The 91,798-nt window shown below is 66.6% G+C and carries 82 protein-coding genes (1 of these 82 cut by a window edge); 38 read left to right on the top strand and 44 right to left on the bottom strand.

The genetic code is table 11. The features are described from left to right. Positions 1 to 2,950, bottom strand: a 2,950-nt coding sequence (gene rpoB / locus ABDV78_RS03770) for a DNA-directed RNA polymerase subunit beta (protein ID WP_343525866.1), incomplete at its 3' end; no start/stop codon positions are given. 434 nt (positions 2,951 to 3,384) lie between these two features. Between rpoB and ABDV78_RS03765 the strand changes: the two genes are divergently transcribed. Then, positions 3,385 to 4,659 (top strand): hypothetical protein, encoded by a 1,275-nt coding sequence (locus ABDV78_RS03765; RefSeq protein ID WP_343525865.1) that lies wholly within the window; start codon positions 3,385 to 3,387, stop codon positions 4,657 to 4,659. Positions 4,660 to 4,707: 48 nt separating this feature from the next. Here the strand turns inward: ABDV78_RS03765 and ABDV78_RS03760 are convergent, their stop codons facing one another. Next, positions 4,708 to 5,481 carry a metallophosphoesterase gene (locus tag ABDV78_RS03760; RefSeq protein ID WP_343525864.1) on the bottom strand — a complete coding sequence of 258 codons (774 nt, stop codon included), beginning with the start codon at positions 5,479 to 5,481 and terminating at the stop codon, positions 4,708 to 4,710. Between the two features lie 28 nt (positions 5,482 to 5,509). Next, on the bottom strand, positions 5,510 to 6,598 hold the full coding sequence (locus tag ABDV78_RS03755) for a catalase family protein (protein WP_343525863.1): 1,089 nt from the start codon (positions 6,596 to 6,598) through the stop codon (positions 5,510 to 5,512). Positions 6,599 to 6,703: 105 nt separating this feature from the next. On the opposite strand from ABDV78_RS03755, the gene ABDV78_RS03750 reads away from it, so the two are divergent. The 3 genes from ABDV78_RS03750 to ABDV78_RS03740 all read left to right on the top strand — a co-directional run bounded on the left by ABDV78_RS03750 (position 6,704) and on the right by ABDV78_RS03740 (position 11,410). After that, a complete protein-coding gene (locus ABDV78_RS03750) occupies positions 6,704 to 7,732 on the top strand; it encodes a quinone-dependent dihydroorotate dehydrogenase (RefSeq protein WP_343525862.1) in 1,029 nt (342 codons plus the stop codon). A gap of 46 nt (positions 7,733 to 7,778) precedes the next feature. After that, positions 7,779 to 9,551, top strand: a complete 1,773-nt coding sequence (gene ggt / locus ABDV78_RS03745; protein WP_343525861.1) for a gamma-glutamyltransferase — start codon at positions 7,779 to 7,781, stop codon at positions 9,549 to 9,551. A 71-nt stretch (positions 9,552 to 9,622) separates the two neighbouring features. Continuing rightward, positions 9,623 to 11,410: an AMP-dependent synthetase/ligase gene (locus ABDV78_RS03740; RefSeq protein ID WP_343525860.1), complete on the top strand. Its 1,788-nt coding sequence runs from the start codon at positions 9,623 to 9,625 to the stop codon at positions 11,408 to 11,410. Between the two features lie 43 nt (positions 11,411 to 11,453). Here ABDV78_RS03740 and ABDV78_RS03735 read toward each other — a convergent pair whose 3' ends face one another. Beyond that, positions 11,454 to 12,977 carry a fumarate hydratase gene (locus ABDV78_RS03735; RefSeq protein ID WP_343525859.1) on the bottom strand — a complete coding sequence of 508 codons (1,524 nt, stop codon included), beginning with the start codon at positions 12,975 to 12,977 and terminating at the stop codon, positions 11,454 to 11,456. A gap of 96 nt (positions 12,978 to 13,073) precedes the next feature. On the opposite strand from ABDV78_RS03735, the gene ABDV78_RS03730 reads away from it, so the two are divergent. The 4 genes from ABDV78_RS03730 to ABDV78_RS03715 all read left to right on the top strand — a co-directional run bounded on the left by ABDV78_RS03730 (position 13,074) and on the right by ABDV78_RS03715 (position 18,718). Next, positions 13,074 to 15,773 (top strand): EAL domain-containing protein, encoded by a 2,700-nt coding sequence (locus ABDV78_RS03730; protein WP_343525858.1) that lies wholly within the window; start codon positions 13,074 to 13,076, stop codon positions 15,771 to 15,773. A 72-nt stretch (positions 15,774 to 15,845) separates the two neighbouring features. Beyond that, a complete protein-coding gene (locus ABDV78_RS03725) occupies positions 15,846 to 16,028 on the top strand; it encodes a hypothetical protein (protein ID WP_343525857.1) in 183 nt (60 codons plus the stop codon). 231 nt (positions 16,029 to 16,259) lie between these two features. After that, positions 16,260 to 18,176, top strand: a complete 1,917-nt coding sequence (locus ABDV78_RS03720) for a ribonucleoside-diphosphate reductase subunit alpha (RefSeq protein ID WP_343525871.1) — start codon at positions 16,260 to 16,262, stop codon at positions 18,174 to 18,176. A 113-nt stretch (positions 18,177 to 18,289) separates the two neighbouring features. Continuing rightward, complete coding sequence (locus tag ABDV78_RS03715) at positions 18,290 to 18,718, top strand: DUF559 domain-containing protein (RefSeq protein WP_343525856.1); 429 nt, start codon at positions 18,290 to 18,292, stop codon at positions 18,716 to 18,718. 74 nt (positions 18,719 to 18,792) lie between these two features. Here the strand turns inward: ABDV78_RS03715 and ABDV78_RS03710 are convergent, their stop codons facing one another. Next, positions 18,793 to 19,044 carry a DUF2171 domain-containing protein gene (locus tag ABDV78_RS03710; RefSeq protein WP_343525855.1) on the bottom strand — a complete coding sequence of 84 codons (252 nt, stop codon included), beginning with the start codon at positions 19,042 to 19,044 and terminating at the stop codon, positions 18,793 to 18,795. Between the two features lie 56 nt (positions 19,045 to 19,100). Here ABDV78_RS03710 and ABDV78_RS03705 point away from each other — a divergent pair, with 56 nt between their 5' ends. From ABDV78_RS03705 to ABDV78_RS03690, 4 genes are read left to right on the top strand one after another with little or no spacing between them, the layout of a single operon-like run. Then, positions 19,101 to 19,298, top strand: coding sequence for a hypothetical protein (locus ABDV78_RS03705; protein WP_343525854.1), 198 nt, complete (start codon positions 19,101 to 19,103; stop codon positions 19,296 to 19,298). After that, on the top strand, positions 19,295 to 19,588 hold the full coding sequence (locus ABDV78_RS03700) for a hypothetical protein (protein ID WP_343525853.1): 294 nt from the start codon (positions 19,295 to 19,297) through the stop codon (positions 19,586 to 19,588). The genes ABDV78_RS03705 and ABDV78_RS03700 overlap by 4 nt, the downstream gene beginning before the upstream one ends. 15 nt (positions 19,589 to 19,603) lie before the next feature. Beyond that, complete coding sequence (locus tag ABDV78_RS03695; RefSeq protein WP_343525852.1) at positions 19,604 to 20,659, top strand: ribonucleotide-diphosphate reductase subunit beta; 1,056 nt, start codon at positions 19,604 to 19,606, stop codon at positions 20,657 to 20,659. 2 nt (positions 20,660 to 20,661) lie between these two features. Beyond that, positions 20,662 to 21,690, top strand: a complete 1,029-nt coding sequence (locus ABDV78_RS03690) for a RelA/SpoT domain-containing protein (protein ID WP_343525851.1) — start codon at positions 20,662 to 20,664, stop codon at positions 21,688 to 21,690. Between the two features lie 2 nt (positions 21,691 to 21,692). Here ABDV78_RS03690 and ABDV78_RS03685 read toward each other — a convergent pair whose 3' ends face one another. Both ABDV78_RS03685 and ABDV78_RS03680 read right to left on the bottom strand, forming a co-directional pair. After that, positions 21,693 to 21,962 (bottom strand): HNH endonuclease, encoded by a 270-nt coding sequence (locus ABDV78_RS03685; protein ID WP_343525869.1) that lies wholly within the window; start codon positions 21,960 to 21,962, stop codon positions 21,693 to 21,695. Positions 21,963 to 22,122: 160 nt separating this feature from the next. Next, positions 22,123 to 22,755 (bottom strand): opacity protein, encoded by a 633-nt coding sequence (locus ABDV78_RS03680; protein WP_343525850.1) that lies wholly within the window; start codon positions 22,753 to 22,755, stop codon positions 22,123 to 22,125. Between the two features lie 89 nt (positions 22,756 to 22,844). On the opposite strand from ABDV78_RS03680, the gene ABDV78_RS03675 reads away from it, so the two are divergent. Continuing rightward, positions 22,845 to 22,985: a hypothetical protein gene (locus ABDV78_RS03675; protein WP_343525849.1), complete on the top strand. Its 141-nt coding sequence runs from the start codon at positions 22,845 to 22,847 to the stop codon at positions 22,983 to 22,985. A gap of 2 nt (positions 22,986 to 22,987) precedes the next feature. Here the strand turns inward: ABDV78_RS03675 and ABDV78_RS03670 are convergent, their stop codons facing one another. The 3 genes from ABDV78_RS03670 to ABDV78_RS03660 form a co-directional block, all read right to left on the bottom strand. After that, entirely contained in the window at positions 22,988 to 23,332 is a 345-nt protein-coding gene (locus ABDV78_RS03670; protein WP_343525848.1) for an MliC family protein, read from the bottom strand. Continuing rightward, on the bottom strand, positions 23,329 to 23,670 hold the full coding sequence (locus ABDV78_RS03665) for a DNA primase (protein WP_343525847.1): 342 nt from the start codon (positions 23,668 to 23,670) through the stop codon (positions 23,329 to 23,331). Before ABDV78_RS03665 ends, ABDV78_RS03670 begins: the two co-directional genes overlap by 4 nt. 100 nt (positions 23,671 to 23,770) lie before the next feature. Beyond that, positions 23,771 to 25,018, bottom strand: coding sequence for a multidrug effflux MFS transporter (locus ABDV78_RS03660; RefSeq protein ID WP_343525846.1), 1,248 nt, complete (start codon positions 25,016 to 25,018; stop codon positions 23,771 to 23,773). A gap of 363 nt (positions 25,019 to 25,381) precedes the next feature. Here ABDV78_RS03660 and ABDV78_RS03655 point away from each other — a divergent pair, with 363 nt between their 5' ends. Continuing rightward, positions 25,382 to 25,879 (top strand): hypothetical protein, encoded by a 498-nt coding sequence (locus ABDV78_RS03655; protein WP_343525844.1) that lies wholly within the window; start codon positions 25,382 to 25,384, stop codon positions 25,877 to 25,879. A gap of 70 nt (positions 25,880 to 25,949) precedes the next feature. Then, a complete protein-coding gene (locus ABDV78_RS03650) occupies positions 25,950 to 26,906 on the top strand; it encodes a 2-oxoglutarate and iron-dependent oxygenase domain-containing protein (RefSeq protein WP_343525843.1) in 957 nt (318 codons plus the stop codon). Positions 26,907 to 27,030: 124 nt separating this feature from the next. On the opposite strand, the gene ABDV78_RS03645 is transcribed toward ABDV78_RS03650, so the two are convergent. Further along, positions 27,031 to 28,320 (bottom strand): homoserine dehydrogenase, encoded by a 1,290-nt coding sequence (locus tag ABDV78_RS03645; protein ID WP_343525842.1) that lies wholly within the window; start codon positions 28,318 to 28,320, stop codon positions 27,031 to 27,033. 122 nt (positions 28,321 to 28,442) lie between these two features. On the opposite strand from ABDV78_RS03645, the gene ABDV78_RS03640 reads away from it, so the two are divergent. Beyond that, a complete protein-coding gene (locus ABDV78_RS03640) occupies positions 28,443 to 29,009 on the top strand; it encodes a 3'-5' exonuclease (RefSeq protein ID WP_343525841.1) in 567 nt (188 codons plus the stop codon). 83 nt (positions 29,010 to 29,092) lie between these two features. Here ABDV78_RS03640 and ABDV78_RS03635 read toward each other — a convergent pair whose 3' ends face one another. The 5 genes from ABDV78_RS03635 to ABDV78_RS03615 all read right to left on the bottom strand — a co-directional run bounded on the left by ABDV78_RS03635 (position 29,093) and on the right by ABDV78_RS03615 (position 31,814). Continuing rightward, positions 29,093 to 29,527, bottom strand: coding sequence for a hypothetical protein (locus ABDV78_RS03635; protein ID WP_343525840.1), 435 nt, complete (start codon positions 29,525 to 29,527; stop codon positions 29,093 to 29,095). After that, positions 29,524 to 29,964, bottom strand: coding sequence for a hypothetical protein (locus ABDV78_RS03630; RefSeq protein WP_343525839.1), 441 nt, complete (start codon positions 29,962 to 29,964; stop codon positions 29,524 to 29,526). Before ABDV78_RS03630 ends, ABDV78_RS03635 begins: the two co-directional genes overlap by 4 nt. A 41-nt stretch (positions 29,965 to 30,005) precedes the next feature. Beyond that, positions 30,006 to 30,275: a hypothetical protein gene (locus ABDV78_RS03625; protein ID WP_343525838.1), complete on the bottom strand. Its 270-nt coding sequence runs from the start codon at positions 30,273 to 30,275 to the stop codon at positions 30,006 to 30,008. Between the two features lie 48 nt (positions 30,276 to 30,323). Then, the gene (locus ABDV78_RS03620) at positions 30,324 to 30,758 is read right to left on the bottom strand and encodes a CoA-binding protein (RefSeq protein WP_343525837.1); all 435 of its coding nucleotides are present in this window, start codon (positions 30,756 to 30,758) and stop codon (positions 30,324 to 30,326) included. A gap of 93 nt (positions 30,759 to 30,851) precedes the next feature. Continuing rightward, positions 30,852 to 31,814, bottom strand: a complete 963-nt coding sequence (locus ABDV78_RS03615; protein WP_343525836.1) for a P-loop NTPase — start codon at positions 31,812 to 31,814, stop codon at positions 30,852 to 30,854. Between the two features lie 71 nt (positions 31,815 to 31,885). On the opposite strand from ABDV78_RS03615, the gene ABDV78_RS03610 reads away from it, so the two are divergent. The 5 genes from ABDV78_RS03610 to ABDV78_RS03590 all read left to right on the top strand — a co-directional run bounded on the left by ABDV78_RS03610 (position 31,886) and on the right by ABDV78_RS03590 (position 39,351). Beyond that, a complete protein-coding gene (locus tag ABDV78_RS03610) occupies positions 31,886 to 33,007 on the top strand; it encodes a protease modulator HflK (RefSeq protein ID WP_343525835.1) in 1,122 nt (373 codons plus the stop codon). Continuing rightward, positions 33,004 to 33,870, top strand: a complete 867-nt coding sequence (locus ABDV78_RS03605; RefSeq protein ID WP_343525834.1) for a protease modulator HflC — start codon at positions 33,004 to 33,006, stop codon at positions 33,868 to 33,870. Before ABDV78_RS03610 ends, ABDV78_RS03605 begins: the two co-directional genes overlap by 4 nt. 104 nt (positions 33,871 to 33,974) lie before the next feature. Continuing rightward, positions 33,975 to 35,504, top strand: a complete 1,530-nt coding sequence (locus tag ABDV78_RS03600) for a Do family serine endopeptidase (protein WP_343525833.1) — start codon at positions 33,975 to 33,977, stop codon at positions 35,502 to 35,504. 141 nt (positions 35,505 to 35,645) lie between these two features. Next, entirely contained in the window at positions 35,646 to 37,250 is a 1,605-nt protein-coding gene (locus ABDV78_RS03595) for a helicase HerA-like domain-containing protein (protein WP_343525832.1), read from the top strand. 112 nt (positions 37,251 to 37,362) lie between these two features. Then, the gene (locus tag ABDV78_RS03590) at positions 37,363 to 39,351 is read left to right on the top strand and encodes an oligopeptide transporter, OPT family (protein ID WP_343525831.1); all 1,989 of its coding nucleotides are present in this window, start codon (positions 37,363 to 37,365) and stop codon (positions 39,349 to 39,351) included. Here ABDV78_RS03590 and ABDV78_RS03585 read toward each other — a convergent pair. The 3 genes from ABDV78_RS03585 to queF all read right to left on the bottom strand — a co-directional run bounded on the left by ABDV78_RS03585 (position 39,326) and on the right by queF (position 43,599). Continuing rightward, a complete protein-coding gene (locus ABDV78_RS03585) occupies positions 39,326 to 40,609 on the bottom strand; it encodes a glycoside hydrolase family 130 protein (RefSeq protein WP_343525830.1) in 1,284 nt (427 codons plus the stop codon). The genes ABDV78_RS03590 and ABDV78_RS03585 overlap by 26 nt on opposite strands. 61 nt (positions 40,610 to 40,670) lie before the next feature. Further along, a complete protein-coding gene (locus tag ABDV78_RS03580) occupies positions 40,671 to 42,941 on the bottom strand; it encodes a glycosyltransferase family 4 protein (protein ID WP_343525829.1) in 2,271 nt (756 codons plus the stop codon). A 217-nt stretch (positions 42,942 to 43,158) separates the two neighbouring features. Then, on the bottom strand, positions 43,159 to 43,599 hold the full coding sequence (queF, locus tag ABDV78_RS03575; RefSeq protein ID WP_343525828.1) for a preQ(1) synthase: 441 nt from the start codon (positions 43,597 to 43,599) through the stop codon (positions 43,159 to 43,161). A gap of 21 nt (positions 43,600 to 43,620) precedes the next feature. Between queF and ABDV78_RS03570 the strand changes: the two genes are divergently transcribed. The 6 genes from ABDV78_RS03570 (at position 43,621) to ABDV78_RS03545 (ending at position 50,899) form a co-directional block, all read left to right on the top strand. Further along, positions 43,621 to 45,153, top strand: a complete 1,533-nt coding sequence (locus ABDV78_RS03570; protein ID WP_343525827.1) for a cryptochrome/photolyase family protein — start codon at positions 43,621 to 43,623, stop codon at positions 45,151 to 45,153. A gap of 77 nt (positions 45,154 to 45,230) precedes the next feature. After that, complete coding sequence (locus tag ABDV78_RS03565) at positions 45,231 to 46,076, top strand: sulfurtransferase (protein WP_343525826.1); 846 nt, start codon at positions 45,231 to 45,233, stop codon at positions 46,074 to 46,076. 5 nt (positions 46,077 to 46,081) lie between these two features. Continuing rightward, positions 46,082 to 47,278: a cystathionine beta-lyase gene (gene metC / locus ABDV78_RS03560; protein WP_343525825.1), complete on the top strand. Its 1,197-nt coding sequence runs from the start codon at positions 46,082 to 46,084 to the stop codon at positions 47,276 to 47,278. Next, complete coding sequence (locus ABDV78_RS03555) at positions 47,275 to 48,567, top strand: mechanosensitive ion channel domain-containing protein (RefSeq protein WP_343525824.1); 1,293 nt, start codon at positions 47,275 to 47,277, stop codon at positions 48,565 to 48,567. Before metC ends, ABDV78_RS03555 begins: the two co-directional genes overlap by 4 nt. 197 nt (positions 48,568 to 48,764) lie before the next feature. Then, a complete protein-coding gene (locus tag ABDV78_RS03550; RefSeq protein WP_343525823.1) occupies positions 48,765 to 49,601 on the top strand; it encodes a TorF family putative porin in 837 nt (278 codons plus the stop codon). Between the two features lie 161 nt (positions 49,602 to 49,762). After that, positions 49,763 to 50,899 carry a TonB family protein gene (locus ABDV78_RS03545; protein ID WP_343525822.1) on the top strand — a complete coding sequence of 379 codons (1,137 nt, stop codon included), beginning with the start codon at positions 49,763 to 49,765 and terminating at the stop codon, positions 50,897 to 50,899. A 123-nt stretch (positions 50,900 to 51,022) separates the two neighbouring features. Here ABDV78_RS03545 and ABDV78_RS03540 read toward each other — a convergent pair whose 3' ends face one another. The 7 genes from ABDV78_RS03540 to ABDV78_RS03510 form a co-directional block, all read right to left on the bottom strand. Next, positions 51,023 to 51,439, bottom strand: a complete 417-nt coding sequence (locus ABDV78_RS03540) for a DUF3035 domain-containing protein (RefSeq protein WP_343525821.1) — start codon at positions 51,437 to 51,439, stop codon at positions 51,023 to 51,025. Further along, positions 51,432 to 51,938, bottom strand: a complete 507-nt coding sequence (lspA, locus tag ABDV78_RS03535; protein WP_343525820.1) for a signal peptidase II — start codon at positions 51,936 to 51,938, stop codon at positions 51,432 to 51,434. The genes ABDV78_RS03540 and lspA overlap by 8 nt, the downstream gene beginning before the upstream one ends. Then, positions 51,931 to 54,762, bottom strand: a complete 2,832-nt coding sequence (gene ileS / locus ABDV78_RS03530) for an isoleucine--tRNA ligase (protein ID WP_343525819.1) — start codon at positions 54,760 to 54,762, stop codon at positions 51,931 to 51,933. The genes lspA and ileS overlap by 8 nt, the downstream gene beginning before the upstream one ends. Positions 54,763 to 54,797: 35 nt before the next feature. Next, entirely contained in the window at positions 54,798 to 55,736 is a 939-nt protein-coding gene (locus ABDV78_RS03525; RefSeq protein WP_343525818.1) for a bifunctional riboflavin kinase/FAD synthetase, read from the bottom strand. Positions 55,737 to 55,769: 33 nt separating this feature from the next. After that, the gene (locus ABDV78_RS03520; protein WP_343525817.1) at positions 55,770 to 56,804 is read right to left on the bottom strand and encodes a diguanylate cyclase; all 1,035 of its coding nucleotides are present in this window, start codon (positions 56,802 to 56,804) and stop codon (positions 55,770 to 55,772) included. Between the two features lie 135 nt (positions 56,805 to 56,939). After that, the gene (locus ABDV78_RS03515) at positions 56,940 to 57,425 is read right to left on the bottom strand and encodes a dihydrofolate reductase (protein ID WP_343525816.1); all 486 of its coding nucleotides are present in this window, start codon (positions 57,423 to 57,425) and stop codon (positions 56,940 to 56,942) included. Further along, a complete protein-coding gene (locus ABDV78_RS03510) occupies positions 57,422 to 58,216 on the bottom strand; it encodes a thymidylate synthase (RefSeq protein ID WP_343525815.1) in 795 nt (264 codons plus the stop codon). The genes ABDV78_RS03515 and ABDV78_RS03510 overlap by 4 nt, the downstream gene beginning before the upstream one ends. A 97-nt stretch (positions 58,217 to 58,313) precedes the next feature. Here ABDV78_RS03510 and ABDV78_RS03505 point away from each other — a divergent pair, with 97 nt between their 5' ends. Next, positions 58,314 to 58,706, top strand: a complete 393-nt coding sequence (locus tag ABDV78_RS03505) for a JAB domain-containing protein (RefSeq protein ID WP_343525814.1) — start codon at positions 58,314 to 58,316, stop codon at positions 58,704 to 58,706. Between the two features lie 13 nt (positions 58,707 to 58,719). Here ABDV78_RS03505 and ABDV78_RS03500 read toward each other — a convergent pair whose 3' ends face one another. The 8 genes from ABDV78_RS03500 to ABDV78_RS03465 form a co-directional block, all read right to left on the bottom strand. Further along, positions 58,720 to 59,472 (bottom strand): TorF family putative porin, encoded by a 753-nt coding sequence (locus tag ABDV78_RS03500; RefSeq protein WP_343525813.1) that lies wholly within the window; start codon positions 59,470 to 59,472, stop codon positions 58,720 to 58,722. Beyond that, entirely contained in the window at positions 59,469 to 59,915 is a 447-nt protein-coding gene (locus ABDV78_RS03495) for a hypothetical protein (protein WP_343525812.1), read from the bottom strand. Before ABDV78_RS03495 ends, ABDV78_RS03500 begins: the two co-directional genes overlap by 4 nt. 137 nt (positions 59,916 to 60,052) lie before the next feature. Next, entirely contained in the window at positions 60,053 to 60,808 is a 756-nt protein-coding gene (locus tag ABDV78_RS03490; RefSeq protein WP_343525811.1) for a methyltransferase domain-containing protein, read from the bottom strand. A gap of 1 nt (position 60,809) precedes the next feature. Beyond that, positions 60,810 to 61,937, bottom strand: coding sequence for a peptide chain release factor 2 (gene prfB, locus ABDV78_RS03485; RefSeq protein WP_343525810.1), 1,128 nt, complete (start codon positions 61,935 to 61,937; stop codon positions 60,810 to 60,812). A 68-nt stretch (positions 61,938 to 62,005) separates the two neighbouring features. Continuing rightward, complete coding sequence (locus ABDV78_RS03480; protein ID WP_343525809.1) at positions 62,006 to 64,498, bottom strand: transglycosylase domain-containing protein; 2,493 nt, start codon at positions 64,496 to 64,498, stop codon at positions 62,006 to 62,008. A gap of 54 nt (positions 64,499 to 64,552) precedes the next feature. Beyond that, a complete protein-coding gene (locus ABDV78_RS03475) occupies positions 64,553 to 65,518 on the bottom strand; it encodes a rhodanese-related sulfurtransferase (RefSeq protein WP_343525808.1) in 966 nt (321 codons plus the stop codon). Between the two features lie 153 nt (positions 65,519 to 65,671). Next, entirely contained in the window at positions 65,672 to 67,027 is a 1,356-nt protein-coding gene (locus tag ABDV78_RS03470; RefSeq protein WP_343525807.1) for a serine hydrolase domain-containing protein, read from the bottom strand. Between the two features lie 340 nt (positions 67,028 to 67,367). Further along, positions 67,368 to 68,603: an N-acetylmuramoyl-L-alanine amidase gene (locus tag ABDV78_RS03465; RefSeq protein ID WP_343525806.1), complete on the bottom strand. Its 1,236-nt coding sequence runs from the start codon at positions 68,601 to 68,603 to the stop codon at positions 67,368 to 67,370. A 491-nt stretch (positions 68,604 to 69,094) separates the two neighbouring features. Between ABDV78_RS03465 and ABDV78_RS03460 the strand changes: the two genes are divergently transcribed. The 5 genes from ABDV78_RS03460 to ABDV78_RS03440 all read left to right on the top strand — a co-directional run bounded on the left by ABDV78_RS03460 (position 69,095) and on the right by ABDV78_RS03440 (position 75,845). Beyond that, positions 69,095 to 71,752 (top strand): ribonuclease E/G, encoded by a 2,658-nt coding sequence (locus ABDV78_RS03460; protein WP_343525805.1) that lies wholly within the window; start codon positions 69,095 to 69,097, stop codon positions 71,750 to 71,752. Between the two features lie 312 nt (positions 71,753 to 72,064). Continuing rightward, on the top strand, positions 72,065 to 73,414 hold the full coding sequence (locus tag ABDV78_RS03455) for a M48 family metalloprotease (RefSeq protein ID WP_343525804.1): 1,350 nt from the start codon (positions 72,065 to 72,067) through the stop codon (positions 73,412 to 73,414). Next, on the top strand, positions 73,414 to 74,121 hold the full coding sequence (locus tag ABDV78_RS03450; RefSeq protein ID WP_343525803.1) for a DsbA family protein: 708 nt from the start codon (positions 73,414 to 73,416) through the stop codon (positions 74,119 to 74,121). Before ABDV78_RS03455 ends, ABDV78_RS03450 begins: the two co-directional genes overlap by 1 nt. A 33-nt stretch (positions 74,122 to 74,154) precedes the next feature. After that, complete coding sequence (locus tag ABDV78_RS03445) at positions 74,155 to 75,087, top strand: ABC transporter ATP-binding protein (protein ID WP_343525802.1); 933 nt, start codon at positions 74,155 to 74,157, stop codon at positions 75,085 to 75,087. Continuing rightward, positions 75,084 to 75,845, top strand: a complete 762-nt coding sequence (locus tag ABDV78_RS03440; protein ID WP_343525801.1) for an ABC transporter permease — start codon at positions 75,084 to 75,086, stop codon at positions 75,843 to 75,845. Before ABDV78_RS03445 ends, ABDV78_RS03440 begins: the two co-directional genes overlap by 4 nt. Before the next feature lie 14 nt (positions 75,846 to 75,859). Here the strand turns inward: ABDV78_RS03440 and ABDV78_RS03435 are convergent, their stop codons facing one another. Both ABDV78_RS03435 and glpX read right to left on the bottom strand, forming a co-directional pair. Beyond that, entirely contained in the window at positions 75,860 to 76,588 is a 729-nt protein-coding gene (locus ABDV78_RS03435) for a CPBP family intramembrane glutamic endopeptidase (RefSeq protein WP_343525800.1), read from the bottom strand. Continuing rightward, positions 76,585 to 77,592: a class II fructose-bisphosphatase gene (glpX, locus tag ABDV78_RS03430; protein ID WP_343525799.1), complete on the bottom strand. Its 1,008-nt coding sequence runs from the start codon at positions 77,590 to 77,592 to the stop codon at positions 76,585 to 76,587. Before glpX ends, ABDV78_RS03435 begins: the two co-directional genes overlap by 4 nt. 157 nt (positions 77,593 to 77,749) lie before the next feature. On the opposite strand from glpX, the gene ABDV78_RS03425 reads away from it, so the two are divergent. Then, positions 77,750 to 78,493, top strand: a complete 744-nt coding sequence (locus ABDV78_RS03425; RefSeq protein ID WP_343525798.1) for an ATP-binding cassette domain-containing protein — start codon at positions 77,750 to 77,752, stop codon at positions 78,491 to 78,493. Beyond that, complete coding sequence (locus ABDV78_RS03420) at positions 78,490 to 80,031, top strand: glycine betaine ABC transporter substrate-binding protein (protein WP_343525797.1); 1,542 nt, start codon at positions 78,490 to 78,492, stop codon at positions 80,029 to 80,031. The genes ABDV78_RS03425 and ABDV78_RS03420 overlap by 4 nt, the downstream gene beginning before the upstream one ends. A 249-nt stretch (positions 80,032 to 80,280) precedes the next feature. Here ABDV78_RS03420 and dapD read toward each other — a convergent pair whose 3' ends face one another. Together dapD and ABDV78_RS03410 are read right to left on the bottom strand one after the other, a co-directional pair. After that, positions 80,281 to 81,108 (bottom strand): 2,3,4,5-tetrahydropyridine-2,6-dicarboxylate N-succinyltransferase, encoded by an 828-nt coding sequence (gene dapD / locus ABDV78_RS03415; protein WP_343525796.1) that lies wholly within the window; start codon positions 81,106 to 81,108, stop codon positions 80,281 to 80,283. 2 nt (positions 81,109 to 81,110) lie between these two features. Next, positions 81,111 to 81,773 carry a pyrimidine 5'-nucleotidase gene (locus ABDV78_RS03410; protein ID WP_343525795.1) on the bottom strand — a complete coding sequence of 221 codons (663 nt, stop codon included), beginning with the start codon at positions 81,771 to 81,773 and terminating at the stop codon, positions 81,111 to 81,113. Positions 81,774 to 81,905: 132 nt separating this feature from the next. On the opposite strand from ABDV78_RS03410, the gene ABDV78_RS03405 reads away from it, so the two are divergent. Further along, positions 81,906 to 84,152 (top strand): S8 family peptidase, encoded by a 2,247-nt coding sequence (locus ABDV78_RS03405; RefSeq protein ID WP_343525794.1) that lies wholly within the window; start codon positions 81,906 to 81,908, stop codon positions 84,150 to 84,152. A gap of 49 nt (positions 84,153 to 84,201) precedes the next feature. Further along, on the top strand, positions 84,202 to 85,224 hold the full coding sequence (locus tag ABDV78_RS03400) for an LLM class flavin-dependent oxidoreductase (protein ID WP_343525792.1): 1,023 nt from the start codon (positions 84,202 to 84,204) through the stop codon (positions 85,222 to 85,224). A 208-nt stretch (positions 85,225 to 85,432) separates the two neighbouring features. Here the strand turns inward: ABDV78_RS03400 and ABDV78_RS03395 are convergent, their stop codons facing one another. From ABDV78_RS03395 to ABDV78_RS03385, 3 genes are read right to left on the bottom strand one after another with little or no spacing between them, the layout of a single operon-like run. Next, a complete protein-coding gene (locus ABDV78_RS03395; RefSeq protein WP_343525791.1) occupies positions 85,433 to 86,797 on the bottom strand; it encodes an ATP-binding protein in 1,365 nt (454 codons plus the stop codon). Positions 86,798 to 86,828: 31 nt separating this feature from the next. Then, entirely contained in the window at positions 86,829 to 87,518 is a 690-nt protein-coding gene (locus ABDV78_RS03390) for a response regulator transcription factor (protein ID WP_343525790.1), read from the bottom strand. A 45-nt stretch (positions 87,519 to 87,563) separates the two neighbouring features. Continuing rightward, positions 87,564 to 87,881, bottom strand: coding sequence for a hypothetical protein (locus ABDV78_RS03385; protein WP_343525789.1), 318 nt, complete (start codon positions 87,879 to 87,881; stop codon positions 87,564 to 87,566). Positions 87,882 to 87,994: 113 nt separating this feature from the next. Here ABDV78_RS03385 and ABDV78_RS03380 point away from each other — a divergent pair, with 113 nt between their 5' ends. Beyond that, entirely contained in the window at positions 87,995 to 89,779 is a 1,785-nt protein-coding gene (locus ABDV78_RS03380; protein ID WP_343525788.1) for an ATP-binding cassette domain-containing protein, read from the top strand. A 39-nt stretch (positions 89,780 to 89,818) separates the two neighbouring features. Here ABDV78_RS03380 and ABDV78_RS03375 read toward each other — a convergent pair whose 3' ends face one another. The 3 genes in view from ABDV78_RS03375 to ABDV78_RS03365 are tightly spaced (at most 26 nt apart) and all read right to left on the bottom strand, a layout consistent with a single transcriptional unit that may run on beyond the window. Next, positions 89,819 to 91,141, bottom strand: a complete 1,323-nt coding sequence (locus ABDV78_RS03375) for a pilus assembly protein TadG-related protein (protein WP_343525787.1) — start codon at positions 91,139 to 91,141, stop codon at positions 89,819 to 89,821. Continuing rightward, positions 91,138 to 91,674, bottom strand: a complete 537-nt coding sequence (locus ABDV78_RS03370) for a TadE/TadG family type IV pilus assembly protein (protein ID WP_343525786.1) — start codon at positions 91,672 to 91,674, stop codon at positions 91,138 to 91,140. The genes ABDV78_RS03375 and ABDV78_RS03370 overlap by 4 nt, the downstream gene beginning before the upstream one ends. A 26-nt stretch (positions 91,675 to 91,700) precedes the next feature. Continuing rightward, positions 91,701 to 91,798, bottom strand: the 3' end of a protein-coding gene (locus ABDV78_RS03365) for a TadE/TadG family type IV pilus assembly protein (protein ID WP_343525785.1). The gene runs 433 nt beyond the window's last position; 98 of the gene's 531 nt are visible here — the last part of the coding sequence; its start codon lies beyond the right edge, outside the window — the gene reads right to left on this strand; the stop codon is at positions 91,701 to 91,703.

Genomic DNA, 91,798 nt, shown 5'->3' with positions numbered 1-91,798 from the left:
TCGTGCGCTCGTCGTCGGCGTCCTTCTTCAGACGCTCGATCTCCTCGCGCTCGATCGCCATCGCGCGCTCGTCCTTGTCGATGCCGTGACGATTGAAGACGCGCACGTCGACGATCGTACCGGCGACGCCCGGCGGCAGGCGGAGCGAGGTGTCGCGCACGTCGCTGGCCTTTTCACCGAAGATCGCGCGGAGCAGCTTTTCTTCCGGCGTCATCGGCGATTCGCCCTTCGGCGTGATCTTGCCGACCAGGATGTCGCCCGGCTCCACCTCGGCCCCGACATAGACGATGCCCGCCTCGTCGAGGTTGCGCAGCGCTTCTTCACCCACGTTCGGAATGTCGCGGGTGATGTCTTCCGGCCCGAGCTTGGTGTCGCGCGCCATGACTTCGAACTCGTCGATATGGATCGACGTGAACACGTCGTCCTTCACGATCCGCTCGGAGATGAGGATCGAGTCCTCATAATTGTAGCCGTTCCAGGGCATGAACGCGACGAGCGCGTTGCGGCCCAGCGCCAGCTCGCCGAACTCGGTCGAGGGGCCGTCGGCGATCACGTCGCCCGCCTTCACGACATCGCCCACCTTCACCAGCGGACGCTGGTTGATGCAGGTCGACTGGTTCGAACGCTGGAACTTCATCAGCGTGTAGATGTCGACGCCCGACTTGCCGGCATCGACCTCACCGGTCGCGCGAACCACGATACGCGCCGCATCGACCTGGTCGACGATACCGGCACGCTTCGCCGCGATCGCCGCACCCGAGTCGCGGGCCACGGTCTCTTCCATGCCGGTGCCGACGAAGGGCGCTTCCGCCTTCACCAGCGGCACGGCCTGACGCTGCATGTTCGAGCCCATGAGCGCGCGGTTGGCGTCGTCGTTTTCCAGGAACGGAATGAGCGAGGCGGCGACCGAGACGAGCTGCTTCGGCGACACGTCCATCAGCGTGATCTGATCGGGCAGCGCCATCAGGAACTCGCCCGCCTGACGCGCCGAGACCAGATCCTCGACGAATCGGCCTTCCTCGTCCGTCGCGGCCGAGGCCTGGGCGACGGTGTGCTTCTGCTCTTCCATCGCCGACAGGTACACGACCTCGTCCGTCACCTTGCCGTCGATCACCTTGCGGTACGGCGTCTCGATGAAGCCATACTTGTTGACGCGGGCGAAGGTCGACAGCGAGTTGATCAGACCGATGTTCGGGCCTTCCGGCGTTTCGATCGGGCAGATACGGCCATAGTGCGTCGGGTGAACGTCGCGGACTTCGAAGCCCGCACGCTCACGCGTCAGGCCGCCCGGCCCGAGCGCCGAGACGCGACGCTTGTGCGTCACTTCGGACAGCGGGTTGGTCTGGTCCATGAACTGCGAGAGCTGCGACGAACCGAAGAACTCGCGCACCGCGGCGACCGCGGGCTTGGCGTTGATCAGGTCGTTCGGCATCACGGTCGAGACGTCGACCGACGACATGCGCTCCTTGACCGCACGCTCCATGCGCAGCAGGCCGACGCGATACTGGTTCTCCAGCAGCTCGCCCACCGAACGCACGCGGCGGTTGCCGAGATTGTCGATATCGTCGATCTCGCCCTTGCCGTCCTTCAGGTCGACCAACGTCTTGACGACCGCGAGGATGTCCTCGGTGCGCAGCGTCGTCACCGTGTCCGGGCAGTCGAGGTCGAGGCGCATGTTCAGCTTGACGCGACCCACGGCCGACAGGTCGTAGCGATCAGGATCGAAGAACAGGCCCGAGAACAGCGCTTCCGCCGTCTCCAGCGTCGGCGGCTCGCCCGGGCGCATGACACGGTAGATGTCCGACAGCGCCTGCTCACGCTCTTCGGCCTTGTCGGCCTTCAGCGTGTTGCGAATCCACGGGCCGGTCGCGACATGGTCGATGTCGAGCAGCTCGATCGTGTCGACGCCCGCCTTGTCCAGCGCCTCGAGGTTCTCGGCGCTGATCTCGTCACCGGCTTCGACGTAGATTTCGCCAGTCTGCTCGTTGATGAGGTCATAGGCCGAATAGCGACCGAAGATTTCCTCTGTCGGGATCAGCAGTTGCGACAGGCCATCCTTGGCCGCCTTGTTGGCGGCGCGGGGCGAAATCTTCTGACCGGCGGGGAACACGACCTCGCCCGAGTTCGCATCGACGATGTCGAACATCGGCTTGGCGCCGCGCCAGTTCTCGGCCTGGAACGGGATCTTCCAGCCGCCGTCGCCGCGAACGAAGGTCAGGCGGTTGTAGAAATAATTGAGGATCTCTTCCGAGTTCATGCCCAGCGCATAGAGCAGCGCCGTCACCGGCAGCTTGCGCTTGCGGTCGATACGGACGTTGACAATGTCCTTGGCGTCGAACTCGAAGTCCAGCCACGAACCGCGATACGGGATCACACGCGCGGCGAAGAGATACTTGCCCGAGGCATGGGTCTTGCCGCGATCATGGTCGAACAGCACGCCCGGCGAACGGTGCATCTGGCTGACGATGACGCGCTCGGTGCCGTTGATGAAGAAGGTGCCGTTCTCCGTCATCAGGGGCATGTCGCCCATGTAGACGTCCTGCTCCTTGATATCGATGACCGACTTGGCTTCGGTATCGGGATCGACCTCGAACGCGGTCAGGCGCAGCGTGACGCGCATCGGCGCGGCATAGGTGATGCCCCGCTGGCGGCATTCCTCGACGTCGAACTTCGGGTCTTCAAGGACATAATCGTCGAAGTCGAGATAGGCGGTGCCGGCAAAGTCCTGGATCGGGAAGACGCTGCGCAGCGTCTTTTCCAGCCCCGAGACATGGCCCGTGGACTTATCCGAACGCAGGAACTGCTCGTAGCTTTCGCGCTGAACCTCGATCAGGTTCGGCATCTGCACCACTTCGTGGATGTCGCCGAACACCTTGCGGATACGCCGCTTGGCGGTGCCGCCATCGCCCTTGCGGGGGGCGGAGCCGCTGTCGATCGCCTTGGTTGCCATGGGTCTGTTTGCCTCGTCAGCCATAAATCACTGCCCGGATGCCTCCGGGCCAGACGCAACGACAGACGCCGAAAGGCCGCTCGCAAACATATGCGGCGGCATCCGGCGTCCGTTGAACCAGCAATCTCCCATTCGACCGACACGCTGCGCGAAGGCGCATCATTTCCCGAAGATTGTGGTGGATGGTCGCGATATAGGCATGCACCGCGCCAGTGTCAAACCGGCCAGTGTCAAACCGGCGTCAAACACGACGCGCGTCCGCGACCGCGCAATCAGGGGCAAAGTTTCCCCACCCCCAAGTCCTGCCATATATTGGCCGCATATCGCGTTACACAAGGGGTTGCATCCGCCGGGTCTACCGGGCACGGCTAAGCGGTCGGGCCGGTGGCCCGAACGGCCGGTGAAGATTATAGTTACCACGAGGAAGGCATTTCATGACATCGTCCGGGCCGCGCCGCGCCGCGCGCCTCCTTGCCCTGACGCTGGTGCCGGTGCTTGCCCCGATGCCAGCCGCATCCGCACCAGCCTTCCCCCAGACCGCCCCGCAGGACAATGATGCGGCGGGTCGTTCCTCAAGCGGGCTGGATGGTTTCAGCCTGACCCCGCGCGCCGCCAGCCAGGCCGCGCCCCAGACGACAGCGGGGCCGACCCCGGTGCCCACACCGCCCGCGCCCCGCCTCGTCCTGCCCGGACAAGGTGCCACGGGCCAGACCGCGACACCGCAGGCCAGCCCGACCCCGCGCGCGACACCCACCTCGCGAGAAACGCCGCGCGTGACGGCGCGCGCCGCGCCGGCCGCCATCGCCACCCCGATCCCGGCGGCGACGCCGTCCCCCGAACCGACGCCCTCGCCCGAGGCTCCCGCGACCCGCCTGCCCGATCCCGAATCACGGACGGTCGACCGGACCGAGTCGGGCATGGACGGCATGACGATCGCCAATAGCCAGACCGCCACGCCCGCGATCGCGGCACCGGGCACCGCCGCCCCCGAGCGGGGCGAGACGGAGCACGACCTGCCCTTCTGGCCGCTGCTGATCGGCACCGGGCTCGCGGCGCTGGCCATTGGTATCTGGCTGGGTCGACGCAGCCGCCCTGCACCGCGCGCGCTGCCCGCCCCGGTCGCCGTACCCGAGCCGAGCGCCGAGCCCGTGACGCCCCGCGCCGCCCCCATCGCCGCGCAACCCCAGCCGGCGCCCCAACCGTCGCCGCAGCCGACGATGCCGCCCGAGCCCAGCTTCCTGTCGGTCGAGGCGCGCCCGCTGCGCGTCGGCCTCAACATGCTGTCGGCGACGATCGAGGCGGAGATCACCGTCCGCAATACCGGTGCCACGCCGATCGGCCGGGTCGCGGTCGACCTTCGCCTGTTGAGCGCGCATGCCGGGCTCGATGCCGAGCTGATCCAGCTCGCGCATCAGCCGCAGGGCCGCCCGGTGGTCCCGCCCTTCGCGCTCGCGCCGGGTGAAAGCCGGACCGTGCGCGGCGTCAGCGCGCTGCCGCGCGAGGCGATCCATGTGATCGATGCCGCCGGCCGGCCGATGTTCGTGCCGATCCTGGCCGCCGCCGCCCATACCGACTGGGGTGTTTCCCGCTGCACCTATGCGGTCGGCCTGGAGCGGGTGGATTCGGCCAAGCTCTCGCCGATCTGGCTCGACCAGCCGGGGCGGATGTACGACCAGGTCGCCGCGCGGCCGCATGTGATGAAGGGATGACGTCGCTCGGCTGAGCGAAGCCGGGGGGCCACGCCTCGGCGGGCGATATCAGCCCGCCCGCATATCCTCGGTGATCGGGTGCGGCGCGGTTTCGCCGAAGCTGCGCACCAGCGTCTCGAAGGTCTGTCCCAGCACGCGGATCTCGTTGAACGCGGGCGGGGTCTTGCGCGTCCGCTTGGACAAGGTGCCCGCGCCGACCATCCGTATGATCCGGCCGTCGCGATCGATCGGCACGTCGAACGGGTCATGGACATGGCCCGACAGCACCGCGTGCGCACCCGCCGCCGCCAACCGGGTCAGCGCGACGTCGCCGTTGCGGGTCTTGGCCGTCCCCTTGGTCCCACCCTCGATCAGCGGATGGTGCGCGGCAACCAGGATCAGGTGATCCTTGGGCGCCTCCTCGATCAGCGCCAGCGCGCGCCGGAGCGAGCCGGTGCTGACCCGCCCCTTGGACCAGTTCCACCGCCACTGGGCGCGTGCCGTGGTCTTGAGCGGCACCACCGTCACGCCCGGCAGATCCAGCGGCTTCTCGATCATTCGCTCGACCGCGGCATAACGCTGATAGGGCGCGAACAGCCGCCGGAACGGGTCCCAATAATAAGGAATGTCGTGATTGCCGACCTCGACCGTCACCGGCACGCCCAGCGATTGCAGCCACTCGCCGCCCGCCTGGAATTCGCGCTTGGTCGCACGCATGGTTAGGTCGCCGGTCATGATGACCGCATCCGGCTTCTCCGCCGCGACTCGTTCGGCGAACCAGGCGAGCGCGGCGGGGTCCTCGGCACCGAAATGCACGTCACTGACATGAAACAGGCGGATCATGCCGCGCGTCCTAGCCTTTGCGGGCGCGTCACGGCAACTCGGCCATGTCGCGCGGCTCGTGCATCGGACAACCATTCACCCGGCCGCGATACGCCGCCGAGAAGCGATAGGGCGCGTTGCGCGCGCGGTTGATATTGCCAAGCGGCCGATGCGCGGCCAGGCCATGCCAGACATTATAGGACAGCGCGTCGTCGATCGCATTGGTTTCGCCATCGCGCCAGCCGATCTGCGGCGCGGCGGTGAAGGTCGCGACGGTGACATAGGGGCTGTCCTCCTCGCTCCATTCGGCGGTCGCGTCCTCGATCGGCATCGATTCGAGATCGCGGTTGAGCTGGACGCGGAGTTCCCATTGACCGCCCTGCTCGATCAGGACCTCGCGCACCACCTCACGCAACGCATCGGGGCGGTCATGCGTGTCGACCGTATCGCCAGTCAGCTGGGTGAGCGCGGGACTGACCGGGAAGAGACCCAATTTGGCAATATGGTCGCCATAGCGGAACGGCGTCTGGCTGTAATAGGTCTCGCCCAGCGGATGCACCTGCTTCGCGCCGCCCAGCGACTTGAGCGTCCCGCTTTCGATCCCGACCGTCTCCAGCGTCGCCTCGATCCCGCGCAGGATGCCGGAGAGAATCTTCTTGCCGCCCTCCGCCTTGTCGGTGGTGGAGGCCAGCATCTTCAGGTTCTTGGCAAAGGCATCCGCGGTCGGGGCGGTGAAAACCGGCGCATTGGCCATCACGAAATCCTGCGTCGCATCCCCCTCGGAGCCGGGCAGCCGCTCGCCCTCGACGCCGATCACCTTGAGCGCGAAACCGCGCGGCAGGCCGATCGCGTCATCGAGGATATCGCCCGGATTTGTCGAAATGCGCCCCACCGCCTCATACTCGCCGGGTCTTGCGAACAGCCCCTGCGCCAGTTCGGGCGGGAGATCGTCATGCACCCGCAGGACACCCCGGATGATACCATGCGCCTTGGCATGGACCGCGCGGACGCCATGCCCATAATCGCGGGAGGTGGTGTCGAGGATATGCTCGAACGAATGCTTCATCTGTTCGACGGTTTCGTCTTCCTCGGGCTTCACGTCTTCGACTTGCGGGGTGAAACGAACGGGGGTCTTCATGGGGCCTCTCCCTGTAAGCCCCCACCAACCCGTGTTGGGTCATAGCGTTCCGTTGGGGCGGCGGACGCCTTTCCCCCGTCCCCTCGATCCGCTAACCGGGCCGACATGGCCTTTTATCACCCGCTCCTCTTCGCCCTCGACGCCGAACGCGCCCATGGTCTGACCGTCGCGATGCTGTCGCGCTGGGGATCGTTCGGCGCGCCGCTGTCGATCGATCCGGCGCGCCATCCGCGTCTGGCGACGACCGTGGCGGGGATCGACTTCGCCAATCCGCTGGGACTGGCGGCGGGGGTCGACAAGAATGGCGAGGCGATCGACGGCTTTTTCGGCCTGGGCTTCGGCATGGTCGAGATCGGCACGCTGACCCCAAAGCCCCAGCCGGGCAATCCCAGGCCCCGCCTGTTCCGGCTGGTCGAGGACAAGGCTGTCGTCAACCGCTACGGCTTCAACAATGGCGGGCTCGACGCGGGGCTGGCGCGCGCGAAGGCGGCGAAGCGCAAGGGGGTGCTGGGCATCAATGTCGGCGCGAACAAGGACGCGGACGATCGCATCGCCGACTATCGCCACGGCGTGCGCGCGGCCGCGCCGATCGCCGATTATGTGACGATCAACATCTCCAGCCCCAACACGCCGGGCCTGCGCGACCTGCAACACGGGCCTGCGCTGGCCGAACTGCTGGCGGCGTCGCGCGAGGCGGCGGGCGGCGTCCCGCTGTTCCTGAAGGTCGCCCCCGACCTGGAAGCCGCCCAGATCGACGAGATCGCGCGCGCCGCGATCGACAACCGACTGGACGCGATCATCATCGGCAACACCACCATCACCCGCCCCGATGTGACGAGCGTCAACGCCGCCGAGACCGGCGGCCTGTCGGGCCGTCCGCTTGCCCCGCTGGCCCGCGCGCGGCTCGCCGATTTCCGCAAGGCGACCGGCGGGGCCCTGCCCCTGATCGCGGCGGGCGGCATCGACAGCGGTGCGGAGGCCTATGCCCGCATCCGCGCGGGCGCGAGCCTGGTGCAGCTCTATTCGGCGCTGGTCTATGAGGGGCCGGGGCTGGCGGGACGGATCCTGACCGATCTCGACGCCCTGCTGGCCCGCGAAGGATTCACCAGCGTGGGCGAGGCCGTCGGGGCCTGACGTTACGGCTTGGCGGGAAGCGGCGCTTGCCGCTAGTGTCGCCGCCATGAAGCACTGGCTCCTATCCGTGGCGGCGCTCGCGCTGGCCCCTGTCGCAATCCCGGGCGCCGCCCCCGTCGAGGCGCGCCAAGCCGCCCCCGTCGCCAAGGCCCCCAGCCAGGGCATGGTCAGCGCCGCCGATCCACGCGCCGCCGCCGCCGGGGTGGAGATATTGCGTGCCGGGGGCAGCGCCACCGACGCCGCCATCGCCACCATGCTCGCGCTCAACGTGGTCGAACCGCAAAGCTCGGGGCTGGGCGGCGGCAGCTACTGGGTGCGTCACATGGCGAAGGACGCGCAGACGAGCACGATCGACGCGCGCGAGACCGCGCCGATGGCGGCCACCCCGGACTGGTTCTATGGGCCCGACCGCCGCCCGCTGTCCCATGCCGATGCGGTGCCCGGCGGACGGAGCGTCGGCATCCCCGGCGCCCTGCGCGGTATGGCGCTGGCCCATGCCCAGGGGGGCAAGCTGCCCTGGGCGCGGCTGTTCCAGCCCGCGATCCGGCTGGCACGCGACGGCTTCCAAATGACGCCGCGCCTGCAGACCGCGCTGATCCGCTATGGCGCGCATGTCGATGCGCCCACGCGCGCGCGACTGACCGGGCCGGACGGACAGGTGCTGGCCCTCGGCAGCGTGATCCGCAACCCCGAACAGGCCGCGCTGCTGGAGCGGATCGCCAGGCTCGGTCCCGACAGCTTCTATGTCGGGCCGCAGGCGCAGAAGCTGGTGACGACCGTCAACACCGCCGCGCGCAATCCGTCGAAGATGACGACCGGCGACCTCGCATCCTACAGCGCCAGGCCCCGGCCCCCACTCTGCGCCACCTATCGCGGCTATCGGATCTGCAGCATGGGCCCGTCCTCGGCGGGTGGTTCGACCGTGTTGTCGATCCTGAAGCTGCTCGAACGCTTCGACATGGGCAAGCTGGGCAAGGATTCCCCGCAAGCCTGGCACCTGTTCGCCGAGGCCTCGCGCCTCGCCTATGCCGATCGCGACATGTATCTGGGCGATCCCGACTATGTCCGGGTGCCGCTGAAGGGCCTGTTCGATCCGGCCTATATCGCCGACCGCTCCGCGCTGATCTCGCCCGACCGGACCATGGCGTCGGTCGCGCCCGGCACGCCCCCCGGCGCTCCGCCACGGGTGCGCGCGCCGGTGAGTGAGGTGCCCGGCACCACCGACCTCGTGACGGTCGATGCGGCGGGCAATGTCGTCGAGGTGACGACCACGATCGAGGGGCCGTTTGGCTCCGGCCTGTCGGTCGACGGGACGATGCTGAACAACGAACTGACCGATTTCGATATCGTGCCCGTTCGTGACGGCGATCTCGTCGCCAACCGGGTGGAGGGCGGCAAGCGCCCGCGCAGTTCGATGTCGCCGACCATTGTCTATGGCCCCGATGGCAAGGTCCGGCTCGCGGTCGGCGCGGCGGGCGGCTCGACCATCATCGCGCAGGTGGCCAAGGCGATCATCGGCGTCGTCGACTGGAATCTGAGCGCGCAGGATGCGATCGCGCAAGGGCTGCTCTATGCCCCCGGCAAGGTCGCCACGGTCGAACGCGGCACCACGCTGGAGGCGCTCGTCCCCGGCCTGCAGGCGCTAGGCGAGACGGTCACGATCGCCCCGCTGGGCCTGAAGGCCAATGCCATCGAGCGCGTCGATGGCCGCTGGGTCGGCGCCGCCGATCCCCGCAGCGAGGGGGTGGCGATCGACGTGACCGGCCGGACGACCATGATTCAACGGGTTGGCGACAAGCCGGGCCGCCCCTCCGAGTAAACCGCCGACCAGGCAAACAAAGAGCCCGATCGCGCGTTGACGTCCGCGATACGGGCCGGTGGGAGAGGCATATGCGTACGCTCGAATATTTTCCCAATCTCGTCACCATGTTCTTCACCCGCGCGGCGGAGAAGGGCGACGCGCCTTTCCTGTGGCGCAAGGAGGCGGGCGAATGGCACGCGATCAGTTGGGCGGAGGCGGCGCGGCAGGTCGCCAGCCTGTCGGCGGGGTTGCGCGCAACCGGCGTGCAACGCGGCGACCGGGTGATGCTGGTGTCGGAAAATCGCCCCGAATGGTGCATCGCCGACCTTGCCATCATGGCGGCGGGCGGCGTCACCGTGCCAACCTACACCACCAATACCGAGCGCGACCATGCGCACATCATCGAGAATTCGGGCGCGCGCGCGATCATCGTCTCGTCCCAGAAGCTGGCGAACACGCTGATGCCGGCGGCGCTGCGCTCCAACCATGTCCAGACGGTGATCGGGATCGAGGCGCTGCGGCTCGGTCCCGCCCAGATCGACTGCCGCCAATATGACGCGCTGATCGCCGCCCACCCGACCAGGCCCGAAGAGGTCGCCGCGAGCGCCGATTTCGGCCGCGAGGACCTGGCCTGCATCATCTATACCTCGGGCACCGGCGGCGCGCCGCGCGGGGTGATGCAGCATCACGGCGCGATCCTGCACAATTGCGCCGGATGCAGCGCGGTGATCTCCGAGGATTTCGGGTGGGACGACGAGGTGTTCCTGTCCTTCCTCCCCCTCTCCCACGCCTATGAACATACCGGGGGCCAGCACTTCCCGATCGCGCTGGGCGGGCAGATCTACTATGCCGAAGGCCTCGACAAGCTGGCCGCCAATATCGAGGAGGTACGCCCGACGATCATGTTCGTCGTGCCCCGCCTGTTCGAGGTGCTGCACACCCGCATCGCCAAGGCGATCGAGAAGAAGGGCGGGCTCGGCGCGCGGCTGCTCGACCAGGCGCTGGCCCTGGGCGCGCGCAGCTATGACGGCAAGCTGCGGCTGATCGACCGTCCCGCGCAATTCGCCGTCGCCACGCTGTTCAAGCCCAAGATCGCCAAGAAATTCGGCGGCCGGTTGAAGGCCATGGTCTCGGGCGGGGCGCCGCTCAACCCGGAGATCGGGCTGTTCTTCCACTCGATCGGCCTCACCCTGCTGCAAGGCTACGGCCAGACCGAGGCCGCGCCCGTCATCGCCTGCAATCGGCCCAAGGCGGGCGTGCGGATGGAGACGGTCGGGCCACCGCTCGCCGATACCGAGGTGCGCATCGCCGAGGACGGCGAGATCCTGGTGCGCGGCGAGCTGGTCATGCACGGGTACTGGCGCAACCCGACCGAAACCAAGCGGGTGCTGAAGGATGGTTGGCTCCACACCGGCGATATCGGCGAGTTCGACGACGCCGGACGGCTGCGCATCACCGACCGCAAGAAGGACCTGATCATCAACGACAAGGGCGAGAATGTCGCCCCCCAGAAGGTCGAGGGGATGCTGACCCTTCAGCCCGAGATCGGGCAGGCGATGATCGCGGGCGACCGGCGGCCCTATATGGTCGCGCTGATCGTGCCCGATACGGAGTGGACCGCCGAATGGTGTGCGAAGTCAGGCACCGGCTGCAACCGCGCCGCGCTGGACGACGACCTGGATTTCCGCGCGGCGATCTCGGCGGCGATCGACCGGGTCAATCGCGACCTGTCGGTGACCGAGCGTATCCGCCGCTTCATCATCGCCGACGAGCCCTTCTCGATCGAGAATGAGCAACTGACGCCGTCCCTGAAGATCCGCCGCCACGTCCTGCGCGAGGTCTATGGCGAGCGGCTGAACGCGCTCTACAAGAACTAAGACCGCGTCCCTCCCCATCTTGCGATGGGGAGGGTAGGATGGATCATGCCGGGGTCAGCAGGCCTTCCTTGGCGATCTTCTCGCGCCAGACCAGCGGGGCGAGGGTGTGGACATTCTGGCCTTCGGAATCGACCGCGACGGTGACGGGGAAATTCTCCACGTCGAACTCATAGATCGCTTCCATGCCCAAATCCTCGAAGCCGACGACCTTCGATCCCTTGATCGCGCGCGCGACCAGATAGGCCGCGCCGCCGACCGCCATCAGATAGGCCGACTGGTATTCGCGGATCGCGTCGGTGGCGGCGGGCCCGCGCTCGGCCTTGCCGACCATGGCGAGCAGGCCCTGGTCGAGCATCATGCGGGTGAACTTGTCCATGCGGGTCGCGGTGGTGGGGCCGGCGGGGCCGACCACTTCCTCGCCGACCGGATCGACCGGGCCGACATAATAGATGACGCGTCCCCGGAACTCGACCGGCAGTTCCTCGCCGCGATCGAGCATGTCCTTGATCCGCTTGTGCGCGGCGTCGCGCCCGGTCAGCATCTTGCCGTTCAGCAGCAGCCGGTCGCCATGCTTCCAGCTCTTCACCTCTTCCGGGGTCAGCGTGTCGAGGTCGACGCGCTTGGCCGCCTGAAGGTCCGGCTTCCAGTCGACCTTGGGCCATTCCTCCAGCTTGGGGGCTTCGAGATAGACGGGGCCCGAACCATCCAGCGTGAAATGCGCATGGCGGGTGGCGGCGCAGTTCGGGATCATCGCCACCGGCTTGGATGCGGCATGGGTCGGCCAATCGAGGATCTTGACGTCGAGGATGGTGGACAGGCCGCCCAGACCCTGCGCACCGATTCCCAGCGCATTGACCTTGTCGAACAGTTCGATGCGCAGCGCCTCGATATCGTTACGCGGGCCACGCTCCTTGAGCTGGCCCATGTCGATCGCGCCCATCAGCGATTCCTTGGCGAGCAGCACCGCCTTCTCCGCCGTGCCGCCGATGCCGATGCCCAGCATGCCGGGCGGGCACCAGCCCGCGCCCATTTGCGGCACCATCTCCAGAACCCAGTCGACGATCGAATCGGACGGGTTCATCATCTTGAACTTCGACTTGTTCTCCGAGCCGCCGCCCTTGGCCGCGACGTCGATCGTCACCTTGTTGCCGGGCACCATCTCGACATGGAGGACCGATGGCGTGTTGTCCTTGGTGTTGCGGCGGGTGAAGGCCGGGTCGGCGAGGATCGAGGCGCGCAGCTTGTTCTCGGGGTGGAGATAGGCGCGGCGCACGCCTTCATCGACGACCTCCTGCAAGCTGCGGTCGCCCGACAGGCGGCAATCCTGGCCCCATTTCACGAAGACGGTGACGATGCCGGTATCCTGGCAGATCGGGCGATGCCCCTCCGCGCACATCCGGCTGTTGGTCAGGATCTGCGCGATGGCGTCCTTGGCCGCCGGGCTCTTCTCCGCCTCATAGGCTTTGCCCAGGGCGCGGATATAATCCATCGGGTGATAATAGCTGATGAACTGGAGCGCGTCGGCCACGCTCTCGATCAGGTCGGTGTCGCGGATCAGGGTCGTCATGACGCCGTCTTTAGCGACAGCGGCGCGGCCCGCGCAACGTCGCAGACAGGACACCCCCCATTTCGGGAAAGATTCGCACTTTAGGCAATCTTAACCTTGATCGATCCAGAAACGTTGCAGCCCTTTGGGATTTCGAGCCGCAGCATGTCGTCCGCCCAGTCCAAGCGAATACCCTTTCTGGCCGCGATGGGTCTCGTCGACGACAGTGACGAGCTGCTGGTCGGCCTGCACCTGGGTCGCCTGAAGGCGCTGCGCGGCGTCTGGCCCCTGGCGATCCTCCAGGCTCTGATCGCGATCAGCATCCTGCTGGGTCGGAGCGCGGCGACCGATCCGCGCTCATTGCTGACCCAGAAGGCGATGGCGAGCGGGGTGATGCTGGCCGCCACCCTCGCCTTCGGCCTGGTGTTGTGGTGCGGCCCCGCGCGGCAATGGCCCGTCTGCCGGTCGAAGCGATGGCTGACCGCAATGGGCCTGCTGCTGGCGCTGGCCACCGGACCGCTGCTGCTGATCGTGTCGCAATCGGATCACGGGGACGGCTGGACCGCGCCCCTGACGATCGGCTGCGCGATGTGGGCGACCGCGGCGATGCTGAGCCCGGAGCGCGGTGCATTGCTGGGCTATTCCTTCGGCTTTGCCTTTCTGGCTCCGATCGCGGCACTGGCCTGGGACGTTCCGCTGGGGCCGGTCCTGGCGGCGGTGATCCCGTCGCTGGTCCTTCTGGCGCTCAAGGCGCGGCGGATGGGACAGATGGACTATGACGCCGCCCATGCCCGCGCCCGCGAGTTCGGCGAGGGGCAGCAGGCGGTGAAGATGATCGCCGAGTTCGAGGAGCATGGCACCGGCTGGTTCTGGGAAACCGATCGGCAGGGACGGCTGACCTATCTGTCCCGCAAGGTGGCGGACGACCTGGCGGCAGCGGGCATCGAATCCCGGGGGCGGTTGCTGGTCGACCTGTTCCAGATGGATTCCACCGCGCCCGGCACCGCACGGACGCTGGCCTTCCACATGGCCTCGCGCACCGGCTTTGCGGACTATACCGTCTGCGCGATCAACGGCGATCCGGCGGCGGAGCGCTGGTGGTCGATCTCCGGCCGGCCGATCGTCGACGGCGTCGGCCGGTTCCGGGGCTTTATCGGTTCGGGCTCCGACCTGACCGAGAAGCGCCGGTCCGAGGCCGAGATCACGCGCCTGGCGCTGTTCGACAGCCTGACCGGCCTGGCCAATCGCCAGCGGATGAAGCTGTCGCTCGACAAGACGCTGACGCAAAGGGTCAGCCCCTATCGTCCGACCGCGCTGTTCCTGATGGACCTCGACCGGTTCAAGGCGGTCAACGACACGCTGGGCCATCAGGCGGGCGACCTTCTGCTGCAACAGGTCGCGCGGCGGCTGGAACATGTGGTGGGCGATGTCGGGCTGGTCGGGCGCCTGGGCGGCGACGAGTTCCAGATCCTGCTGCCCGACATCGACGCACGTGAGCGGCTGGCCTCGCTCGCGACCGAGATCATCGACACCCTGTCCCGCCCCTATGACATCCAGGGCAACGAGGTGACGATCGGCTGTTCGATCGGCATCGCGATCGCGCCGCATGACGGCGAGGATTCGCAGACGCTGATCCGCAACGCCGATCTCGGCCTCTATGCCGCCAAGGGCGACGGGCGTGGCGTGCACCGTTTCTATGCCGAGGCGATGCTGGAGGGCGCACGCAGCCGCAAGCAGATGGAGGAGGATCTGCGCATCGCCATCGCGCAGGGCCAGTTCCATCTGGCCTATCAGCCGGTGGTATCGACCAAGGATGCGATGATCGTCGGCTATGAGGCGCTGCTCCGCTGGCGTCATCCGACGCAGGGCGACATCTCGCCCGCGCAGTTCGTGCCAGTAGCCGAGGATAGCGGACTGATCGAACAGATCGGCGAATGGGTGCTGCGCACCGCCTGCGCCGAGGCCGTCCGCTGGCCATACCCGGCGCGGGTCGCGATCAATGTGTCGTCCATCCAGTTCACCAAGCCGCATCTGCCCGCGCTCGTCGCGCAGGCGCTGGCCCAGTCGGGTCTTGCGCCGTCGCGGCTGGAGCTGGAGATCACCGAAAGCGTGTTCCTGCGCGACGACCAGGAATCGCAGCGGCAATTCACCGCGCTCAAGGCACTGGGCATACGCCTGGCGCTCGACGATTTCGGCACCGGCTATTCCTCGCTCGGCTATCTGCGCCACGCGCCGTTCGACAAGATCAAGATCGACCAGTCCTTCGTGCGCGGCGCGATCCGCACGGGCAGCCGCAATGCCGCGATCATCCGCGCGATCGTGACGCTGGCCGATACGCTGGGCATGGAGACGACCGCCGAGGGCGTCGAACTCCAGGACGAGATCGCGCTGATCCGCGATCTGGGTTGCAGTCACGTCCAAGGCTTCGTCTATGGCAAGCCCGCCGGATCGGCCGAGGTGCACCGGATGCTGAACGCGAATGGAGGCCGCGCCGAGCTGACCGGGCTGAAGGCGACACGACGCCCGCGCATCAAGATCCTGCGCATCGCCCAGATCCTGTCGGGCAGCGCGACGATCGACGTCCGCATCCGCGACCTGTCCGCGACGGGCGTGATGATCGAGGGCCTGCCGCCCGCCTATATCGTCTGCGGCGCGGCGGTGAGCGTGCAGATCAGCGGCAGCAAGCCGATCCGCGCCTATATCCGCTGGGAGCGCGAGGGCCGTGTCGGCCTCGCCTTTGCCACGCCCCTGCCCGACGATCATCCCTGGCTGGAAAATCCCGCCAGTGCCGAGGAACCGGATCGCCAGTCGGCATGACCGGACCATCCCCTGCCGGACAGGTGGGATAACAAGGCCGACGGGCGTTCGCGCCGTCATGCCCCGCCCCAAATGGCAGCGGTGCTGACCGGCCTGATCGCGCTCTTCCTGCTGGCGCATGGCTGCCCAGCGCCGGCGAAAAAAATTTTTAGGGGCTTGCGCTTCACGAACCCCGCAGACATCCATGCGTCGCGGCTTTTCAGCTCCGCCCGGCGACCGTCATTCGTCGCAACCACCCCCATCCCCGCGCTTTAACCCCTTGCGATGCTCGCCAGGATTTTCCACTATGGATTGTGGAAGAGGTCGGGAGTGACCCCAATCACTGGTAGGGGATGGTCATACCGGATGGTATGATCGGAAGCGGATGAAGACCCGGATCGGGCATCGCCGCCTTCACTCCATGCCGATCGCGACGTGTCTGGCGCGCGGTGCGGCAGGGCGGCACGCCGACCCGAACGGAACATGAACAAGGGAGCGGCATCGATGATGGATTTCAGGGATAGCCGGGATAGCGACATGACGACTGATATGCTTGAGAAGATGGCCGCGGACACTGTGGCCGCGCCCGCCCCGACGCCCGCCGACACCAAGTCGGTGCGCCCGCAACCCTATCCGGTCGAGGTCGACCATGCCCGCGACGCGCGGCTGACCGATTTCGGCAAGGAAACGCTGAACGACCGCTATCTCCTGCCCGGCGAGAGCTATCAGGATCTGTTCGTGCGCGTCGCCTCGGCCTATGCCGACAATGCCGAACATGCGCAGCGGCTGTACGACTATATCTCGAAGCTGTGGTTCATGCCCGCGACGCCGGTGCTGTCGAACGGCGGCACGGGTCGCGGCCTGCCGATCAGCTGTTACCTCAACTCGGTGCCCGACAGCCTGGACGGCATCGTCACCACCTGGAACGAGAATGTGTGGCTGGCCAGCCGCGGCGGCGGCATCGGCACCTATTGGGGCCAGGTGCGCGGCATCGGCGAGCCGGTGGGCCTCAACGGCAAGACCAGCGGCATCATCCCCTTCGTCCGCGTGATGGACTCGCTGACGCTGGCGATCAGCCAGGGCTCGCTGCGGCGCGGGTCGGCCGCCTGCTATCTCGACATCTCGCATCCCGAGATCGAGGAGTTCCTGGAAATCCGCAAGCCCAGCGGCGACTTCAACCGCAAGGCGTTGAACCTGCACCATGGCGTGCTGATCCCCGACGCCTTCATGGAGGCGGTGCGCGATGGCGCCGAATGGCAGCTCAAGAGCCCCAAGACGGGTGAAGTCCGCGCCACCGTCGACGCGCGCGCGCTGTTCCAGAAGCTGGTCGAGACCCGGCTTGCGACCGGCGAGCCGTACATCGTCTTCGCCGACCATGTGAACAAGAACATGCCCAGGCATCACCGCGAGCTGGGGCTGAAGGTATCGACCTCGAACCTGTGTTCGGAAATCACCCTGCCGACCGGCATCGACCATAAGGGCAAGGACCGCACCGCCGTCTGCTGCCTGTCGTCGCTCAACCTCGAAACCTGGGACGAGTGGAAGGACGACAAGCAGTTCATCGAGGACGTGATGCGCTTCCTCGACAACGTCCTGCAGGACTATATCGAACGGCACGAACCCGGCATGGAGCGCGCCGCCTATTCCGCCAGCCGCGAGCGTTCGGTCGGCCTGGGCGTGATGGGCTTCCACAGCTTCCTCCAGGCACGCGGCATCCCCTTCGAGGGCGCCATGGCCAAGTCGTGGAACCTGCGCATGTTCAAGCATGTCAGCGCGCAGGTGAACCAGGCGTCGATGACGCTGGCGGTCGAGCGCGGGCCCTGCCCCGACGCGGCGGACGTGGGCGTGATGGAACGCTTCAGCTGCAAGATGGCGATCGCGCCGACCGCGTCGATCTCGATCATCTGCGGCGGCACCAGCGCCTGCATCGAGCCGATCCCGGCGAACATCTATACCCACAAGACGCTGTCGGGTTCGTTCGTCGTGAAGAACCCCTATCTCGAAAAGCTTCTGGTCGAGAAGGCGAAGAACGCCGACTCGGTCTGGAACTCGATCCTGGAGCATGGCGGCTCGGTCCAGCATCTCGACTTCCTGAGCCAGGAAGAAAAGGATACCTTCAAGACCTCGTTCGAGATCGACCAGCGCTGGCTGCTCGAACTGGCGGGCGATCGTACGCCCTATATCGACCAGGCGCAGTCGTTGAACCTGTTCATCCCGGCGGATGTGGAAAAGTGGGACCTGCTGATGCTCCACTTCCGCGCCTGGGAACTGGGCATCAAGTCGCTCTATTATCTCCGCTCCAAGTCGGTGCAGCGCGCCGGGTTCGCCGGTTCGGGCGGCGTCGAGGCCGACAACACGATCAGCGCACCGAAGTTCGAGATCGGTGAGACGACCGATTATGATGAATGCCTGGCGTGTCAGTGAGCGGGCTTTAACAGCGCGGGCTGTCCCTCCCTCCTTCGTGGGGGCCGACAGCCTAATCCCTCTCCCCTTGGGAGAGGGAGGGAGCCGCGTCAGCGGTGGAAGGGTGAGGGCAGGTGCGCCTTTACGAGCAACAGCCAAGCGGCACGGTTCTTCGCGCCCGCCAGTTGCGCCGCCAAGCGCCCGAACCCGAACGCCGCCTGCTCCGCGCGCTGCGTGAAACCTATTCGCATCTGAAATGGCGTCATCAGGCGCCGCTGGGACCTTTCTTCGCCGACATGCTGTGCTTTTCCGAAAAGCTGGTCATCGAGGTCGACGGCGATACACACGCCGTCGCGCAAGGCTATGACGCGTCGCGCGAAGCCTTCATGACGCGCGAGGGGTATCGTACGATCCGCGTGACCAATGCGGATGTGACGACCAACCTGAAAGGTGTGATGGAACGAATTTCCTTCTCAATCGGAGAGAAGGAAGCGATCCGCGCGGCGCAGCCGCGTGGGAAGGACGAGGGTGTCGCACCAACGGAAAAGGGTGGCGCCGCATGAACGGCACCACCCTCACCCTTCCGCGCCCTGACGGGCGCTCCCTCCCTCTCCCACAGGGAGAGGGAAAATATAGTTCACTCCGCCTCTTCGAACTCGTCGACGGCGTTCTGCGCGGTTGCCGACAGGCGGACGGTGTTGCCCTCGACCTCGGCGACCAGGCCGATGGGCAGGTAATGATGCTTGGCGCCCTGCCCGTCCTGGGTCTGCGGACTGTCATTCTTGGTCAGCTTGATGCGGTCGCCCTGGACATGGTCGACGGTGCCGACATGGACGCCGTCCGCACCGATGACTTCCGCATGTTCCTTGATCTGGCTGACATCGACCATCGTTCGTCTCCTGTGTTGGGTTCGGTTTCGGAACGCGCAAAGCCGGAATTGGTCGCATGACATCGGCATTCATCATGTATGCGGTGGCCGCGATACTGGCTGGGATCGGCATGGGACTGCTGCTTGCCCTGCGTCGCCCGCAGGGCCCCGCGCGCATCTATATCTACCGGATGGCCGGAATCATGGCGCTGGCGGCCGCGATCGTGCTCGGCTTCTCGGCAACCGCGCTACGCCAGTGGAGCGCAGGGGTATGACCGTGATCGAGCGGCTTCTGGCCCTGATCGCGGCGGTGGCGGTGGTCGGCTTCATCATTCTGGGCTTTGAAGCCTATAGCGATACCGATCTCGGCCAATGCGTCCTCGATGCCCATGGCCGCCGCGCCAGGTTCATCCGTAATTATCTTTGCAGCCCCTATCTGCTGGCGGGCGGTCCGCGTGACTGGTTCGCCTTCGTCTGGCTCTGGTCGTTCCCCGTGACGATCGCCGCCGTCTCCTTCTTCGCGTGGCGCCACCCGCGCCGCGCATCCCGCACAGACATCATTTAGTCCGGAGTAACCCCCATGCCCCTCCTCCAAGCCTCCAAGCAGTACAAGCCCTTCGAATATCCCTGGGCGTTCGAGTTCTGGAAGCGCCAGCAACAGCTCCACTGGCTGCCCGAAGAGGTGCCGCTGGGCGAGGATTGCCGCGACTGGGCGCAGAAGCTGACCGATCATGAGCGCAACCTGCTGACCCAGATCTTCCGCTTCTTCACCCAGGCGGACGTCGAGGTGCAGGACTGCTATCACGAGAAATACGGCCGGGTGTTCAAGCCGACCGAGGTCAAGATGATGCTGACCGCCTTCTCCAACATGGAGACGGTGCACATCGCGGCGTACAGCCACCTGCTCGACACGATCGGCATGCCCGAAAGCGAATATGGCGCCTTCCTCGAATATGCCGAGATGAAGGACAAGCACGACTATCTGCAGAAGTTCGGCGTCGACAATGACGAGGACATCGCCCGCACGCTCGCCATGTTCGGCGGCTTTACCGAGGGCGTGCAGTTGTTCGCATCCTTCGCGATGCTGATGAACTTCCCGCGCTTCAACAAGATGAAGGGCATGGGCCAGATCGTCACCTGGTCGGTGCGCGACGAGTCGCTGCATTGCGAGGGGATCATCCAGCTCTTCCACGCCTTCACCAAGGAGCGCGGCTGCCTGACCAAGGCGGTGAAGGACGATATCGCCGACCAGTGCCAGACGACGGTGCGGCTGGAGGACAATTTCATCGATCTGGCGTTCGAGATGGGCCCGGTCAGCGGCATGACGGCGAAGGATATCAAGAAATATATCCGCTACATCGCCGACTGGCGGCTCGGCCAGCTGGGCCTGAAGCCGATCTACATGATCGACGAGCATCCCCTGCCCTGGCTGACCCCGCTGCTCAACGGCGTCGAGCATGCCAATTTCTTCGAGACGCGCGCGACCGAATATTCCAAGGCGGCGACGCGCGGCCAGTGGAACGACGTGTGGGACGCGTTCGACACCCGCCAGAAGGCCAAGAGCGCCAAAGCGGCGAACGAAGAGCCGACCGAAACCGGCGACATGTTCTCGGCCGCGGGCGTCGCGGCGGAGTAAATATGGCTACTTTTACCCAGCCACGCTATTCCCGCAAACAGGTCTCCAAGGCAGGCACCCGCATTGCAAATGGCACTTCGAGTTTTGAAGATAGCCTAGTACTTGAAAACTGGCGAGCATCGCATGGCTGGGTGATTAATACATTTCAAGTCAACCTAAGGCGCCGCTCTCGGGGAACGGATATCATAGTTGGCACGCGCCTAAAGCGGCGCCCCACAATTATGAACAAACTTCAACGCTTTCCCCAAATGCAGCTTGGACGGATGCACGATATTGCAGGATGCCGGGTCATTTTTCCGAACATCGCAAAGCTAAATCTCTTTCGGCAAAACGTTCATCGTGCACGCTTTGCGCACACGCGCCGTAGCCTTGACGATAGCAAATGGAATTACATCCTCCACCCCAAGGGCAATGGATATCGTGGAATCCATGACGTCTATGAGTATGAAAGCAGGTCAGCGACAGCGGACCCCTGGAAGGGATTACTGATAGAAATCCAGTACAGAACACTTTTACAACATTCATGGGCGACGGCCGTTGAGGTAGCTGGACTATTGACCCATAATAATCCGAAATTCGGTCAAGGCGCTTCAGAGTTTATCGATTTTTTTGCAGTTTCGAGCGAAATACTATCAAGAAAATACGAATCCATGCCATCATGCTTCCCGGATTTGAGCGACGCAGAGCTATTAGATAGATTTCATTACCTGGAAGAACAGACTCGTATTCTACAACTATTTCGACGCGTAAATTCGAAAGTTGTTAATATAGATTTCAAGAAGAATAATATTCTAGTTTTTCCTTTTGTAAAGGAAAATGCCGAGAATAACAGCGACCTTCAGGTTATGCCGTACGACTCCGTTGGACAAGCAATTGAGAGATACAATCAAGTTGAGCTTGAAAACGAGGGCGCGGCAGATGTCGTACTAGTACGCGCAGATACGTTTGAGAATATGCGGATTACGTTTAGAAATTATTTCGCAGACACTACGGAATTTGTAAACTATCTAGACAATGCAATATTAAACTAAAATTATCTCTTCACGCGCGTCGGCGCATGGAAGTCCGCCGGTTTCCCCGCAATCCACCGCAGGAACCGCGTCATCTCGGGATGTGTCCGCAGCACCGCGAAGTCTGCAAGTTCGCGTGCCAGTTCCACGTTGGAGAAGGTCGCATGGATGGTCCGGTGACAAATGGGATGGACCGGCACCGTCTCGCGCCCGCCTTCGCTCCTGGGAACGGGGTGGTGCCATTCCACCTTAACCCCCAGCGGTCGCTCACACAGCGCACAGCATGGCGGCATGGGTTGCCGTTCGACCCGTTCGGTGGCGGCCGCAAGCCCCGCCTTTCGCTTTACCCGTCCGACCATCGCCATCGATATGGGGAGCGGGCGTACAAAGGAAAACGGGGTCCGGCATCGCTGCCGAACCCCGTGTCCTTAAGCCAACTGGATCCTGAAAGGATCAGAAGTGTGCGACGACACCCGCCATCGGGCGGAACGAATGCGCGTCGTCGAAGGTCGAAACTTCCATGCGGAGGCGCAGACCCGAATTGCCGGTCAGGCCGCCCAGACCGATGTCCTTCGGGCCGACTTCGGCGCCGACGCCGTACACGGTGCCGTGATAGTCGCGCTTCAGGTCGCCCGAGACGCCGGGTGCGAAGTTGTGGAAGTTGTTCCAGCGATAGCCGACCTTGCCGTAGAACAGGCCGCTCTCACCGGCGCGGAAGCCCGCGCGGCCATAGGCGCCATACTGCCAGTCGATGTCACCCGACACGCCCTTGGCGACCGAGCCCTCGGCACCGATGAACACGGGGCCCAGCGGAACGTTGGCGCCGACGATGCCCTCGATCAGCGCGCCGTCCAGGTTATACCCCTTGGGCTGCGCGGGGATGCCGGCGACCGACTGGCGGTCGAACTGCTCCCAACCACCCATGATCGCGACATAGGGCTCGATACCGAAGGCACGGGTGCCGTCGGGAGCGGTCGCGGCGGGGGCCGGAGCCGCCGTGGTGTCGGTGGTGTTCATGTCCTGCGCCATGGCGGGCACGGCAACGAACGCGGCCGCCGCAGCGGCGACGAGGGAAAGCTTACGCATACGAGATACCCTTCTCTTATTCTATGTGGGGCGGCGGATCAGACCGCTCAGCCCAGGCCCGCTTAACCGGCAACATCGCCATGAGTTGCATGAAACCCGACATTTCCGATCGCCTGTCCGAAACCTGTGGCAGCGAGGACACAGTTCCTGTCACCAAGATGAACCAATTGCGAACAGATTGGGGCAATCGCGGTTTTGCGCCATTTTTCGGCCGCGATGCCTCCGACTGAACTCAACGGACGGCACTGCACCGAAGCGATTCGCCCGTGGGGCGTGTCAAAACCACCTCACTCCCCTTGCCGCGCAGGTCATGCCCGAAGCCAGCATAATGCAGGCCCGAGGCGACCGGCTGACCTTCCAGCCGAACGGCCAGGTCGTCACGACGATCCGCCTCGTTCCCGAAACGCAGCAGCGCGCTGTCGTCGCGATTGTCGAAGCGCACCCAAAAGCGGCTGCCATTTTCGCACTGGAACGTCGTCGACACCATCGGGGGCAGGCCCGCGCTGCGATCGGGCAGGGTCGAACATCCGACCAGCACGATCCCGCCGGCGGCCAGCGCGGCCGGAAGGCGCATCATGGCCGGAGGGCTGCGTCTTCGGCTTCGGATATGTCGCCGTCGGCCACGCGATCCTCGTCGAAATCGTCCTGCAGATCGTCTTCGTCGATATCCTCGGCGTCCATGTCGACCGAAGCGTCGGTTTCGCCGACCTCCTCGGAATCCATGTCCAGTTCGTCGATCGGCTCGTCCTCGACCGTATCGTCGCCCAGATCGGGATCGATATCGGTGATCAGGACGCCGTCGCTGGGGCCGTCGCGCGTCGCCTCCAGGATTTCGGCGCGCTGGCTTTCGTCATAGCCTTCCTCGTCCCAGCCATCGTCGCCGGTGCCCTGACCGGGAATCTGATGTCCACCCATCCTTGCCTCCTGTGATCGATAGGAGAAGGAACGGCGTGGTGGCCCGGCCGGTTCCGGGGTGGGCATCAACGGGGCACGAACGGCGCGCGAACCGATCCGATCAGGCGGGACGGAACATCCGCCCACGCTCGGTCAGGAAGACGAAGGCGAAGGCCGCACAGCCCGCGATCAGGAAGCCCAGGGTCAACGGCCGGGTCGTCCCGTCGAACGCCTGGCCGATGCCGGCCCCGATCACCGATCCGATGGTGACGCTGGCAAAGCCCTGCACGCTCGACGCGGTGCCCGCGATCCGCCCCATATTCTCCATCGCCATCGCCGAGAAATTGGACGTCGCAAGGCCGAAACAGGCCATGGTGATCGCCTGGAGCACCGCGAACACGACCAGCGATTCGCCGCCCACCTGCGCGATCGCCAGATGCAGCGCGGAGACGATGATCAGGATCGCCACCGCGCTATGGCTGATCAGCCGGGTACCCAGCCGCATGACGATCCGCGAGTTGAGCAGATTCGCCGCCGCCATCGTCACAGAGGTCGTGGCGAAGATCAGCGCGAGCAGCTTTTCGCGCCCGAACGTCTCCGCCATGATCGGCTGCACCGAGTTCAGATAGCCATAGAGCGCCGCCATCAGCGCGGTCGCGGCCAGCGTATAGCCCAGCGACAACCGATCCAGCGCCGTTTCGCGCCAGCCATTCCAGATCCGGCGCGCCGAGATGGGCTGCCGGGCCTCGGGCCGCAGCGTCTCGGGCATGCGGATGGCAAACCAGGCGAGCACCAGCGCCGCCAGCACCGTGATCGTCCAGAAGATCAGCCGCCAATTGCCGAACAGCAGCACCAACTCCCCAAAGGCTGGCGCGAGGATCGGCACGACCATGAACACCATGAAGGCGATCGACATGACCTGTGCCATGGCGCGCCCATGATAGCAGTCGCGGACCAATGCCACCGTCGCGACCCGCGTCGCCGCGATCGCCGCCCCCGCACAGACGCGGGCGATCAACAGCAGCGCGAAGCTCCCCGCCACCGCCGCCGCACCATTTGCGATGATATAGACGACCAGCGCGACGATCAGCACCCGCCGCCGCCCATAACGATCCGCCAGCGGCCCATGCGCAAGCTGCGCCACCCCGAACCCGATCAGGAAGGCGGTAACGACAAAAGGCCGCGCGGCGGGTGACGCGTCCAGAGCCTTCCCGATGGCGGGAAGGGCCGGCAACATCGAATCGATCCCCAGCGCGGTCAGCGCCATCAGCGCCGCGATCAGGAGGACGAATTCGACAAAGCCGATGGGGGCGCCGGGCGGTTCAGCCGCGACGGACGCGGCCGGGGCGGCAGAACGGATTTCGGACATGATGGCGGCTCCCTTAGGCGGGATCGAGGTCGAGGGAAACCGGAAAACCGGCTCGACACCCAACGCAGCCAGCCATGTGGGTTTCCACCTGGCTGGGAGAATCCGCGCCTGATCACCGGGCAGGCAGCGCGCCATCTCCATCATTCGAGAAACCGCCATGCCCACTGGAAACCAGCCGGAGACACCATGGACGCGCCAAATCTCCTGACGACGCCCGCACGCCATTCGCAACCTGGATTCGGGTGCCTCCTGCTCCTGAACACCGTCCAGGCGAGTTGGGATGGCCGCCGTATTCAGCACACCGACAGGCTTTTCAGCGGAAACTTGCTGTCCGCTTCCATTGGCAGAAGGAGACACACCGTCATGGCCTCACTTTACCACTACGGCCTCGCCCTGCCGCTGCTCGCCGCGCTGGCGCTGTCGGGATGCGATCGGCCGACCGGTGGGACGTCGGTGACGATCAACAGTTCGGACGGAGAGACGCTGGCGGCGGTCGATGGCAAGTCGGGCGAGGTGAAGCTGGCGCTGCCCGGCTTTACCGGCGCGTTCAAGCTGCCCAAGGTGTCGCTGGAGGCCGATAATTTCGAGCTGAACGGCGTGCACCTCTATCCCGGCTCGAAGATCCGCAACGTCGATGTCGGCAATGGCCGCGACAAGGCGTTCGTCATGACCTTCGACAGCCCTGCCGCCCCGGCAACGGTGCGCGGCTGGTTCCGGGACAAGATGGAGGATGCCGACTTCACCCTGACCGATCAGAACGGCACGCTGGTCGGCACCACGGCGGAGGAAAAGCCGATCCGCGTCGACCTGCGTCCGGCCGGAACCGATCGATCGACGGGCACGATCACACTCGGAGGATAACCTCCCCTGTTCGGATATGACGGCGGCGTTATAGTGATCGCAGCTTGTTAGATTTTCTGGACATATTGCCATGACCGACACCCGCTCCGCCGAGGTTCCGACGCTCAGCCTCGCCGATCAGGACCGCGATCCCGAAGGTTTCGCCGCCGCGCTCGGCGAATCGTTCGAGCGGTTCGGATTCGCGATCGTCGCGGACCACGGCGTCCCCGCCGACCTGATCGACCGCGCCTGGGCGCAGACCAAGGCCCTGTTCGACCTGCCCGAGGAGGAGAAGCGCGGCTATCACGTGCCCGGCGGCGGCGGGGCGCGCGGCTACACGCCGTTCAAGACCGAGATCGCCAAGGATGCCAAGGTCGTCGACCTCAAGGAGTTCTGGCATGTCGGCCGCGAACTGCCCGAGGGCCATGCTTATGCGGACCGGATGCCCGCCAATATCTGGCCCGCGCGGCCGGAGGGGTTCCGCGAGGATTTCGTCGAGCTGTTCTCTGCCTTCGACAAGGCGGGCGACCGGCTGCTCTCGGCGATCGCGCGGCATCTGAAGCTCGACCCCCACTGGTTCGACCCGGCGGTCAAGGACGGCAATTCGGTGCTGCGCCTGCTCCACTATCCGCCGATCCCGGCCGATGCAGAGGGCGTGCGGGCGGGCGCGCATGAGGATATCAACCTCATCACCCTGTTGCTCGGCGCCGAGGAAGCGGGGCTGGAATTGCTCGACCGCGATTCGGGCGAGTGGCTGGCGATCCGTCCACCCGAGGGCGCGATGGTGGTCAATGTCGGCGACATGCTGCAACGGCTGACCAACCATGTCCTGCCCTCGACCACGCACCGGGTGGTCAATCCGCCGGTCGAGCGCCGCGGCTTCTCGCGCTATTCGATGCCCTTCTTCCTGCACCCCGCGCCCGATTTCCTGATCAAGACGCTGCCCGGCACGATCAGCGAGGGGCACCCGGACCGCTATCCCGAGCCGATCACCGCGCACGACTATCTGTTCGAGCGGCTGGTCGAGATCGGACTCATCAAGAAGTAAGTCCTGTTCCTCCCCCGCGAAGGGGGAGACCATGCGCGGCATGGTGGAGGGGCGTCATCGCTGGCCGCGACACCCCTCCGTCAGGCTTTCAGCCTGCCACCTCCCCTTGCAGGGGAGGAATTTCTCACCCCAATATATGCATCAGCAGCGGCTGGCCGACCAGGCTCTGGCTGCCGCGCAGACGTTCCAGCGCCTGGGCGACCGCGCGTTCCGGCCCTTCATGGGTGACGATCGCGATCATCACGCCACCGTCCGCCGCCTCGCCGCGCTGGATCAGGCTTTCGATCGACACGCCCGCGTCGCGCATCGCGGCGGCGATCTCGGCCAGCACGCCGACCTTGTCCTGCACCGTGAAGCGCAGATAGGCGCGACCGCGCCGCTCGCCGCTGTCGGCCTTGGGCGCGGGCGTCAGCTCATGCGCGGGCATGGCGAAGGATGCGCCATATTCGCCGCGCGCGATGTCGATCAGGTCGGCCACCACCGCGCTGGCGGTCGGGCCGTCGCCTGCGCCCGCGCCCTGGAACAGCAGGCGGCCGACGAAATTGCCCTCTGCCACGACCGCGTTGGTCGAGCCGGTGACATGCGCCAGCGGATGGTCGAGCGGCACCAGATGCGGGTGCACCCGCTGGAACAGGCCGTTCGCGCCTTCCTCCGCGACGCCGACCAGCCGCACGCGGTAGCCAAGCGACGCCGCCTGCGCGATGTCCGCCGCCAGCACATGGCGCACGCCGCCGATCGCGACATCGCCGAATGCGGGCTGCGTCCCGAACGCGATGGCGGCCAGGATCGACAGCTTGTGCGCCGCGTCGACCCCGTCAATGTCGAAGCTGGGGTCCGCCTCGGCATAGCCCAGCGCCTGCGCTTCGGCGAGCACCTCGGCAAAGTCGCGACCCTCCGCCTCCATCTTGGACAGGATGAAATTGCAGGTGCCGTTGAGGATGCCATAGACCCGTGCGATGGCATTGGCCGCCGCCCCTTCGCGCAAGCCCTTGATGACCGGGATGCCGCCCGCCACCGCCGCCTCGAACTTCAGCGCGGCGTTCGACGCCTCCGCCTTCTGCGCCAGTTCCAGCCCATGATGCGCCAGCATCGCCTTGTTGGCGGTCACGAAGCCGCGCCCGGCCTCGAGCGCGGTACGCGCCAGCGTCAGCGCCGGACCGTCCGATCCGCCGATCAGTTCGACCACCACATCGGCATCGGGGTGCGCGGCGAGCGCGGCGGTGTCGTCCACCCATTCGAAACGCGACAGGTCGACGCCGCGGTCCTTGGTCCGGTCGCGCGCGGAGACGGCGACGATCTCGATCGGGCGGCCCGCGCGCCGGGTAATCAGGTCACGGTTCGCGTCGAGCAGGCGAATGACGCCGCCGCCCACCGTGCCGAGTCCCGCCAAAGCCACCCGCAATGCGTCGCCCATATCCTATTCCTGTATCCCGAGCGTGTTTGAAGCCCGGCCGGTAGCGGATAGAAACGGTCGCTGTCGAGCCATCACGCGACCTTTTATTGCTTGAGCGGCACGATACCGCTAAGGGGTCTGGCATGATCTCCCCCGATTTCGTGGTCATCGACGTCGAAACCGCCTGTCAGCGCACCAGCAGCATCTGCCAGATCGGCATTGTCGGCTATGCGAATGGCGTGGAGGTCCTGGCCTATGAGACGCTGGTCGACCCGTGCGACGAATTCAGCGCGTTCAACATCGGCATCCACGGCATCACCGCCGATCATGTGCTGGGCAAGCCCACCTTCGCCGCGCTCCACCCCGACCTGGCAGAGCATCTGGGCGGACGGGTGACGGTGGCGCATTCGGGGTTCGACAAGGGCGCGCTGGGCCGCGCGTGCGAGCGCGACGCCCTGCCCCCCATCGCCGCGCGCTGGCTGGACAGCGTGACCATAGCCAGGCGGGCCTGGCCCGAACTGCCCAATCACAAGCTCAACACGCTCGCGGCGTTCCTGGACCTGGAGCATCGCCACCACGACGCGCTCAGCGATGCACGTGCCGCCGGACAAGTGGTGCTGCGCGCCATGGCGGAGACCGGCCTGGGGCTGACCGACTGGTTCACCCCGCCCCCCTCGGCGCGCGCCGCGCGCCGGGTCCGGCAGGCCTAAGGCCGGATCGGCATCGGACTGCCGGTCCTCCAATCCTTCCCTGCAACGAAAGACATGGAAGAGCCTTCGCGGCGGGACGGGGATCAGGGTTCGAGATGCCCGCTCGGTCCCGGTCCGTCGAGGGCGATGGGCACGCGGTTGCTCTTGTCGCGGGCCTTGTCGACCAGCTTGCTGATTCCGATCCGGGCCTCGTTGGCGAGCAGCAGCGCCGGGGCCAGCAGGTTGAAGCCGACCTGACACCCGCCGATCCGGGCGGCGCAGGGCGTACTCGACGCCCGCAACGCACCGATGCCGGTCATCTCTGGATTCGATGGCGCGGGCCCGGCAGGCGGCTCGTCCTTGTTGAGGGTCAGCCGGTCATCGGCCTGTCGGCGGCCACAGACGACGATATCCGCCGCGCTTCCGGCCGAGGGCGGGCACGGATCGCGGGCCAGGATCGAAAAGCGCTCGCCGCCCTCGGGCGTTCGAGTCGGTGGCGTGGAGGCGGCCTGGAGCGCCAGCGCGATCAGGATCGTCATGGCGCGGGCTTTCGGAGGGTCGGCGCTCCACGACGCCCGCCGGTTTCGACCGTAACGCCGACATGGCCGCCGCCGACCTGAAAGGGCGACAGATCCCGCAACGGCGTGCTGCGCGCCATCAGGCGGGTGCGTTCGTCCATCACGCCCTCATGCCGCGGATCGCCGGGCTCATAGGTCGATTCGAACGGCACGCGAAAGCGATCCGCGTTGCGCCGGCCGCAGACCGAGATGTCCGTCGAATTTGGATCATAGACGCAATGGGTTTCGACGCTGGTCAGCCGCCGCGTCCTGGCGACGATCATATCGACCGAGGGAGGCGGCGACGGCATCTCGCCCTGAACGCCCGCGACCAGCAGCATCACCCCCAGGACCATCACCACGCCCTCCCGGCATCCAGCCTGCCCAGGCGGTGCGGCCGCCCCGGCTCGACCGATCATGCCTGCTTCCGCCGCGATGCGCCAGCGTCATGGCGCGGCTGTTACGGGCCGATCGGCATGCGGAGCAGGGTGCGCGGCTTGCTGGTGCAATATTTGTCGCCGACCACCGCGCAATAGGTGCCGTCGTTGGCGAAGGCACGCGCCTTGGCATCGATCGGCACCGTCGAATCCCGCCCCAGCCTATAGGGGGACGGACGGGCGCTGGCGCAGGACACCCCGCCGCATCCATGGGTCAGGCGGGGCAGGACAAGATGGCGTGCCCCCTCCGCCTGGGGCGCGGCCAGCAGCATCAGCAACGGCACCGGCATCATCGTCCATATCCTCCTTTCAGGGCGCTCCGATCAGCTTCTCCAAGTCGTTCAACCCGCGTCGACCGGGGGAACGCCCAGGCGCGGAATCTCGATCGCCGGGCAGCGGTCCATCACGACCTTCAGCCCCGCCGCCTCGGCCCGCGCGGCCGCTTCCTCGTTGACGACGCCCAATTGCATCCAGACGGCCTTCGCACCGATCGCGATCGCCTCATCGACGATCGGGCCGACCGCGTCGGACCGGCGAAAGATATCGACGATGTCGATGGGGTCGCCCAACTGCCCCAGTTCGCGGAATATGAACTCGCCATGCACATGCTCGCCGGTGATCTGCGGATTGACCGGGATCACGCGGTAGCCATGGTCCTGCAGCCGCTTCATTACGCCGTAAGAGGGGCGATCCGGGCGGTCCGACGCCCCCACCATCGCGATCGTGCGCGCCTCGCCCAACAAAGCGCGGATATCCTCATCGGCGGTCAACGGCATGGACAATCCCCTTCACGACCGCCTGGTCCGGCTTGCAGGTCAAGGGGACGGGGGCGGTCTATCGGGCTCCAACGCTCCGTCGCCGCGCCGGTTTCATGCGCCCGTCGCGTTGCCGTCCAGCCATGCCTCGACACGCGCGGCGATGGGCGCGAAGACCTCGTCCCCCTCGCCCGCCGCAGGCGGCTGCCCCGCATCGGAGGCAGTGCGGATCGCGATGGTCAGCGGCACCCGGCCCAGGAAGGGAATGCCCAGTTCCGCCGCCGCCGCCTCGGCCCCGCCCGATCCGAACGGGTCGGAGATGCCGCCGCAATGCGGGCAGCAATAACCGGCCATATTCTCGACCAGGCCGATAATCGGCACGCCCGCCTTGGCGAACAGGTCGATCGCACGGCGCGCATCGATCAGCGCCAGATCCTGCGGCGTGGAGACGATCACCGCCCCCGCCGGGCGATGTTTCTGCACCATGGTCAGCTGCACGTCGCCCGTGCCCGGCGGCAGGTCGAGGACCAGCAGTTCGGTCGCCCCCCAGTCGCCATCGACCAGCTGGCTGAGCGCACCCGCCGCCATCGGTCCGCGCCAGGCGATCGCCTTGTCCGGTTCGACCAACTGTCCCATCGACAGCAGCGACACGCCATAGGGCGTCGGCACGGGTTGCAGCCTGCCATCCTGCGCGACGGGCTTCACCCCCTCTGCCGCCATCAGCCGGGGCTGCGACGGGCCGTAGATATCGGCATCGACCAGGCCGGTCCTGCGCCCGGCGCGGGCCAGCGCGATGGCGAGGTTGGCCGACAGGGTCGACTTGCCCACCCCGCCCTTGCCGCTGGCCACCGCAAGGATCCGCCGCTCGCGTTTCTCGGCGGTCAGGACGACGCGGACGTCCTCGACGCCGGGCTGCATCGCGGCGGCCTTGACCTCCTCCTCCAGCGCGTGGCGGCCCGCGCCGTCGAGCCCGGTCGTGTCCAGCACGACGCCCGCCCGCGCACCCTCCATCCGCACGCTTGCGCGCTTTCCCGCCACCGCGGTCACCGCCGCCTTTACCCGCTCGATCATGCTCATGACGGGCAGATAGGACGCGAAGCGCGGCTTGCCACTGTTTTTGTCGGCGAACCGTTCCTATAACGATGATCATGAGAAAGCTGATGGGCCGTTTGCGACGCCCCCCCATTCTAGCCGCCGAAACGCCGAAAGGCCCCTGGGGCGGGTCCGGCGAGGATTCCGAAGGCGGCCCCCGCAATCCCTGGGCGGTGCCGCCGGGCGGCCGCAAGGCGTCCTCCAAGCCCACTGCGCTGGATGAGTTCATCCGCAAGGCGCGCGGCTCGGGCGGTGGTGGTCCGGGCGAGGGCCCCGGCGGATCGGGCGGCTTTGGCGGCCTGCCCGGTGGTGCGGGCGGACGGACGCTATGGGCGATCGGCGCGGCGATCCTGGTCGGCATCTGGGTGCTCTACACCTCGATCCATCCGATCGGTCCGCAGCAGCGCGGCGTCGTCACCTATTTCGGGCGCTATACCGGCATTCTTGAACCCGGCATCCAGATCACCGCTCCCGCCCCGATCGCCAGCGTCCGGGTGCTGGACGTGCAGAAGATCCGCACCGAGAATTTCCCGGAGGGATCGGGCGAAAATCTGGTCCTGACCCGCGACCAGAACATCATCGACCTCAGCTATTCGGTGCGTTGGGACATTTCCAACCCGCGTGATTTCGCCTTCCGCCTCGCCCAGCCGCAGGAAACGGTCCGCGCCGTCGCCGAAAGTGCAATGCGCACGGTGATCGCCCAGACCACGCTCGACCAGGCGCTGGGTTCGGGCCGCGCCGATATCGGCCAGCGGGTGCAGGAACTGACCCAGTCGATCCTGAACGAATATCATTCGGGCGTGCGGATCCAGGGCGTGGCGATCAAGCAGGCCGCCCCGCCGCAACAGATCGTCGACGATTTCAACAAGGTGACGGTCGCGCAGCAGCGGGCGATCGCCGACGTCAACCAGGCGCGCTCCTATGCCGAACAGGTGATCGCGCGCGCCCAGGGTGAAGCGGCGCAGTTCGACAAGATGTACGAGCAATATCGCCTCGCCCCCGAGGTGACCCGCCGCCGCATGTATTACGAGACCATGGAGGCCGTGCTGGCCAAGTCGGACAAGACCATCGTCGAGGCGCCGGGCGTCGTGCCCTATCTGCCGCTGTCCAGGGGCAAGGCGGCGACGCCCGCGCCCGACGTGGCCGCCCCCGTGGCGACGCAGGGAGGTGGCCAGTGAACGGCCTGACCCTTCGCAACCCGATCGTGCTGGGCGTCGCGTTGCTGGTGGCGGTGATCGTCGCGGCGGCGACCTTCGCCATCGTGCCCGAAACCAAGCAGGCGGTGATCTATCGCTTCGAACAGCCGCGCCGGATCATCAACGGCTATCGTCCCGGTGAGCAACTGGGCGACAGCGGCGCGGGGCTGATCGCGCGCATTCCCTTTGTCGACCGGATCGTCTGGGTCGACAAGCGGGTGCTCGATCTCGACCTGGAAAAGACCCAGGTGCTGTCGACCGACCAGCTGCGCATGAATGTCGACGCCTTCGCCCGGTTCCGGGTGATCGATCCGCGCCAGATGCTGGCGACGGCGGGCAGCGTGGACGGCGTCATCGCGCAGTTGAGCCCGATCTTCGGCTCGGCCCTGCGCAACGAACTGGGCAAGCGCCGGTCCGCCGAACTGCTCAGCCCGGAGCGGGGGCAGGTAATGGACGCGATCCAGGTCCAGCTCGATCGGATCGCGCGGCAATATGGCGTCCAGATCGTCGACGTGCGGATCAAGGAAGCCGAACTGCCGCCGGGGACGCCGCTGCAAAGCGCGCTGAACCGGATGCAGACCGCGCGCCAGCAGGAGGCGATCACCATCGCCGCGCAGGGGCAGAAGCAGGCGCAGATCGTCCGCGCCGATGCCGATGCGCAGGCCGCGCAAATCTATGCCCAGGCCTTTGGCAAGGATGCGGGCTTCTATGATTTCTACCGCGCGATGCAGTCCTATCGCCACACCTTCGGCGCGGACGGCAGCAATCAGGAACATGGCAGCACGCAGATCATTCTGTCGCCGCAGAACAGCTATCTGAAGGAATTCACCGCGCCGGGCCGATAGGTGGGTATTCCACCTTTCCGCTCGTTCATATTCAAGCGTCGTTCAGCAAAATCGTGACAAATAGAGCACGGTCAAGTTGAATTTTTTGAGAGGACCTTAGCCCAGTGCGCTACGCCTACGCCATCACCAGTGCGCTCCTTCTTGGCGGCGCGACCGCGACCCTGGCCCTCCAGCCCGGGACCGCGCAAGTCGCGCAGAACGAACCGGGTGCGATCCAGGCGGTCGCCCCCCGCGCCGGTGCGCCGATGAGCTTCGCCGACATGGTCGCCAAGCTCCAGCCCGCCGTCGTCAACATCTCGACCAAGCAGTCGATCACCGTGAAGCAGCAGGCGAATCCGTTCGCGGGCACTCCGTTCGAGGGCTTTTTCGGCCAGTTCGGCGGCCAGGCCGGGCCGCAGCCGCAAAAGCGTGAAGGCGCCTCGCTGGGCTCGGGCTTCCTGATCTCGCCCGACGGCTATATCGTCACCAACAACCACGTCATCGCGCCGGGTGCGCAGGGGGCGTCGGTCGACTCGATCACCGTCACGCTGAACGACCGCAAGGAATATACCGCCAAGGTCGTCGGCCGCGACGAAACCTCGGACCTCGCAGTCCTGAAGATCGATGGCCAGAACCTGCCCTTCGTCCGCTTCGGCGATTCGTCGCGGGCGCGGCCCGGTGACTGGGTGCTGGCGATCGGCCAGCCCTTCGGCCTGTCGAGCACCGTCACCGCCGGCATCGTCTCGGCCGTGCATCGCGTCACCGGCCAGGGCGGCGCGAACGACCGCTTCATCCAGACCGACGCCGCGATCAACCAGGGCAATTCGGGCGGCCCGATGTTCGACATGAACGGCAATGTGATCGGCATCAACAGCCAGATCTATTCGCAGTCGGGCGGCAATATCGGCATCGGCTTCGCCATCCCGGCGGAGGACGCCAAGCCGATCATCGACAAGCTGATGAAGGGCCAGAAGATCGAGCGCGGCTATCTGGGTGTCCAGATCGGCGGCCCGGTCACCGACGATGTGGCGGCGTCGCTGGGCATCCCCAAGGGGCAGGGCGAGGTCATCGCCAAGGTCGAGCCTGCCGGTCCCGCCGCCAAGGCCGGCCTGAAGGCGTTCGATGTCGTGACCAAGGTCAACGGCCAGTCGGTCACGCCCGAGCAGACGCTGTCCTATCTGATCGCCAACGTCCCACCGGGCGGCCGCGTCCAGCTCGAGATCCTGCGCAATGGCAAGCCGCTGTCGCTGACCGCGACCGCCGCGACGCGTCCGTCGAACGACGAACTGGCGGCACAGATGGGCGATGGCTCGGACGCCTTCCCCGACGATGACGACAATGCGCAGGTCGCGCCGACCGCCGGTGGCGGCCTGGGCCTGTCGGTCCAGACGCTGACCCCGGCGATCGCGCGGGCGATCAATGTCGATCCGTCGACGCAGGGCGTGGTGATCGCGGCGGTGGACCCGTCGAGCGATGCCGCCTCCAAGCTGAAGCGCGGCGACGTCATCTCGGCGATCAACGGACAGCCGGTTCGCAGCGCCGCCGACGTTCAGCAGATCGTCGCCGCTGCCAAGGCCGCCGGCCGTCCGCAGGTGCTGGCGCAGATCACGCGCGGCCGCATCGCCGACCGCCTGATGCCGCTGCGCATCAAGTAAGGCTTCCACCCTCCCCTTCCGCTCCCCGGCGGGGGGCAGGGTAGGGGTGATAGCCGTCCGTCATGGCAGGGCCGTCGCATCGTGGGGATGCGGCGGCCCTTTTGCTATTCCCGCCGACGCGTCAGACGATAAGATGGGGACATGGACGGCATCTTCATCGGCATGGGCGGCGGCAAGCCGCAGGCGATCGACCTCAAGCGCGCGAACCGGCACGGCCTGATCGCGGGCGCGACCGGCACCGGCAAGACGGTGACGCTGCAGACCATGGTGGAGGGCTTCTCACGCGCGGGCGTGCCCAGCTTCGTCGCCGATGTGAAGGGCGACCTGTCGGGTCTGGGCATGGCCGGATCGGCGCTGGGAAAGACCCACGCCGCCTTTGCCGCGCGCGCCGCCGAACTGGGGATGACCGACTGGGCCTATGAGGCCGCGCCGGTGCAGTTCTGGGACCTGTTCGGCACCCAGGGCCATCCGGTCCGCGCCACCGTGTCGGAGATGGGGCCGCTGCTGCTCGCGCGGATGATGGGGCTGAACGAGACTCAGGAGGGCGTGCTGACCATCGCCTTCCATGTCGCGGACAAGGAAGGGTTGCTGCTCCTCGATCTGGACGATCTTCAGGCAATGCTGGCCGAGTGCGCCGCGCGGGCCGAAGAGCTGACCACCACCTATGGCAATGTGTCCAAGCAGTCGGTCGGCGCGATCCAGCGCGCGCTGCTCCAGTTGCGCACGCAAGGCGCCGAGCATTTCTTCGGCGAGCCCGCACTGGAATTGGCCGACCTGATCCGTACCGACGATTCGGGCCGGGGCGTCGTCAACATCCTGGCCGCCGACCAGTTGATGGCGAGCCCCAAGCTCTATGCCACCTTCCTTCTGTGGCTGTTGTCCGAACTGTTCGAGCAGCTTCCCGAGATCGGCGACCCCGACAAGCCCAGGCTCGTCTTCTTCTTCGACGAGGCGCATCTGCTGTTCGACGGGGCCGCGCCCGCTTTGGTCGACACGATCGAGCGGGTGGTGCGGCTGATCCGGTCCAAGGGGGTCGGTGTTTACTTCATCACCCAGAACCCGATCGACGTGCCGGACAAGATCGCGGGACAGCTTGGCAACCGGGTGCAGCATGCCCTGCGCGCCTTCACACCGCGCGACCAGGCCGCGGTCCGCTCGGCCGCGGAGACGTTCCGCGCCAATCCCGGCGTCGACGTCGCCACCGCGATCACCGAATTGAAGGTTGGCGAGGCGCTGGTGTCGCTGCTCCAGTCCGACGGATCGCCCTCGCCGGTCGAGCGCACGCTGATCGCCCCGCCGCGGAGTCGAGTCGGCCCCGCCACGCCCGAGGAGCGCCGCGTGCTGATCGAAACCGATGCGGTCGGCACCAAATACGACCAGGCGATCGACCGCGAATCGGCCGAGGAGTTGCTCGCCACCAAGACGCAGGAAGCCGCCGCCGCCGCTGCGGAAGCCAAGGCCTCGACCGAGGCCGAAAAACAGGCGGCGCAAGCGGCCAAGGCCGAGGCGAAGGCCGCGAAGGAGGCCGAACGCGCGCGCATCGCCGAACAGCGCGAGACCGCCAACTCGCCCTGGGCCAAGATCGCGACCAGCGCGGCGCGATCGGCCAGTTCCTCGCTAGGACGACAGGTTGCCAACGAGATCGGCAAACAGGTGTTCGGTGGCGGGTCACGGCGCCGGTCGAACAGCGGTGGAATCATGGGCGCGGTGGTGCGCGGGGTGCTGGGGAATCTGTTCCGGGGGTAATGCTCCCCGACCTCCGTTCAGCCTGAATGCCATCGAAGGCCAAAGGGACACCGCCACCGCCCCCCACACGAAATGCTAGGCGAGCGCCCCGCACTCTGCCACATCTGCGCGCATGAGCATCACACCGACCTCCTCCCGTCCCGTCGCGGAACTCACCCTTCGCGGTATCGCACTGGGCGGGTTGATCACCCTGCTGTTCACCGCCGCCAATGTCTATCTGGGGCTCAAGGTCGGGCTGACCTTCGCCACCTCGATCCCGGCGGCGGTCATCTCGATGGCGATCCTGCGCTATCTGCCGAACAGTTCGGTGCTGGAGAACAACATCGTCCAGACGGTCGCCTCGGCCGCCGGCACGCTGGCGGCTATCATCTTCGTGCTGCCCGGCCTCGTCATGATCGGCTGGTGGCAGGGTTTCCCCTATCTCCTGACCGCAGGGATCACAGCGACGGGCGGCATATTGGGCGTCATGTTCTCGGTCCCGTTGCGCCGCGCGCTGGTGGTCGACACCGACCTGCCTTACCCGGAAGGCCGCGCCGCCGCCGAAGTGCTGAAGGTCGGTGCGGGCAGCCGGGAGGGCGAAGCGGAAAGCGCGACGGGGCTGCGGCTGATCGTCGTCAACGCCATCGCGTCGGCGGCCTTCGCGATCGTGACCCAGACCAAGCTGGCGGTGGCCGAGGCGTCCGTCTGGTTCCGCACCGGCGCGGGGGCGACCGGCATTTCGGGCGGACTGTCCTTCGCGCTGATCGGGGTCGGGCATCTGGTCGGCCTGTCGGTCGGGTGCGCGATGCTGGCGGGGATCGCGATCGGATGGTGGGTGGCGCTGCCCATCCTGACCGCCATGGCGCCCTCGACCGGGCCGGTCGCGGAATGGGCGGGCGGCATCTTTTCGCGTGACGTCCGCTTCCTGGGCGCGGGCGTGATCGGGGTCGCGGCGATCTGGACCCTGCTGAAGATCATCGGGCCGGTGATCGGCGGCATCCGATCCTCGCTCGCCGCCTCCTCGGCCCGGCGGGATGGCGCCGTGCTGGCCATCGGCGAACGCGACCTGCCGATCGGGATCGTCGCCGCCGTGGCGCTGGCGACCCTGGTGCCGATCGCGGGGCTGCTCTGGTCGGTGATCGCGGGCGGGCCGCTGGCGGCGTCGGGGGTGGCGCTGATCGGCGGCGCGCTGCTGTTCATCCTGCTCATCGGCCTCGTGATCGCCGCCGTCTGCGGTTACATGGCGGGCCTGATCGGCGCGTCGAACAGCCCGGTGTCGGGGATCGGCATCCTCTCGGTCCTCGCCGCCGCCCTGCTGCTCGTCGGGCTGTTCGGGCGCGGCACCCCGCCCGAGACGACGCAGGCGCTGGTCGCCTATGCGCTGATCGTCACCGGCGTCGTGTTCGGCGTCGCGACCATCTCCAACGACAATCTCCAGGACCTGAAGACCGGCGAGCTGGTCGGCGCGACGCCGTGGAAGCAGCAGGTGGCGCTGGTCATCGGCGTCGTCTTCGGCAGCCTGGTCATCCCGCCGGTGCTCGACCTGCTCAATGCGACGCTGGGCTTTGCGGGTACGCCGGGCGCGGGGCCGAACGCGCTCTCCGCGCCGCAGGCCGCGTTGATCTCGGCGCTCGCCAAGGGCGTACTGGGCGGTGATCTCAACTGGGGGATGATCGGCATCGGCGCGCTGGTCGGCGTCGGTGTGATCATCGTCGACGAAGGGCTGGGCAAGCTCGGCTGGTTGCGCCTGCCGCCGCTGGGCGTGGGGCTGGGCATTTACCTGCCCATGTCGGCGACGCTGCCGGTCGTGATCGGCGCGACGATCGGCCATGTCTATGACCGCTGGGCCAGGCGCAGCGCCAATCCAGAAGCGGCCGAGCGGCTGGGCGTGCTGGCGGCGACCGGCCTGATCGTGGGTGAAAGCCTGTGGGGCGTCGGTTTTGCCGGGATCGTCTATCTGACCAATTCCGACGCGCCCCTGGCCCTGGTCGGACCGGGTTTCGCCTCCCCGGCGCTGATCGGGGGAACCCTGGTGTTCCTGGGACTGCTGGCGGCGCTATATCGCTACACGCGCCGCCAGGTGGTCACGCAGTTGGCTACATTGCCGCCAGCAACTCGCTGATCTTCACAAAGGCAAAGCCGATCGAGCTGTCCGCGATGCCATAGGGCAGGAACAGCGAATCGGCGTGGCGGATGGCGCCACAGGAATAGACGACGTTGGGCACATAGCCCTCGCGATCCTGATCCTTGGCGGCCAGGATCGGCTGCTTCGTCCGGCCAAGCACCTTGGACGGATCATTCTTGTCGAGCAGCGCCGCACCGATCGAATATTTGCGCATCGCGCCCACGCCGTGGGTGAGGAGCAGCCAGCCCTCGTCCACCTCGATCGGCGGGCCGCAATTGCCGATCTGCACCAGCTCCCAGGGATAGACCGGGGTGAGGATCTTCTCCCCCTCTTCCCAATGGGTCAGCGAGTCGGACTTGAGCAGGAACAGATTCTCGCCGTCCTGCCGCCCGATCATCATATATTGCCCGCCGACCTTGCGCGGGAACAACGCCATGCCCTTGTTCCGCGCGGCCGAGCCGGTCATCGGCACGAGGTCGAACGCACGGAAGTCGCGGGTGCGCATCAGTTCGGACTGGATGCCCGAGCCGTCATAGGCGGTGTAGGTCCCGATCCATTCCAGCGCACCGCCGTCATGCGTGAACTGGACGATCCGCATGTCCTCCAGCCCCTTGGACTGGGCCTGGGTGATCGGGAAGATGACCGTGCCCGACAAGGTCGAGTCGCGGTGACGATGCACCGTGATGGGACCGTTGGGCATGTCGTCATCGCCCCAGCCATGCACGTCGGTCGCCGTCGCGAAGGGCGGCTCGGGCGCGAGGCGGAGCTGGTTCTGGTCGTTGATGATGCCCTCGCGAAAGGCGACCGAGGAGATATGCCCCTCGCCCACCGCGCGCATCGACATCAGGATACGCTGCGATCCCGGCTGGATGCCGGTCTGGTCGAAATGCGGCACCGCCGACGGATTCATTAACGCGGCGGCGGCATAGCTGTATTCGTGGCAGAAATAGGCGCCGATCAACTGGCGCTTCTCGTCGCTGATCTTCGACCCGTCGAGCTTGAGCAGATCCTCGATCTGGTCATAGCGCGTCATGAACACACGCCGCGTCTGCCAGTGCCGCGCCTCGAAATCCTTCAGCACGGTTTCGAGCTGGTCGCGCGCCTCCTGTGGCGACATGGCCAGCACCTCGCCGACCAGACGCTCGGTCCGGCTGGGAGGGGCACCATTGCCACCGCCCCAGGCGATATGGAACGGTCGCACCACGACACGCGAAGGATCGGCATGAAGCCGCAGCCGGTGGTTGAACAAATCCATCGCGCTACCGTCTCGCCACTATAACCAAAACGCTCATCCCATCCCCCTTTCGCATGAGCGATCAGGCGATGTGACGATCGGCTCCTGCCATGGATGCGGCGGAATGGCAAAGGCTTGCAATCGCGCAATTGGCCAGTTGCAGGGCGAGAATCGACTCCGCGCCCTGGTTGCGGTTGAGGCCGTTGGGCATCAGCCCGTCGAAACAGCCGCCGTCGCTTGCGGTGGCGAGCGGCAGGTCCAGGTCGTTCATGCCCAGGAACCAGCCATAGGCCTTTTCGCCCTCGGCGACCCAGCGCGTGTCGCGCGTCGCCAGATAGGCCGAACGACACGCCTCGACCGTCGCCTGTGCCTCCAGCGGTTGCTGGTCGAACTGCAACGGCTCGGCATAGGGGCGGCCAAAGCTCTCGCTGCCCACCGCCCGGAACCGGCCCTCGGGCGAGGTCTGCTTGGCGACGATCCAGTCCAGCGTCGAAATGCCGCAATCGACCAGATCCTGGCGGCCGAGCGCCCGCCCCGCCTCGATCAGCGCCTGGGGCACGCGGGCATTGTCATAGGCGAGGACGATCTCGAACCACTGCCATTCGGGCCGCCGCGCTTCCTCCAGCAAGGCCAGATGCAGCGGGGGCAGCTTCTCCAGGATCGCGCGCGCCAACTGGTGCCCCGGCCGCGCCTCCAGCATGGCGGCGGCGCCCAGCATTGCAAAGGCCTGAGCCCGCAGCGACCCGAGATCGAGCGCGAGCGAGGCGGTGGCGTCGAACCACATCTGCGCCCAGTCCCGATGCTTCGATGGTTGCGCGTCGCGCGCAGCGACGCCCAGCGCCCAGAGGGTACGGCCGTTGGAATCCTCCGACCCTACATCCTCGCACCATGTCCGGTCGAAGCGCATGAAGTTGCGATAGCGCCGCGCCTCCGGGTTCCAGGCATATTGCAGGAACGAGGCGTAGATGGTCGTCCACTTGTCGCGCACCACCGGGTCGATATCCGGCGCCTGCGTCATGAAGATCAGCGCCCGGGCATTGTCGTCGATGCAATAGCCATGGCGACGATCGGGGACCGAATAGATGGCATGCTGCAACATGCCGGTCGAATCGCTCATCCGTTCGACGGCGGTCATGTCGGGAGCGAGCGGCTTGACCGAATTCTGGTGGCCGAAGCTGATTCGCCTGGGACGCGCGGTGATCGCGGTGCCGAACTGTTCCATCGCCGCCTCGGCCAGGCGCGGCCAGATCATGGTCCGGCCACGGGCATAGGCCCGCTTCGACAAATGAGTGCGCGCGGCCTCGTCGTCGAGCAGCCGGTTGATCTCGCGCGCAAAGGCCGCGACATCGCCGAACGGGACCAGCACGCCGTGATCGTCGGCCAGAATTTCGGTCGCATGAACATAGGGGGTGGAGATCACCGCCTTGCCCACGCCCACCGCATAGGACAGCGTGCCGCTCGTGATCTGGGCGGGATTGCTGTAGGGCGTGGCATAGATGTCCGCCGCCTGGAGATAATCGAGCAGTTCGTCATGCTCGACGAACGCATCGACAAAGGCGACATTGTCCGCGACGCCCAGCGTGTCGGCCAGCGCCTTCAGCCGGTCGCGATAGACTTCGCCTTCATGTGCGATCAGATTCGGATGGGTCGCGCCCAGCACGACATAGAGCAGTTGCGGATGACGCGCGGCGACGGCGGGAAGTGCCTGGATGATCGTCTCGATCCCCTTGTTGGGGGCGAGCAGGCCGAAGGTCAGCACCACCTTGCGCCCGTCCCAGCCGAACCGGGCCTTCATCGAATCGGGGGAGATGAGTTCGCGGTCGGGGACGCCATGCGGGATCATCGCGATCTGGCGCGGATCGGCGCCATAGACGCGCTGGAGAATGTCGCGGCCCTTGTCGGCCATCACGATGATGCGGGCGCAGCGGCGGAGCAGCCCCTCCATCACCCGGCGCTCGTCGGCAGAGGGCTTTTCGAGGACCGTGTGCAGCGTCGCGATCACCGGCAGCGTGGTACGGTCGAGCAGCGCGAGCAGATGCTCGCCCGCCGCCCCGCCATAGATGCCATATTCGTGCTGGACCCAAATGGCCTGCGCACCGCTGGCGTCGATCCGACGGGCCATGTCGATATAGGCGCTGCGTTCGTTCTGCGGGATGGCGGCCGTGACGGCGGGCGGATAGGCGTAGCGGCCCGGGTGATCGTCCATCGCATAGACATCGACCGCCACATCGGGGAACCGATCGCGCATCGCCGTATAGACATCGGTGGTGAAGGTCGCGAGCCCGCATTGCCGGGGCAGGAAATTACCAATCAGCGCCAATCGCTCGATCACGGTTCCGTTCGCATCCGCCATATTGCATGTCCTTGAAAACATGGCGGCTACGGAAGATCCGCGGCACACCATGCTGCCGGATCAACACGCATTTGGCAGGAAGGTTGCAGGGCGTGTTACATATTTGCTGCACCGCAACCGGGATTAGCGCCGAAGCGGTCTATAATCGGCTTTACCGGCGTTCCCCGTACAGGTGACGCGGGCAGGATCGACGTTCATCCTGCCCCAGGGTCAGCCCTTATCCCCGGCCGCGATAGCCCGCTACGCCCTGGTCGGGCAGCCACAGATTGGCGGGCGGGGCGGAGGATTGCCAGAACACGTCGATCGGGATGCCGCCGCGCGGGTACCAATAGCCGCCGATGCGCAGCCAGACCGGCTTCATCTCGTCGCACAGCCGCTCGCCGATGCCGACGGTGCAATCCTCATGGAAACCGGCATGGTTGCGGAAGCTGCCCAGGAACAGCTTCAACGACTTCGACTCGACGATCGCCTCGCCGGGCACATAGTCGATGACCAGATGCGCGAAGTCGGGCTGGCCCGTCACCGGGCACAACGACGTGAACTCCGGCGCGGCGAACCGGATCAGATAGGTACGCCCCGGACGGGGATTGGGAACATAATCGAGCACCGCCTCTTCCGGGGAAGCGGGCAGCGCGCTGGTCTGGCCGAGATGCTTCATGAAAGGCCATGTAGGACAGCCATGCCCAAATCGCCAACGCTGATCCCCATATTGGGCGATCAATTGTCGATGAACCTATCCAGCCTGGACGGCGCGGACCCGGAACGCTCGGTCCTGCTGATGATGGAGGTGGCGGACGAGACGACCTATGTCCGCCACCACAAGGCCAAGATCGCCTATATCCTGTCCGCCATGCGCCACCATGCCCAGGCGCTTCGCACGGCGGGCTGGACGGTCGATTATGTGACGCTGGATGATCCCGACAATGCGGGCAGCTTCACCGGCGAGATCGCCCGCGCGGTCGAACGGCACGCGCCCAAGGGCATCGTCGTCACTCAGGCGGGCGAATGGCGCGTCGCCGCGATGCTGGAGGCGTGGGAGACCATGTTCGGCATTCCGGTCGACATCCGCCCTGATACCCGCTTCATCGCCAGCCAGGCCGAGTTCGAGGAGTGGGCGAAGGACCGCAAGGAACTCCGCATGGAGTTCTTCTACCGCCTGATGCGCCGCAAGACCGGGCTGCTGATGAAGGGTGACAAGCCCGAGGGCGGCAAGTGGAATTATGACGCCGACAACCGCAAGCCCGCGCCGAAGAAGGACAGGCAGCCCGAGCCGTTACGATTCGCGCCTGACAGGATCACGCGCGAGGTGATCGAGCTCGTCGCCGCCCGGTTCGCCGATCATCCCGGCGCGCTGGACGATTTCGCCTATGCGACCACGGCGGCGGAGGCGCGGCAGCAGGCCGAGGCGTTCATGGCGCACGGCCTGCCCAAATTCGGCGACTATCAGGACGCGATGCTGACCGGCCAGCACCAGCTCTGGCACTCGGTCCTGTCGCCCTATATCAATTCGGGGCTGCTCGATCCGCTCGACCTCTGCCGGATGGCGGAAGCGGAATATGAGGACGGCCGTGTCAGCCTGAATTCGGTGGAGGGCTATATCCGCCAGATCATCGGCTGGCGCGAATATGTGCGCGGGCTCTACTGGCATGTCGGGCCGGATTATGCGGAGCGCAATTTCCTGCGCGCGCATCGGCCGCTGCCCGGCTTCTACTGGACCGGCGAGACCGACATGCACTGCATGGCCGAGGCGCTGGGCCAGACGCTCGACACCGCGCATGCGCATCATATCCAGCGGCTGATGGTGACGGGGAATTTCGCCGTCCTGATCGGTGCGGACCCGGCGGAGGTGCATCGCTGGTATCTGGAAATCTATATCGACGCCTATGAATGGGTCGAACTGCCCAATGTCGTGGGCATGAGCCAGTTCGCGGACGGCGGCGTCATCGCGTCCAAGCCCTATGTCTCGTCGGGCGCATACATCAACCGCATGTCCGATTATTGCGGGGCTTGCCGCTATGATGTGAAGCAGCGGCTGGGCGAGGATGCCTGTCCGTTCAACGCGCTCTACTGGGACTTCCTGGCGCGGCACGAGGGCCGATTCGGGGACAATGTGCGCATGGCGATGGCGTATCGGAACTGGAACCGGATGGCGGAGGACGACCAGAAGGCGATCCGCGCGCAGGCCGCGGCATTTCTGGAGAAACTGACCTGACGTCGCCGGCCTTAGTCCCCCGCTTGCGACCCCGCCCCCATCGCGCCTAGGTACGGGCTCGACCAAGGGGACCCGAGATGCCGCCACTCCTAAACCCGGAAGACCTCGCCGCGATCATGGGCGAGGCGGACGTGCGCGTCCTCGACGTCACCTATTTCCTCGACGATGCCGATGACGCGAAGGCACGGCGCGGGTTCGAGGAGGGGCATATTCCCGGCGCGCGCTTCCTGGCGCTGGGAAGGCTGGCCGATCCCGACAGCGATCTGCCGATGACCCTGCCCCCGGCCGAGGTCTTTGCCCATGCGATGAGCGAGATGGGCGTCGGCCATGCCGACCGGATCGTCCTGTACGATCGTTCCCCGCTGCACAGTGCGGCGCGCGCCTGGTGGATGCTGACCCTGTTCGGCGCGAAGTCGGTGGCGCTGCTCGATGGCGGGCTGGAGGCATGGGTCGCGTCGGGCCATCCGCTCGCGGTCGGCCCGACGGGCGCGTGCGAGACGCCCGGCCTGTTCGTCGCCCAACCCGATCTGGCGCGGCTGCGCACGCTTCGCGAGGTGCGCGGCCATGTCGAGAAGGGCGATGCGCAACTGATCGATGCCCGCTCCCCCGGCCGCTTCGCCGGTGCGGAACCCGAGCCGCGCCCCGGCGTCGAGCCCGGCCATATTCCGACCGCGATCAACCTGCCCTATTCGCGCCTGTTCGACGCCGATGGCCGGTGGAAGGCGCCGGAGGCGATCGCCGCCGCATTCGCCGCCGCCGGGGTCGACCCGGCCAGGCCGATGGTCGCCACCTGCGGATCGGGCATCACCGCCTGCGTCCTGGCCTTCGGCGCGGAGCGGATCGGCGGCATGATGCCGGTCTATGACGGAAGCTGGACCGAATGGGGCTCCGACCCCAGCACTCCCAAAGCGAAAGACGCATGAAGCCGATGACCGACGACGACCTGCCGATCAAGCCCGCCACCCGCCTGGTCCAGGCGGGCCGCCGCGCGGAATGGACGAAGGGCGTGGTCAACGTCCCCGTCTGGCGCGGGTCGACCGTGCTGTACGACAATGTCGCGCATATGCGCAGCGTCGGCGCGGGGAATTTGCACGAAACGCTGTTCTACGGCCGCAAGGGCCTGCCGACGCAATGGTCGCTCGCCGATGCGCTGACCAGCCTGGAGCCGGGGGCGGAGGCGACCTTCCTCTACCCCTCGGGCGTGGCGGCGATCGCGGCGGCGTTGCTGTCGGTCCTGTCGCCGGGCGACGAACTGCTGCTGGTCGACAGCGCCTATGACCCGACGCGCGGGCTCGCCACCGGGTTGCTGGCGCGCATGGGGATCACGACGCGCTTCTACGATCCGCTGGTCGGGGCGCGCATCGCCGAACTGATCGGCCCGGCGACGAAAGCGATCTTCCTCGAAAGCCCCGGCTCACTCAGCTTCGAGGTGCAGGATATTCCCGCCATCGTCTCGGTCGCCAAGGCGAAGGGCGTGACCACGATCCTCGACAATACCTGGGCGACGCCGCTGTTCTTCCCGGCGATCGGGAAGGGTATCGACCTGACGGTGCTGGCCTGCACCAAATATGTGGTCGGCCATTCGGACGCGATGCTCGGCTCGGTCACGGCCGCGCCTTCGCATTGGGCGGCGCTTCGCGACACCAGCTTCCAGCTCGGGCAGGTCGCCAGCCCCGACGACGCCTATCTGGGCAGCCGGGGCCTGCGCACCATGGGCGTCCGCCTCGCCCAGCATCAACAGAGCGCGTTGACCATCGCCCAGTGGCTCGCCGGGCAGCCGGGCGTGGCGCAGGTGCTGCACCCCGCCCTTGCCTCCTGCCCCGGCCACGACGTGTTCGCGCGCGACTTCCTGGGGTCGAGCGGGCTGTTCGCCTTCGTCCTCGACGGCGGGAACGATGCGGCGCGGACCGCGATGCTCGACGGGCTCGCCCATTTCGGGCTGGGGTTTAGCTGGGGCGGCTATGAGAGCCTCGCCATCCCGGCCGACCCGCATCGCTATCGCAGCGTCACGAAGCGCGATTTCGCCGGGCCGCTGATCCGGTTGCAGATCGGGCTGGAGGATGTGGACGACCTGATCGCCGATCTCGACCGGGGGCTGGCCCGCTTTCGCCAGGCGCGCGGATGACGCTGTTCGAATGGCTTCAGGCGAGCGGCATCGAACCGCCGAACCGCATGGAAGCCATGGAGGCCGTCGTCGCCTCGGTCCTGACGCTGGCGCTGCTGGCGGGTGGAGTCGTCGCGGGGCGCAAGCTGGGCCCGCGCATCGCCGCCCTCGTCCAGCGTTTCGCCATCGCGCAGGGCGAGACGCTACACGCGCGCATCTGCGCCATCACCCGGCACGGGGCGGCCGCCTTCCTGCTGATGACTTTGGGTGCGATTTGGCCGTGGGATTCGCTGGCGGGCGTCCCCATCGGCCTGGCGCTGGGCGCGTCAGTAGCACGGGCGGGGTTCCAGCTGCTGCGCGGGCTCAACCTGCCGCGCTGGCTGGCCTGGGTCTTTGCCATCGTCTGTTTCGTCGCCCTGTTCAGCCGCGAGATTGGCGGGCTGGAGCCGGTGACGCGGCTGGCCGAGCAGATCGGCTTTACCGTCGGCTCCCGGCGATTCTCGGTGATGCTGCTGGTCACGATGCTGATCACTGTCGTCACCATCCTGGCGGTCACCCGCGCCGTCACCCGGATCACCGAGCAATGGATCGGCCATGCGCGCGGTCTCGACCCCACCCAGAAGCTGCTGGCCCAGAAGCTCGCCAGCATCGGCATCGTCGTCATCGCCTTTTTCTTTGCGATGGACCTGCTGGAGATCGACCTGACCAGCCTGGCCCTGTTCTCCGGCGGCTTTGGCTTGGCGATCGGCTTCGGGTTGCAGAAGACGATCGGCAATCTGATCGCGGGGATCATCCTGCTGATGGACCGCTCGATCAAGCCGGGTGACGTCATCGCACTTCAGAGCGAGATCGGCTGGGTCAACAAGATCGGGGTTCGCGCCGTCTCGATCATCACCCGCGACGGCAAGGAGCATCTGATCCCCAACGAGAATCTGATGACGCAGGAGGTGGAGAACTGGTCCTATTCGGACCGCAATGTCCGCGTTCGGATTCCGGTCTCCATCGCCTATGACAACGACCTGAGGCTGGCGCAGGAACTGATGCTGCGCGCCGCCCATGAATCGCCCCGCGTCCTTAAGAGCCCCAAGCCCAGCGTCTGGCTGATGAGCTTTGGCGATCACGCACTCCAGCATGAGATCCTCGCCTGGATCAGCGACCCCGAAAGCGGCGTCGGCAATGTCCGTTCGGACGTGCTCAACCGCCTGTGGTTCCTGTTCAAGGAGCATGGCATCGGCCTGCCCTATCCCCAGCGCGACATCCATATCCGCTCGTTGCCCGGCAATCCGCGCCACGAAAATCTCCGCGAATGATCTGTGTTATTCGCGCAACATCACGTCACATGAAAGCCATGATGCGTTAGATTATACTTGTGCGGTGCATCACCGCCTGCCAATCTTTCACAACTCGCAACGGCAGACGGTTCGCCGGGCACGACCCGACCAACAGAAGCCGCACCGATGCGGGATTGCAGGTGAGAACATCGAATTTCCGGTTTGGAAGGGAAACGATGCGCTTCTCCATGATTCTCCTTGGCGGCCTCTCGCTGGTCGCAGCGACCCCCGCATTTGCACAAGACAGCGGCTCCGAAACCGCAGCCCCTTCGCCGATCACGGTCAGCGGCAGCGCCGCGATCCTGACCGATTATCGCCTGCGCGGCGTGTCGCAGACCAACAAGAACGCTGCGGTCCAGGTCGCGCTGACCGTCGCCCATGAAAGCGGCTTCTACCTCGGCACTTTCGCGTCGAACCTGGCGGGATGGGGCACGTTCGGCGGCGCCAATATGGAACTGGACGGCATCGCCGGATACAAGCACAGCTATGGCTCGGCGACCGCCGATGTCGGCGTGACCTGGTACACCTATCCGGGCGGCGCGTCGGAGACGGACGTGGTCGAATTCTTCGGCCGCCTGTCGGGCACGGCGGGCCCCGCCACGCTGACGGCGGGGGCCTATTATGCGCCCAAGCAGACCTCGCTCGGCAATTTCTCCAACACCTCGTACAGCCGGGGCCAGCGTTGGGACAATATCTACCTGACCGGCGACGGCGCCAGCGCCATTCCGGGCACGCCGATCACCGCCAAGGCGCATATCGGCTATTCCAAGGGCAATCCGGGCCTGGGCCCCAACGGCACCAGCCTGTCGCCGACCGGCAGCTATTGGGACTGGTCGCTGGGCGCCGATGTCGCGGTCCACAAGAACCTGACCTTCAACGTCTCGTATATCGACACCGACATCACCCGCGCCAAGGCGGCCTATATCCAGCCGAACTTCTCCCAGTATCAGGTGCCGGGCGGCGCACCGATCGCGGATGCGACGGTGGTCTTCTCGCTGACCGCCGCTTTCTGATGACAGCATGACCGGGAGTTGAGGCGCGGCCCCGTCCCTGGGGCCGCGCTTTCCCGGACAGGACGGCATCGACGGCTATGGCGTCCGCCACGATCGGCCCATAAGCTACCAGCCCTGACCGGCCCATGCCATCGGCCGGCTATCAGGGGAGCGCCTTTCCGATGTTCCAGCCGATACGCCCGACCACCTCGATCTTCGCACTGCTGGCAACCGCCGCCGCCCTGTCCGCAACCTTGCCGGTTCGGGCAACCGTCCCGCCGCCGCCCGGCGGACGCTGGTTGGTCGGATGGACGCCGGACGAGGTCCGATGCGACGGCGCGATGGTGACCGCGCAGTCGATCCGCCGCCCGTGGAACGCGCTGGCCTGGGGGGAAACCGGCGCGCAGCATGCGATCACGCTGCGGTTCGCGATCGACGCCGATGGCCGCCCGATCTCGATCACGCGCCAGGAATCGGGCTATGTGCAATATGGCGACGACGTGATGCCCGCCTTTGCCACCAGCCGATTCGCGGCCGGTGCGCCGCATCAGGACTGCACCGTCCGCTATACCGTACGCGCCGTGCCGCTGGCGCAGGCCGATCCGGTCGAGATCATGTCCTATAGCCTGCACCCCAATTCAGGTGTCCTTCCTCGCGAAGGATGGAACCGGCTGCGCGTGGCGGGCAGCGATTGCATGGATATCCCCTATCCCCAGCCGCTGATTCGCCATTTCCCCGAATTCCGGGCGATCCCGGCGACGCCCGGCGTCCCGGACTGGTCTATGGTCCGCTATGACCTGGACAAGGGCGGCAGGCCCAGGGGAGCGACGATCCTGACCGGCACCGGCAATGCCGCGCTCGACAAGGCCTCGCTGACCGCGATCCGCGCCTCGCGCTTCACCAAGGGCGCGCGGGCCGGATGCCTTTATCCCTTCCGTCGCGCGCCGGCGAAGCTGCCCGCCCCCGACATGCCCGAGATGATCCGCGACACGAAGGTCGAGGGCAATTGCCCCGAGCATCATGAATGGGCGACGGCACCGCAACTCCACTTCCCCGAGCCCTATCGCCGCCGCTCGATCGAGGGCTGGGCGGTCGTCAGCTATGATGTCGCGCCCTGGGGCCAGCTTGGCAATCTCAAGGTCATCGCCGCCCAGCCTTCGAGCGATTTCGGCGAACAGGCGATGACCGTGCTGCGCACCGCGCGCTTCCCCGCAGGTGGCCAGGGCTATACGGGGTGCGTGGACCGGGTCCGCTTCAACATGGGGCCTGAGAATATGCCCGATCCCGATGGCGACGGTGCGCCCCCGCCAACCTATTGACGAGGGGACAGATGACCCATGGCCACATGGTCGCCAACAGGCCCTGCACCGGCTTTCCATGAAAAAAGGGGCCGGAACGCGCCATGCGCCCCGGCCCCTTCCCTCTCGAACCTTGTCGCGGGATCAGCGCGTGCCGGCGGCGGCGCGCGCGTCCTGTCCATCGCCTTCGGGCGCGGCGACGATATCGCGGGTGGTCGCGCCCTTGTCGACGACATTGGTGCCCGGATCGCCGACCGAGGAACGGATGCCCGCATCGGCCGTGTCCGCCCCGGCATTCTGCACAAGGCCATATTCCGACTGGCTACGCGCCGCCTGACCGCCGAACAGCGCATCCAGCGTCTGCTCCTGCCCACCACGCGAAGGGGGCGCCGCGCCCGGTTGTGGCGGGACCAGCGCGAAGTCGGGCGGGATGATCAGCGAGGGCTGCCGCGCGACGGCGAACTCATCGGGCCGCGCCCGGTCGAGGCCGCGCCCGGCCCCACATCCCGTCAGCAACGCGGCGCAGGACAGACCTGCGATGACGGGCACCAACTTACGCATTGCTCTTCTCCACGGGAGCGGGCCGGTCGCGCACGAGAAGCGCACGCGCCAGCAGAACCAGAACGCCTATCGTAATCGCTGCATCAGCGACATTGAAGACCAAAAAGGGGCGCCACTCGCCGAAGTGCAGATCGGCGAAGTCGACGACATACCCCAACCGAACGCGATCGAGAATATTGCCCAACGCACCGCCCAGCACACAGCCCAGTGCGATCTGGTCGACCGGATTGCGCTCGCGCGTCATCCAGAACGCCACCGCCAGCGCGATCGCCCCGGTCATCGCCACCAGCGCCCAGCGCGAGGCGTTGCTGTCAGCGGTCAGCAGCCCCAGCGAAATGCCGTAATTGGGCACGAAGCGCAGGTTGAAGATGCCGATGATCTCACGGACATCGCCCAGTCCTCGCAGGCCGAGTGGGCCGGTGATCGCCCATTTCACGATCTGATCGACCAGGAACAGCCCGAACGCCGTGGCCAGACCCAGGCGGGGCAGCTTAGCCATGCGCCACCACCTCGGCACAACGCCCGCACAGCGCGCCGTCCACCGCCACATCGGGCAGGTGACGCCAGCAGCGTCCGCATTTGTGGTGGCTCGTCCGCGTCACCGTCACGCCCTCCGCGACCCGCACATCGGCGACGATGAACGCCTCGGCCAGCGCATGGGGTTCGAGCGGCAGCGACGGCACCGTCACCTCCGCCTCATTGGACGAGCGCACCGTCTTTTCACGCCGCAGCGGCTCGATCGCCTCGGTCACCTGCGCCCGCAAGGAACGGATCTCGGCCCAGCGCACCATCAGCGCCTCGTCCTCGCCCAGTTCCGGCAGCTCCGGCCATTCGAGCAGATGGACCGAGCCATCCTCCGACGGATAGCGCGCCTGCCACACTTCCTCGGCGGTGAAGCACAGGATCGGTGCGGCATAGCGCACCAGGGCATGGAACAGGATGTCGAGCACGGTGCGATAGCTGCGCCGCTTCGGGTCGGTCGCGGCGTCGCAATAGAGCGAATCCTTGCGGATATCGAAGAAGAAGGCCGACAAATCCTCATTCGCGAAATCGGTCAGCGCGCGCAGATAGCGGTTGAACTCATAGGCATCGGCCGCGCGGCGCAATTCGGTGTCGAGCTGGGTCAGGCGGGCGAGGACATACAGTTCCAGCTCCGGCATCGCATCGAACGAGATGCGCTCCTCTTCCGCGAACCCGTCGAGCGCGCCGAGCAGATAGCGGAAGGTGTTGCGCAGCTTGCGATAGCTGTCCGAGGCGGTGGCGAGCACCTCCTTGCCGATGCGCACATCCTCGAAATAATCGGTCGAGGCGGTCCAGATGCGCAGGATGTCGGCACCCGACTCGCCGATGATCTTCAGCGGATCGACGACATTGCCCAACGACTTGGACATCTTGCGCCCCTGCCCGTCGAGCGCGAAGCCGTGGGTCAGGACGGCATCATAGGGCGCACGGCCGCGTGTGCCGCACGACTCCAGCAACGATGACTGGAACCAGCCGCGATGCTGGTCCGACCCCTCCAGATACAGGTTCGCGCGCGTGCCCTCGCCATAGCGCGCCTCGATCACGAAGGCATGGGTCGAGCCGGAGTCGAACCACACATCGAGGATGTCGTTGACCGGCTCGAAATCGGCCAGCGCGTAATCGGGGCCGAGCAGCGCCTGATGGTCGGCGGTGAACCACGCATCCGCCCCGCCTTCGCGGAAGGCGGCGATGATGCGGGCGTTGACCGCCTTGTCGCTCAGATACTCGCCGGTCTGGCGGTTCACATAGAGCGCGATCGGCACGCCCCAGGCGCGCTGGCGGCTGATGACCCAGTCGGGGCGTCCCTCGACCATCGAGCGGATGCGGTTGCGGCTGCGCTCGGGCACCCAGCGGGTCCGCTCGATCGCGTCGAGCGCGGTTTCGCGCAGCGTCGGGCCATTGCCCATGGGCAGAGTGAGGAGCGGCGTCACGCCCGATATCGGATCGACATTCGCCATCGCGACCGTGGGATCGAACGTCGCCTCGGCCCGGTCCATCGGGATGAACCATTGCGGCGTCGCGCGGAAGATCACCTTCGCCTTGGAGCGCCAGCTATGCGGATAGCTGTGCTGGAAATCGTCCGAGGCGGACAGCAGCGCGCCGACCGCGCGGAGGTCCGAACAGATCGGCCCTTCGGCGGAGACGAATTTCTTGTTGATGACGCTGCCCTGGCCGCCCAGCCACGCCCAGTCGGGCCGATAGGTGCCGTCGCCCTGTACCGCGAAGACCGGGTCGATGCCATGCGCCTTGCACAGCAGGAAATCGTCCTCGCCGTGATCGGGGGCCATATGGACCAGGCCCGTACCGGCATCGGTGGTGACGAACTCGCCCGCCAGGAACGGACGCGGCTTGGCGAAGAAACCGCCCAGCGCGTGCATCGGGTGCCTCGCCGTCGCGCCCTCCAGCACCGGGCCCTTCACCAGGCCGATGAACGTCTCCATCGCGATGCCGGTCCGCTTGGTGAAGGCGGGCAGCAAGGGTTCGGCGACGAGGTAACGCCGCCCGCCGCTTTCGAAATGCAGATAGTCGATCGCCTCGCCATAGCTCAGCGCCTGGTTGACCGGGATCGTCCAGGGGGTGGTCGTCCAGATGACCGCCAGCGTGCCGACCAGATCGGGATATTCGGGGCAGCTCGCCACCTCGAACCCGACATCGATCTGGGTCGATACGATGTCCTCATATTCGACCTCGGCCTCGGCCAGCGCGGTCTTTTCGACCGGCGACCACATGACCGGCTTGGCGCCGCGATAGAGCTGGCCCGATTCGGCGAATTTGAGCAGCTCGCCCGCGATCACCGCCTCGGCGTCATAGGTCATGGTCAGATAGGGATTCGCCCAGTCGCCCATGATGCCCAGCCGCTCGAACTGCGCCTTCTGAGTGCCGACCCAGGTGTCGGCATAGGCGCGGCACTCGGCGCGGAACTGCGCGACGGGCACCTCGTCCTTGTTCAGCTTCTTGGCGCGATACGCCTCCTCGACCTTCCACTCGATCGGCAGGCCGTGGCAGTCCCATCCGGGGACGTAAGGCGCGTCCTTGCCCAGCAGGGTCTGCGAACGGACGATGATGTCCTTCAGCACCTTGTTGAGCGCATGGCCCATGTGAATGTCGCCATTCGCATAGGGCGGGCCGTCATGCAGGATGAACCGCTCCCGCCCCGCACGCTCGCGGCGCAGGCGGTCATACAGTCCCATCCGGGACCAGCGATCCAGGATCGCCGGTTCCTTGGCGGCAAGCCCCGCCTTCATGGGGAAATCGGTCTTCGGCAGGAAGACGGTGTCGCGATAGTCGGGCGCGTCGGTCATAAGCGCAAGGCCCTTAGCGGGTTTGGGTTAACACGTCATGCCGGTTTGTGCGCCGCCAACAGGACACGCGCACGAAGACAGTCCGCATCCATCTGCGCGACGAGCGCATCCAGCGTATCGAACTTCGCCTCGGGCCGCAGATAGTCGATCAGTTCGATCGACAGGGTCCGCCCGTACAGATCGCCGGTGAAGTCGAAGAAATGCGGCTCCAGCAATTCCTTGGGCGGGTCGAAGCTCGGCCGGATGCCCAGATTGGCCGCACCGTCCAGCACCCGCCCGTCCTCCAGCCGCCCGCGCACCGCATAGATGCCATAGGCGGGGCGCAGATACGCGCCCATGTCGAGATTGGCGGTCGGATAGCCGATGGTGCGCCCCAGCTTGTCGCCATGCTGCACCACCCCCTCGATCGCGAAGGGCCGGGTCAGCAGGCGCGCGGCCCCGCGCGGGTCGCCCGCGACCAGTGCCTCCCGGATACGGCTGGAGGAGACGGGCTCACCGTCCAGCGTGACCGGCGCGATCGCCTCGGCGGAAAAGCCATGGCGCAGGCCATATTCGCGCAGGGTCGCGACCGTGCCACCGCGCGCGCGACCAAAGGTGAAGTCCTCTCCGGTCACGACACCACCGACCCGCAGCGCATCCCGCAATCGCCGCTCGACGAATTCCTGCGCGGTCAGCGCGGCGAAGGCGGCATCGAAGCGGAACACCACCATCGCGTCGGCCCCCGCCCCGGCGAACAGCCGTTCGCGCTGGTCGAGCGTCGTCAGGCGGAAGGGGGCGGCATCGGGGCGGAAATGGAGGATCGGATGCGGGTCGAAGGTCGCGACCAGCGCCGGCCGTCCCTCGGCCCGTGCACGCGCGACCGCCGCCCCGATCACCGCCTGGTGGCCGAGATGGAATCCGTCGAAATTGCCCAGCGCGACAATCCCCCCGGCCAGATGGGCCGGAATGGAATCCGCGCCATCAAGACGCTGCATGGGCGCGCGCTATAGCAGGCCGGACCGAATTGGCTAGGCGCGCGAGACGATGCGGTTGCCGATACCCTCGCCGGCGATCATGCGCAGCGATTCGGCACGGTGGAACGTCTCCTCCATCGGCACGCCGATGCCGACCGCCAAGCCGCCCGACATGGTGACGACGCCGATCGGCTCGCCGGACCCGCGCAGACGAAGCGTGCGTGCCTGCATGCCCGCCCGCGCATCTTCCATCATCAGGGCCGCCGTCGACATGGGCCGCCCGCGCAGGATCACCACGAACAGATTGCCCTGCCAGCGGATGATCTCCGCCCCCTCGCAGGCCTGACGCAGGGTCGCGACGAAGGCGCGCAGGACATTGTCCGCGACCGATCGCCCATAACGCTCGTTGATACCCTCCAGATCGTCCAGGCTGCACGTCGCGACGACATAGCCATGCGATTCGCTGGCCAAGCCCTCGACCAGCGCCCGCGCGCCGGTGCGGCTCATCACGCCGGTCAGCGGATCGATATCATCGTCCTGCGGCATGTGCTCCATGCGGGTGCGCAGCGTGGCGATGTTGTCCGCCAGATCGGCGAGATCCTTCTCGGTCTTCGAAATCCGCGCGATCAACTGTTCGAGCAGAAGCGCGATAGCCCCCGAATCCGGCACGGCGTCGTAACCGGCACGATGCGCATGCGACAGCGCGGCGACGTCGGTGGTAAAACGACTGGTGATCGCGCGTGCGTCCAGGGTCAGCGTCTCAAGCTGCTCGGCCTGCGCGCCCAATTCGCGCTCCATCTCGCCGCGGCCCATCCGCACGTCCCGCATCTCATGCTCACGGACCAGCGGCATCAGTTCCTGCACATCGCCCTCGGTCAATCGCACGCCGCCGTCGCTGCGCCGCGCCACTTCCTGTCCCAGCGCGCCATAGGGGTGAAGCACCGCCTGCAAGGCCAGCGCATAGCCGTTCGTGCTGCGCGACAGAAAATGCCGGTCGAGGAACAACAGCGCCTCGCGACTGGCATCGAAAAGCCCGGGCGGATCGATCCCCGCCCGGCTCTGCCCATCGCTCTCCCAATCCATGATCATTCGGATCTACCCGCCTCAAAGATGTCCGAGGCCGAAGAACGCGAGGCCACACACCCTTTGATGTTAGGGCCGTTCAGATCGCAAATGAAGATGGCCGACAACAAAATTTCGCCCAAGACGTTAACTCGATTTGCCTTAATATTCATTCTCGTGTTGGCGACGCAACATCACAAAGGCGAATGATGGACGACCATCAACGGCCGGATGTTCCTCGCGCTCGACCTCGATCCATTGCGGAAATGGCTTTACGAAGGTGTCGCCCTCGGGATCGGCATGAACTTCGGTCAACGCGATCCTGTCCGCCCGGTCGCGAAACATGTCGAAGATTTCCGCGCCGCCGATCACCGCGACCTCGCCCTCACCCGCCAGTGCCAGGGCCGCATCGATGTCATGCGCGATCTCGGCCCCCTCCGCGCGCCAGTTCGGGTCGCGGGTCAGGACGATGTGCCGGCGGCCGGGCAAGGGCGCGGGGAAACTCTCGAATGTCTTGCGGCCCATGATCATCGGCTTACCCATGGTCATTGCCTTGAACCGCTTCAGGTCGGCGGGCAGGTGCCAGGGCAACCCGCCGTCGCGCCCGATCACGCCGTTGCGCGCACGCGCCAGCACGAGCGTGATCATACCGCGACCGCCGCCTTGATATGCGGCTGCGCCACATAATCGTGCAGCACGAAATCCTCGGGCTCATAGCCATCGATCGCCGTCGGGCGGCGCAAAATCTCCAGCCGGGGCAGCGCCCCCGGCTCCCGCGCCAACTGGGTCCGCGCCTGATCGAGGTGATTGAGGTACAGGTGGCAGTCGCCGCCGGTCCAGATGAACTCGCCCACCTCCAGATCGCATTGCTGCGCCAGCATATGGGTCAGGAGCGCATAGGAGGCGATGTTGAACGGCACCCCCAGGAAGATGTCCGCCGACCGCTGATAGAGTTGCAGCGACAGGCGGCCGTTCGCGACATGGGTCTGGAACAGGCAGTGGCAGGGGGCGAGCGCCATGGCGTGCAGGTCGCCGGGATTCCAGGCCGACACGATCTGCCGACGCGAGGCGGGCTGGGTGCGGATCTGTTCGACCAGTTCGGCGATCTGGTCGATATGGCGTCCGTCCGCGGTCGCCCAGTCGCGCCACTGCTTGCCATAGACGGGGCCGAGATCGCCCGATTCGTCGGCCCATTCGTCCCAGATGCTGACCTTTCGCTCCTGCAACCAGCGGACATTGGTGTCGCCGCGCAGGAACCACAAAAGCTCGACGATGATCGAGCGCAGGTGGAGTTTCTTGGTGGTCAGCACCGGAAAGCCGCGCGCCAGGTCGAATCGCATCTGATGGCCGAAGACCGACAGCGTGCCCGTGCCGGTCCGGTCCATCTGCCGGACGCCCTGGGTCAGCACCCGGTCCATGAGGTCGAGATATTGCCGCATGCCCGCTGGCCTAGCGCCGCGCGGGGCCGGAGCCAAGCCGGACCGAAACGGTGCGGGATGAAGATGCGGCGCAGAAGGACAGGCGGCAGGGAATGTCGTGCCCCCGCTCCCCGCCCTTTCCCGCCGCATACGGACGCGCGACGATGCCCGGACGCTCTTCGCGGCGCTGGCGACGCGCCCGATCGAGGCGGTGGCGCTGGCTTTTCTGTGTCCGAAACGGAGGCTCTTGGGATTGCGCCATGTCCTGGGCCATACCGATTCCGTCCCGGTGCCCGTGGCACGGGTGGCGCGGGATGCCATCCTGTTCGGGGCCGGGGCGGTGCTGATGGCGCACAATCACCCCGACGGGAATCCCCATCCCAGCGCGGCCGATCTCGCGCTGACCCGCCGGATGGCGCAAGGTCTGGCCGCGCTCGACATCGCGTTGCTCGATCATCTGATCTTCGGCGGCGATATGGTGGTGAGCCTGCGCGATGAGGGGCTGCTATAGGGCCTGCGCCCCGTCAGAACGAGAAACGCACCCGCCCGACCAGCCGATCACCCGAATGGCGCGCATCGGCCAGCGGCGAGGCCGAAGCGGCCCGTTCCGACACATCGGTCCCGACATAATCCAACCCCAGCGTCACCGGGCCGGTGATGCGCGACACCCCGATCCGCCAGTCGCTATAGTCGCCGCCGGGCCGCAGCCTCGCGGCGCGCAGCGCATCGTCGGTCTTGCCGCTGCTGTGGCCGATCCCGGCCAGCACCGTCCAAGGCGTACCGGGAATACCCGCCTGCGCCCCGGCATGAAGATAGAGATTGTCGCCACCGATCGCGTCCTGCGCCGGGGCATAGTCGGCCCCCGCATCGACCTGCACCGGGCCCAGCGTATAGGCGGCCGATCCGCCCAGCTCGACATAGTCGGCATGGAAGCCCGCACCGCCGAACAAATGTCCGGTCACCCGCCCGCGCAGCGTCACCGGCCCCAGCATGGTCCCCGCGCCGACCGACAGATCGCCGACGACGCCCGCGCCGCCATGCCGGTCTGATTCGCGCAGGGCGACGATCCGCCCGCTGGCCTCCAGCGCACCTCGGGTCGCGAAGATATCGGCGGAGGGCGATAGCCGCCCCCCGCTCCAACTCAGGCCGCGACGATTCTCATCGCTGTCCAGTTCCACTCCGATCGCCGGGCGATCCTGCGCCATGGCCGGATGCGCCGCCACGAACGGGGCGGACAAAGTCACCACCGCCAGAACGGCCTGTCTCACGCACTTCATCCGGCGCGCGTCTCGGAATGGAGGCGATCGATCTCGGCGCGCAGTACCGGATGATCCTCCTGCGCCACAGCCTGAAGATGCGCCTTTACCGCGTCCCGGCGCTGCGCCACTTCCTGAGCGATGGCGTCGCGATGGGCGCTGCACCAGCCGGGGCGGCTGCCCTCGATCACGCCGTCCCGCGCCGCGCTGCGCCGGAGCATCGCGCCGGCGCTCGCCCGCGCCTCACGATGGACGGTCACATTGGCGCTCCACTGACACCGCAAGGTCGAGGCGCGACCACCCGGCGCGACCGCGCCGACCTGCTTGTGGCTCACGCCGATATCGGCGCTGTAGCGGACCGCGACCGGCCCGGAATGATGATCCAGTTGCACGCGGTGCTCGATCGCTCCGTCGGATCCGGCGAGGGTGCCGAGCATCAGCCCGGCCATCAACATCATGCTCATGTTCGTCTCCTTGCGTGCCCCGACCCATTCTGGCCGGTGGCGAGGTCACCTCCGACGCGAAGATGACAAAAAGTTCATGCACGAAAAACGGGGCGGGTGGCAATCGGTCGGGACGGCAAGTCCGTCGGGGCGACGGCTCAGTTGCCCTTCATCCGGCACGGCCGGATCGCCCCTGGTTCCGGGCGGGGGCCGGTGGCGCGGAACGCCGCCAGATAGCCCCCCGCCGAGGGCATGTTCTCGATCGAAACCTGGGTGAAGCCGACTGCGGCGAACTCGCATTTCAACAGCGCGGGGGGCGTTCCATGCGCGCGGGTCGGGCGATTGGCATCGACCACCACGACCAGCCCGTCGCGCTTGAGCGCAGGATAGAGTCGCCACAGGAACTCATAGGGCGCATCGATCTCATGATACATATGCACCATGAGCACGCGGTCGAAACTGTCGGGCGGCAGCTTGGGATCGGCCGGTTCGCCCAGCCGGACGCTGACATTGTCCAGCCGCTCGCGCGCGACGCGGTCGGCCAGCCGGTCGCGCCAGTTGGCGACGATATCCTCCGCCAGCACGCGACCGCCCTTGCCGACTCGCTGCGCCAGACGGACGGTATAGTAACCCTCGCCCGCGCCGATATCGGCGACCGTCATGCCGGGGCGGATATTGGCGCGGTCCATCACCTGGTCCGCCTCGCGCAGGCGATCGCGCGCGTCCTCGCTCGACCAGCGCGACGACACGACCTGGGCGACCGGACGATCCGCCGCCGGGAAGGGGCCGGGCCGGTCCTCATCCTCATCCTGCCGCTGGATCAGCGGCTTGGAGCCATCGCATGCGGCCACCGCGCCGCCCAATGCGAGGACCAGCGCCGCCGCCGCCAGGAGACCGGACCGCCGGAGGCGCATCTTAATCGACATCTTCCACGGCGACCGCCTCGCCGGTCACGCGCTGCGACAGGGCCGCCGCCATGAAGGCGTCGAGATCGCCGTCGAGCACATCGCCCGGCGCGGTCGAGGTGACGCCGGTGCGCAGGTCCTTCACGAGCTGATAGGGCTGGAGGACATAGGAACGGATCTGGTGGCCCCAGCCGATATCGGTCTTGGATGCGTTCTGCGCGTTCGCCGCCGCCTCGCGCTCGGCCAGTTCACGCTCGTACAGGCGGGCGCGGAGCTGGTTATACGCCTCGGCCTTGTTCTTATGCTGCGACCGCTGGTTCTGGCACTGTACGACGATGCCGGTCGGCAAGTGGGTGATGCGGACCGCCGAGTCGGTGGTGTTGATGTGCTGACCACCCGCGCCCGACGCCCGATAGGTGTCGATGCGCAACTCGCTCTCGTTGATCTCGACCTCGATATTGTCGTCGATCACCGGATAGACCCAGACGGACGAGAAGCTGGTGTGGCGGCGTGCGGCGGAGTCATACGGGCTGATCCGCACCAGCCGGTGCACGCCCGATTCGACCTTGGCATAGCCATAGGCATTCTCACCCTTGACCAGCAGGGTCGCGCTCTTGATCCCCGCCTGTTCGCCCGCATGATAGTCGATCAGCTCGACCTTCATGCCGTGCCGCTCGGCCCAGCGCGTGTACATGCGCTGGAGCATCCCGGCCCAGTCCTGGCTCTCGGTGCCGCCCGCGCCCGCGTTGATTTCGAGATAGGTGTCGTTGGCGTCGGCCTCACCCGCCAGCAGCGCCTTGACCTTGTCGGCCTCGGCCCGCTTGGCGAGGTCGCCCAGGCTGGTGACGGCTTCCTTCTCCAGTTCCTCGTCGCCCTCCATCTCGGCCAGCTCGATCAGCTCGACCGTGCCCGACAGCTCGTTCTCGATCGCGCGGGTCGCGGTGATCGCCTCGTCCAGGCGGCGACGCTCGCGCATCACCGCCTGCGCCTGCTTGGGGTCGTTCCACAGCGCCTGATCCTCGACGCGCGCATTCAACTCGTCCAGGCGGCGCAGCGCGCGGTCCCAGTCGAGGAAGCGGCGCAGCAGCGCCAGAGCGTCATTGATCGTATCGACATGAGCCTGCGCTTCAGCGCGCATGAATATTCTCCGAATCGGTCGCCCCTCCCACACCCGGGGGAACGGGAAAGGCGCATATGGGAAGCGGGCTAGTAGATTCCGCCTTCCCTTTGCAAGAAATCGCTGTCGCGCGGCGGCGCCGGGGTGGCGGGGCCGGTCGGCGTCGCGGGGGTTTCCGCCACGGCGGCGCGGCGGGCGCGACGGCGCGGTTCGCTCTCGGGCTTGAACGCCTCCCAGATCACGGCGGGCTTGGGATCGTCGCCGGTCGGGAAGGTGCCATAGACCGGCCGCCCGCTCGCCCGGTCGATACGGACCATGCGGATGCCGGGCGCGGCGCGGAAGGGCAGCTTGTCGAGCCCCTCATAGGCCTTTTGCGCGAACTGGTGGAAGATCGGCACCGCGATCGTCCCGCCCTGCGCAAAGCCGCCCAGCGAGCGCGGATGGTCGTAACCGATATAGAGACCGCCGACGAATTGCGGCGTGCCGCCGACGAACCACACATCGGTCGGGCCGTTGTTGGTGCCGGTCTTGCCGAACATCGGCCGGTTCAGGTCGCGCAGCCCCGTGGCGGTGCCGCGCTGGACCACGCCTTCGGTGATATGCACCATCTGATAGGCCGTCATCGCGTCCAGCACCTGGCGCTGGTGCGTGACGGGGCGCGGCATCGGCTTGCCGTCATAGTCGGCGGCGTTGCACCGGTCGCAGGGATGCCAGTTCTCCGGCAGGATCACCTTGCCGTGCCGGTCCTGGACGAAGTCGATCAGCGTCGGGTCGCCGCCCCGCCCATTATTGGCCAGGATGGCATAGGCGTTGACCATCTGCGCCACCGTCGTCTCGCCCGCGCCCAGCGCATAGGCCAGATAGGGCGGGAAATCGCCGATCCCCATCTGCTTGATCATCGCGACGACGTTCTTCATGCCGACATTGGCCGCCGTGCGCACCGTCATCAGGTTGCGCGACTGCTCGATGCCCCAGCGCATGGTATGCGGCCCCGCCCCCGCCGAATTGCCGAAGTTGCGGAAGCATTTGGTGCCCAGATTGCCCCCCTGGTCGACGCAAAACGGCCCGTCGACAATGATCGAGGCGGGGGTCATGCCATGCTCGAGCGCGGCGGAATAGACGATCGGCTTGATCGTCGAACCCGGCTGGCGCTCAGCCTGGGTGGCGCGGTTGAACGCCTGGAGCCGCGCGTCGAACCCGCCCTGCATCGCCAGGACGCGGCCCGTGGCGGGCTCCTCGACCACGAAGCCGCCCGAAATGCGCGGGACAGAACGCAGGCCGAAGACGCCGCCCTCGGGCGCGACCGCGATGATGTCGCCGACCTTCAACGCGCTGAACGCGGTGGCGGCGGTGCCCCGGCGCGGCATCTGCGCCAGGCTGCGCGGCAGCGTGCCGGTGCGGCCGTTGGCGAAACCGATCGTCGCCTCGCTGCCGTCCTTGCCGGTGACGATCCCGGCACGCCAGTCGCGATAGTCGAGCGCGATATTGGTGTTCAGCAGCGCCTGCTGCCAATTCTCGCCGTCAATATCCTCGTGCCGGATCGGCCCGGACCAGCCACGCCCGCCCTCGAACCGGACAAGTCCGTCGCGCAGCGCCTCAGCCGCCAGGTCCTGGAGCCGCGTGTCGAGCGAGGTGCGCACCCACAGCCCGCCGTCATAGACGCTGTGCGGCCCGCTCTCCGCCTTCTCGCCATACAGCTTGATCAGCTGGCGGCGAACCTCCTCGACAAAATAGCCGCCGACCTGGGCATATTTGGGGGTACGGCGCAGCACGGTGCCGAGCGGCTCGGCCATCGCCGCGTCATATTGCGCGCGGGTGATGAAATTGTTGCGCAGCATCTCGCGCAGGACATAGGCGCGACGCTCCAGCGCGCGGTCGGGATGGCGGATCGGATCGTAATTGGACGGCCCCTTGGGCAGAACGGCCAGATAGGCCATCTGCCCCAGCGTCAGCTCGTTCAGTTCCTTGTCGAAATAGGCATGGGCCGCGGCCTCCACCCCAAAGGCGTTCCGCCCCAGCGCGATCTGGTTGAGATAGAGTTCCAGGATCTGCTGCTTGGTCAGCGCATCCTCGATCTTATAGGCGAGGATCGCCTCCCGGACCTTGCGGGTCGGGGAATAGGCATTGCCGATCAACAGGTTCTTGGCGACCTGCTGGGTGATGGTCGAACCGCCGCGCGCGCGCCGGCCGGTGCCCCATTTCCGGGCATAGTCGATGACCGCGCCCGCCAGCCCCGGATAATCGACGCCGCCATGTTCGAAGAAGCTCTTGTCCTCCGCCGCCAGGAAGGCGCGGACCAGCAGGGGCGGATATTCGTTGAACGACAATTCGACCCGGCGCTCGCGGGCATAGGACTGGATCGGCGCGCCATCGATGCCCCGGACATGGGTCGGCAAGGGCGGCTCATAGGCCTTGAGCGCATCAACCGAGGGCAGGTCGCGCATGAAAACGAACCAGAACACCCCCGCACCGATCGCGAACAGCAGCGCGAGCGCGGCAAGCGCCTTCACCCACCAACGGCTCCACAGGCGTCGGCGCGGAAGATCGGGCGTATCGGATGGGGGGGAGGAGTCGACGGCCATGGCTTTGCGCGGGCCCGTGTAGCAGGTTCGGCCCCGCTTGCCACCCGCTTGCCGTCAGGCGTCGGACGGTTCGTCGCTCGGCGTGCCCCGCGCGTCATGCGGCGTTTCATAACGCGCGCCGACATGCGCCTGTCCCCGCGCCGCCGCCAGCATCTCCTGCCGGTGCCGCTCGGCATAGGCGGCCAGCCGCTCCGCATCGCGCGTGCCGTGGCAGGCGGGGCAGCTCACCCCCTCGACATAGAGGGGCGAGGCGCGATCCTCCGGCCCGACCGGCATCCGGCAGCCATGACAAAGCGCATGGCTGCCCTGCGACAGTCCATGCCCGACCGCCACGCGCGCGTCGAAGACGAAGCATTCGCCGTTCCAGCGGCTCTGCGCCTCGGGCATCGTCTCCAGATATTTCAGGATGCCGCCGTCGAGATGGAAAACGTCCTCGACGCCCTCGGCCTTGAGGAAGGCGGTCGCCTTTTCGCAGCGAATGCCGCCGGTGCAGAACATCGCGACCCTGGACTTGCCCGCCATCAGTTCGTCGCGCTTCTCGCGGAACCAGTTGGGGAAATCGCGAAAACTCTTCGTCCCCGGATCGACCGCGCCGTCGAACGTGCCGATCGCCACCTCATAATCGTTGCGCGTGTCGATCAGCAGCGTGCCCGGATCGGCGATGAGCGCGTTCCAGTCCTCGCCGGCGACATAGGTGCCGACCTCCCGCGTCGGATCGATGCCCTCGACGCCCATCGACACGATCTCGCGCTTCAACCGCACCTTCATCCGATGGAACGGCATCGTCTCGGCGGTCGAGTCCTTGTAATCCAGATCGGCGCAACCGGGCAGCGTGCGAATATGCGCGAGCAGCGCCTCGATCGCGTCATGCGTGCCCGCAACGGTGCCGTTGATCCCTTCACTGGCAAGCAGGAGCGTGCCGCGAATCCCGCTCGCCTCGGCCACGGCGAGCAACGGCGCGCGCAGCGCGGCGGGATCGGGGAAGGCGGCGAAACGGTAAAGGGCACAGACGCGGATCATCGCTGCGCCTTTACGCCGATCGGGCGAAGGGGGCCAGATGCCCTGCCAATAGGCTAAGTCACGCTTTCCGAAAAAGATCGAATTTTGGGAAATCCCGCAGCAAGCCGCAGAGGATAGACCGAGATATAATAGGTAACTGAAACAGCCTAACCGCTATTCGGTGAGACCGAACCGCCGATCGGACCATGCATATATCATCCGATCGCACGCCCCGTCACGGGTCGCTATGCAAATGAATGTCGTCCTCTCGTTAGGGAACCGCTGCGCCGCGACACTCATCCCATATCCAAAGCCGCCATGTCCCCATTGCGGATGCTTGCCCGCCGCGGTGACGAACCCGAGACCATACCAACCCTTCTCACTCGGTTCGGTGGCCATCGCGCGTGACTTGGCGGACAGCAAAACGTTCGACCGGAGCGCGGTGAAGAAGCGCAGCATATCGGTTGCACTGGCAACACCGCCCCCGGCAGCCGATCCACGCCATGGAAGTACTGCGGTGGATGCGATGGGCGTAGGCTCGGCCTCGAAGAAGCTGGAATAACCGACTGGAACATCCGTGATGTGTTGCAGGTCCGGGAACGACGCGTGCGTCATCCCGGCGGGGCCGAATACGTGTTGCTGGACATAGTCTTGATAGGTCTGGCCCGACACCCGCTCAATCACCGCGCCAAGCAGGATAAACCCATAATTTGAATAGGCGAATTTACTACCCGGCGCAAAGGCTGGGGGGCGGCTGCCATTGAGTTTGATGTAATCGTTGATCGTGCGGACCCACCCCCGGTTTGCCGTATCCTCGCGTTGCAGAACGCCATCTTCGCCAGTGCCGCCGCGATGACCAAGCAGCTGCCTTATCGTAACCTTGGCCATGTCCTTGTTCGGATAGTCCGGGAGATAGCGAGAGAGGGGTGCATCAAGCGCGACCTTCCCTTTTTCGATGAGCTGAAAGATGCTCACCGCCGTGAACATTTTACCAGCCGAAGCCAGGAACATCGGCGTATCGGCCGTTATGGCCCGCGCGTCATCCCGGCTGAAGGTCCCGGCGGAATAGGTCCACGGTGCCTGGCCGTCCTGAGCTACGATGATCGAGCCGGCGAAAGCATCCGATGCCGCCAACCGCTGAGCGATGTCACGCATGGCGGCAAGCGCGCGCGCTTCGGACATTGCGAAGGCCTGAAGGTTGAACTTTTCCAGCGTCTTGCCGTCGGCAGCGACCGAGAATGACACGCGGAAAAGCGCCGGGAAACAGCGCTGGACCAATAGCGCGCGAAATGATCTGTCGTTCTTGTCCTCGACTTGCGCCAGATCGAACCCGCAAGTCTCCGCGCGCATATTGCGAGCGGTCAGCGCATCGGCATCGCCAAGATGTTCGCCATAGAATTTCTGGATTGTCGCCTTATCGCCCGCGTTGAACGCCGCCAGCCAGTTCTTGAATTGCGTAGTCGCCGGCTCCGCATGGGCCGCGCCCGAAATTGCCAGCAGGGCGATAAGGCCAAAAGCTGCTCGGATCATCCCACCTCCCTTTGCGAGCCTTCAGGATGGCGGCTGGACGTGCAGATTGCGACTACAGAAAACTCGTACCCAAGATTTTAGCGGGTGCTCATCACGCCAAACTGGATCTTCAGGTGCTTGGTGTCGCTGACCCGGCCAACCAGTTCACTTACTTGGATCGGCCGAGTCCTGCTTGTCTGACTGGGCCAGCTCATTCCCGATTGGGAAGTGAGACGGAAAATGACCGCGCTGGTCGGGCTGACGGCTGTCGGCGGATTCCGCTTTTCCGAAACCTATTCCCTCTTCTCAATATCCGAAACCGCTATTTCCGAACGAGAAAAGGGAACGACGGCAACGCTCTCTACCGCGACGCCATCCGCCGCGCGAAATGAACCTCGACCGCCTGCAATACCGCCTGCGCGATCCGCTCCTGTCCTTCCCTGCTGTCGAGGAAGGCGGCATCCTGCATATTCGAGATATAGCCCGTCTCGAACAAGATGGACGGCATGTCGGGCGCCTTCAGGACCATCAGCGAGGCCATGCGGTGGAAGGTCGGCTTGACCGGGATAAGCGCTTGCGCCTCACGACCCAAAAGCCTCGCGAAGCTGGCCGAGGCGTTCATCGTCTCGCGCTGGGTAAGGTCGATCAGAATCGAGGAGACGTCGCTGTTGCCGCCCAGGTCGACGCCCGCGATCACGTCCGCCTTGTTTTCGCGCGCCGCCAGCCGCGCGGCCTCCTTGTCCAACGCGACGTCGGACAGGGTGTAGGCGGTCGCCCCACGCGCCTCGCCGACGCCGGCGCTGTCGCAATGGATCGAGATGAACAGATCGGCATGCAGTCGCCGCGCGATCCCATAGCGCTCGCGATGCAGGATATAGCGGTCGTCCTCGCGCGTCAGCGCGGCGCGCACCCGCCCCGATGCCACCAGCGTATCGCGAATCGTCTTGGCGATCGCGAGCGTCACGTCCTTTTCGCGCAAGCCCGTCTGCGGGTTGATCGCGCCGGGATCGACTCCGCCATGGCCCGCATCGATCACCACCAGCGGCCGATTGTCCGCCCCCCGGACCCGCGGCAGCGGCAGATTGCGCGCGGTCGTCGGGACCGGCATCGACAGGCCATGGGCGGGCTTGCGCTGGAAATGGAACGGGAAGAAGTCGAGCACCCCGGCAAAGCTCGCCTGGGCATACCCCCCGGCGAGCGGCTTCAGCGTCAGCGACAATTGCCGCCCGTCATCGTCGAACCCGCCATCGAAGATCACCGCATCCTGCGCCAGATCGAAGGTCAGGCGGGTGACGCCCGGCGCGATCCGGCGCTGGCTGAGGCCGCGCACCGCACCGGCACGAATCGTCGCGGTGCCCGGCGATGCCCCGGTCACGTCGATCGCCACCCGGCGCTGCTCGCCCAGCATCACGCTGCGCGCGCGCTTTACGGGGGAATCGAACCGGATCATCACCTGCGCACCGCGCACAATGATCTTCTGAACCGTCGCGGCCCAGGCGCCGCCCGGCGCGAAGAGCCCGAACAGAAAAGCGATCAGCATCAACACGACACGGCGTACATGCCGCGCCCGCCGGCCGCTGGTCCAGCGAAAAGCCATCACCTCTAACCCTTTCTGGCGATCCGGGGATCGAAGGGCGACTCTAGCCAGCGGCGCCTGTCGGGAGCCTTTCAACCAATGGTTAACCGGAAATTCGGCATTTTTCTGCCGCCAAAATCGGCAGATTTCCGCCTGTTGCGCAAACGTTCCGATGATGCTAGCAATCCGGTGGACCCCGGCCTCGATCACCTCTCCCAAACGATCGGGACGGGGCCATCTCCAAGAAAGGCTCGGGACGGCGAGAATTTTTCGCGCCCGGACCAACCAGGTTGACGCTCGCATGACGCATATGATCCACCCCGCTGACCGACCGGCCCATGCCGGCGGGATCACGGCTTGGTGGGTCCGCACCGGCCCCGTTGCCGGCGCTGCGGCTGCGGCCGGCACGCATTCCGTTTTTTCCAGCGGTCCGGCGCCCCGCGCCGCCGCCACCCCTATTTACCGCGCGCGACGGCTGCCACTGAGCCCGACGCGCGCGTGGAGACTTCATAATGACCACGCGTATGCTGATCGACGCACGCCACCGGGAAGAAACCCGCGTGGCCGTCGTCAAGGGTAACCGGATCGAGGAATTCGACTTCGAATCCGCCGAGCGCAAGCAGCTCAAGGGCAATATCTACCTCGCCAAGGTCACGCGCGTCGAACCGTCGCTGCAGGCGGCGTTCGTCGATTACGGCGGCAACCGCCACGGCTTCCTGGCCTTTTCGGAAATCCACCCGGATTACTACCAGATCCCCAAGGAGGATCGTGAGGCCCTGCTCCGCGAAGAAGCCGAGCATGCCGCCGAGGAAGCCGCGCTGCGCGCCGAACTGGACGCCGATGACGACGAGGATCACGACGATCATGAGGATGACGGCGACCATGCCGACGATCATCATGACGACGAGGATGGCGAAACCGCGCCGCGCCCGCGCAAGTCGACCGTCAATGACGATCAGGTCGAGGCCCTGCGCCAGCGCCGCCAGAATCTGCGTCGCCGCTACAAGATCCAGGACGTCATCCGCCGCCGCCAGGTGCTGCTGGTCCAGATCGTCAAGGAGGAGCGCGGCAACAAGGGCGCGGCGCTGACCACCTATCTGTCGCTCGCGGGTCGTTACTGCGTGCTGATGCCCAACACCTCGCATGGTGGCGGGATCAGCCGGAAGATCTCCAATGCCGCCGACCGCAAGCGGCTGAAGACCATCATGGCCGAGATGGCGCTGCCCCACTCGATGGGCTGCATCGTCCGCACCGCCGGGCTGCAGCGCACCAAGACCGAGATCAAGCGCGACTTCGACTATCTGGCGCGCCTGTGGGACGGCATCCGTGAAAAGACGCTGCATTCGTCGGCGCCCGCGCTGATCTATGGCGACAGCGACCTGATCAAGCGCGCGATCCGCGACATCTATAATCGCGAGATCGAGGAAGTGATCGTCGAAGGCGAGGAAGGCTATCGCCAGGCGAAGGACTTCATGCGCCTGCTGATGCCCGCGCATGCCCGCCGGGTGAAGCAATATGCCGACGCGATTCCGCTGTTCCAGCGCGCGCATGTCGAGGATCAGCTGGCCGCGATGTACAATCCGGTCGTGCAGCTCAAGTCGGGGGGCTATCTGGTCATCAATCCGACCGAGGCGCTGGTGTCGATCGACATCAACTCGGGCCGTTCGACCCGCGAGCATAATATCGAGCAGACCGCGACCGCGACCAACCTGGAAGCCGCGCAGGAGATCGCGCGCCAGCTCCGCCTGCGCGACATGGCGGGTCTGGTCGTCATCGACTTCATCGACATGGACAACAACTCCAATGTCCGTAAGGTCGAGAAGGCGATGAAGGAGGCGCTGAAGAATGATCGCGCCCGCATCCAGGTCGGTCGCATCTCGTCCTTTGGCCTGATGGAAATGAGCCGTCAGCGGCTGCGCACCGGCGTTCTTGAGGCCTCGACTCGTCCCTGCCCGCATTGCGAGGGCACCGGCCTGGTCCGCACCGCCTCGTCGTCGGGCCTGTCCGCGCTGCGCCTGATCGAGGACGAGGCCGCACGCGGTCGCGGGTCGATCCTGACGCTGCGCGCCAGCCAGGAAGCAGCCATCTATGTGCTGAACCGCAAGCGCGCCGACATCGCCGAGATCGAGGATCGTTACGGCGTGACCGTCGAGATCATCCCCGACCGCGAGGAAGAGGGCGCGCGCATGACGGTCGAGGCCTCGGGCCCGCCGCCCGCCTATGCCCCCAAGATCGACATGCTCCTGCCCGTCGAGGAGGATGAGGACGATCTGATCGACGAGGTCGAGGAGGAAGAAGAGGAAGAGGTCGAGGAGGAAGCGACCGAAGCCCCCGCCCCGCGCGAACCGCGTGACGAGGGCGAAGGCGGTGGCCGCAAGCGCCGTCGTCGCCGTCGCGGTCGCCGCAACCGTGGCCCGCAGGATGAATCGGCCCAGGCCGAGGACGACGAGGCGCATGAGGACGCCGAACTCGACGAAACCGACGAGGGCGAGGACGAGAATGAGACCGCCGAGCAGGCCGAGACGGTCGAGGCGGACGCTGGCGAACCCCGTGAGGGCGGCCGTCGCCGTCGTGGGCGGCGCGGTCGTCGTGGTGGCCGTCGCGGCGAGAATGGCGGCTCCGAGGGGCAGGACGCGGCGACCGACACGGTGGCCGAGGACGACGCCACGGACGTTCCCCTGTCGATCGCCGAGCCGATCGAGGCTGGCGATGCCGCCCCGGTGACCACCCCGCTGGCGGTGGCCGAGGCCGAGGCGAGCGAGGCCCCCAAGACCCGTCGCCGCCCGCGCGCTCGCAAGGCCGCACCGGCTCCGGTCGAGGCGACTGAGGAACCGCTGGTCGAGGAAGCGCCGGTCGCGGAGGCCCCCGTGGCCGAGGTCGCGGCGGAAGCCCCGGCCAAGCCCAAGCGCACCCGCAAGAAGGCCGCCCCCAAGGTCGCCGCCGAGCCGGTCGTCGAGGAAGCCGCACCGGCGGTAGCGGTCGAGGCGGAAGCCCCGGCCAAGCCCAAGCGCACCCGCAAGAAGGCCGCTCCCAAGGTCGCCGCCGAGCCGGTCGCCGAAGAAGCTGTGGCCGAGGTCGAACCCGTCGCGGAAGCGGCCGTGGAAGCGGATTCGGATACGACGACCGAAGCGCCGCGTCGCGGCTGGTGGCAGCGTACCTTCGGCGCCTGATCGCCGGACACAAGCCCATGAAAAGCCCCCCTTCCCGGTGCGGAAGGGGGGCTTTTTTGTTTCCATCGATGCGATGCCATCCCACCGCGCCGCCCTCTTCGGTGACAGGCGCGAACCGCATGGAGGCGGGACGGTCCTCGCGCCGTTTCGATTCCCCGTGCCCCGCATCGGAGCATCGTCGCCATCCGTGACGGCATGGCGTGCCCCCTTTCGTTCGCGAAGCGTTCAGCCGCCGGATGCCAGAGGCGATCCGCCGCACCGCATGACGCGAAGTCGGTTGTGTACCGGACGTGACCGGTCGATAGAGGAAGCATGAAGCGACTGATCGGTGCCTTGGCGACCGCGATCCTGCTCTGGGCCCAACCCGCCGTCGCGCAGTCCATCCTGCGCGATGCCGAGACCGAGACGATGTTCGCCGACATGTCCGCCCCGCTGATCAAGGCGGCCGGGCTGTCGCCGCGCGACGTGAAGATCGTGTTGATCAACGACGATTCGATCAACGCCTTCGTCGCCGGGGGGCAGATCGTCTATGTCCATTCCGGGCTGCTCCAGGCGGCGGACAATGTGAACGAGGTGCAGGGCGTCGTCGCGCACGAACTGGGCCATATCGCCGATGGCCATGTCGTGCTGGGCGAGGCGGCGATGAAGCCCGCCATGGGCGTCCAGTTGCTGTCGATGGTCCTGGGGCTTGCCACGATCGCGGTCGGCGGCGGAGCGGCGGGCATGGGGATCATGGCCGCGGGACAGCAGGCCGCGATGGGCAAGGTCCTGTCGTTCAGCCGCACCCAGGAATCCAGCGCCGACGCGGCGGGCGCGCGCTATTTGACCACCGCAGGGATCACCGGCAAGGGGATGCTGAGCTTCTTCAAGAAGTTGCAGAATCAGGAATTCCGCTACGGCTACACAAACATCGATCCGTTCGCGCAGACCCACCCGCTGTCGGGGCAGCGTATCCAGGCGCTGACCGCCGATCTTCAGGGTTCGCCCGCCTGGAACACGCCGGTCGACGCCAAGTTGCAGGAACGCTTCCTGCGAGTGAAGGCCAAGCTGCTCGGCTATGTCGGCACGCCCGAGCAGACGCTGAACAAGTTCCCCGCGAGCGACCAGTCGGTCTATGCGCATTATGCGCGCGCTTATGCCTATCACAAGGCGGGCTATCCCGACAAAGCCGAGGCGGAGGCCGAAGCCCTGATCGCCAAGGACCCGCGCGACCCCTATTTCGAGGAAATCCAGGGCCAGATCCTGCTGGAATCGGGCAAGCCACAAGAGGCGCTGGCTCCCTTGCGCGCCGCCACCATGGGGTCGGGCCAGAATGCGCTGATCGCTACCACCTTCGGCCATGCGCTGATCGCGACCGAGGACAAGCGCAACCTGCCCGAGGCGGTGAAGATCCTGAAGGTCGCGGTCCAGCGCGACGAGGACAATCCCTTTGCCTGGGTCCAGCTCGGCACCGCCTATGAACAACTGGGTGACACCCCGCGCGCCGCGCTCGCCACCGCCGAGCGGGCGAGCATGATGGGCGACACCCGCACCGCCATCCAGAGCGCCCGCTACGCGCTCGCCAATCTCCCCCCCAATACGTCCGAATGGATTCGGGCACAGGATATCGCCATGACCTCTGCTGACGCCGCCGCCAGCTCCAAGAAGAAGAAGCGCCACTGATGGGCATCAAGGCATTGGCCGCGGTCGCGGTCCTGGGCGGCCTGATCGGCGGTGGCACCGCATTGGCACTGGCCCCCATGGTGGCACCGGGCGGACCGTCGGGAGAGATGGTGCGGAGCTATCTGCTCGACCATCCCGAAGTCATTCCCGAGGCGATGCAGCGCCTGCAGGACCGCGAGCAGGGCAAGGCGGTAGCCGCCATCAGCGGCGACCTGACCAAAGCCTTCGGCAACGCCTATAGCGGCAATCCCAAGGGCGATGTCACGCTGGTCGAATTCTACGACTATAATTGCGGCTATTGCCGGGCCAGCCTGCCGCTGCTCAAGCAACTGGTCCAGGCCGATCCCAAACTGCGCATCGTCTATCGCGAACTGCCGATCCTGGCGCCGTCGAGCAAGGCGGCGGCGCGGATGAGCCTGCTCGCGGCGGCGCAGGGCAAGTTCCTGGCGTTCCATGACGCGCTCTATGCCGGCGGGCCGGTCAGCGACGCGACGATCGCGGCGGCGGCCAGGGCGGCCAGGGTCGACACCACCAAGCTCGCCGCCTTCCAGCCCCAGGCCGATGCCGAAATCGCCCGGAACATGGAAGCCGCCGGGCGGCTGGGGCTGAACGGCACGCCGAGCTGGATCGTCGGCAATCGCGTGCTGTCGGGTGCGCTGCCGATCGAACAATTGCAAAAGGCCATCGCCGACGCGCGAAACGGTTGATAAAGCGGCAGTCTTCCAACGGGGGACTGCCGCATGACCGACTCGATCCTGTCCGTCGAGGGCGTGACCAAGACCTATGGGAGCGGCGTGACCGCGCTCCAGCCGGTCGACCTGACTATCCGTCGTGGCGAGATTTTCGCGCTGCTCGGCCCCAATGGCGCGGGGAAAACCACGCTGATCTCAATCGTCTGTGGCATCGTCACGCCCTCCGCGGGGACGATCCTGGTCGACGGCCATGACGCCCTGCGCGATTACAAGGGCGCGCGGCGCAAGGTCGGGCTGGTACCGCAGGAACTGTCGGTCGACATGTTCGAGCGGGTCATCGACACGGTGAATTTCAGCCGGGGTCTGTTCGGCCGCGCCCCCAACCCCGCCTATATCGAGCAGGTGCTGCGCGACCTGTCGCTCTGGGACAAGCGCCATGCCAAGCTGATGGAATTGTCGGGCGGCATGAAGCGCCGCGTGCTGATCGCAAAGGCGCTGGCCCACGAACCCGACCTGCTGTTCCTCGACGAGCCCACGGCGGGCGTCGATGTCGAGTTGCGTCGCGACATGTGGAAACTGGTCCACCGCCTCCGCGCACGGGGCGTCACCATCATCCTGACCACCCATTATATCGAGGAGGCCGAGGAGATGGCCGACCGGGTGGGCGTGATCGCCAAGGGCCGGTTGCTGCTGGTCGAGGAAAAGGCCGAGATGATGAAGAAGCTCGGCAAGCGCGAAATGGTGCTGACCCTCGCCGAGCCGATGGAGACGATCCCGGCGGACCTTGCCGAATGGCATCTGGCGCTGGAGGATGACGGCAAACGCCTTCGCTACATCTTCGATGCCCGCGCCGAACATACCGGCATTCCCTCGCTCCTGCGGATGCTGGGCGAGATGGGGATCGGGTTCGTCGATCTGGAAACCTACAAATCCTCGCTGGAGGATATCTTCGTCGATCTGGTCGAGGGGACGCGCGCATGAACCTGCATGGCATATGGGCGATCTATCGCTTCGAGATGGCGCGTTTCCGGCGGACGGTCTGGACCAGCCTGATGGTGCCGGTCATCACCACGACGCTCTATTTCGTCGTGTTCGGCACCGCGATCGGCTCGGCGATGAACCAGGTTTCGGGTGTGCCCTATGGCGCGTTCATCGTGCCGGGGCTGATGCTGCTGTCCATCTTTTCGGAGAGCATCCTGAACGCCAGCCTGGGCATCTACATGCCCAAATTCACCGGCACCATGTACGAGATACTGTCCGCGCCCCTGTCCCCCATCGAAACGGTGCTGGGCTATGTCGGCGCGGCGGCGAGCAAGTCGATGGTGATCGGGCTGGTGATCCTGGCGACCGCCCATCTGTTCGTCGATCTGTCGATCCTGCATCCGGTGGCAATGATCTTCTATCTGATGCTGGTCGCGACGACCTTCTCGCTGTTCGGCTTCGCGATCGGCATCTGGGCGCGCGGGTTCGAGCAGTTGCAGGTCATCCCGCTGCTGATCGTCACGCCGCTGACCTTCCTGGGCGGCGCCTTCTATTCGGTGAAGATTCTGCCCGAACCGTGGCGGACGGTGACGCTGTTCAACCCGGTCGTGTATCTGATCAACGGCTTCCGATGGACCTTCTTCGGCACGTCGGACGTGGCCCCCATGGTCAGCCTGGGGGTGACGGGGCTGTTCCTGCTGGCCTGTCTGGCGTGGATCGGCTGGATCTTCCGTACCGGATGGCGGCTGAAGAACTAGGCCTGTTCCCCTCCTTACAAGGGAGGAGGTTTTTTCAGCACCCCGTTCATCAACGGCGTCACCACCAGCCCGTTGATGTCGACCAGCACATGCACCAGCATCACGACCCATAGCGCTCCGGTCATCAGGTACAGCGCGGTCATCACCGCCCCCAGCGCGGTGGTGGCCAGGATGCCCGCCCAGCCCTGATAGCGGTGCATCGCACCGAACAGCACAAGCGAAGCGGCAAAGCCGATCCACGCCTGCCCCGTCACCATCGCCACCAGCAGGGGAAGGTAGAGCCGGAAGAACGCCTCCTCCGTCACGCCCGCCATGATGCTGAGGCCCGCGCCATATTTCAGCTCGCGCCGTTCGCGCGGCAGCAGCGCGGACACATCGCCCAGCGGCTTGCGCCTGCGCACCCGTGCCAGCACGGCGCCAAAGGCCAACCCGCCGACCGCGCCGCCGATCAACATCCCCTGCATAGCCTCGCCGCTATCGACGATCGGCGGCATCGCCGCCGCCACGCGCGCGAACTCGCCGGGCATCACCGCCAGGGCCTCGATCCGCCCGAGCAGCGCCAGCCCGACCAGCACCGGCAACAGGAACGCCAGCGCCGACCGGACCAGCCACAGCCGGAACCGCATCCGCCGCGAATGCCCGTCGTTCAGCGCCTTGAACCGCCGATATTCGCCCAGATCCCCTTTCTGGAACCACCAGACCCCCGCCAGGGCCGCCAGCAGCAGGACAGCGGCAAGGATCACAGGCGATGCTGCCCCTTGACCCAGCGGACCGTGCCCGACGAGGCGCGCATCACGACGCTCTCGGTCGTCATCACCTTGGGCCGGCGCTTCACGCCCGCCAGCAGCGAGCCATCGGTCACGCCGGTCGCCGCGAAGATGCAGTCGCCCCGGGCGAGTTCGGTCAGGTCATATTGCTTGTCGAGGTCGGTCACGCCCCATTTGTACGCCCGCGCCCGCTCGGCGTCATTGCGGAACAGCAGCCGCCCCTTGAACTGCCCCCCGACACAGCGCAGCGCGGCGCAGGCGAGCACGCCCTCCGGCGCGCCCCCCGAACCCATATAGACGTCGATCGTCGTGTCCGGGTCCGTCGTCGCGATCACCCCCGCCACGTCCCCGTCGCCGATCAGCACGACGCCGCAACCCAGCGCGCGCAACTCCGCGATCAGCGCCTCGTGACGCGGGCGGTCGAGCACGCACACCACGATATCGCTGGCCCGCACGCCCTTGGCCTCGGCGATGGCGCGGATATTGTCGCTGGGGCTGCGGTCCAGGTCGATCACGCCCGCCGGATAGCCGGGGCCGACAGCGATCTTGTCCATATAGACGTCCGGCGCGTTGAGCAGATGCCCCTTTTCCGCGATCGCCAGCACCGCCAGGCTGTTCGGTCCCGCCTTGGCGCAGATGGTCGTGCCCTCCAGCGGATCGAGCGCGATGTCGATTTCGGGGCCGTGGCCGGTGCCGACCTTCTCGCCGATATACAGCATGGGCGCTTCGTCGCGCTCGCCCTCACCGATGACGACGGTGCCGTCCATGTCGAGTTCGTTGAGCGCGGCGCGCATCGCTTCGACCGCCGCCGCATCCGCTGCCTTCTCGTCACCGCGCCCGACCAGCGCGGACGCCGCGATCGCCGCCGCTTCGGTCACGCGGACCATTTCGAGGACGAGGACGCGATCAAGCACCGCACTTGCGTTTTGGGGGCTGGTGGTCTGGGAGCCAGCGGCTTGCGGATCGACGGTCACGGTCATGATACTCTCCTGACGCGGACTGACGCCGCGTTGAACATGTTTTACGCGCCATATCGCGTCGCACTGCGGAGGAATAGTCCGAAAGGATCGAGGGAATGAGACGGAATCGCGCCCCGCGGCGTTTGCGCCCGTCATGGTAACCGCACATGATAAGCCGATGATCGCGTTGACCGACCTGACCCGACGCTATGGATCGCTGACGGCGGTCGATTCCGTCTCGCTGACCATCGCGCGCGGGTCCTTCGTCGCACTGGTCGGCGCGTCGGGATCGGGCAAGTCGACGCTGCTGCGCATGATCAACCGGCTGGAGACGCCCGATACGGGGCGGATCGCGATCGACGGGGCGGATGTCGCGGACCAGCCCGTGCACCAACTGCGTCGGCATATCGGCTATGTCTTTCAACAGCATGGGTTGTTCCCGCACATGACGGTCGCGGCCAATATCGCGATCGGGCTACGGATCGCGGGACAGCCGGTGGGGAACCGGGTGCGCGATCTGCTCGATCTGGTCGACCTGCCGCAGGAGGTCGCCGGGCGCATGCCCGACGCGCTGTCGGGCGGACAGCGCCAGCGTGTCGCCATCGCCCGCGCACTCGCCACCGAGCCGCCGATCCTGCTGCTCGACGAAGCGCTCGGTGCGCTCGATCCGGTGACGCGCGACGCGGTGGCGGCGCGGCTGGTCGATCTGCACGAACGGCTGGGGCTCACGACGTTGCTCGTCACCCATGACATGGCGGAGGCGCTGCTGACCGCCAGCCGCGTGCTGGTGATGGATCGCGGCCGGATCGTCGCCGACGCGCGCCCCGCCCAACTGGTCGCGGGCGAAGGCGGTCCGGTTGCGCAAAAGCTGCTGACGGTGCCCCGGCATCAGGCCGAGCGGCTGGCGGCGCTTCGCCGATGAACGCCTTCATCGAAGCCCTCGCCCGCATACCCCCATTGCTGGCGCAGCATGTGCTGGTCAGCATGGCCGCGCTGGCGCTGGGGATCGTGGTCGCGGTGCCGCTGGCCTTCGCCTGTGCGCGCCGGCCAAGGCTGTCGCGGATCGCGCTGGGGCTGGCGAGCCTTGTCCAGACCATTCCGGCGCTCGCGCTGCTCGCGCTCTTCTATCCGGTATTGCTCAGCCTTTCGGGGCTGGTCGGCGGCGGGATACCGGCTTTGGGCTTCCTGCCCTCGCTGCTCGCACTGACCCTCTATGCGCTGCTGCCGATCCTGCGAAATGGGGTCACGGGCCTTACCGGCCTCGATCCGGCGGTGTTGCAGGCGGCCGATGCGGTGGGGATGACACGCGGGCAGAAGCTGCGGCTGGTGGAAGCGCCGCTGGTCGCCCCGGTGCTGGCAGCGGGCATCCGCACCGCCGCCGTCTGGACGATCGGCGCGGCCACGCTGTCGACCACCGTGGGCCAGCCGTCACTGGGCGACCTGATCTTCGCCGGGCTCCAGACCCAGGCCTGGGCGCTGGTGCTGGCCGGATGCTTCGCGGCGGCGGTGCTGGCGCTGACCGTGGATGCGCTGATCGGGCTGATCGAGCGCGGACTGGCGCGGCGCAGGCGGGCGCTGTGGATCGGCGGTCTGGTCGCGCTTGCACTGGGCTGTGCGCTGGCGACGCAACCGCTCTGGCCGCGCGGCGGCGAGCCGCGGCGTCAGGTGGTGATCGGCGCGAAGAACTTCTCCGAGCAATATATCCTGGCACGCCTGATCGGCGACCGGCTGACCCGAGCGGGCTATTCGGTCAGCTATCGCGACGGACTGGGCTCCGCCGTGGCGTTCGAGGCGACGGCGGGGGCCCGCATCGACGTCTATGTCGATTATGCCGGGACGCTGTGGACCACTGCAATGCACCGGCATGATTCGCCGGAACGGGACGCGATGCTGGCGGCGCTGAAGGACTGGGCCGCGACCCGCGACGTGGCGATGCTGGGGCCGCTGGGGTTCGAAAATGCCTATGCCTTCGCGATGAAGACGCCGCTGGCCCGCGCGGCGGGCGTCCGATCGCTCGCCGATCTGTCCGCCGCCGCACCGCGGTTGAAGCTGGGCAGCGACCTGGAGTTCCTCGACCGGCCCGAATGGGCGGCGGTGCGCGACGCTTACGGCCTGCGCTTCGCGAACATGACGCCGTACAGCCCGACCTTCATGTACCGCGCGTTGGAGAGCGGGCGGGCGGACGTGATCTCCGCCTTTTCCTCGGATGGCCGGATCGCGGCGGACAAGCTGACCGTGCTGGGTGATCCGAAACGCGCGATTCCCGGTTATGACGCGGTGCTGCTGGTGGCGAAGGACCGGGCGGGGGATGCGAAGTTCGTTCAGGCGCTGCGGCCGATGCTGAACCGGATTCCGGTCGAGGCGATGCGCGAAGCGAACTATCGGGTCGATCGTGACGATGCGGCCAAGCAAAGCCCGGAAGCGGCGGCGCGGTGGCTGGCGAAGCGGGTCGGGTTGTAAGGGTTCACACGAAGCCGCGAAGCAAAGAAGATTTTGTTCGCGCGGAGGCGCAGAGAACGCGGAGGGCTATCGCGTTGGGCAGATGTCCTGTTTTCTTCATCGGCCGAAGAGGCAGGACGAACGCTGCCGCCGCGTACGACATCTCCGCGTTCTCCGCGCCTCCGCGCGAACCTCATTCTTCTTCGCGACTTCGCGGCTTCGCGTGAACCTTAAGCCCCTCCCTCCTGCGGGAGGGGCCTGCCAACATCATCAATCGCGCAGCAGGTCGTTGATGCTGGTCTTGGACCGGGTCTGCGCATCGACGCGCTTGACGATCACGGCGCAGTAGAGCCCCGGCTTGCCGTCCACTGACGGCGTGCTGCCCGGCACGACCACCGAGTAAGGCGGCACATGGCCGCGGAAGACTTCGCCCGTCTCGCGATCGATGATCTTGGTCGAAGCGCCGAGATAGACGCCCATCGACAGCACCGCGCCCTCACCGACGCGGACGCCCTCCGCGACTTCGGCGCGCGCGCCGATGAACGCGCCGTCCTCGATGATGACCGGCCCGGCCTGGAGCGGCTCCAGCACGCCGCCGATGCCCGCACCGCCCGACAGATGGACGTTCTTGCCGATCTGCGCGCAGCTCCCCACCGTCGCCCAGGTGTCGACCATCGTGCCCTCACCCACATAGGCGCCGATATTGACGAAGCTGGGCATCAGGATCGCGCCCTTGGCGACGTGCGCGCCGCGCCGGACGACCGAGCCGGGCACCGCGCGGAACCCGGCGGCGCGGAAATCCGCCTCCGACCAGCCGCTGAACTTCGACGGCACCTTGTCGAACCAGTGGCCCGCACCCGGGCCATTGTCGATCAGGACATTGTCGTTCAGCCGGAACGACAGGAGCACCGCCTTTTTCAGCCACTGGTTGACGGTCCAGCCGCCCTGACCATCGGGTTCGGCCACGCGCGCCTCGCCCTGGTCGAGCAGTGCCAGCGCGCGGTCGACGGCGATCCGCTCCGGCCCTTGCGTGGCGAAACCCAGCTCGGCCCGGTTTTCCCAGGCGGCATCGATGGTGGCGGCCAGTTCATGAGCCATCGTCAGTCCTCCAAAATGCTCGTCAGCCACGGCGTCAGCGCGTGGACGGTATAGTCGATATGGTCGCGGGCCGCCTCCGGCCCCTGTTCGGAGCCGTTGTCGACCCACACGGTCGTCATCCCGATCGCCTTTGCGGGCAGCAGGTTGCGCGCCATGTCCTCGAAGAAGATCGCGCGGGTCGGATCGATGTCGAACGCCGAACAAAGCCCCGCATAGGCGGACGGTTGCGGCTTGGGGACAAGGCCCATGGCGTGAATGTCGTGCACCGCCTCGAACTGCTCGCCCAGCCCCAGACGGTCGAGCACCTTGAGCGCATAGGGCTTGTCGCCATTGGTGAAGACCAGCTTGCGCCCCGGCAGCCTGGCGATCGCGGCGGCGAGCGGCGCGTCCTGTTCCAGCACGTCCATCTCGATATCGTGGACATAAGCAAGAAAGGTGGCGGGATCGACGTCATGCTCGGCCATCAGCCCGGCCAGCGTCGTGCCATGCGCATGGAAATACGTCTTCTGGACGCGGAACGCCTCGGCGGGCTTCAGCCCCAGCAGGTCGCCGACGAACGCGGTCATCCGCCGGTCGATATGCGCGAACAGATTGGCGCTCGCCGGATAGAGCGTATTGTCCAGATCAAAGATCCAGGCATTGATATGAGCGAGCGCGGGCAGCATGGGGCCGCGTGTAAAGACGCCGCCGCCGGGTCGCAAGCGGCCCCGCGCGATGCGGCGACGATTCCCGAAACACGCTCTTCGCGCCGTCGCCCGGCACGCCTATGATGGCGCGGCAGGCTATCGGGGGACCGGGTGAGGATCGGGCGGCGCGTTCTGGTACGCATGGGAACGGCGGGCGGCCTGGCGGTGATGCTGGCCGCCTGTGGCGGTGGGGGGGGCGTCCAGTCGACGCCGGCGCCGCCGGTCGCGACTCCCATCCCGACGCCCTCTCCCTCACCCAATTACGACACCGCCGGTTATCGCGCGACGGCGGGGGCGGTGGCGATGAATGCGCTCGCCGCCTATCAGCGCGGCGCGACCGGCGCGGGCGTCTCGCTGGGCATCATCGATTCGGGCATCGATACGACGAACAGCCTGTTTTCGGGCCGGATTTCGGCCAAATCCGCCGATGTCGCGGGCAATCGCAGCATCACCGATGTCGAGGGACACGGCACCGCCGTCGCCTTCACGGCGGCGGGAGGACGTGACGGCAGCCGGGCGCAGGGGGTGGCCTTCGACGCGACCTTGGTCGTCCTGCGCGCCGATCAGCCGGGGAGCTGCTCGGCAGGCGGCTCGGGCGGCACGCTGGGCGGCGGCTGCGCCTATCCGACCGATGCGATCGCGCGCGGACTGGATGTCGCGCGACAGGCCGGAGCGCGGGTCGTCAACATCTCGCTGGGGTCCAACGACACGCCGCCGTCCGACCTGACCGCCGCGCTGGCGCGTGCGACGGCGGCGGGCATGGTGGTGGTGATCGCGGCGGGCAATGACGGCGAATCAAACCCCACGCTGTTCGCCCAGATCGCCAACGACACCAGCATCGCACGCGGACAGGTGATCGTCGCGGGGTCGGTGGGCACCAACGGCACCCTGTCCAGCTTCAGCAACCGGGCGGGCCAGTCGGCGCTGCATTACCTGGCCGCGCTGGGCGAACAGGTCGAGGCCCCCGACCAGAGCGGCGTGCGCCAGCTATGGTCGGGCACCTCCTTCGCCGCGCCGCAGATCGCCGGGGCGGCCGTGCTGCTCGCCCAGGCCTTTCCCAACCTGAGCGGGGCGCAGATCGCCGACCTGCTGCTGCGCACCGCGCGCGATGCCGGGGCGGCGGGGACCGATGCGGTCTATGGCCGGGGGACGCTGGACCTGACCGCCGCGTTCCAGCCGGTGGGCGGCATGAGCGTCGCGGGCGGGACCGCCGCGGTGTCGGCGACGATCAACGCCCGCCTGTCGCCCGCCATGGGCGATGCACAAGTGTCCGGGCTGCGCCTCACCGCGCTCGACGGCTATGCCCGCGCCTATCAGGTCGACCTGTCGGGCACGCTGGCCCGCGCCGCCCCGCGCGCCCTGCTCGCCCCCGGCCTGCTCGGCCGGGTCGAGGGGGCGGTCCTGTCCGACGGGGTGCGTTCAATCGCCCTGACCAGCGCGATCACCGGCGCGGGTGAGGCCCGGCTGCGCGCCGTCACCCCGGCCGATGCGCCCGCCACAGGTCGCCGGATCGTCGCGGGAACCATGACCCAGAGGCTGGACCGCGACACCACGATCGGGTTCGGCTTCGCCAGCGGCGCGGATGCGCTGACCACCGCTTGGACGGGACAGGCGGGCCCGGCCTTTCTGCTGAGCGATCCCGGCGCCGGCATCGACCGCCTGCCGCAAGTCTCGGCGGCGTTGCATCACCGGATCGGCGGGTGGGGCATCGGCGTGTCGGCGGAAAGCGGACGCTTTCCCGCGACCGCACCGGGGATGGTCCCGCCCCGTTATGACCAGATGGCATGGACCCTCGACCGGCGGCTGGGCCCGGTCGCGGCAATGCTGGGCCTGACCCGGCTGGCCGAGCAGTCGACGCTATTGGGCGGCTGGTTCGGCGACGCGCTGGGACGGCCCGAGGCGACGAGCTGGTTCATCGACATGGCCGCGCGCTGGCAGGGCGAACAGGGGTGGACGCTGGCCATGCAGGGGCGCGGCGGCTGGACCCGGGCGACGGGCGGCATGGGCGGCGGCCTGCTGACCAGCCGCTCCTGGTCGGTCGAGGCGGGCAAGATCGGGCTGTTCGGCGGCGACCGCATCGACCTGCGCCTGTCACAGCCCTTGCGGGTGACGGGCGGAGGACTCGACCTGCGCATGCCCGATCACTGGAGCTATGCCGAGGGTCTGGTCGATGGCTGGAGCGTGCGGCGGCTGTCGCTGACGCCCAGGGGCCGCGAGACCTTGGTCGAGGCGCGTCATGCCATACCGCTGGGCGCGGGCGAATTTTCCACGCATCTCTTCTGGCGGCGCGATCCCGGGCAGATCGCCACCCTGCCCGACGAGCATGGGCTGGCGGTGAAGTACGGCTTGACCTTTTGATAAGCGGTCTTGGCTGGCGGCGGCGCGGCAGCGACCCCATCTTACTGGCATGACACGCTATTCCCTGCTCGATCTGGTGCCCGTCATCGAGGGCGGCACCGTGGCCCAGGCCCTTGCCAACGCCGCCGACCTCGCCGTCCATGCCGAGGCGAGCGGCTATCATCGATACTGGACCGCCGAGCATCATGGCATGACCGGCATCGCCTCGGCCGCGACCGCCGTGGTGCTGGCGCATGTCGGCGCGGCGACGAGGACGATCCGCATCGGCGCAGGCGGAATCATGCTGCCCAACCATGCGCCGCTGACCATCGCCGAGCAGTTCGGGACGCTGGACGCGCTGTTCCCCGGTCGGATCGACCTGGGGCTGGGCCGTGCGCCGGGATCGGACCAGCGGGTGGCCCGGGCGCTGCGCCGGACGCTGGACAGCGATCCCAACGCCTTCCCGCGCGACGTGATGGAGTTGCAGAGCTATTTCGCCGATGACGGTCAGACCGGGGCCGATGACGGTCAGACCGGGATCGTCGCGACGCCGGGCGCGGGGGCACGACCGCAGATATGGATCCTGGGGTCGAGCCTCTACGGCGCGCAGCTCGCCGCCGCTTTGGGTCTGCCCTACGCCTTCGCCTCGCATTTCGCGCCCGATGCGCTGGACGACGCGCTGGCCGTCTATCGCCGCGATTTCCGTCCCTCGGCGGTGCTGGACAAGCCCTATGCGATGGCCGGGTTCAACGTCTTCGCCGCCGACACCGACGAAGAGGCGACGTTGCTCGCCAGTTCACAGCAACAGGCGTTCGTCGCGCTGCGCACCGGCCGTCCGGGCAGGCTGCCCCCACCCGTGGCCGCCTATCGCGAGAGCCTGGGGCCGCAGGGGGCCGCGATCCTGGATCATGTCCTGTCCTGCTCGGCGATCGGCTCGCCCGCGACGGTGGAACGCCAGCTCGCCGCGTTCGTGGAGCGGACCAAAGTCGATGAGGTGATGGTGGTCAGCGCGATCTTCGACCACAGGGCGCGCAAGCATTCGATCGGGATCGCGGCACAGGCGATGGACGCGCTGGAGAAGGCGATGGCCTGATCGCCGGCAGGCGTCATCGGGTTCGCGCGAAGCCGTGAAGATTCTTTGTTCGCGCGGAGGCGCGGAGGACGCAGAGATGTCCGATTTGCCGGAGCGGCGTTGCGTCCTCTCAGCCCTTTGAAAGGTGCTGAGCTCACCACGAGCGCGACATGTCCGTTTTCTTCGCGTCATCGCGGCTTCACGCGAACCCGATGACGCCTGCCGGAGTTCACCCCACCGCCGCCGGCAGCCTGAGCCGCACGAGCAGCCCGCCCAGATCCTCGCTCTCCTCCAGCGAGACTGTGCCGCCGTAAATCTCCGCCACGTCGCGCACGATGGCCAGGCCCAGGCCGGTACCCGGCTTGCCCGTGTCCAGCCGCACGCCACGATCAAAGATACGGACCCGTTCATTCTCGGGGATGCCGGTGCCGTCGTCCTCGACCAGTATCTCGACAAACCCGGCCTGCGCCCCGACCGTCACAAAGACACTGCCACCGCCATATTTGGCCGCGTTCTCGACCAGATTGCCCAGCATCTCGTCGAGATCCTGGCGCTCGACATGGACCGCCACATCCCGGGGGCCGTCGGTGTCGATGCGGACATGGCGATAGAGACGCCCCACCGCGCGCTCGACCGATTCCAGGCTGGGCCAGACCTCCGCCCGGCTGTGCGCCGATCCCCGTCGCCCGACCGCGCGGGCACGGGCCAGGTGATGGTCCACCTGCCGCCGCATCGTCCGCGCCTCGCGGATCACGGTTTCGGACAGGTCGTCGGTCTGCGCGGTCGCCGCGTTCATGATGACGGTCAGCGGGGTCTTGAGCGCATGGGCGAGGTTGCCCGCATGCCGCCGCGCCTCCTCCGCCTGCTTCTCGTTATGCTCGACCAGACCATTCAGTTCCTCGACCATCGGCGCGACCTCGTCGGGCATGGCGTCGGAAATGCGGTCCGCCCTGCCCGCGCGCATCGCGGCGATCTCTTCCCGCACCCGGCGCAGCGGCCAGAGCCCGTAAAAGGTCTGCACCGCCGCCATCAGCAGCAGGCCGATGCCGAGCAGGGCGAAGCTGCGCACCAGCGTCCGCCGAAGCGCCGCGATCTGCGCATCCAGCCCCTGCCGGCTCTGTGCCACCTGGAACCGCCAGCGCACATCGGAGCCGGGCAGCTTCACATCGCGCTCGACAATCCGCAGCTTCTCGTCGCTGAACTGGTCGCTGTTATAGGTGTGGATCGAATCGTCGTTATGCCGCGTGCCGTAGGCGAGCTGTCGATCCCAGAGCGAGCGGGAGTGGTAGGAGTCGACGTTCGGTGCCGAGACCTGCCAATAGACGCCCGATCCGGGTTCTAGGAAGGCCTGGTCGGCGGGCTCGCGGGTGAACCAGACCTCGCCCTGCACGATCTCCGCCGATACGATCAGCGAGCGCAGCACATAGGCCAGCCGGTCGTCGAAATTCTGCGTGACCGCCGACACCAGCACCCGGTCGAGCGCAAAGCCGCCGCCGGTCAGCAGCACCATGATCCACGCCGCCGCGATCAGGATCATGCGGCGCGACAGCGACCCCGTGCGCAGGGTCGGGCGCAGGATAGGACTGTCCTTCATCGACACGCGCCTCTGCTGTCGTCGCGGTCGGTCAGGCGGCCGTTCCCGCCGCGCCGCCCGCCGCCGGATCGTCCAGGCTATATCCCAGACCCCGGATGGTGGTGATCACATCCTGGCCCAGCTTCTTGCGGATGCGCGTCACGAACACCTCGATCGTGTTCGAATCACGGTCGAAATCCTGGTCATAGATATGCTCGATCAGCTCGGTGCGGCTGACCACCTTGCCCTTGTGATGGAGCAGATAGCTGAGCAGCTTATATTCCTGCGCGGTCAGCTTCACCGGCTCGCCCGCGCGCGTGACCTTGCCCGAACGCGTGTCGAGGCGGACGTCACCCGCGGTCAGCTCGGACGATGCATTGCCGCTGGCGCGCCGGATCAGGGCGCGAAGACGCGCGATCAGTTCCTCGGTCTGGAAAGGCTTGGCGACATAATCGTCCGCGCCCGCGTCCAGCCCCGCCACCTTGTCCGACCAGCTGTCACGCGCGGTCAGCACCAGCACCGGGGTCGTCTTGCCTTCCTTGCGCCAGCGATCGAGCACGGTCAGCCCGTCGATCTCGGGCAGGCCGAGGTCGAGGACGATCGCGTCATAGCTTTCGGTCGAGCCCAGGAAATGCCCCTCTTCGCCATCGGTGGCGAGGTCGATGGCATAGCCCGCGCCCTCCAGCGTCGACTTCAACTGCTGGCCGAGATTGGGCTCGTCCTCGACGATCAGAACGCGCATCGGATAACTCCCTGTTATGCGTTTGGGGCGAGCGGTGAACGGCGATCACCCATCGGTCCGGCCGATGATCCGGCCGTTGCGGCCGTCCACCTCCACCCAGATGACCGTGCCATTGCGCAGGAACTTGAGCGTGTAAATGGCCGCGCTCGCATCATAGTCGAAACCGATATATTGCGCATCGCGCATGGTGGGCACGACCCGCGCCTCGATCTCGCGCAGCGACAAATTGCCCTCCTTGCGCTGCTGATAGGCACGCATCTGGTCGCCACGACGCTGATCGAGCGCCATTTCCAGCGGCGATTCGATCATCGGTGGCGGGCCCATCGGAGCGGCGAGCAGAGCCAGAAGGACGGTCATCGACATGAAACTGGCATAGCGGGCAACCGTTGAACAGCCTCTGAATGGATCATGCAGCCGCGCGACAGCGCGCGAAGCGCTTGCCGGGTTCCACCCGCGCGCCTAACTGCAGGACTATCATGGCAGCACCCGTTCTTTCCTATGAAGACCTGGGCCTTGTGCAAGGCTCGGGCTGGCTCTTCCGGCATCTCGACATCCATATCGGTCCGCGCGACCGGCTGGCGCTGATCGGGCGTAACGGGGCGGGCAAATCGACGCTCCTCAAGCTGATCGCCGGGATCATCGATTCGGACGAAGGGCGGCGTATGATCGTGCCGGGAACCCATGTCGTTTATCTGGAGCAAGATCCCGACCTGACCGGCTGCGCGACGCTGATGGACTATGTCCTGTCGGGCGAGGGTGCGCCGGAGAGCTATGAGGCGGAGGCGATCGCCGGGCAACTCGGCATCGACCTGACCCGCGAGGCCGCGACCGCCAGCGGCGGCGAGAAGCGCCGTGCCGCCATCGTCCGCGCGCTGGCGATGAACCCCGACGTGCTGCTGCTCGACGAGCCGACCAACCATCTCGACCTCGCCGCGATCGAATGGCTGGAGGACTGGCTGAAGCGCTTCACCGGCGCGTTCGTGGTCATCAGCCATGACCGCACCTTCCTGACCCGCCTCACCAAGTCGACGCTCTGGCTCGATCGCGGGCAGATGCGCCGCAACGAGGTCGGTTTCGGCGGCTTCGACGCCTGGACCGAACAGGTCTATGCCGAGGAACAGCGCGCCGCCGAAAAGCTCGACGCGAAACTCAAGATCGAGGAGCATTGGCTCCACCGCGGCGTCACCGCGCGGCGCAAGCGCAACCAGGGGCGGCTGGAAAAGCTGCACCAGATGCGCGCCACCCGCGCCGCGATGATCGGGCCGCAGGGCGCGGCCAAGCTGGGCATCGCGTCGGACGATGTGAAGACCAAGGAGGTCATCAAGGCCGAGCATGTCACCAAGCGTTATGGCGACCGCACGATCATCAAGGACCTGAGCCTGAAGGTGACGCGCGGCGACCGGATCGGCCTGGTCGGTGCGAACGGCGCGGGCAAGACCACCCTGCTCAAGCTGCTGACCGGCGAGATCCAGCCCGACGAGGGCACGGTGTTCCTCGCCAAGACGCTGGACGGCGTGATCATCGACCAGCAACGCAAGCTGATGGCACCCGAAAAGCGGGTGCGCGAGGTGCTGGCCGATGGCGGCGACTGGATCGACGTGCGCGGCGTGCGCAAGCATATCCATGGCTATCTCAAGGAGTTCCTGTTCGACCCCTCGCTGGCCGAGGCGAAGATCGGAACGCTGTCGGGCGGCGAGCGCTCGCGCCTGCTGCTGGCCCGCGAGTTCGCGCGCGAGTCCAACCTGCTGGTGCTCGACGAACCGACCAACGACCTCGACCTGGAGACGCTCGACCTGTTGCAGGAGGTGATCGGCGACTATGACGGCACCGTCCTGATCGTCAGCCACGACCGCGACTTCCTCGACCGCACGGTGACGGTGACTTTGGGGCTCGACGGATCGGGTACGGTCGACGTGGTGGCGGGCGGCTATGCCGACTGGGTCGCCAAGCGCAAGCCGGCGGTGGAGGCGAAAAAGGCTTCCCCCAAGGCCGCGCCTTCCCCCGCCGCTCCGGCCCAGTCCAGGACCAAGCTCAGCTACAAGGACCAGCGCGATTACGAACTGCTCCCCGAGCGGATCGAGGAGCTGGAAGCGGCGATCGCACGCGACGAGGCGAGGCTCGCCGACCCCGACCTTTATGCCAAGGATCCCGGCCAGTTCGACCGGCTGATGAAGGCGATCGAAAAGGCGCGCGGCGAGAAGGACGAGGCCGAGATGCGCTGGCTGGAACTGGCCGAGCAGGTCGAGGCGCTCGCGGGATAACGGACGGGGCAAGCGGCCGGATGCCCCCGGCCGCGCCCCTCACCCGGTGATGCGCGCGGTCGCCACCGCATTCTGGAACAGCGCGTCGAGCGCGGTGTAGATGTCCTGGTCGGTCGTCACCTTGGTATAGAGCCCCGCCGAGGCACAGGCCTGCAACGCGGGTTCGACCCGGTAGAGATAGGGTTTCACATTCTGCTGCGACCAGGAGTCGCCATCGAGCGATTGCGGCAGATATTCGGTATAGAGGATGGCGATACGGACGCCCCGCGCCTTGATTGCGTCGCACTTGGTGGTGTCGATCTGCGCTTCCGGGCGGCCGCCGGGCCGGAATTCGTCGCGCATGCCGTCGGTGATGATGAACAACACGCCCTGCGGCGCGGCGCCGTTGACCCCGGTGCCGGGCGTGGTGATCGTCCCGTTCATCTGATCCATCGCGTCGCTATGCGCCGAATCCCGGTCGCCATAGCCGACTTCGCTCGATTTGCAGGCCAGGGTCGGACATCCATTGGCATAGAAGAGCGAGGGCGTCAGATTCTTCGTCGTGCGCGCCGCCGCCGCCATGTCGCCGGTCTTGCTCTGGATCACCGAATAGCCGCCCTTGCCCCGAAAGGTCGCGATCGCGATCTGGTAGTTCGCGCCGTTCTTGCTGGACGTGTCGGTGGCATTCTGCGTCAGCTTGGATACCGCGGTGCCCTCGTCGTCGATGCGCAGGGTCAGGCCATAGGATTTGGCGACACCGTACAGGTCGGTCTTCATGCCATTGGCATCGATGCCCGTGGTGGGATCCTTGAGCGAATGGCAGGCGAACTTGCACCCCTTGGAATTGCTGTTGGCGACCTTCTGCAATCCCGCACTGGTCGTCGGTAGCGCCATCGAGCCCGACACGTCGAGCAGCATGTAGAAATCGATATCGGGTGCCAGTACGTTCATCGTCGCCGACTTGCCCGAAATGGTCAGGGTGTCGACGCCCAGGATCGCGGCGAAGACGTTGTTCGAGCGCGCGACATAGCTGACGCTCGCGGAGCGCTGGCCATTGCTGTTGGTCGGGGCTGACACCGTCAGGCTGGACAGGGTGACGTCGCCAATGTCCGTCAGCGCGGCGGACTGCGTCTGGAACATCGACCTGGCATAGCTGATCGCCGTCGAGTCGCTCTGCTTCATCATCGTCTTGCTGACCGCCAGCAGGGCGGCCGCATCGGCGATGGCGTTGAGCTTGGTCTGCGCCTTCATCGCGCGCGCATAGTCGACGCCCATGCCGATCGAGAAGGTCATCACCGGCAGGGCGAGGGCGAACAGCATCATCACATTGCCGCGCCGATGGCGCAGCAGGTCGCGAAGGGCCGTGAGCGGAGCGAACGTCATGAGGGGGAGCAATCCGAGCACTTGATCTGGTCGGTGTTGCGCGGAACCATGTAGATCCTGTCGCCCAACGTCAGCGCACCGATCGATCCGAAACTCGTCGGCGGCGTATAGGCATAGGTGACCTCCGCCATGAGGAAATAGGTGTTCCGCACCTGGAGCGACGCCGGCACGCTGGGGCTGCTGCCCGGCACGCGGCCGGTGGTGTTGAGCCCCTGGCTCCACTGCACCGTCGTCTTCAGATTGGTGTCGGTGTATAATTCGGTGACCCGTATCTGCGCCTTGTCCGCGGTGAAGGGCAGCAGCACCTGGCCCGCCGCGGTCAGGTCGCCGGAAATCTCGGCTTTGGTCGTCGTGCCGGTCAGATTCTGCGAGATCAGGTCGGCGGCGGCGCGCGCGGCGATCGTCACCTTGCGGTTGCAGGCGATCCCGTCCTGCAACTGCACACCGCCCAGATACAGCAGCAGGATCACCGGCAGGGTCAGCGCGAATTCGACCATCGCGACACCGCGCGCATGGCGCCACAGCGCCGCCACGGACCGTCGCCGTCCGGCAGGTGGGTTCACTGATAGGCCTCCGACTTGGATACCGAGGTCGCCATCAGCACGGTCTGCCCCGCCGTGGCCGGGCTGAGATCGGCCTTGGGGGCGATCTGCATGG

This window comes from Sphingomonas sp. (genome assembly GCF_039594485.1).
In the GTDB taxonomy this organism is placed as follows: Bacteria; Pseudomonadota; Alphaproteobacteria; order Sphingomonadales; family Sphingomonadaceae; genus Sphingomonas.
Note: the sequence above shows the minus strand (reverse complement) of the source record. Positions and strands in the feature narration are given on the sequence as shown.

Bases quoted from the DNA above. Each gene is read 5' to 3' on its own strand.
- ABDV78_RS03695 (WP_343525852.1), top strand. From the start codon at position 19,604: ATGCCCCTCCTCCAAGCCTCCAAGCAGTACAAGCCCTTCGAATATCCC.
- ABDV78_RS03755 (WP_343525863.1), bottom strand. From the start codon at position 6,598: ATGAAGACCCCCGTTCGTTTCACCCCGCAAGTCGAAGACGTGAAGCCC.
- ABDV78_RS03620 (WP_343525837.1), bottom strand. From the start codon at position 30,758: ATGCCGTTGACCGCCGATGAGGATATCCGCGCTTTGTTGGGCGAGGCG.
- ggt (WP_343525861.1), top strand. From the start codon at position 7,779: ATGAAGCACTGGCTCCTATCCGTGGCGGCGCTCGCGCTGGCCCCTGTC.
- ABDV78_RS03585 (WP_343525830.1), bottom strand. From the start codon at position 40,609: ATGGATTTGTTCAACCACCGGCTGCGGCTTCATGCCGATCCTTCGCGT.
- ABDV78_RS03520 (WP_343525817.1), bottom strand. From the start codon at position 56,804: ATGATCATGGATTGGGAGAGCGATGGGCAGAGCCGGGCGGGGATCGAT.
- ABDV78_RS03590 (WP_343525831.1), top strand. From the start codon at position 37,363: ATGAGCATCACACCGACCTCCTCCCGTCCCGTCGCGGAACTCACCCTT.
- ABDV78_RS03685 (WP_343525869.1), bottom strand. From the start codon at position 21,962: ATGCCGCCATGCTGTGCGCTGTGTGAGCGACCGCTGGGGGTTAAGGTG.
- ABDV78_RS03410 (WP_343525795.1), bottom strand. From the start codon at position 81,773: ATGCTGCCCGCGCTCGCTCATATCAATGCCTGGATCTTTGATCTGGAC.
- ileS (WP_343525819.1), bottom strand. From the start codon at position 54,762: ATGACCGACGCGCCCGACTATCGCGACACCGTCTTCCTGCCGAAGACC.
- ABDV78_RS03555 (WP_343525824.1), top strand. From the start codon at position 47,275: ATGACGCTGTTCGAATGGCTTCAGGCGAGCGGCATCGAACCGCCGAAC.
- ABDV78_RS03375 (WP_343525787.1), bottom strand. From the start codon at position 91,141: ATGACGTTCGCTCCGCTCACGGCCCTTCGCGACCTGCTGCGCCATCGG.
- ABDV78_RS03490 (WP_343525811.1), bottom strand. From the start codon at position 60,808: ATGCGCCTCCGGCGGTCCGGTCTCCTGGCGGCGGCGGCGCTGGTCCTC.
- ABDV78_RS03765 (WP_343525865.1), top strand. From the start codon at position 3,385: ATGACATCGTCCGGGCCGCGCCGCGCCGCGCGCCTCCTTGCCCTGACG.
- ABDV78_RS03630 (WP_343525839.1), bottom strand. From the start codon at position 29,964: ATGATCGGTCGAGCCGGGGCGGCCGCACCGCCTGGGCAGGCTGGATGC.
- ABDV78_RS03455 (WP_343525804.1), top strand. From the start codon at position 72,065: ATGAAGCGACTGATCGGTGCCTTGGCGACCGCGATCCTGCTCTGGGCC.
- ABDV78_RS03425 (WP_343525798.1), top strand. From the start codon at position 77,750: ATGATCGCGTTGACCGACCTGACCCGACGCTATGGATCGCTGACGGCG.
- ABDV78_RS03725 (WP_343525857.1), top strand. From the start codon at position 15,846: ATGGCAGCGGTGCTGACCGGCCTGATCGCGCTCTTCCTGCTGGCGCAT.
- ABDV78_RS03665 (WP_343525847.1), bottom strand. From the start codon at position 23,670: ATGGGTGGACATCAGATTCCCGGTCAGGGCACCGGCGACGATGGCTGG.
- metC (WP_343525825.1), top strand. From the start codon at position 46,082: ATGACCGACGACGACCTGCCGATCAAGCCCGCCACCCGCCTGGTCCAG.
- ABDV78_RS03615 (WP_343525836.1), bottom strand. From the start codon at position 31,814: ATGAGCATGATCGAGCGGGTAAAGGCGGCGGTGACCGCGGTGGCGGGA.
- ABDV78_RS03450 (WP_343525803.1), top strand. From the start codon at position 73,414: ATGGGCATCAAGGCATTGGCCGCGGTCGCGGTCCTGGGCGGCCTGATC.
- ABDV78_RS03510 (WP_343525815.1), bottom strand. From the start codon at position 58,216: ATGCGGCAATATCTCGACCTCATGGACCGGGTGCTGACCCAGGGCGTC.
- ABDV78_RS03720 (WP_343525871.1), top strand. From the start codon at position 16,260: ATGGATTTCAGGGATAGCCGGGATAGCGACATGACGACTGATATGCTT.
- ABDV78_RS03625 (WP_343525838.1), bottom strand. From the start codon at position 30,275: ATGATGCCGGTGCCGTTGCTGATGCTGCTGGCCGCGCCCCAGGCGGAG.
- ABDV78_RS03440 (WP_343525801.1), top strand. From the start codon at position 75,084: ATGAACCTGCATGGCATATGGGCGATCTATCGCTTCGAGATGGCGCGT.
- ABDV78_RS03525 (WP_343525818.1), bottom strand. From the start codon at position 55,736: ATGCAGCGTCTTGATGGCGCGGATTCCATTCCGGCCCATCTGGCCGGG.
- ABDV78_RS03670 (WP_343525848.1), bottom strand. From the start codon at position 23,332: ATGATGCGCCTTCCGGCCGCGCTGGCCGCCGGCGGGATCGTGCTGGTC.
- ABDV78_RS03475 (WP_343525808.1), bottom strand. From the start codon at position 65,518: ATGATCCGCGTCTGTGCCCTTTACCGTTTCGCCGCCTTCCCCGATCCC.
- ABDV78_RS03565 (WP_343525826.1), top strand. From the start codon at position 45,231: ATGCCGCCACTCCTAAACCCGGAAGACCTCGCCGCGATCATGGGCGAG.
- ABDV78_RS03760 (WP_343525864.1), bottom strand. From the start codon at position 5,481: ATGATCCGCCTGTTTCATGTCAGTGACGTGCATTTCGGTGCCGAGGAC.
- ABDV78_RS03635 (WP_343525840.1), bottom strand. From the start codon at position 29,527: ATGACGATCCTGATCGCGCTGGCGCTCCAGGCCGCCTCCACGCCACCG.
- ABDV78_RS03650 (WP_343525843.1), top strand. From the start codon at position 25,950: ATGACCGACACCCGCTCCGCCGAGGTTCCGACGCTCAGCCTCGCCGAT.
- ABDV78_RS03550 (WP_343525823.1), top strand. From the start codon at position 48,765: ATGCGCTTCTCCATGATTCTCCTTGGCGGCCTCTCGCTGGTCGCAGCG.
- ABDV78_RS03690 (WP_343525851.1), top strand. From the start codon at position 20,662: ATGGCTACTTTTACCCAGCCACGCTATTCCCGCAAACAGGTCTCCAAG.
- ABDV78_RS03570 (WP_343525827.1), top strand. From the start codon at position 43,621: ATGCCCAAATCGCCAACGCTGATCCCCATATTGGGCGATCAATTGTCG.
- lspA (WP_343525820.1), bottom strand. From the start codon at position 51,938: ATGGCTAAGCTGCCCCGCCTGGGTCTGGCCACGGCGTTCGGGCTGTTC.
- ABDV78_RS03660 (WP_343525846.1), bottom strand. From the start codon at position 25,018: ATGTCCGAAATCCGTTCTGCCGCCCCGGCCGCGTCCGTCGCGGCTGAA.
- ABDV78_RS03740 (WP_343525860.1), top strand. From the start codon at position 9,623: ATGCGTACGCTCGAATATTTTCCCAATCTCGTCACCATGTTCTTCACC.
- ABDV78_RS03705 (WP_343525854.1), top strand. From the start codon at position 19,101: ATGACATCGGCATTCATCATGTATGCGGTGGCCGCGATACTGGCTGGG.
- ABDV78_RS03750 (WP_343525862.1), top strand. From the start codon at position 6,704: ATGGCCTTTTATCACCCGCTCCTCTTCGCCCTCGACGCCGAACGCGCC.
- prfB (WP_343525810.1), bottom strand. From the start codon at position 61,937: ATGCGCGCTGAAGCGCAGGCTCATGTCGATACGATCAATGACGCTCTG.
- ABDV78_RS03595 (WP_343525832.1), top strand. From the start codon at position 35,646: ATGGACGGCATCTTCATCGGCATGGGCGGCGGCAAGCCGCAGGCGATC.
- ABDV78_RS03460 (WP_343525805.1), top strand. From the start codon at position 69,095: ATGACCACGCGTATGCTGATCGACGCACGCCACCGGGAAGAAACCCGC.
- glpX (WP_343525799.1), bottom strand. From the start codon at position 77,592: ATGACCGTGACCGTCGATCCGCAAGCCGCTGGCTCCCAGACCACCAGC.
- ABDV78_RS03680 (WP_343525850.1), bottom strand. From the start codon at position 22,755: ATGCGTAAGCTTTCCCTCGTCGCCGCTGCGGCGGCCGCGTTCGTTGCC.
- ABDV78_RS03580 (WP_343525829.1), bottom strand. From the start codon at position 42,941: ATGGCGGATGCGAACGGAACCGTGATCGAGCGATTGGCGCTGATTGGT.
- ABDV78_RS03445 (WP_343525802.1), top strand. From the start codon at position 74,155: ATGACCGACTCGATCCTGTCCGTCGAGGGCGTGACCAAGACCTATGGG.
- ABDV78_RS03495 (WP_343525812.1), bottom strand. From the start codon at position 59,915: ATGAGCATGATGTTGATGGCCGGGCTGATGCTCGGCACCCTCGCCGGA.
- ABDV78_RS03380 (WP_343525788.1), top strand. From the start codon at position 87,995: ATGGCAGCACCCGTTCTTTCCTATGAAGACCTGGGCCTTGTGCAAGGC.
- queF (WP_343525828.1), bottom strand. From the start codon at position 43,599: ATGAAGCATCTCGGCCAGACCAGCGCGCTGCCCGCTTCCCCGGAAGAG.
- dapD (WP_343525796.1), bottom strand. From the start codon at position 81,108: ATGGCTCATGAACTGGCCGCCACCATCGATGCCGCCTGGGAAAACCGG.
- ABDV78_RS03645 (WP_343525842.1), bottom strand. From the start codon at position 28,320: ATGGGCGACGCATTGCGGGTGGCTTTGGCGGGACTCGGCACGGTGGGC.
- ABDV78_RS03655 (WP_343525844.1), top strand. From the start codon at position 25,382: ATGGCCTCACTTTACCACTACGGCCTCGCCCTGCCGCTGCTCGCCGCG.
- ABDV78_RS03420 (WP_343525797.1), top strand. From the start codon at position 78,490: ATGAACGCCTTCATCGAAGCCCTCGCCCGCATACCCCCATTGCTGGCG.
- ABDV78_RS03545 (WP_343525822.1), top strand. From the start codon at position 49,763: ATGTTCCAGCCGATACGCCCGACCACCTCGATCTTCGCACTGCTGGCA.
- ABDV78_RS03515 (WP_343525816.1), bottom strand. From the start codon at position 57,425: ATGATCACGCTCGTGCTGGCGCGTGCGCGCAACGGCGTGATCGGGCGC.
- ABDV78_RS03400 (WP_343525792.1), top strand. From the start codon at position 84,202: ATGACACGCTATTCCCTGCTCGATCTGGTGCCCGTCATCGAGGGCGGC.
- ABDV78_RS03395 (WP_343525791.1), bottom strand. From the start codon at position 86,797: ATGAAGGACAGTCCTATCCTGCGCCCGACCCTGCGCACGGGGTCGCTG.
- ABDV78_RS03610 (WP_343525835.1), top strand. From the start codon at position 31,886: ATGAGAAAGCTGATGGGCCGTTTGCGACGCCCCCCCATTCTAGCCGCC.
- ABDV78_RS03390 (WP_343525790.1), bottom strand. From the start codon at position 87,518: ATGCGCGTTCTGATCGTCGAGGACGAGCCCAATCTCGGCCAGCAGTTG.
- ABDV78_RS03540 (WP_343525821.1), bottom strand. From the start codon at position 51,439: ATGCGTAAGTTGGTGCCCGTCATCGCAGGTCTGTCCTGCGCCGCGTTG.
- ABDV78_RS03710 (WP_343525855.1), bottom strand. From the start codon at position 19,044: ATGGTCGATGTCAGCCAGATCAAGGAACATGCGGAAGTCATCGGTGCG.
- ABDV78_RS03465 (WP_343525806.1), bottom strand. From the start codon at position 68,603: ATGGCTTTTCGCTGGACCAGCGGCCGGCGGGCGCGGCATGTACGCCGT.
- ABDV78_RS03385 (WP_343525789.1), bottom strand. From the start codon at position 87,881: ATGTCGATGACCGTCCTTCTGGCTCTGCTCGCCGCTCCGATGGGCCCG.
- ABDV78_RS03640 (WP_343525841.1), top strand. From the start codon at position 28,443: ATGATCTCCCCCGATTTCGTGGTCATCGACGTCGAAACCGCCTGTCAG.
- ABDV78_RS03480 (WP_343525809.1), bottom strand. From the start codon at position 64,498: ATGGCCGTCGACTCCTCCCCCCCATCCGATACGCCCGATCTTCCGCGC.
- ABDV78_RS03675 (WP_343525849.1), top strand. From the start codon at position 22,845: ATGAAACCCGACATTTCCGATCGCCTGTCCGAAACCTGTGGCAGCGAG.
- ABDV78_RS03700 (WP_343525853.1), top strand. From the start codon at position 19,295: ATGACCGTGATCGAGCGGCTTCTGGCCCTGATCGCGGCGGTGGCGGTG.
- ABDV78_RS03500 (WP_343525813.1), bottom strand. From the start codon at position 59,472: ATGAAGTGCGTGAGACAGGCCGTTCTGGCGGTGGTGACTTTGTCCGCC.
- ABDV78_RS03735 (WP_343525859.1), bottom strand. From the start codon at position 12,977: ATGACGACCCTGATCCGCGACACCGACCTGATCGAGAGCGTGGCCGAC.
- ABDV78_RS03470 (WP_343525807.1), bottom strand. From the start codon at position 67,027: ATGATCCGAGCAGCTTTTGGCCTTATCGCCCTGCTGGCAATTTCGGGC.